The following is a 113,089-nucleotide window of genomic DNA, read 5'->3' as shown; positions in this document are numbered from 1 at the left end:
GTGGCCGAATCGGCCACGGCCACGGCACGGTGCTGCAGCAGCATGGCATCGGTGATGGGCTCGGGCGCCGAGGCCAGGGGATGGTGGGGTGCCACCACATAGATGAACAGCAGGTCGCCCAGGGGCGCCTGCTGCAGGCCGGCCACACTGGCGCCAATCACCGATACGCCGATAGCCAGGTCGGCCCGGCCCGAGGTCAGCGCCTCCAGCGTGCCGGTCATGATGCCATCGCGCAGCTTCAGCCGCGTGGGGGGCGCCATGGCATAGAACGCGTCCACCAGTTCCAGCATGGTATGGGGCGAGACCGCGCCATCGACCGAAATGGTGAGCTGGGGCTCCCAGCCCGTGGCCACGCGGCGCACACGATGGGCCACGGCATCAATCTCCTGCAGCAGCCGCACGCCCTCGCGCAGCAGCTCCGCACCGGCTTCGGTGGGCTTGGCCTGGCGTGCACTGCGGTCGAACAGCAGCACATCCAGCGCATCTTCGATCTGGCGCACGCGGTAGGTGAGGGCGCTGGGCACCAGACCCAGTTGCCGGGCGGCGGCGGCAAAGCTGCCCGCCTCCGCAATCACCTGCAGCATGGTCAGCGCATCGGGGGTGAGGACATCGCGTGCGTTTTGCATGGTGGCGCCATGTTAGTTCAGATTATTTGAACATTGCCATCAATTCATCAGCCCCCGCGCAGCACCCTGCAGTTCTACAGTCGGGGCTTGAAAGGAGCACTCACATGCTGACTGTTCGCAAATCGCAAGACCGGGGCCACGCCGACCATGGCTGGCTCAACTCTTTCCACAGCTTCTCGTTCGCCGGCTACTACGACCCGGCCCACATGGGCTTTGGCAATCTGCGCGTCATCAACGAAGACCGCATTGCCCCTGGCACCGGCTTTGGCACCCATGGCCACCGCGACATGGAAATCATCAGCTACGTGCTGTCGGGCGAACTGGCCCACAAGGACAGCATGGGCAATATCAAGGGCATCCCGCCTGGCGATGTGCAGCGCATGAGCGCGGGCACCGGGGTGCAGCACAGCGAGTTCAACCACGCGGCTGGGCAGACCACACACTTCCTGCAGATCTGGATCGAGCCGAATGTGCGTGGCATTCCACCCAGCTATGAGCAAAAGACGTTCGCCGAAGCGCAAAAACGCGGCGCGCTGCGCCTGGTGGCCTCGCCCGATGGGGCGCAAGACTCGGTGACGATCCATGCCGATGCAGCCTTGTATGCTGGCCTGCTCGATGGCGAAGAGGCTGTCGCGCTGACACTGGACCCGGCACGCAAGACCTATGTGCACCTGGTGCGCGGGGCGCTGCGGGCCAATGGCAATGTGCTGTCGGGCGGCGATGCCGTGCTGATGGAGCAAGAAACCGCCTTGTCGTTGACCGATGGCCACGACGCCGAGGTGCTGGTGTTTGATCTGGCCGCCTGACATTCGACATTCATTTTTCAACCCCCTTCACCGGAGTTCTTCACCATGTTCACATCTTTGCAAAACCCCCTGGCCTTGGCATCGCGCTTGCTGCTGGCCGCCCTGTTTCTGCCTGCGGGCATCAGCAAGCTCACCGGCTTTGCTGGCACCGTCGGCTATATCACGTCCGTAGGCCTGCCCATGCCCACCGTGGCCGCCGCCGTGGCCGCAGCGGTGGAAGTGCTGGGCAGCCTGGCACTGATCTTTGGCTTTGGTACACGTTTTGCAGCCCTGGCACTGGCGTTCTTCACGCTGGTGGCGAGCTTCTTCTTCCATGCGTTCTGGAATTTGCCCGCCGACAAACAAATGATGCAGCAGCTCCTGTTCTTCAAGAACGTGGGCGTGACCGGCGGCCTGCTGGCGCTCGCAGCGTTTGGCGCGGGCGGCTGGAGCCTGGATGCGCGCCAGTCTGGCCGCTGATCTGAGGCGAAGAGCCTGTTGTTGACTGCGGGACGGCCACTGCAGGCGTCCCATCCGTTTTTCCGTAGGTCTGTTTTTCCCTCGTTCCCACTTGTTTCCACAGGAGTTCTCTCATGGCACACATCGCAGTTGTTTATCACTCGGGTTACGGTCACACACAGCGCCTGGCGCAGGCCGTGGCAGAGGGCGCTGGCGCCCAGTTGATCGCCATTGATGCCGAGGGCAACCTGCCCGAAGGCGGCTGGGAAACGCTGGCCGGTGCCAGCGCCATCATCTTTGGCACCCCCACTTACATGGCCGGCCCTAGCTGGCAGTTCAAGAAGTTTGCCGATGCGTCGTCCAAGCCCTGGTTCAGCCAGGCCTGGAAGAACAAGCTTTTTGCGGGTTTCACCAACAGCGCCAGCACCAATGGCGACAAGCAGATCACGCTGGACTACCTGTTCCACCTGGCCATGCAGCACGGCGGCGTCTGGGTGGGCAACGGCATGATGCCCGCCAATTCCAAGGCCGCCACGCGCAACGACGTGAACTGGATTGGTTCCTTCAGTGGCGCCATGTCGCAGTCGCCGTCGGATGCCTCGGCCGCCGAGATGTTCCCTGGCGATCTGGAGACCGGCAAGCAGTTTGGCCAGCGTGTTGCGGACATGGCCGCCAAGCTGGGCAGCTGAAGCTGGTAGGCTGGCGACGTTGTTGTCCAGCCCTCAAGGAGCCCCCGATGAATCACTGTTTTTGCCTTGTCCCTGCCATGGATGCGATGGGAGTGTTGTCATGAACGCGCCCCTGCGTCTTTCGGGCCACGCCAAGGACCTGGGCGGTGGTTTCACGGTGCGGCGCCTTTTGCCGGCGGTGCAGCGCCAGGCCGTGGGGCCTTTCCTGTTCTTTGACCACTTTGGGCCGGTGACGGTGGAGCCCGATGCGGGCCATGATGTGCGGCCCCACCCCCACATCGGCCTGGCCACGGTGACCTACCTGTTCTCGGGCGCCATCATGCACCGCGACAGCCTGGGCTACGTGCAGCAGATCGAGCCTGGGGCCATCAACTGGATGACGGCGGGGCGCGGCATCGTGCATTCCGAGCGCCGTCCGCAGAATCTCGCAAACCAGGTCTATGTGAACCATGGCATCCAGCTGTGGGCTGCTTTGCCGGTGGCCCATGAAGAGGCCGATCCTTCGTTTGTGCACACGCCTGCCGCTGCCATTCCGCAGGTGCAGGTGGGAGATGTCACCGTGCGGGTGCTGATTGGGGAAGCCTTCGGGCAGACCTCTCCTGTTGCCACCTATTCCCGCACGTTGTACCTCGATGTGCAGTTGCCTGCGGGCGCCACACTGGAGATCCCCGCGCTCGTCCCGGAGATGGCGGTCTACACCGTGGATGCACCGGTCCAGCTCAACGGGGACACAGTGGACCCACAGCTTCTGGCAGTGGTGGAACCAGGGCGGGCCACACACCTTGCTGCGGGTGACAGCGCCGTGCGCCTGATGGTGATTGGTGGCGATGCACTGGATGCGCCGCGCCACATGTGGTGGAACTTTGTCTCCAGCCGCAAGGACCGCATCGTGCAGGCGGCCAGTGACTGGGATGCGCAGGCCATGGGGCAGGTGCCGGGCGAGGTGGAGTGGATTCCGTTGCCGGAGCGCCGCTTCAAGGCCTGACCTGGGCAAGGTTGTTGGCTTGAATTTTTGAAATTCCAAGCAAAATTGGCATCTGGCGCTTGATGGATAAGCGCTGATAGCTCACTTATTAATAGCGTTTTCGCTGCTGGCAGGCTCGGGGTCGGTCGAAAGGTCTGCCCCCAGCACCCTGCGTTCATCGAACACAAAACAGCCGCCGTGGTAGTGCGCGCCATCGGTGAGCTCAAAGTACTTGAGAATCCCGCCTTCGAGCTGGTAGACATGCGAGAGGCCTTCTTCGCGCATCAGGATCGCCGCCTTCTCGCAGCGGATGCCGCCGGTGCAGAAGCTCACCACGGTTTTGTCCTGCAGCTCGCTCTTGTGTGCCCGCAGGGCGGGCGGGAACTCGGTGAACTTGTCGATGCGCCAGTCGATGGCGTTGTCGAAAGTGCCGCGGTCCACCTCGAAGGCGTTGCGCGTGTCTAGCGTCACCACCTCGCGCCCTTCGTCGTCATGCCCTTGTGCCAGCCAGCGGTGCAGGGTGACGGGGTCCACCGACGGCGCCCGGCCCTGGGCGGGTTGGATGGTGGGGTGGTCCATGCGAATGATCTCGCGCTTGACCTTGACCAACATCTTGCGAAACGGCACCGTGGCCGACCAGCTCTCCTTGGGTTCCAGATCGGCAAAACGGGCATCGGTGCGCAGCGCATCGACAAAACCGTGCACGGCCTCGGCCGGTCCTGCCAGAAAGAAATTGATACCTTCCTCGGCCAACAGGATGGTGCCCTTGAGGCCTGCCGCAGTGGCGCGCCCATGCAGCACCTCGCGCAGTGCTGCCGCATCGGGCAAAGGCACGAACTTGTAGCAGGAGATGTTCAGGACGGTGTCGATGGGGTTCACGGCAAATCAGCGCAATGGGGTCGCGTTTCCACTCGGATCAAGGCAATTTCTTGGGGTTCCGCGCAGCGCACCGCGCCGCTGTGGAGCGCCGGTGCCTGCGGGTTTCTCAGGCAGCCGGTGTCAGCAGCGTGGTTTCGATTTTGTTGGCCAGTTGGGCGATGGCCAGGGCCGCAGGGCAGCCCGGGGTTTGCAGCAGCAGCAACTGCCGGCGCATCACGGCATCGCGCACCGAAGGGTCGGCCGGAATATCGCCCATGTGAATCAGGCGCATGGGGCGGCCGGATTCGGTGGTCACAAAGCGGTCCAGCACCTGCTGCAGCTGGCTGGTGATGGCGCGGCCGTCGCCCGGGCGTGCGGCCTGGTTGATGACCATGCGCACGTGCTGGCGTTTTTGCTGCATGGCCAGCACCTTGATGGCGGCGTAGGCGTCGGTCAGCGAGGTGGGTTCGGGCGTGGCCACGATGAGCACCTCGGAGGCCAGCGAAATGGAGAACAGCACCACGTCGGAGATACCGGCGCCGGTGTCCAGCAGCACCACGTCGTACTGGGGTGTGAGCGCCTGGATCACGCTCAGGAACTGGTTGCGCACCTCAGGCGTCAGGCGCGAATACTCGACCATGCCCGAGCCCGCCAGCAGCACGTCGAAGCCGCCCGGGGCCTGGATCACGGCATCTTCGAGGGTGGCTTTGCCGGTGAAGACGTCGTGCAGGGTGATCTTGGGGTGCAGGTTCAGCACCACATCCAGGTTGGCCAGACCCAAGTCGGCGTCGAGCACCAGCACGCGCTGGCCACGCCGGGTGAGGGCTGCTGCCAGGTTGGCCGAAACGAAGGTCTTGCCAACCCCGCCCTTGCCGCTGGTGACGGCAATGATGCGGGCCCCCCCAGGACTGGGGGCGTGTGGCGTGGCCGAGCCTGCAGGGGCTGCTGGCGATGTGGGTGGGGGAGGGGACAGCGCGTCGCTCATCATCTAACTTTCAGTAGGCGCTGCCTGTTGGGTTGGGGTCCAGCGGGGGCAGGTCGCCCCAACCCGAGGGGGTGTAGAGCGGGCCAAACAACAGGCTTTTCTCTTCGGCACTGACCGTGCTGTCGGGTTGCTCCTCGATGCTGACGCGGTTGCGGCCTTCTGCCTTGGCTTGGTAGAGCTGGTGGTCAGCACGGTCGGTCCACAGCAAGGTGGTGGAGCGGATCCACTGCATGGCAAAGGCACCGCCAATGCTGACTGAAACATTGAGCTCCACAGAGCCGGAGACCTTGATGGGGGTGTTGGCCACTGCGCGCCGGATGCGCTCGGCCACCACGCGGCCAAAGCCAGCCTGGCATGCAGGGAGCACCACGGCAAATTCTTCGCCGCCGTACCGCGCCAGCGTGTCCATGGGGCGCACGCAGGCACTGAGCGTGCGCGCCACCGACTGCAGCACGATGTCGCCGGCCAGATGGCCGTGCGCATCGTTCACTTTCTTGAAGTGGTCGATGTCCAGCATGAGCAGCAACGCTGCCTCGCCCGAGCGGGTGACACGGTCGATTTCGCGTTCCAGCACGGCACGGAAGTGCCTGCGGTTGGCCAGTCCGGTGAGAGGGTCTTTGAGGGAGAGTTCGCACAGGCCGTCGATCAGGCCTTGCAGGTAGCGCGAGGGCACCTCGCGGTGCAATGCTGCTTCGCTGCCGCCGGCCTGAGCCACCAGCGCGTGGGCAGTATCCAGGCGAAGGTCGCGCAGATCTACCAGATGAGAGGCCGCAGAGTCAGACACAAATGGAGCAAAGAAAGTTGATGAAGTGTACCAGTGCGCCGGTAAGAAAGCCCCTGGCCCCAGGTCTAGGTGAAACCCGCAGCAGCGCTGGGAAAAGGGGGTGGAAGGCCCCGGCTTCAAACCCGTTCCACGGGCTGCGGCAACTGCTGCAACGCCACCAGCGCTTCGCCGTCCGTGCGGTACATCGCCAGGCCGATATTGGGCTCCAGCAAACCTGCCTGGCGCAGCACCTGCTCCGCAGGCAGTTTGAGGCCACTGAGGTGCAGCGTGCCACCCCGCGATTGCAGCAGTGCCAGCAACTGTGCAAAAGTCTCTACGCCCGTCACGTCGATGCGGTTGATGGGCTGGGCCATCAGGCACAGGTGCACCACGTCGGGATGGCTGGCCAGGTGTTCGGTGACACGCCGCTCGAGGGCGCTGGCGGACGCAAAATCCAGCTCGGCATCCATGCGCAGGGCCAGCAGCCGGGGGGCCAGGGCGGGCAGATGCCACAGGTGGCGGTCGCGCAGGCTGCCATCCGGGTGCAGGCCCACCTCGATGATGCGGGGGTGCAGCCGCTGGTACAGGAAGTGGCTCAGGTTCATCAGCAGGCCCACCAGCACGCCCCAGTACATGCGCGGGGCCGTGGCCAGCGTCAGCGCGAAGGTCACGCCGCCGATCACGGCCTCCACCCGCGAAACCCGCCACAGGCGCAGCAGCGTGCCTGGTTTGATGAGGCTGGTCACGGCGGTCACCACCACGGCGGCCAGCACCGACTGCGGCACGTGGTACAGCGCCGGGGTCAGCCACAGCAGCACCACCAGCACCAGGGCAATCGCAAACAGTGTGGCCCAGCCGCTCTTGGCGCCCGCATACAGGTTGATGGCCGAGCGTGAGAACGAGGCACTGGTCGCAAAGCTGCCGCACAGCCCGCTGCTGATCTTGGCCAAGCCCTGCCCGATCAGATCCTGGTTTTCGTTCCAGCGCTCGCCGGACCGCTGGCTTTCTACCTTTGCGCTCGATGCGGTCTCCAGAAAACTCACCAGCGTGACGACCAGCACCGGCATCACCAGTGCGGAGAAGCTGGACCACGGCAGAGCACCGGGCCAATAAGGGGCAGGCAGGCCCGAGGGCAATGTGCCCACTACGGCCCCGCCAGCGCTGGCATAGTCCAGCGCCCAGCTCAACGCGCCAGCCGCCCCTACCACCACGATGGCCGCAGGAAAGTTCGGCCGCCAGCGGCGCGCCAGCATCAGCAGCGCCAGGCTGCCCAGGCCAAAGGCGGCCGCAGTCAGGTCAAACAGTCCAGGCGAGGGCGTGGACAGCAGTGCCCCCCAGTCTGAGCGCAACCCGGTGAGTGCAGCCAGTTGTGAGCCCAGGATCAACAGCGCTGCGGCCTGGGTGAACCCGCTGAGCACCGGAGACGTCACCAGATTGAGCAGCCAGCCAAAGCGCGCCAGCCCCATCACCAGCTGCAGCAACCCCGACAGGAGGGCGATCCATGCCGCCATGGCCACCCATTGCACGCTGCCAGGCTCGGCCAGCCCGGTGAGCGAGGCCCCAATCAGCAGGCTGGTGAGCGCGGTGGGGCCCACGCCCAGGCGTGTGGAGGCGCTGAACAGCACCGCCACCAGCGCGGGGATCAGCGAGGCATAGATGCCCGTCACCAAAGGCATGCCGGCCAGCGCCGCATAGGCAACCCCCTGCGGGACGAGCATCAGCCCCACCGTCATGCCAGCCCAGAATTCGCCTTTGATCAAGGTGCGGTCGGGCCGCGGCCAGGAAAGAAACGGAAGCCAACGGGTCAACGACACAGCGGGAAAAAACATGGGTACATTGTCGCGCCTGGGCCGCTGCTGCCAGATTCTCGAAATTGTCGGCATCGTCCTACAGGCGCCTAGGTCGCATCCGACCTAGCGCCTACCGGCCAGCGTTTACAGTCTCGCCATGTTTTTACCGCAAGGAGTTTCCGCATGAACAACCTGATGATTTCCCAGCGTCCTGCACACCGTATTGCAACCATCCTGGCCGTGAGCGCCCTGGCCCTGGGGCTGTCTGCCTGCGGCAAGAAGGAAGAGCCCACTGCGGGCCAGCGCCTGGACTCTGCCGTCGCAAAAACCGAGCAGGCCGCCGCCGAAGCCCGTGCCAAGGCAGAAAGCGCCATGCAGAACGCCGAAACCAAGGTGGAGCAGGGTGCTGCGAACGCCGAATCTTCGGTGAAGGAAGCCGCCAACAAGGGCATGGTTTTTCTGAGCGACGCAGAAATCACCGCGCAGATCAGCGCCAGCCTTGCCAAGGACCCCGACCTGAGCGCGGTGAAGATCAATGTCGATACGGCCAATGGCCGTGTCACCTTGAAGGGCCCCGCACCCTCCACCGTGGCCCGTGAGCGCGCCGAAGGCATCGCCAAGGCCGTGAATGGCGTGAGTTCTGTGAACAACCAGCTGGTGGTGAGCGCCAGCTGAAACGCGGGCTGACCTCTGCCCCAGCGCTGCAGTCCACACTGCAGACGCCACGCGCCGCCCGGGTTCACGCCCTGGCGGCGCGCTACCATGGCTGGCATGAAAGAGCATGACACCGACCTCGCCACCCGCATCGTCCACCACGACTACGTTCCGCCTGCAGGGTTCGTAGCACCTCAGCCGGGGGTCTACAAGGCCTCCACGGTCATCTTCCCCAACGTCGCGGCCATGCGCTCACGCGAATGGAAGGACAAAAGCGGCTACACCTACGGGCTGCATGGCACGCCCACCACCTTCATCCTGGAAGAGCGCCTGTGTGCACTGGAGGGGGGCCTTCAGTGCCTGCTCGTGCCCAGCGGCCTGGCGGCCATTGCCAACGTGGCCCTGGCGTTGCTCAAGCCCGGGGATGAAGTGCTGATTCCCGACAACGCCTACGGTCCGGGCAAGGACCTCGCCAACGGCGAATTGGCGCGTTTTGGCATTACCCATGTGTTCTATGACCCGCTGGACCCGACCGACCTGGCGGTCCGCATCACGCCCGCCACCCGGCTGGTGTGGCTGGAGGCACCAGGTTCCGTCAGCATGGAGTTTCCGGACCTGTGCGAACAGGTGCGCATCTGCCGCGCGCGGGGCGTGGTCACGGCGCTGGACAACACCTGGGGCGCAGGGCTGGCCTTTGCGCCGTTTGACCTGACCGGTGACGGCAGCCTTGGGGTGGATATTTCGGCCCACGCGCTCACAAAATACCCGAGCGGCGGGGGCGATGTGCTCATGGGCAGTGTCGTGACGCGGGACCCGGGCCTGCACATGAAGATCAAGCTCACCCACATGCGGCTGGGCCTGGGCGTGGGCGTGAACGATGTGGAAGCCGTGTTGCGCTCGCTGCCCAGCATCGGCCTGCGCTACCGCGCCCATGACGAGGCGGCGCGCAGCCTGGCGCTGTGGCTGCAGCACCAGCCTGCCATCGCGCAGGTGTTGCACCCCGCGCTGGAGGGAGCGCCTGGCCACGCGCACTGGAAAGCGCTGTGCGGCGCAGCGCGTGCGGGGCAGGGCGCTGCGGCGGGGCTGTTCAGCGTGATGATCGATGCGCGCTATACGCCGCAGCAGGTGGATGCTTTCTGCGACAGCCTGCGCCTGTTCAAGCTGGGCTACAGCTGGGGCGGCCCCATGAGCCTGGTGGTGCCCTACAACATCGCTGGCATGCGCAGCCGCCCGTCCACCCATCTCAAACCAGGCACGCTGGTGCGGTTTTCGATTGGACTGGAAGCGGTGGAAGACCTGCGGCGGGATCTCCAGCAAGCCATGGAGCACGCCTTTCCGGTGGTGTGAGTCCTGTCTTTGGGGGCGGGGTGGTAGTTTCCGCAGTGGCGCAGGGCCCAGGGCTGGCTTAGTGTGAGGGACAGCGGTTTTGCCGCAGCCATTTCAACGTCCAGCCTGCATGAACGCCACACCCTCCAACCCCGTCCCTGAGTCTGCCGACCCGGCCAGGCCACCTGCACCGGATGCCCAGGCGGCCCAGCCCGTCACCCTGCGGCGGCTGGGGTTGGCCGATCCGTTCCGCTGGCTGGCCAAGGGCTTGCAGGATGTGCGCGCCGCCCCCGGCATTGCCGTGTTCTATGGCGTGTGCTTCTGGGGCATGGCGCTGGTGTTGGGCTGGGTGTTCCGCACACGGCCCGAATACACCATGTCGCTGGCCAGTGGTTGCCTGCTGCTCGGTCCTTTTCTGGCCATGGGGCTTTACGACACCAGTCGCAGGCGCGAGGCGGGGCTCCAGCCCGCGCTGAGCGAGTCGCTCACGTGCTGGGACAGCCACATGGGCAGCATGGGCATGCTGGTGCTGGTGCTGGTGGTGCTGGAGCTGCTGTGGGGGCGCGCGTCGCTGGTGGTGTTTGCCGTGTTTTTCAACACCGGCATGCCCTCCACCACGGGCGTGCTGCAAGCGATTTTCAACCCGCAGAACTTGAGTTTTGTGGCGGTGTACGCCATGGTGGGCGGTATGTTTGCCGCGCTGGTGTTTTCCACCTCCGTGGTGTCCATCCCGATGATTCTGGACCGCGATACCGACGCCCTGACCGCCGGCATTACCAGCATGCGTGTGGTGCTGGAGAACCCCTTGGTCATGTTGCTTTGGGGAGCCCTCATCACCACCATCGTGGCGCTTTCGCTCTGGTTCTGGGGTGTCGGACTGCTTCTGGCCGGCCCGGTGCTGGGCTTTGCCAGCTGGCATGCGTACCGCGCATCAGTAACCCCACCCAATACCATCTCGGCGGGAGCCTGAAAAAGGCCCATCCTGTTACAGTGAGTCTCTACTTCAGGAAGCAATTACCTTGGCAACACCCAACTACGGATACGAAAAACGCCAGCGCGAACTCGCCAAAAAGAAAAAAAAGGAAGAGAAGCTGAGATCCAAAACACAACAAAGGTCGGACGATCCGCAGGGTAACCAGCCCGCAGACGACCAGCCAGCGGGCGAAGCGGGGGCACCCGATCAGCCTGCAAGCGCCCCTGGCGGCTGACGCGCCCGCTGCGCTTCAGCGCAGCAGTTTTTTGAGTTCCGGCCACACGTTGGCCAGCATCTGCGGATGCGCCTCGGCGCGCGGATGGATGCGGTCAGGCTGGAACAGGCGGGTCGGATCGGGCCCGTCGGCCACACCTTTCAGGAAGAAAGGCACCACGGCCACCTTCTGGGCCTTGGCCACCGTGGTAAACAGGCCCGCGAACCGGTTCGCATAGTCGGTGCCATAGTTGGGCGGCACCTGCATTCCCACCAACAGCACCTTGGCCCCCGCGTTCTGGGCTGCCTGGGTCATCCAGACCAGATTCTCCTCGGTATTCTTGAGCGGCAGCCCGCGCAGGGCATCGTTGCCCCCCAGTTCAATCACCACATGGCTCGGCTTGTGCTGCGCCAGCAGCGCCGCCAGACGCGCGCGGCCACCCGAGGTGGTTTCGCCGCTCACGCTGGCGTTGACCACGGTGGCCGTCAGTTTTTCCTGAGCCAGCTGTTTTTCGAGCAAGGCCACCCAGCCTGTGCCGCGCGCAAGGCCATATTCGGCGCTCAGAGAATCCCCCAGCACCAGAACCACCGGCTGCCGTGCCTGCGCAGCTGCCGTCTTCGGGGCCGCTTGGGCGAAGGCGTGCGGCGCCGAAAGCCCCACCACCAGGCCGACCGATGCGCTCAGGATAAAGTGGCGCCGTTGCTGCAGATATCGAATCAAAGTAAAGAGCCTTTCATGTCCGAATCCTTCCCATTGCCCAAGACACCGCCCGCCACACCCATCATTGCCGTGGAGCATGTCTTCAAGTCAGTGACGGATTCCACCGGAACCCTCGACATTCTGCGGGATATCGATTTCCGCCTGGCTGCCAGGGAAACTGCCGCCATCGTGGGCGCCTCGGGCTCGGGCAAGAGCACCTTGCTGTCCATCATCGCGGGGCTCGACACCCCCAGCCGTGGCACGGTGCGGCTTGATGGCCATGACCTCTTTGCCATTGACGAGGATGCCCGCGCGGCGCTGCGCGCCCAAAAGGTGGGCTTTGTGTTCCAGAGCTTTCAGCTCATGGGCAACCTCACGGCGCTGGAGAACGTGATGCTGCCGCTGGAGCTGGCCAACCGCCGCGATGCCCGCAAGGCCGCCGCCGACATGCTGGCCCGCGTGGGGCTGGGCCAGCGCCTTTCGCACTACCCCAAGGTGCTCTCGGGTGGCGAGCAACAGCGCGTGGCGCTGGCGCGGGCCTTTGTGGTCCAGCCGGCCGTGCTGCTGGCCGACGAGCCGACCGGCAGTCTCGACTTTGCCACCGGCGAGACCATCATGAAACTCATGTTCGACCTGAACCGGGAACAGGGCACAACGCTGGTGCTGGTCACCCATGACCGCGCCATCGCCGAGCAGTGCGAGCGGCGGATCACCATCGAGGCCGGGCGGGTGGTGTAAGCGCCATTTGCAGCGCTGAGAGGGATGGGGAAAGCCAGGTTTTGAATGTTTTTGGCCTCTGGTGCTTATCCATCAAGCGCCAATAGCTATCAAATTGATAGTTTCCTAAAGCCAGTGCCCTGCGCCAGCGGATAATCCGTCCATGTCCAGCCCCAAAGTTCTCTTCGGCTTTCACGCCGTGGGCGTGCGTTTGAAGACCGCGCCGAAATCCATCATCGAGATTTACTACGAGGTCACGCGGCGCGATGCCCGCATGCGCCAGTTCCTCGACCGCGCCCGCGAAGCCGGTGCCCGCCTGATCGAGGCCGACAGCGTGCGCATCGCCAAGCTGGCCGGCAGCCACGGCCACCAGGGTGTGGCCGCGCGCGTGGAGCCCGTGGCCCAGGTCACCTCGCTCGACGAACTGCTGGAGAACCTCGAAGCCGCCGGTATCGAACAGCCTTTGCTGCTGGTGCTCGACGGCGTGACCGACCCGCACAACCTGGGCGCCTGCCTGCGCGTGGCCGATGGCGCGGGCGCGCATGCCGTGATTGCCCCCAAGGACCATGCCGTGGGCATCAATGCCACGGTGGCCAAGGTGGCCAGCGGTGCGGCCGAGACCATGCCGTATTTCATGGTCACCAACTTAGCACGCACGCTAGGCGAATTGAAGGAACGCAACATCTGGTGCATCGGCACCAGCGACGACGCGCCCAAGACCGTCTACCAGGTGGACTTGAAAGGCCCCGTCGCCCTGGTGCTGGGCGCCGAAGGCGACGGTATGCGCCAGCTCACGCGCAAGACCTGTGATGAGCTGGTCAGCATTCCGATGAAGGGCGCTGTGGAGAGCCTGAACGTGTCGGTGGCCAGCGGCGTGTGCCTTTACGAGGCGCTGCGCCAGCGCACCTGACACATCTTCAATTGCTGGGGCGCTCCCATCTTTCTGGGGTGCCCGGTCATTGTTCTTTGCGCCGGGGGCGCAGGCGCACCGCCACCAGGAAAAGCAGCGCCGCCAGCACCACGGTTGCAGGCTGCGTGAGTGTGGGGATGGATTTCAAGGGCACCACGGCCAGGCCCTGGGTGGCGGTGTTGTCAGACAGGATGGCCTCGCCCACGGCGGCGGTGCTGGCCACAATCACCATCTGCCCGATGGTCACGGGCGTACCCGCCACGCGGCAGATCACGGTGGCGCCCGCCGGCACCGTGTCCCCCGCCAACCAGGCCGCATTCGTGCGGTCCAGCACACAGCCTGTCTGGCTCAAGCCAGGGGGCAACCCGGAGTCGATTGCGCAGCGCGTGCCGCCCACGGCATCCAGAAGTCCGGCATTGGTGCAAGAAAACGTCCCGGAATAGGGCTGCCCGGAGATTGCTTGCAAAGGCATGCCCGACAGGCTGATGACCATGTTCACCACCGCGATGGTGGTAGTGGCCGTGGCACTGTTGTTGCCGGTGTGTGCATCCCCCGGGGTGACCACCGTGGTGGTGATGGGCACTTGCCCCAGGGCGGGTGCCTGGTAGCGGAAGCTCAGCGACAGGATCTGCCCGTCGGCCAAGGTGGGGGGCACGCCCAAAAGGGCCACGGTACAGGTTGCAGTGTCGAAGCCGGCCATGGTCACCCCGGGCGGAGCGCTCACCAGTTGCACGGCAGCGGGGCAGTTCAGCGCAGCCCCGATGGCGATCGTAGGGGTCCAGGGGGTCGCCGCGGTACCGCTCAGGTTGGCAAACGTTGCCAGGACCGTTATCGATTCGCCAGCCAGCGCCGTCAGGGGCGCGCTGGCGGTGGTTTGCAGATCCACCGGGCTGATCACCGTGGCGCCTGTGGCCGAATTGTTGGCGGGCACGTCGTCGGGCGCGGGGCCGGCCACCGTGGCGACGGCGGTCACGGTTCCTCCCGCCGGAGCGGCGTACGAGAACACCAGGGGCGCAGCAGGGTCGGCACCGAGCACCGACGCGCCACCCGCGAGCGTGGCCGGGAAGCCCGAGAACACGTAGCGGGCTTGACCCAGCGTGTCCACGCACGATGCAGACGCGCCGGTGGGCAGATTGGCAAAGCTCACCACGGTGTCGGTACAGCTGCGGTCCAGGGTCAGGGTGTATTGCAGCCCCGTGGCCGTGTCCGCGCCACGGTTCGCAAACGCCAGGCGCCCCTGCACCACGCTGCCCGGCCTTGCCGCAGCAGGCACAAAGATGGATGCGGCGGTGTCCCGCAGGAGCGGGTCAATCCAGAGCACGCCATTGCCGGCCGGGGACGTGATGTAGGTCCAGAGGTCCAGCCCCTTGGCATCCCCCCACCCGCCGGTGGCGGCACAGTCGGCGTTGGCATTGGCACCAGGGGGCCACCAGCGGTACAGCTGCGGCGAGGCGCCATAGACCAGCGTCGAATCCGCGCCGCCCAGCGCCTGCGCAGGGGTGGAGGCGGGTGGCGGTGAGCTGGGGCAGAGGGTTCCGTTCAGCTGGCCCACCAGGGTGCCGCTTTGGGTGACATAACCACGGTCATCAAAATACACGGTGGTATTGCCTGCCTGCGGTCCGTTCAGCTTGGTGATGGTGGGGCCACCGCCAAAGGTCGCCGTGGCGGTGCTGGTCCCATTGCCATTGTTCTCGGTATCGATCATGGGCAAATGGATCTCGCCGGCACGCGCGGACGCGCGGTAGGCATAGGGCGCGGCACCGGACGGGAAGGCGGTGCCGGAGGCATCGTTGCCATCCCATGGCACATCCTGCGTGCCCGTGGCGGCGATGCCCGTGATGACCGCATTGGCCGTGTTGGAGGGGCTGAAGTCCACGCCATCGCGGCTCACGACGATCTGGAAGGTGGAGGCTCCGGTGATCGAAAGCCGGAACGTGCCCCCTGAACCCGGCACGGTGCGTGAACCGACGCTGGGCGGGCGTCCGCTGAATGTGACGGCCGACAGCGAGGGAGGCTGGGGCGTGAGCGGAATGCGCAGCGCCGTGAGCACCTTGTCCACCTCGGCCGCATGGGGGGCCGCAGGAGCAATGCTGCTAAAGAAAATCGGAAACTCCGGCCGCTGGGCCGACAGGCCCGCCGCCAGGTTCGTCACAAACGAATCGCTGCCGCGCACGCCCTTGTACAGCGGTTGCCCGTTGTCCAGAAACCCCAGCCGGTTGGCGTACAGCGCAAAGCCATTGGGATCGAGCCCCTCCAGTGCCTGCGAGTAGCGGTAACCGTCGAGCGTCACGTAGTCGTGGCGCGAATAGACCGGGCGGTTGTTCACCCCCGTGAAGCCCACCCAGGCGTAGGTGAACAGGCGGCCATCGAGGTTGCCGAGGCTGCTGGCGGACGCACGTACCGTGACGTCCCATGCAGCGGCAGTGCTGCTGCTGACGCGGGGGTTGAAAACGTCGCCATTGAGGTTGGTGGGGCCACTGCTGGCGGGCATGAACTGCACGCCGTAGACCCCGGACGATGGAACGCGGTAGGCGCAGGGTGCGAACCCATTAGTGACAGTGGCGCTACCGTCGGCGCTGTGGGGCCCGGCCAGCTCCTGAGTGCGCGTGTTCAGCTGACCCAGGCTGCCACCACCAAAACTACCCGAGGGCGGGCTGCTGGACGCACACGAAAAATCCGCCACGGCTGGCAATGTCTCATCACCCGGCGTGCCGAAATCCTGCGGGTTGTACACCAGGATGTCGCCCCCGGTGGTGCGGTTGCTGGAGCCCAGCAGCACATATTCGCCCGCCTCGGCGTAGACATACAGAAAGGTGCGGCGCTGGACCTTGCCCACGTAGCGGTTGCCTGGCTGCAGGTCCAGATTGGCGCGGCATCCCCGGTTGAGCGTGTTGGCGCAGGTGCCGCCGCTGGTAGGGTAGGTGGACGGATACAGCGTACGGCTGCCCTCCGCCCAGGCCTGTGGAGCCGCGCCCAGCCCCACAAATGCGCTCAATGCCATGACGACGCCAAGGGTACTGTGGCGGCGATACGCGGGTAGTCCGTCGGACATGCGTGGGTCTCCCTGGTTCATTGTCTGGATGGTCCGAAGTGCCAACCCCTGTGCGATTCGCGGGGCTGGGTGGCTGTGCCGCACAGTCCCTAAGCCGCTGCTCAAAATTTTTCCCGGCATCGTGCCGAGGTGTATGCAGTATGAGTGGGCGCTTTAGATACACCGCATGAGTCTGCGGCCAGTCAAGCAGTCTGTTCCTTCGCACGCATGATCAACGCTTGATGCCTCAAAGGGGCATGCTGCCAGTCTCTGGCTTTGCATGCATATTTTGCTGATGTTGGGCGGCAAGCCACAAGTGCGTTTGATAGCGGTAGTCGCTCGGCGTTGAACCGTATTGCTTTTTGAACAAGCGCGCTGTTTTGGTTCAGGCATCGCTGTGGCACAACCAGAACCGATTCGTGAAAGGCTTCCCCAAGGTCGCGCCCATTTGTAACGCTACCGGGTAACGGGTGTAGGCCAATGGCCCGAATAACGGGCGCAGCGGGCATAAGTCTGGGAAATCGCACCGCTGGGCAGCGAAGCGCAGTACTGTGGTCCGACTAAGTAACTACTTGGTTGATCAAGGACTTTGAAGTCACCACAGAAGGTTTAACACCATGCCATCCGACAGCACTGCCACCCTCACCAATTCAGGGTACGCCACATGCGATGCTGCCCCCCTTCAGTCCAAATCCGGTCGAAAAAATCCCGCCTTGCTGTTGTGCCTGGGGCTTGTTTCGCTACTGACACTGGCGTACAGCAATGTCGCATGGGCTGCGACAGCGCCGCCGCTTGGAACTGCCGCAAATTTCGGAATTGTCTCCAGTACGCTCTCCGGCACTGGCGCCCCGACAGTTGTCACAGGCTCGGTGTGTTACTCGACCGCCTCTGGGACATTGCCTGCCTTCAGCGGCATTACAAAGACCCCGTGCACGACAGAGATCAGCGACCAAAACACCGCATTGGCGGATTTGGATGCGCAGTTGGGTACATGCATCTCTCTTGGCTCGTCAGTGGATCTGAGTGCGGCCATTGTCGGCGGAGGTACGCCTGGCGTCATCCCACCTGGTTGCTATTCCAGTACGGGCGCCATGAGCATTGGGTCAACACTGACCCTCAATGGTGGCGGTGTCTACGTCTTCAGACCCGGAGCGGGTGCGGCAACTGCGGCGCTGAACACCGCTGCTGGATCCATTGTCACCCTGAATGGCGCTTGCGCGGGCGATGTCTTTTGGGCGCCCACCGCCGCGACGACACTGGGTGCGAACTCCACTTTCTTCGGAACAATCGTTGATGTTGCGGGCATCACCATGGGCGCGGGTGCTACCTTGTCAGGCCGAGCCTTGGCTGCGGGCGGCACCGTCACCACCAATGCAAATGCAATTGCCATCCCTGGTGCATGCACTCCAACAGCTGCTTTGCCGGTGATCCGGGTCACGAAAATCTCCAACGGTGGCGCAGGTACCTTCGATTTCAGCGGCAGCAACGGGTTTGCCAACCAATCCATTACGACCCTGATGTCCGGCGTGGCCGTATCTGGAAGTGCGCAGACATTGGCTGCAGCAGGTACCAGCACCACGATCACAGAAGCAGCGCCTCCGGTAGGCTATACCCTGGCCTCCATCAGTTGCACCGGCCTCGGTGCAGGTGGAACACAGGCGAACAACCTGGGGACGCGCACGGTCACGCTGGATGCAGCGGCCACCGCAGCAGGGGCGGCTATCGCGTGTACCTTCACCAACAACATGGATGGATTCGTGCCGCCCACGACTTCGATCCCGACGCTTTCCGAATGGGCGATGATCTTGCTGGCTGGGCTGATGGCCATCGTCGGCCTGGGTATGCGTCGCAAGGGCATGTAGGTCGCGCAATCGCAATGGACCAAGCACAGATGGTGGGGGGCGTAAGCGCCCCTTTTTTTGTGGTGGGCGCAGCGACGCAAAGCTCAACCGGTGTTATGGGGGTGATCTGCTGACTCACTGTGAGTCCAAGAGCGTGCAGCGTGTGTGGACTGTCCGTCGTGGTGGGGGGCCGCGCCGCGCGGTGGCCCTGGGCGCCGTTGGATGCTTGTTGCCAGGTAGCTTCCGGATTTGTTGCACTTTTTTGGTGCATTTTCTGTCGCAGAACTGACAGCAAAATGTCCAATGTGCCGCTAGGCTCCCCCATCGTTCTTTTCTCGGGGCATCCCATACCATGAGCCGTCGTCACTTTCTCTTGCGTGCCACCCAGGCCGTTGCTGCCACCGGTCTGCCTGCCTGGGCCCACACTGCCGTGGCGGCCGAAGAGGCGTTGACCGCTCGGACCATCAACCTGGGTTGCTCCATCGCACTGACCGGGCCCCTGGGCCAGGCAGGCATCGAGCAGGTGGCGGGCATGAAGGCCGCGTTCGCCGAGGTCAATGCCGCTGGTGGTGTGCACGGCCGCGAGATCCGCATGGACCCCAAGGACGACGGCTACGTGGCCAGCCGCACCCTCAAGAACGTGACCGACATGGTGGAGGCCCAATCTGTGTTCGCGCTGATCTCGCCGCTGGGCACGGCCAACACCGCGGCCATCCTGCCTCTGATTGAATCCAAGGGCATTCCCACCGTGGGGCCGGTGACTGGCGCCACCTCGCTGCGTGCGCCCGAGAACCGGCATGTGTTCTTCCTGCGGCCGACCTACCGCGAAGAGACGCAGCGCCTGGTCAAGCAGATCGTGGACATGGGCCTCAAGCGCATTGCCGTGGTGTACCTGGACAACCCGTTTGGCAAGGAAGTGCTCAAGGACATGTCCCGCGCGCTGGACGAGATCAAGGTCGAGCGCGGCGGCGAGTTTGCACTGGCCGTGGATGGCAAGAACGGCGCTGAACTGGCCGACAAGGTGGCCGCCGAGCGCCCGGGCGCCGTGCTGCTGGCCACCACGGGCACGGCCAACACCACCTTCGTGCAGGCTTTTCGCGCCAAGGCGCAGGGCGTGCCGCTGGCGGGCCTGTCGGTCACGGTGATCTCTTCCGAGCTGCCCAAGCTGGCCGCGTCCACGCGTGGCCTGGCACTGGTGCAGGTGTTCCCGGATGCCAACTCCCAGAAATCGGTGGTGGTGCGCAGGTTCCAGAGCACCCTGAAAGCCACGGGCGCGAACGTGGCGTTCATGAACAGCGGCAGCGCGCTCGAAGGCTGGCTCAACGGCCAGATCATGATCGAGGGCCTCAAGAACGCAGGCAAGGACCTCACGCGCGACCGCTTGCGCGCAGGCCTGGCCAGCATCCGGTCGCTGTCGTTTGGCGACTTCAACGTGGGCTTTGGCAACAAGGCGCCCTACATCGGCTCGGATGCGATCTACCTGGCCGTGTACGCGGAAAACGGGCGCCGGATCAGCTGAGCGGGTTGTCTGAGTGTGCTGCTGGGCAGGAGCGCAAGCGCCTGGCCAGCCTTCGGCGCTGCCAACGCCTTCCCCGTCATCCCGGTTGTCCGGAGCTAGCTGCTTGTCGCAAAGCTGGTAAGTATCGGTTTCCGACGGGCGGTATCAGCCCAGGCTCTCCACATCAACGCCAATCACCAGCTGCGCTTTGAAGAACGCCTGCGTATGGGGCAGTCTCATGTGCAGATCCAGCGCATCCTGGCTGGAGAACGTCTCGATCAGCACAAATGCATCGGGATTCGACAGCGCCTGAAAGAATGTGAACTCAAGACAACCGACCTCCGTGCGGGTGTGGGTTTCCAGTGTCTGCAGCGCCTCGCGCAAAGCGACGGCGTGCTGCGGTTTTCCAGTGATGCGGGCGAGTTTCCTGATCACGGGAACAGTGGAAATTTCAGGGTTGTGTGTCATGGCAGGGCGTCAAGATTAAGGAATGGGCAGGGTCAGGTTCGCAACGATGCGACGCACCCAGGGTGCTACGACGAGGGCGGTGGGAAAAGCCACTGGCCAGGTGGACAGAAAGTTTTTTAGCCATACCGCCGCGAATCCTGGATGAAAGCCTTCGTTCAGAAACAACAGCAGGCCCGACACGACGGACACCATGATGGTGGACAGCAGGCCTCCAAAGATGACCGGAGCGTAGCGAGGGTGGAATTTCATTCAATGCACCTTGTGGATTCAAAACATGCGTCTCAAGCGCACCGTCCACAAAGTATTTGCTCATTCGCCTGCAGTGGGTAGAAGATAAAATCGACCTAGCTTCATTCGAAAATGGAATGACCATGGACGTTTTTCGCAGCATGCAGATCATGGTGCGCGCCATCGAGTTGGGAAATCTGTCAGCAGCTGCGCGTGAGTTGGGCGTTACCCAGCCTACAGTCAGCAAGATCATTGCGGCATTGGAACGCGACCTCGCGGTGCGGCTGATCGAGAGAACCACCACGAAATTCACGCCCACCGAGGCGGGCCTGCGTTTCTACGAGCGCGCCAAACAGATCCTCGAAGAGTACGCCGATGCCCGCGCCGACGCCTGCGGGTTGAGCGCTCAGGTGGCAGGCCTGTTGCGGGTCAACGCGCCGCTTGGGCTGGGAGAAATGCACCTCCACCGGATAGCGCAATGCTTCGTTCGCCTGCACCCCAAAGTCGAAGTTGAGTTGGTCCTCAATGACCGCTTCGTCGACCTGGTGGAAGAGGGGGTCGATCTGGCCATCCGCCTCGGTGGCGCACTGCCGGCGAGTGCCGTTGCGCGGGATCTGGCGACATCGGAGCGCTTCTTCGTTGCATCACCCGACTACCTGGCGCAGCACGGCGCGATTGAGCATATCGACGACCTGCAAAGGCACGAGTTCATCCGCTTTGCCTGGTTGGAGTCTGGCGCGACCGTGGAAGTAGCCGGTCCTGACGGGTCGCGCCACGTCGCATTGAGAGGGCGGTATTCGATCAACAGTGCCTTGTCGATTCGCCAGTCCGTGTGCGACGACTGGGGCATAGCGATGACTCCAGCCTGGCTGGTGCAAGACCTGCTGGATGACGGCAAGCTGGTACGCATACTGCCGCGCTGGCAGGCGGCGGCCCAGACGCTGCGTCTTGTGTATCCCTCGCGGCGATACCAACCCATGCGTGCAAGAGCCTTCATGGACTACCTGGAAAGCGAAATCGGGGCCGTGCCAGGGCTCACCACCTCGCGGCCCCGCTGCTGATCATTTCACGACACGGCGGGTGGGCGCCACCGCGGGCAAAAACCATGGGCCATGTCCGAAAATGGGGGCTGCGCTCAATATGGGGCTGCGCTCAATGTCAATGCCCCCGGCCGTGCTGAGCGTTTCATACCCATCCCACCGCCCCCAGCACAGCCCCCGCCCCCAGCATCCACAGCAGGTGCAGTTTGGTGCGCCATACCAGCACCACGGTCACGGCGGTCAGCAGCCACAGGGGCCAGTCGGTCGTCCACTCGCCGTGGGCGCGGGCCAGCACCCACGACGTGGCCAGCAGCAGGCCGATGACCACCGGCGCCATGCCCTGCTTGAAGGCGCGCACGCCGCGCCGCTCGCGGTTGCGGTGGCCCCAGCGGGTGGCGGTCCAGGTGAGCAGGCTGCTGGGCAGCATCACGCCCAGCATGCACACCGCCATGCCCAAAGCGCCCAGCAGCCAGCCGGCCAGGCCGGGGCCGCCTGCGTTGATGCCCACGTTCCAGCCCAGCAAGGCAATGAACAGCACGTTGGGGCCGGGTGCGGCCTGGGCGATGGCGATCGACGCGTTGAACTGCGGGTCGGTCAGCCAGGCCTGGCGCTCGACCAGGAAGCGGTGCATGTCGGGCGCGGTGGCGATGGCGCCGCCCACGGCCAGCAGCGACAGCGACATGTAGTACAGGAACAGGTTGAGCCAGTCGCCCGCGCTCAGGGCCAGCAACGGCGTGGTGAGGGTGGTGGCAGCGTTCATGGCGCGAGCTTTCTCCAGGTCAGCAGGCAGGCCGCACCACCGATCACCGGCAGGATCCATAGCAGCGGCAGCCTCAGCCACGCCATGGCCACGATGGTCAGCGCCGCAAACGCCACACACAGCGGGCGGCCCAGGGGGTGGTTCCTGATCGAGACAAACAGCTTGATGCCCACCCCGGCGATCAGCCCCGCTGCCACGGCGCCCATGCCGCGCAGCGCACCGGCCACGGCCGGGTGGCTGGAGAACTCGGCGTAGACCACGGCCAGGGCCAGCACCAGGACCAACGGAAACGTCAGCATGCCCGCCAGCGCCGCGAACGCGCCGCGCAGGCCAAAGTAGCGGTCGCCGATCATGATGCTGAGGTTGACCACGTTGGGCCCGGGCATGATCTGCGCCACGGCCCAGTCCTCGACGAACTCCTCGTTCGTCATCCAGCACTTTTTTTCCACCAGCTCACGCTGCACCACGGCCAGCACGCCGCCAAAACCTTGCAGGGCCAGCCAGGTGAAGGACCAGAACAGGTCGGCCGGGTTGTGGGGCTGGGGCCGGTGTGGGGATTCGGGGGGCGGGGAGGGCAGATCGGAGGCATTGGCCATGGCGAAATTAGGTAAAAATGGCCGCTAGCGCTTATCTGGCAAGCGCTAGCAGCTATTAAATCAGGAGTTTTTGAGGTGCGCGGCCGGTGGTGCGGCGCATCCGCGCCATGTTACGCGGGCCACGCGGCCTGCGCAGGGTTGCGGGCCTCGCATTGCAGCAAGGCGGGGCCGGTGATTGGCGTCAGCGCCGAGGGGCGCGTGTCGTTATGCTGCGTGTCGGCGCAGCTCGGCGCTTGCGGCCGCTGCCACCTTTTATCGACCTCCCAAAGGATTTCCCGCCATGAAACTCATCCGCTATGGCCAGCCCGGCGCAGAGCGCCCCGGGCTGATCGATGCCACCGGCACGCTGCGCGACCTGTCGATGCTCCTGCCCGACCTGGGCCCGGCCCAGCTCAACCCGCGCACCCTGTCTGCGCTGGCCGCGCTGGATGCGAGCCGCCTGCCGGCCGTCTACGGCACGCCGCGACTGGGCAGCCCGGTGGGGGGCGTGGGCAAGATCGTGTGTGTGGGGCTCAACTACGCCGACCACGCCAAAGAGGCGGGTATGCAGCCGCCCGCCGAGCCCGTGTTGTTCATGAAGGCCGTGACGGCGCTCAGCGGCCCCAATGACGACGTGCGCATTCCGCCCGGTGCCACCAAGACCGACTGGGAGGTGGAGCTGGGCATCGTCATCGGCACCCGCGCGCGCCAGGTGGCCGAGGCCGATGCGCTGCAGCATGTGGCGGGCTATGTGCTGGCCAACGATGTGTCCGAACGCGCCTGGCAGATCGAGCGCGGCGGCCAGTGGGACAAGGGCAAGGGCTACGACACCTTTGCGCCCCTTGGCCCCTGGCTGGTGACGGCCGATGAGGTGCCCGACCCGCACGCCATCGACCTGTGGCTGGAAGTGAACGGCCAGCGTGTGCAGAACGGCAGCACCCGCAACTTCATCTTTGGCGTGCCCACCGTGGTGTCCTACATCAGCCAGTTCATGACGCTGGAGCCGGGCGACGTGGTCCTGACCGGCACGCCCGCTGGCGTCGGGCTGGGGCAAAAGCCCACACCCTGGTTCCTCAAGCCCGGCGACGTGATGCGTCTGGGCGCCACGGGCCTGGGTGAGCAGGTGCAAAAGTGCGTGGGGGGATGAGGCGCCACCATCCGGCAACGCCCGGCAACGGCGCCAGCAGCGCCTGAACAGGCTCTGGATGGGCCGCGCTTATTTGCCCAGCTTGCCGATCAGCAGGTGGTCCTTGGTGCGCCAGCCGGCCTGCTCCGGGGTGCTCACCTTGAAGAGCTTCAGGTCTGCCTGGCTGGAGTGCTTGACGCGGTAGACCTTGAAGCTGGCCTGGTTGGCATAGGCCACAAAGAACCAGATGGCATCACCACTGGCCTGCGTGGCGTAGGCCACCTCGTGCCAGCACAGGTCGGCCTGGCTCTCGTGCGCGACCTCGCACACGCGGGCGTCGGCCTGGTTCTCGTATTTCACTTCCAGGATCTTGGCCATGGGCGTCCTTTTTGGCGGTCGTTCGGGGAAGGGGGTTTTCGGGGCGAGGTATTCACCCCGAAACCTGCGGTCCTACCGGCCAAGGGTACCCAGACTTTGGGCGCGCCAGCCCCGGGTTGCCCTGTAGAGATGTAAGATTTTTCATAAAAACAGGGCCTGGCGCTGGATGGCAAAGCGCTGGCAGCTATTAATTTTGAAGTAAATAGGGTGGCGACGGAGCCACGCCTTGAAGAGGGTTCAGAAGTTCATGGGATGCCAAGGGACACGACAAAAACGTTGCCCCGATTGGCGACATCCGCTGACAGCCCGGGGGGCGGCACCCCGGCAGTGGTGGGCGCGGGTGGCGCGCACAGTGGCCGGATGCGAATGCCACCCTTCCCACCTTCAGTCCGTGTTCCATGACCGCTGAACTGCTTCCCGCCCTGGGCTTTGTGCTGGTCGGCCTGCTGCTGGTCGTGATGACGCTGACCAGCTCCTTCATCGCGCGCGTGCCGCTCAGCTCTGCCATCCTGTACCTGGCGGTAGGCGTGGGCATTGGCCCTTGGGGGCTGGGCCTGCTGGTGCTGGACCCGGTGGGCGATGCCCCGCTGCTGGAGCGGCTGACCGAGATCGCCGTGCTCATCTCGCTGTTTACCGTGGGCCTGAAGCTGGAGCTGCCGCTGCGGGACCGGCGCTGGCGCATTCCGCTGCAGCTGGCTACCGTGTCGATGCTGATCACCGTGGGCGCCATCACCGCCGTGGGCGTGTGGCTGCTGCACCTGCCGCTGGGCGCTGCCGTGCTGCTGGGGGCCATCCTGGCACCCACCGATCCGGTGCTCGCGTCCGATGTGCAGGTGTCAGACCCGCAAGACCGCGACCGCCTGCGTTTTGGCCTGACGGGCGAAGGCGGCCTGAACGACGGGGCGGCGTTTCCGCTGGTGATGCTGGGCCTGGGGTTGATGTCGCTGCACGACCTGGGGGAGAGTGGCTGGCGCTGGTGGGCGGTTGACGTGCTCTGGGCCGTGGTGGGCGGCCTGGGGATCGGCTACGCGCTGGGTGTGGCGGTGGGACGGGCCATTCTGTACCTGCGCATCCGCCACCGCGAGGCACTGGGCCCGGACGAGTTCATGGTGCTGGGGCTCATCGCGCTGGCCTATGGCGTGGCCTTGTTGTGCCACACCTACGGCTTCCTGGCCGTGTTTGCTGCCGGGCTGGCGCTGCGGCGCGCGGCGGCGGAGCCAGTGGTATCCGTGGCATCGCCTGCTCAAGGCGACAACACCGATGGCGCAACCCCCCTGGCCGCACAGGCGCCGGGCCACATGATGGAATCGGTCGAGCGCTTCAACGCCCAGCTGGAACGCCTGGCCGAAGTGACCGTGGTGCTGGTGGTGGGCGCGCTGCTCTCGGTGGTGGACTTTGGTGCCGAGGTGCTGTGGTTTGTGCCCGTGCTGCTGCTCGTCATCCGCCCGTTCGCCGTGTATATGGGGCTGGTGGGCGCCAAGGTAGAGCGCTCGCAGCGCCGCCTCATCGCCTGGTTTGGCATCCGGGGCATTGGCTCCATCTACTACCTCATGTACGCCATCACGCACGACCTGCACCCGGTGATTGCGCAGCGCCTGCTGGCGATCACGCTGGCGGTGGTGGTGGCGTCGGTGCTGCTGCACGGGGTGTCGGTGACGCCGCTGATGCGGCGCTACGAGACGCGCCGAAAGGCCAAGGCACAGTGGCCACGGTGAGTTAGCAAGCCAGGTTCAATCGAAAATGACCGCTAGCGCTTTATCTGTATGGTTTTATTGCTATGAGTTTTGTGGTTGTTGGGGGCGGTGCACCCCCTCTCGCCGCACCTCAGAGGCTGAGAGTTTTTTAGCCGAGCCCGAAAGGCGCGCGAAAACGCCTCGGATCTAGGCGCAAAGCACAGCCATAGCTTGGGCTATGGCGAGCATTTGCAACGACGAGCCGGGGCGTTTTCGCGTACAAGGCGGGCATGGATAAAAGACTCTCAGCCTCTCAGACCCAGATGTCGTGGCAGGGCACGTGGGCCGGTGACAGGTTGATGTACTGCACCAGCCGGGGCCGTGTGCCCCGGTTGGGGCTGGGTCCATGGGGCAGGGCCTGGTGCCAGATCACCAGGTCACCCGCGCCTGCGCCGACGGGTGTGGCGCCCAGCGCATGCAGGTCTTGCTGGCGTGGGTCGGCAGCAGAGGGCAGGTGGGCCAGCCAGTCGCCCGCCCGGCGGTGAAAGCCCGGCACCAGGGTGAGGGCGCCTTGTTCGGGCGGCGTGTCCGTCAGGTACAGGATGCCCTGGGTGGCAAAGGGGATGGGCTGGTGCAGGCTCACATCCCAGTGCATACCCTGGCCCCCGTAGGGGTGGCCGGGGCGCTCCGGCGGGTTGAAGCCGCAGCGGTCGGTGCTACGCCACAGGTCTGCCGTGCCCCACAGCTGCGCAAATGCCTTGTGAATGCGCAGGGAGCGCCGGTTGGCCTCGAACGCCGGGTGCTGGAACAGCTGCACCATGGTGTTGCGCGGGGCGTGGGCATACCACGACGCCACATCTGCAGGGTCAGCGCGCACGGCCTGCCACACCGCCTGCTCAGCGGCGGCGCTGTGTTCTGGCGTGGCGGCGTTGCGCACCACCACGTAGCCATGCTCGTCCCAATGCGCCAGGTCGTCCGCATCCAGCACGGGTTCCATCGCATCGATCCGGGCCTGCAACTGCAGCGCCGCTTCAGGGGGCGGCCCGCCATCCACAAGCGCTTGAATCCTCGCCACGGTGGCGGCATTGGGCGCGCCCGCCGTGCGCACGATCCAGTCCTCGAAGGCGGCGAACTCCGGGGCCTCGCGCAGCACGTGGTGCATGGTCTGCTCCAGCCCCACGCCCAGCGCAGCCAGCACGATCTGCGTGCGGTGGGCTTCTCCCTGGGCGCCCTCGAACACCACGCCCTGGCGCGCGGCCATCCAGCGTGACCAGCAGCGTTTGAGGTGTGGCACCTGCAGGGCGCCCCTCTCCGCATCGGGCGGCAAGGAGCCAGAAGCAGGTGGCGTGGTGGCTGGCGGGATGTGGGGAAGCATGGGTGCAACGAATCCAAAAACTGGTCGGGGTCAAAAGGTGCGGCCCGGGCCGAACCCTGCCCGCAGGCCTGCCGATTTTGCAGGGTGGCCCGCCATCACCGGGCCAAGGCAACGCCGCCTGCAAGCCGCTGCGCCACCACGTTGCGCACAGACTCCGGGGCGTTCTCCAGCAGGCTCGGCCAGTCTTCTTTGGCACGCGCCACCGTATCGCGCAACAAGGCCAGGTGCCGGGGCACGCGCAGCAGTCCGGCGGATTTCATCAGGCCCTCCATGTCATCCCAGGTCAGCGTCCGCAGCGTTTTGTCGATGGCGCGGTTCACCGCGTACTGGTGGTCGGGCACACCATCAAAAAACGCGGCCACACACACCGGGTCGTATACCGGCGCCAGCTGGGGCACGCGCCCGTCGGGGTACACCAGGGCCCAGTTCTTGAGGTGCGCATCGGTGTTGCCCATCAGGATGAAGGCCACCATGCGCGCCAGGAACTCGCGCGTGTCCAGCACCGGCTGGCGGCTCAGGCGGTTGAGCACGCGCAGCATGGTGGCCCAGTCTTGCAGAGCGCCCTTGCCGTATTTCTGCCGGGGGGTGTAGCCCAGCACCTGGTTGAACTCTTCCATGTGCACGCGGGCGCCGCCGGGCAGGTGGTCAAAACGCTGCACGGCCAAAATTTCGTTGAAGGGCAGGGTGTCGGGCAGGTCCGCCTCGGCGCGGGTGATGACGCGCACGTCAGCACAGTGCAGGCCGAGCGCCTGGCATAGCTGGTAGCCCGTGTACTCGTTGGCTACCAGGTCGGGGTGGGCGGTGGTGGGCAGCTTCAAAATCACGCTGCCCGCTGCGCCCCGGCGGTGCACCGTGTAGCGGCGGCCGTCCTGCACTGCGCTGAACTTGGTGACCACGCCGGGCAGGGACGCCGCGTCTTCCACCGGGAATTCGACAAACCCCGGCTCCAGCACATCCAGCCCCTGGGTGGTGTGCCAGTGCCGCACCACGTCCGGGATGCCGTCTTGCGCGGGCACGGGCTCCACCTCCAGCGCGCCCATCAGGTCGTGCCCTGCGGCGGCCAGCAGCTCGAACTCGTCATCGGGGCTGCAGCCGCGTTCGCGCGCCAGGCGGTCGCGGTTGTGGCCTTCGGGCAGCAGGTTCTGGAAGTACACGGGCCAGCGCCCATCGGTGCGCACCAGCCGCGCATCGCGTGCTGATGCCAGGATCTGCTGCGTGGCTGCCTCGTCCGCGCCCTGGTAGCTGAGCGACAGGGTGGGGCGCTGCGGGTTGCGGATATAGCTCTCGTCAAACGACACGCGCAGGATGTCGCCGTATTGCGAGAGGTAGCCAATGGCCTCACGGCGGCTTGCTGTCGTACTTGAATCGCCCGGCGCGCCGTCTGCCTGCGCAGGCCGGTGCAGGTACAGGCGCAGGTAGCGGATGGAGGTGCTCATGGGGTGCGGGCCGGAAGGATGTGCGGGGTGCCGCTACGGTCAGCGGCGCAGGCCGTCCACAACCGAGGGCGGTGCATCCACACCCTCCGGTTGGCCCAGAAACTTGCCCCCCGACTGGATGAATGCCTCCAGGCTGGGCCGCAGGCTGCTGGGCACTGCAATGATGTCCATGCCCAGCACGCGGGCCATCTCGGCCAGGGTGGAATAGCGCGGGTCCAGGTCGCCGCCTTCGGTGCGCTGCACCGTCATGCGGCTGAGGCCAGCGCTCTCGGCGAGCTGGGCCTGGGTCATCTGGTGGGCCTTGCGGGCGGCGGCGAGGGTGGGGACAAGATCAGTAGACATGATGCTATTTATACTCTTTTTATTAAATAAGAGTATTTTAATAATCAAAATTCCATGCTGAATGCGCTCTTGGCTTTTGAGAAACCACGTGAGCGAAGGGGAAGGCTGTGGTCCTTTCGCCTTGGGAATCGACAGAGCGGGGAGGCTCCCCTCGTTGCGTCACGGTCAGTGCTCGACGGCCCTGTGTCATGTGCGCCGACCCATCCCGCAGGGAGCGTTGAACCGTGCATTTGGCTGCCAGTGCCTGCTGCTTTGGCAAAGCCTGCGAGCGTGCTGCATCAGCCAGGCGGTGACTACGGAGTTACGCAGCCACGTAGTGGGGATACCGTGCCCGGATGTCGGCCACATGGCCCAGGGTGCCCGAGAGGTGCACACGCAGCGCTGCCTGCGCGGCGTCGGGATCGTGTGCGGCCAGGGCCTCCACGATCGCGCGGTGGTCGCGCACCACCCGCGCCGCTTTGCCCGGTGACGGTAGATCGAGCCGGCGCAGCCGGTCCAGGTGGCCACTGCGCTGGCGCACCAGTTCGTACAGATCCGGCACCCCGGCGGCGTCGTACATCAGGCGGTGGAACGCTTGGTCCGACGCGATGAAGTCTTCGGTATCGGCCGTTGCCAAGGCCGCCTGCAGATCCACCTGGGCGGAGAGTTTGGCGCGCAGCACGGCGTCGTTGGCCAAGGCTAGCGTGCGAACCACTTCCAGTTCGATGGCGCAGCGCAGGAAGTGCGCCTGAGTGGCCGATGCGATGTCGATGCGGCTGACCAAGGTAGCGTGCTGGGGATAGATGTCCACCAGGCCTTCCTCGCTCAGTTTGATCAGGGCGTCACGCACGGGAGTCTGGCTCAGCGCAAAACGTTCGGCCAATTCGGCCCGCGACAGCGGCGTTCCCGGTGCCAGTTCCAGAGAGAGGATGACCTCGCGCAGCCATTCAAAGACCTGAGGGGCTGCTTGGCGGGTCCGGTCGAACTTGTGGAATGTTTTCATGGGGATAAGAGCCGATGCGAGATTTTAGAGGGAGGCAAAATTGACGCACTAATACATTAGTGCTTTAATGCGCCGATAAAACCACATCCCTATGGAGACAAACCATGCACCGTGTCACCCGTCGCCTGACCCTGCTTGCTGCCTGCAGCGCCCTTAGCCTGGCCGCCATCGGCGCGCAGGCTGCCGACTGGCCTACCGCCAAGCCCATCACCTGGGTGGTTCCTTTCGCTGCGGGGGGCTCCACCGATGTGGTGGCCCGTGTGGTGGGGCAAGAGCTGTCGCTGGCCTTGAAGCAGTCGGTGGTGGTCGACAATCGCCCCGGCGCGGGCGGCGTGATCGGCGTTCAGTCCGTCGCCAAGTCGCCCGCCGACGGCTACACCCTCATTGGCGGAACGATCAGCACCCATGCCATCAATGCCGGGCTGTACAAGAAGCTGCCGTATGACCCGGTGAAAGACTTTGAGCCGATCACCTTGATTGCCTATGTGCCCAATGTGCTGATGGTCAACAGCGACCTGGGCGTGAACTCGGTGCAAGAGCTGGTGGCCTGGATCAAGAAGAACCCTGACAAGGCCTCCTATGCGTCGTCCGGTGCGGGCACCTCCACCCACTTGACCGGTGCGCAGATGGCCGAGTTGATCAAGGTGCCCATGCAGCACATCGCCTACAAGGGCAGTCCGCAGGCGTTGCAGGACGTGGCCGCTGGCAACGTGCCATTTCTGTTTGACCAACTCACCGCCGGCATGCCGTTGGTAAAAGCCGGCAAGCTGAAGTTTTTGGCCGTCACCACCAAGGCGCGCTCGCCGCTGGCACCGGACGTGCCCACCACCGCAGAGGCGGGTTTCCCCGGCCTGGATCTGGTGTCCTGGCAGGCCGTGTACGCGCCCAAGGGCACCCCCAAGGACGTGATCACCCGGCTGAACACCGCGATCATCAAGGCGCTGAACGCCCCCGAACTTAAGAACAAGCTGGAGACCCAGTTCGGTATGCAGGTCGTGGGCGGCACTCCCGCCGAGCTGGCCGCCGTCACCCAAAAAGATGTCACCCGCCTGGGCGACCTCGTCCAGAAAGTCGGCGCCACCGTCGATTGATGGCTCGCCCCAGGCTGCGCGGACTGCGCCGGTTGCCCAGTAACCCGGCCGCACAGCACAACCGATTGTGCGGGCGCTTCAAAGCTGCCGCTCCACGGCTTTTTTGATCGAACCACCCAGCCCTGTTGAAAGAACACGTTTTCATGGCACGCGACACCACTATCACCAGCGTTTTGGTCACGCCCATCGCTTTTCGCGACGGTCCGTTGCTCAACGCAGCCGGTATCCACGAACCCTGGGCGTTGCGCGCCATCGTCGAGATCGAAACCAGCGACGGCCGGGTTGGCATCTCCGAGACCTATGGCGATGAACCGATGCTCCAGATCCTGGCGCAGGCCACGCCGCTGCTGATCGGCCTGTCGCCCTTCGCCCTCAACACAATGGAAGAGCGCGTGCGCGCCACTGTCAAGGCGGTGCCCGGCGCCATCGAGTTTGAGCTGGCGCCGGGCTCCCACGCCATCAAGAACGTACCCAAAGTGATCAGCACCTTCGAGGTCGGCATGCTCGATCTGCAGGGGCAGATTGTTGGTGCGCCGGTGGTGGACCTGCTGGGCGGCAAGGTGCGCGATGCCGTTCCGTACAGCGCCTACCTGTTCTTCAAGTACGCCGAACACATCGACACGCCGTATGCCCCCGACGCCTGGGGCGAAGGCATCAGCCCCGCGCAGATCGTGGCGCAGGCGCAGCGCATGATCGACTTGTATGGCTTTCAGAGCATCAAACTCAAGGGCGGCGTGTTCGAGCCCGCGCACGAGGTGGCCTGCATGCAGGCCCTGGCCAAGGCCTTCCCCGGCGTGCCGCTGCGGCTGGACCCGAACGCCAACTGGTCGCTGGCGGCCAGCATCGCTGCCGCCCCGGCACTGGACGACATCCTGGAGTACTACGAAGACCCCACGCCGGGCCTTGCAGGCATGGCCGAACTCGCGAAACACACCAAGCTGCCGCTGGCGACCAACATGGTCATCACCACCATGGAGGATTTTCGCAAGGGCTGCGAAATGGGTTCGGTGAAAGTGCTGCTGTCCGACCACCACTACTGGGGCGGCCTGCGCGCCACCCAGACGCTGGCGCGCATGTGCCGGCTGTGGGGGCTGGGCATGTCGATGCACTCCAACTCCCACTTGGGCATCAGCCTGATGGCCATGACCCATGTGGCAGCGAGCGTCCCCAACCTGACCTACGCCTGTGACACCCACTATCCCTGGCAAGAGGAAGAAGTCGTCAAGGGCGGGCGCATCCGTTTCAACAAAGGCTCGGTGGTGGTGCCGACGACCCCCGGCCTGGGCGTGGAACTGGACCGTGGCGCCATGGCCATATTGCACGAGCAGTACAAGACCTGTGGCGTGCGCAACCGTGACGACTTGACGCAAATGCGCAAGTACGACCCGTCCTTCAGCGGAAAGACCCCGAGGTTTTGAACCTGTGCAGTGGCGGCGTACCTGTTTTTTTGAAAAGAAAATGCTATCAAAAATGTAGCTGATAGCGCTTTTGAATCGAGCGATAGAGGTCAAAAAACTCAAAATTCTGTGCGCTGGGCATGGCTTGCTCTGTCGCACGTCACCGCACCGCACTTGGCGGTCCGTAGGTTGGGTTAGCCCGCAGGGCGTAACCCGACAGCTCGCATAGGCCCAAAGCGTCGGGTTACGCTTCGCTAACCCGACCTACTTGGCTCCGGAGAACCATTCACATGTTGCGCATCCATATCACCGGCGCGTCAGGCTCCGGCACCTCCACATTGGCTGTGGCCCTTGCTGCCGTGCTGGGCGGGGTGCATCTTGAAGCCGATGACTATTACTGGCTGCCCACGTCACCGCCGTTCACCACCAAGCGCGATCGCTCCGAACGCCTGTCTCTGCTTCTGAACGATCTTCGCGCCAGCAATGTGGCTGTGCTGGCCGGATCTGTGGCCGAGTGGGGGCGCGATCTGGAGGATTGCTTCGATCTCATCGTCTTCCTTTGTCTGGATACCCCGACGCGCGTTGCGCGCCTTCAGCGCCGGGAGACGGAGCGCTTCGGCCATGTGAACCCCGCATTTCTGGAGTGGGCGGCTCAGTACGATGAGGGCTTGTTGCCGGGCAGAAGCCTGGCAAGGCAACGGGCCTGGCTGGGGGCGCGAAGCTGTCCTGTTATCGAGCTGCGCTCAGACGCTTCGGTGGAGGAACTGGTGACGACGGTGGTGCAGGCACTTCCTCGCAGGTCACTCCCTGACGACAGCCTGCGTTGAAAAAAGGCCACGGGAAGAAAGCAATCATTCGGTGGGTGCGGGCAGCGTCTGGCTTCGTTGCTGGCAAAACCGCTGCGCCTCATCCCCCAACCATTCCCGCACCATTTCCATCACCGGGCTGGGGTGTGCGGTGGTCACAAACGAATACGCCGCCCGCGACAACACGCTGTGCCCCAGCAGCGGCACCAAACGCCCCGCCTTCACGTCCTGCAGCACCAGCGCGGCGCGGCCCATGGCAATGCCTTGGCCGGCCAGGGCGGCGCCCAGGGCCAGTTGCGACAGGTTGAACTGCTGCCCGCCTGCCCAGGGCGGCGGTGTGGCGCCCACCTGGGCAAACCAGTGTTGCCATTCTTCATACGTGTCGGCGCCGTCCCAGGCGCTGCCATCGTGCAGCAGCCAGTCGCCGTGCAGGTCTTGCGGCTGGGTGATGGGCGGGTGGCGGGCCAGGAATTCGGGGCTGGCCACGGGGATGAGCCATTCGTCCAGAAACACGGTGGCGTTCAGGTCGCGGTAGCCGCCCAGGTCAAAGCGCACGGCGGCCTCGATGCCATCGCGCACCATGCGGGTGCGGTCTAGCGTGTGGAATTCGCCAAACACGCGCAGGCCGGTGTGCGGGTGCTGGCGAAAGAAGTCGCCCAGGCGGGGCGTGAGCCAGCTCATGGCGAAGGAGGGTGAGCAGCTCAAGGTGGCGGTGGCGGCCTCGGGCGGCTGGCGCATCTGGGCCAGGGTGCTTTCTATGGCGTCGAAGCTCTCGCGCAGCACCACAGCCAGCCATTTGCCCTCGGGCGTGGGCACCAGGGCGCGTGGGGTGCGCAAGAACAGCGGGCGGCGCAGCCAGTCTTCGAGCTGCTTGACCTGCTGGCTGACGGCGCCCTGGGTGATGCAAAGCTCGGCCGCCGCCTTGGTAAAGCTGCCGTGGCGGGCCGCTGCATCAAAACTGCGCAGCCAGGCCAGCAGGGAGGGGGAGAGGCGAATGTCCATTATTAATACTAATGCTGCGCTCACTATAAATGGCTTGTGACAGTGGCATGACCGGCGAAGAATGCAGGCAAGACTTCAACGAACTGAATGAATCTGTATGACGCCTGCTGAACGAACGCCTGCTATGGATGCGATGCTGGCCAACCATCTGCGCAATGCCCAGCCCGCGCTGTGGACCAACCCGGCCCGGCAGGCGCATCCCCCGGCGGCGTTGCAGGCACTGGGGCGCAGCATTAGTCTGGATGATACGCAGGCCGCTGCCGCCCGGCTGGCCCGGTTTGCCGGGTTGCTGGCGGACGTGTTTCCCGAGCTGGCGGCCACCGGGGGCGTGGTGGAGTCGCCCCTGTTGCCCGCCGCCGCACTGCAACCCGCGCTGGGTGTGGCCGAGGGGCAGGGACGCTTGTTCATCAAGGCCGACCACAGCCTGCCCGTAGCGGGCTCCATCAAGGCCCGGGGTGGCATGCACGAGGTGCTGGAGTTTGCCGAGCGGCTGGCGCTGGAGCACGGGCTGGTGTTGCCCGGTGGCGACTACCGCGCGCTGGCCACCCCGGCGGCGCGCGAGGTGCTGGGCCGTTACCAAGTGGCGGTGGGCTCCACGGGCAACCTGGGGATGAGCATCGGCGTCGTGGCATCGGCCCTGGGCTTTCAGGCCACGGTGCACATGTCGGCCGATGCCAAGGAGTGGAAGAAAGACCGCCTGCGCCAGCGTGGTGTGCAGGTGGTGGAACACACGGGCGACTACGAACGCGCCGTGGCCGCAGGCCGTGCCGAGGCGGCCAGCAACCCGCTGTGCCACTTTGTGGACGACGAGCAATCGTTCTCGCTGCTGCTGGGCTACAGCGCAGCCGCGCTGCACCTGCAAAAGCAGCTGGCGGCGCAGGGTGTGGCGGTGGATGCCGAGCACCCGCTCATCGTGTACCTGCCTTGCGGGGTGGGCGGCGCGCCAGCGGGCATCACGTTTGGCCTACGGCAGTTGCTGGGGCCGCATGTGCATTGCTTTTTTGCAGAGCCAGTGCAGTCGCCGTGTTTTCTGGTGCAGATGCTGGCCGATTCAACGCAGGGGGTGGGCGATCATCCGTCGGTGTACGACTGGGGCCTGACCAACCGCACCGAGGCGGATGGCCTGGCCGTGCCGCGTGCGTCGCTGCTCGCGGCCGAGCTGATGCAGCCGCTGCTGTCGGGTGTGTTCACCGTGAGCGATGACACCTTGTTTGCGCAGCTGGTGCTGGTGCTGGATGCCCTGGGCGAGCGCATCGAGCCCTCGGCTGCGGCAGGCTTCAGCGGCCCGGCCATGCTGACGGGCACCCCGGCTGGGCAGGCCTGGCTGCGCAGCACCGGCGTGGATGCGGTGCTGCACAACACCACCCACTTGGTGTGGACCACGGGCGGCCTGCTGGTGCCCGATGCGCAGTACCAGGGCTTTGTGCAGCGCGGGCGGGCCGTGCTCGCGGCGCAAGGCTGATTGTTGTCATTCCCCGATTTGTCTATCCCCCAACCTTTGTCACCTTTGGAGATAACCCCATGAACCGCAAGCAACTGCTTTTGTCGTCCGCCGTAATGTGTGCTCTGGGGGCCGCTGCGTGGGCCCCTGCCATGGCGCAAGAGGCGGCTTTCCCCAGCAAGCCCATCACGCTGGTGATTCCGTTCCCGCCCGGTGGCGCCACCGACGTGCTGGGCCGCCTCATTGGCAAGAAGCTCGGCGACAAGCTGGGCCAGAGCGTGGTCATCGACAACCGCGCGGGGGCAGGCACCACCATTGGCGCGGCGTATGTGGCCAAGGCCGCGCCGGACGGCTACACGCTGCTGATGAGTTCGGGCACCACCTTCACCGTGAACCCCGCCGTGCGCGCCAAGCTGCCGTACGACCCGGTCAAGAGTTTTGAGCCCATCGGCATTGCAGGGCGAACCAGCCTGATCCTGTTGGCCAACAAGGACGTGCCGGTCAGCGACGTGAAGCAGTTTGTGGCCATGGTGAAGGCAGCGCCCGACAAGTATTCGTACGGCTCGTATGGCGCGGGCACCACGTCGCAGTTTGCGGGAGAGATGTTCTTCCACGCGGCGGGTCTCAAGATCCAGCATGTGCCCTACAAAGGCAGCTCGCCCGCCATGGTGGACCTGATGGGTGGGCAGATTCCGTTCACGGTCGACACCGTGTCGGCCGCGCTGCCACAGCTCAAGGACGGCAAGATCAAGGCCATTGCCGTGACAGCGGGCAAGCGTTCGGCCCTGCTGCCCAAGGTGCCCACCCTGGCCGAAAGTGGCTACCCCGGCGTGGAGATGGACACCTGGCTGGCCATGATGGCGCCACGCGGATTGCCGCCAGCGGTGAAGGCGCGGCTGGAGCTGACGCTGGCGCAGGTGGTGGCAGACCCCGAAACCCGCGACAAACTGATCGCCGTGGGGTTTGAACCCACCTATGCTTCCGCCAAGGCCGTGAGCGAGCTGATCGACAAGGAACTGCCGTTGATGCGCGCCGTCGCGCAGCGTGCGGCCATCACGGCAGACTGATCGATTCCCACAAGGCCAGCAAGAAAAAGGAGACAAATTCGACATGACGACTGCACCTAGCACCCTGGTCGAGCTGACTACCAACGAACTGCGCCACCGCATCGCTACGCGCGAAATTTCTCCGGTGGAACTGCTGGATGCCTGCATTGAACGCATTGAGGCCGTCAATCCATATGTGAACGCCATCACCGCCACTTGCTACGACCGCGCCCGCACCGAGGCCAAGGCGGCCGAGCAGGCGGTGCAACGCGGCGAGCCCCTGGGCTTGCTGCATGGCCTGCCGCTGGGCGTGAAGGACCTCGAAGCCACGGCCGGGCTGCTGACCAGCTATGGCTCGGAGATCTACCGCAGCAACATACCGGCGGAGGACAACGTGCTGGTGGCACGCCTGCGCGCGGCGGGTGCCATCGTGGCGGGCAAGACCAACATCCCCGAGATGGGGGCGGGCGCCAATTCGCGCAACACGGTGTGGGGCGCCACGGGCAACCCGTTCAACCCCAATCTGAATGCCGGAGGCTCGTCGGGCGGCTCGGCCGCTGCGCTGGCGTGCGACATGCTGCCGGTGTGCACGGGGTCGGACACGGGTGGATCGTTGCGCATCCCGGCATCCATTTGCGGGGTGGTGGGCTTCCGGCCATCGCCCGGTGTGGTGCCCAGCTCACGCAAGCTGCTGGGCTGGACCCCGATTTCGGTGGTGGGCCCCATGGGCCGCACGGTGGAAGAAGCCTGCCTGCAACTGGCCGCCACTGCGGGCATGTCGGCGGGCGACCCGCTGAGCTACCCGCTGGACCCGATGAGCTTCTTGCTGCCCGACACGGTAGACCTGAGCCGCCTGCGCGTGGCATACACCGAGGACTTTGGCGCCTGCGCGGTGGACAACGGCATCCGCGCCGTGTTCCGCCAGAAGGTGCAGGCCATGAAGCACCTGTTTGCGCGTTGCGACGCCATCGACATCGACCTGGGCGACGTGCATCGCTGCTTTGACGTGCTGCGCGCCGAAGCCTTTGTGGCCAGCACGCGCGAAGCCTATGAGCGCGACCCTGCCAGTCTGGGCCCCAACACCCGCGCCAACTACGAAATGGGCGCTGCGATGACCCTGCTGGACAGCGCCTGGGCGCAGGCCGAGCAGACGCGCATCCTGGCGCGCTTCCAGAAGCTGTACGAGAACTACGACGTGATCCTGGCGCCCACCACGCCCGTATCGCCCTTTGCCTGGACCCAGCTGTTTGCCAGCCACATCAACGGCGAGCCGCAGGCCAACTACTACCGCTGGCTGGCGCTGACCTATGTGACCACGCTCACTACCCACCCGGCGCTGAGCCTGCCGTGTGGGCTGGACGATGCGGGCATGCCGTTTGGCCTGCAGATCGTGGGGCGCTTTCGCGCCGACCGCCACACGCTGGGCGTGGGCCATGCGATGGAGCAAGCTTTCAAAGGCATTGCCGGGCTGGCCCGCCCACGGCCTGACCTGGCCAAATTGATGCAAACACACGCCGAGCCCGCGCTGACCTCCATCGTCACCGGTGCTCCGGATCCACGTGATGCCCGCAGCCTGCCGCGCGATGACCGGGCGGCGTCGGCGGTGCAAGTGTCAGCGGTGTAAATCGAGCCAGGAGACAAACCATGCAATCAGTGGACACCATCGTCATTGGCGCGGGCATTGCGGGGGCCTCGGTGGCGTGGCAGCTTGTGCAAGAGAGCGTTGGGGGTGAGGCCTCCAGCGTGCTGTTGCTGGAGCGCGAATCGCAACCCGGCTACCACACCACCGGCCGTTCGGCAGCGTTGTACATGGCCACCTACGGTACCCCGAACATCCAGGCGCTGACGCGGGCGAGCCGTGCGTTTTACGACGCCCCGCCGCCCGAATTTGGCGCCGACCCCATCCTCTCGCCCCGTGGCGTGGTCTATGTGGCCGGGCCTGACCAGCTCGACCTGCTGAAACAGGCCTATGCAGAAGCCCATGCCATCTCCCCCAACGTGGAATGGGTGGAACAGGGCGCATTGCTGGCCCAGCTACCGTGCCTGAAACCCGAGGCCGTGGCCGCAGGCATGAGCGAGCCCGAAGCCTCTGACATCGACGTGCACGCGCTGCACCAAGGCTATCTGCGCGGCCTGCGCCAGCGCGGCGGCCAGGTGCTGGCGAATGCCGAGGTCACGGCCCTGCAGCGTGAGGGCGACGGCTGGTTGGTGACGCTGGCCGATGGCCGGGTGCTGCAAGCCACAACCATCGTGAACGCCGCAGGCGCCTGGGCCGACGTGGTGGCGGGCCTGGCAGGCGTGCCACCCATTGGCCTGGAGCCGCGCCGCCGCACCGCCTTCACGTTTGCCGTGCCCGAGGGCATGGACGCCACCCACTGGCCCGCCGTGATTGGCATTGACGAGAGTTTTTACTTCAAGCCCGATGCGGGCCAGCTGCTGGGCTCGCCCGCCAACGCCGACCCGACACATCCGCACGACGTGGTGCCGGAAGAGCTGGACGTGGCCACGGGCATTTATCACATTGAGGAAAAAACGATCTTCCAGATCCGCCGCCCCTCCCATACCTGGGCAGGCCTGCGTTCGTTTGTGCCCGACGGGGACATGGTGATCGGCTGGGACAATCACGTGCACGGTTTCTTCTGGCTGGCCGGGCAGGGCGGGTATGGGATTCAAAGCGCGGCGGGTGCCTCGCTGCTGGCCCGCCAGCTATTGCGCCGCGAGCCGTTGGCCGAGGAGCTGGTGCGCGAGGGTGTGGTGCTGGAAGGGCTCTCGCCTGCGCGTTTGCGTTGATCTACCTGCGCAAACGGAGGATGCTTGGGGCCTTGAAGAAAAGGCGCTCAGGCGAAAGTGTTGACGTTGGTGCCCAGGGTCCCGCTGGTGGCCAGGCCGGGCTGGGGCATGGATTGCTGCATGGCGTCGATCATGGTGGCGGCAGATACGGCCTGCATGTCGAGCGCCTTTTTGAGCACCACCATGTTCAGGGCATCCGACGTCTTGGCACTGGCCAGCGCGGTGGCGGTGTTGACGATGCTGTTGGCAAGGGCGACGTCCATGGTGATTCCTTGGGGTGGTGGATTGGTATCGGCAGTTTGGGTACCGGGCTTGAGGGGTGTTACATCTTGGGGCCGTCGCAGTAACTCTTACTCCAGTGCCGCCACACCAATGGCTGTACACGCAGCCAAATCAGACTCGCGCCCCTCGGGCAATTGCCGCGCTGTATCCCGCAGCGCGGTGCGCAAGCCTTCTTCCAGCGTGGGGTGGTAGAACGGCATCCCCAGGAGGTCGTGCACGGTAAGTTTTTGCTGGATGGCCAGCGCGAGCAGGTGGGCCATGTGTTCACCTTGCGGGGCGCACATTTCGGCGCCCAGCAGGCGGCCGGTGGCCTGGTCTGCGTGGATGCAGATGCGTCCGTGGTTCTGCTGCGATGTGCGGGCGCGGCCCTGGTTGTCAAAGCTGGTGGTGCCAGTGACTGTGTGGGCGGGGTCCAGGTCGGCAAAGCGCTGGCCCACGGTGGCGATGTTGGGGTCGCAGAACACAATGCCCAGCGGGGTGCGGCGCCGAAAGCGAGTGGGGGTGGGGGCCAGGGCGTTCATGCCTGCAATGTGGCCCTCGTCGGCAGCCTCGTGCAGCAGGGGCGCGCGGGTGGTGGCGTCTCCCGCCAGAAACACGGGAAGGTTGCCGATCTGCTGGGTTTGTGGGTCTACGGAGGGCATGCCGCGTTTGTCCAGTGGCACGCCCAGAGTGTCCAGGCCCAGGTGCTCGATATTGGGCACCCGGCCCATGGCGGCGATGACCTGGTCCACCACAACGCGGTGGGGGCCGCTGCTCACTTCGATGCCGCCGGGCACTTCGCGCAGTTGTGCTTTGGCGCCCATGTGCAGCACCATTTCTTGCTTGAGCAGCGCCGTCAATTCGGCGTTGAGGGCGGGGTTGCCCAGGCCCGCCAGGGTGTGGCTGGTGGTGAAGGCGGCCACCTGCAATCCCAGCCGGGCCAGCGCCTGGGAGATCTCTACGCCGATGGGGCCCATGCCGATCACGGCAATGCGAGGGCCGAGGCTGGGTTGCTCGAACAGGGTGTCGGTGGTGAGCATGCGGTCGCCGAATGCCAGCCATTCTTCTGGCACGCTGGGGCGTGACCCGGTGGCGATGATGATGCTGCGGGTGGGGTAGGCGGTGCCGTCGATGTCCACGGAATTGGGCCCCAGGAGGCTTGCGCGGCCTGCAATGCGGGCGCTCCCCAGGTCGTCGGTGGCCTTGATGGCGCCGGCCACAAAGTTGTCGCGCAGGGCACGCACACGCTGCAGCACGGCGGGCAGGTCGGCCGTCAAGGCGTTGGAGCCCCGCAGGCCGAATTCTTCAAAGGCGTGGCGCAGGTGAAAGGCGTTGGCCGCCTCGATCAGCGCCTTGGAGGGCATGCAGCCCACGCGCGCGCAGGTGGTGCCCCAGGGGCCTTCGTTGACGATGAGGTAGCGGTCCGTGCGTTTGCGCACTTCGCGCAGGGCGGCCAAGCCTGCAGTGCCTGCGCCAATGATGATGGTGTCGAGCGGTTGGCTCATGGGGGTTCTCCTTGGAAGCCCGGTAAAACTCTGAGTGTGGCGGCCTGTCGGCGGAGTGCTTGTAGGCGCAAAGGCATTTGTTCTGGACGCTGCCCCGGGTCTGCCCGGGCTTTGCTGGCGGGTTCAGGCCTCGGGCTCGGTCCAGCCCACACGGCCCTGGCCCTGGTTGTTGATGCGCAGCACAAAGGCAGTGGCCCGGGCCTCGGGCAGCCGTAGCTGCAGCGTGACAAGCGTGCCGTGCTGTACGCCTACCAGCTCGGCAGCAGCCGTTTCGATCTCTCGGCGCAGCAGGCCCTCCAGCGCATAGGGCACATGGCATTGCAGCGTTTTCATGCGCTGCAGCGTGACCTTGGGGGCGGTGAGCAGTGCCTGGGCAATAGTGTCGGTGTAGGCGCGCACCAGTCCACCCGCGCCCAGCTTGACGCCGCCAAAGTAGCGCACCACGGTCGCTTGCACGCCTTCCAGGTCCTGGTGGCGCAGCACGTCGAGCATGGGGCGACCGGCTGTGCCGCCGGGTTCGCCGTCGTCCACCGCGGCGGACTGGCCGCCCGCCAGCAAGGCCCAGCAGATGTGTGCGGCGCCGGGGTGTTGCTTCCACAGTGCATCCACGGCCGCCTGAGCACTGGCGCGGTCGGCCATGGGCTGCACGCAGCCGATGAAGCGGCTCTTCTTGATGATGAGTTCACTGTGCGCAGGCACAGCCAGCGTGTAGGGCATGGGGCGCCGAGTTTAAGGCGCGGCCCGCGGGGCCAAAACGTGACGGAATTCACACCCGCTGCGTCTTGTAACAATGTTGATCCAGCGCAGGCTGTTGTTTGTGCGTTCTGTCACACATGGCATTGGCTTGTGTTCCTACACTGGCGGCTTGTTGATGTGGCCTACGCTCGTGCTACCAATTTGAAAGCACCCAGGCCATTAAAAGAGGAACACCATGTTTGCCACGCCTTTCTCCGCCCCGTTGCCCGCCACCCTTGTCAGCCATGTATTTGGCCGCTTCATGCCGCAGCGCGTGCAGCCAGGTGCGACGGATGTGGTGGTTGCGCCCGTGGTGGCAACTGCGGCTACGGATGACGATGCCATCCCGGACCTGGCCCAGCGGGTGCGCGAAGTGGGGGAGTGGTAGCCGCCCCGTCTGCCAGCCGGTGGTGGCCGCACCACCGTTTCACAAAAAATGGTCCTGAGGGACCATTTTTTGTGGGGTACCGTCAGAGTCCGATCAGCGCTTTGGCAATATGCCCTGCGATGCGGGGGTTCTCGTTCAGCCTTCGTGTGCTGTACCCGTACCAGTCCTTGCCAAAGGGCACATAGATGCGCACATTGAAGCCCATCCCCCGCAGCTTGTCGCGCAAGGGTTCACACACGCCCAGCAGCATCTGAAATTCAAACTGGCTCCGGTCGATGCCATCGCGGCGCACCCGCTCGACGATGCGCGCGATCAATGCAGCGTCGTGTGTGGCGATGCCGACGAAGCTGCCTGCTTCGAAACAGCGCACGACATGCTTCAGGAAGTGCTCGTTGATGGCGCTGCGGTCGTTCCATGCATCGTGCACGAGGTGCGAGCGATCCTCCACATAGATGCCCTTGCAGATGCGCAAGGTGTGGGCCCTTTGCATCAGCGGTTCAAGGTCCTGGTAGGTGCGCAGTAAATACGCCTGCAATGCCAGCCCGACGTTGCCAAACCGTGCCCTCAAGCGCCCGAACAATTCGATTTCCTTTTGGGTGCAACTGGCGTCCTCCATGTCCAGGCAGACGGAGTTCTGATGGCGCTCCGCGATCTCAAGAATGCGCAGAATCAGTTGTTCGCACTGCTGCTCACCGAGCAGCAGCCCAAGTGCAGAAGGCTTGATCGAAATGTTGGCTTGCAATCCCTGGGCCTGGACGGCATGGAGCACCTCGATGTAGGCATCGGCCGTGGCCTGTGCCTCCGGCAGGGTTGAGATGGTTTCGCCCAGTACGTCGAGCGTCACGGCGAAACCTTGCGCGTTGAGCTGTTGCACGCGCACCAGGGCTTCGGCGAGGGTGTCGCCTGCGATGTAGCGGCGAGAGATTTTGTGGATCAGTGCGCGAGGCACCCAAGGGATGGCGCGCGCCACCAGTGTGTCGAGAAGTTGCATGTCGGTATCCAGAATGAAAAACGTGCTGCTTCCCGTCCTCCGCGCCCCGGCATTGAACCAGGGCAACGGGAATCGACGGGAAAAGCAAAGCGCTGGCCCGGGCGGGGGCCAGCAAGGGCAACGTTGCGACCGCGTGCGCCCAAAGCGCAGCGGCAGCTCACGCTGCGGGCGTTCAGTTCATCAATGGAGGCCAGGCTGCGCGGTGCATGCGTTCTTCTGTGTGTAGTTGCCGACGTAAGGTGCCAACTGGCGATCGTACAGCCTCAGCTCACATCTCCCTTACCAGCCGCGGCCCACGTGAACGGGTGGGCCATGTATTCAGCGCCAGGTGGCCATGCCACCCGCCCTGTTCAGACGCCACGGCTTTAAGGTGCACGCGGGTCATGCAAGCGAGGAAAGTCCACACGTTGGCATAAGGGCTTCCTGTGCATCTTGTGATGGGCTCATTGCTACAATAAACAATCCATCCAGATGGTTTGTAAATGACTGCAGCACATCGTAGACAGAAGCAACCTGAACTCATCCGCAGCCAATTGCTGGGCGTGGTCCGTGAGCTGTTGGTAAGGGAAGGCCTCCACGCCGTCACCCTCGATGCTGTCGCCCAGCGGGCGGGCGTGACCAAAGGCGGACTGCAGCATCACTACCGCAGCAAACAAGCACTGCTCGACGCCCTGTCGGACCAACTTTTCGAGGAGTTCGAGCAGAGTTTCGAAAAAGCGCTGAAGCAGGAAGACGACACGCCGGGGCGCCACGCGCGGGCCTACATCAGAACCTGTTTTGACAGTGGCTCGGACAGCCACCAGGTGGAAACCCAGCGGGCCATCGGCTTGCTGGCTCTCACATCAGCGCCGTGCCGGGAGCGGTGGCATGCGGCCATGGCGGTGGCGTTGAAGGCTGATGGGGATGATCCACACGCAGCCAACGTGTTGATGGCCTGCCGCTTGGCGGGGGATGGATTCTGGTTTGCACAGATGCTCGATGTCTATGCGCTGGATGGGCCGCGCAAGGCGGCCATCCTGGACATTCTTCTGAAGCTTTGCGGCGGGGGGCGGCCATGAGCGGGGGCGCATCCGCCAGCGCCTATCTGCTGCTGGGCACTGCGATCGTGCTGGAGGTACTGGGCACCACGGCGCTGAAAGCTTCCGATGGATTCACGCGGCTGGTGCCTGGCGTGATCACCGTGGTGGCATACGCCGTGTCCTTCTACCTGCTCTCGCTCACGCTCAAGACCCTGCCGGTGGGCATTGCCTACGCGATCTGGTCGGGGGTGGGCATCGTGCTGGTATCCACCGTGGGCTGGCTGCACTACGGGCAGCGGCTGGATCTGCCCGCCCTCTTGGGGCTGGGGTTGATCGTGGCGGGCGTATTGGTCGTGAACCTGTGTTCCAAAAGCGTCAGCCATTGACGGTGCACGCGCCAAAACGGCGTGGTTTTCCCTGCTTCCGAGTTCCGATCCATCTCGCCGACAGCCCAATTCGTTGCCAGCAACTGCCATGAACCTCAGACTTACTTCATCAACTGAGCCCCAATGCATCACTGGCCAGACTTTGTCCAGGACAGAGTTGCAGGCGCTTTGCGCCGCCGGGCATCCTGTTTTGCACTTTGAACACTGTGTCTTCGATGGCGGGGATTTATCAGGGTTAGCGCTCCAGGGTGCGCAGTTCATCGGCTGTTCGCTGCGGGAGGTGTCGCTGGAGAGGGCGGGCCTCGCAGGCACGCGCTGGCTCGACTGCCGTGCGGGGCAGACTCAGTTCCACCTGGCGGACCTGACCGATGCGCGCTTTCATCGCTGCGATCTCAACAACACGTCGTGGGTCCGTTCCAGCCTCGCTTCGGCTCGTTTTGCTGAGGTCAAGCTCACGGGCGCGCATTTTCGGGAGGCCGAAACACTGGGGCTGAGTTTTCATGATTCGTTGCTGGTGGGGGCCGACCTGCGCGGCATTTCGTTTCGCAAGCAGGCGGTGGAGCAGCTGGACTTGTCGGACGCCGATCTGGCGGGATGCGATTTTCGCGATGCCGTTTTCGAGGGCGGAAGCCTGCGCGATGCACATCTCAAGAATGCGCGCTTTGACGGGGCCGACCTGCGCTCGGTGGATCTCGGCGGGCTGCGGATTGCCCAATTGGCACAGTCGTTCAAAGGGGCCATTCTCTCGGCCGACCAGGCCGCAATGCTGATCAGTGAGCTGGGCATCCGGGTGGCGTGATGCAGCCCGCTGGGAGTGGTTTACAGCTTGAGCTCCCATGTCTCCCCCACCAACTGCTGGCCAAATCCCTCATACGGCTCAGACTTGGCCAGCTTGAACCCTCGCTTGGCATAGATGCCACGTGCGGCAGTCAGGCAACTGTTGGTCCACAGCACCATCTTCTTGTAGCCCTTGGCCCGGGCGAACGCGATGCACTCATCGGTCAGGCGTGCGCCCAGGCCCAGTCCGCGTGCTTTGGGCGACAGGATCAGCATGCGCAGCTGGGCCGTGGTGGCCGATTTGCGCACCACGAACACGGCGCCCACGCGTTCGCCGTCCAGCTCCGCCACCCAGCAACGCTCCCACGCTGGCTGGAACTTGCGCACAAACTGCGCGGCGATGTCGGCCACCAGGGCTTCAAATCGGCTGTCCCAGCCGTACTCGCGCCAGTAGATTTCGCCGTGCTGCTGCACCACCCAGCCGATATCGCCGGGAACCGGGTCGCGCAGCACGGCCACGCGAGGTCCCGATAGGTTGGCCAAGGTCGGGTCGAGCAAGGTTTCGATGCGTTCCATGGCATCCACCAGCTCCTGCTGGCGTGCAGGGGGCAGGGGGGCCAGCAGAGCAGCGGCCTCGTCGCGTGAGCGCTGCTGCAGCGGCTCGAACACGTCGCGCCCAAGCGACGTGAGGGCGAGTACGCTCTGGCGCGCATCCCTGGCGCTGGCACTGCGGGTGATCCAGCCGGTTGTTTCAAACCGGCGCAAGATGCGGCTCAGGTAGCCGCCGTCCAGGCCCAGGTCGCGCGCCAGTTCGCTGGCCACGGGCGCCTCACGGTGGGCCAGCTCGTACAGCACGCGCACATCGGTGAGCGACAGGTTGCTGCCCAGGTACGGGTCCAGCACACCCACGCGGCGGGTCAAGAAGCGGTTGAAGCGCCTCACCGCCTTCACGGCGCTGGCAGGGGGCAGCGCGACTGCGGGGGTGGGCTGGGGGGTATTGAGGATCGTGGTCATGAATGCCTCTGTCATGCAATTAATTGACTTTGGCAAGTATATGCCTGATGCCTATCAAGACCTCCACCGTGCAAGGGCAACACGCAAGCAGCGACAAAAAGGGCATGCCGCCGTAAAATCGCGGGTTAACCACCACAGCCGCGCCCCACGAGGCCCCATCGCATTGGGCCGGCCGCGACCCTCCTTTGCATGAACGCCCCCGTTGACGTCTCCTTTTTTGCGCGCGCCGCAAAGCCATTGACCAGCTACCGACCGTACTGGGCCAAGCGCTTTGGCACGGCCCCGTTTTTACCGATGAGCCGCGCGGAGATGGAAAAACTGGGCTGGGACAGCTGCGACATCATCCTGGTGACGGGCGACGCGTATGTGGACCACCCCAGCTTCGGCATGGCCGTGATCGGCCGCACGCTCGAAGCCCAGGGCTTCCGCGTGGGCATCATCGCCCAGCCCGATTGGCAAAGCGCTGAGCCCTTCAAGGTGCTGGGCAAGCCCAATCTGTTCTGGGGCGTGACAGCGGGCAACATGGATTCGATGATCAACCGGTACACGGCCGACCGGAAGATCCGCAGCGACGACGCCTACACGCCCGGCGACGTAGGCGGCAAGCGGCCCGACCGCGCCGCTATCGTCTACAGCCAGCGCTGCCGCGAGGCGTTCAAGGACGTGCCCATCATCTTGGGCGGCATCGAAGGCAGCCTGCGCCGCATCGCCCACTACGACTACTGGAGCGACAAGGTGCGCCGCTCCATCGTGGTGGATGCCAAGTGCGACCTGCTGCTGTATGGCAATGCCGAACGCGCGCTGGTCGAGGTGGCGCATCGCATTGCAGCGCGTGAGCCGGTCGAGCAGATCACCGATGTGCGCGGAACGGCCTTTGTGCGCCGGCCTGATGACGAAAGCGGCAAGGGCTGGTTCGAGATTGACTCGACCAGCGTGGACGAGCCGGGCCGCGTGGAATCGCACATCAACCCCTACATGACCACCAGCGAACAGGCCGCCGCCCAGGGCAGCACCTGCAGCAAGGATGATGCTCCTGATTCAGTAGCTGGTAGCGCAGGTGGATCAAGCGCTGGGGACCAAAAAGACCCAAAAACGGCCGAGCCCAACCCCGCCATCCAGCCCATGTTGTTTGTCGCCAACCCGGCGCTCAAGGCCAAGCTCAAGGTGCCCCCACGCGACAAGAGCGTGATCCGCCTGCCCAGCTACGAGCAGGTCAAGAGCGACCCGGTGCTCTATGCCCACGCCAACCGCGTGCTGCACCTGGAGACCAACCCCGGCAACGCCCGCGCGCTGGTGCAGGCGCACGGCGAGGGCGTAACGGCGCGCGACGTGTGGATCAACCCGCCCCCCATCCCGCTCACCACGGCCGAGATGGACTACGTGTTCGACCTGACCTACGCACGCGGCCCGCACCCCAGCTACGCCGACGAAAACGGCAGCCACGACGGTGCGACCAAGATCCCCGCGTGGGAGATGATCCGGTTTTCGATCAACATCATGCGTGGCTGCTTTGGCGGCTGCACCTTCTGCTCCATCACCGAGCACGAAGGCCGCATCATCCAGAGCCGGTCCGAGGATTCGATCATCCAGGAGATCGAGGACATCCGCGACAAGGTCAAGGGCTTCACCGGCACCATCAGCGACCTGGGCGGCCCCACGGCCAACATGTACCGCCTGGGTTGCCGCAGCCCCGAGATCGAGGCGGCCTGCCGCAAGCCGAGCTGCGTGTACCCCGGCATCTGCCAGAACCTCACCACCGACCACGGCCCGCTGATCAAGATCTACCGCCGTGGCCGTGCGCTCAAGGGCATCAAGAAGATCCTGATCGGCTCCGGCCTGCGCTACGACCTGGCGGTGAAGTCGCCCGAATACGTGAAAGAGCTGGTGCAGCACCACGTGGGCGGCTACCTGAAGATCGCGCCCGAGCACACCGAGCAGGGGCCGCTGACCAAGATGATGAAGCCGGGCATCGGCAGCTATGACAAGTTCAAGCAGATGTTCGAGAAGTTCAGCGAAGAGGCGGGCAAGAAGCAGTTCCTGATCCCGTACTTCATCGCAGCCCACCCGGGCACGAGCGACGAGGACATGATGAACCTCGCCGTCTGGTTGAAAAAGAACGGCTTTCGCGCCGACCAGGTGCAGACCTTCTATCCGAGCCCCATGGCCACCGCCACGGCCATGTACCACAGCAACAAGAACCCGCTGCGCAAGATCACGCGCGAGAGCGAGACGGTGGACATCGTGCGTGGCGAAAAGCGCCGCCGCCTGCACAAGGCCTTCCTGCGCTACCACGACCCGAACAACTGGCCGCTGCTGCGCGAGGCTCTCAAGACCATGGGCCGTGCCGATCTCATCGGCAATGGCAAGCACCACCTGATTCCAACCTTCCAGCCGCTGACCGACGGCGGCTACCAGAGCGCGCGGCGCAAGAACTCGACCCCGACCGGGGCCAAGCCCGCCGTGGCGCCTGCGTCGCGCACGGTGCAGCAGCCCACCAAGGGCCGCATCCTGACACAACACACGGGCCTGCCACCGCGCGTGACCGGGGGCGCGGCCAAGCCGGCGGCTGGCGGCAAACCGTTCAAGAAAGCGCGATAGTCCGCTGCCTGCGTGGCGGCGGGCAGGGCGTCCATTTGCCCATTGCATCTGCAGGCTGAAACGGCGGGCTGGGATGCCGCGCCAACGGCATCGGCGGGGTGGCCGGACTCAGGCGCGCCAGGCCCGGGCGGTGGTCAGGGGGTCGTGTAGCCCCCGGCCAGGCATTCCGAGAGTGGCACGGGCTTTGCCACCGCATAGCCTTGGGCGTAATTCACACCGATGATCCGCAACGCGTCCACGATGGCTTCGGACTCGGCAAACTCGGCAATTGTCTGCTTGCCCATCACGTGCCCAATGCGGTGGATCATTTCCACCATGGCATGGTTGGTGGGGTCTAGCAAGATGTCCTTGACGAAGGCGCCATCGATCTTGAGGTAGTTCACTGGCAGGTGCTTGAGGTAGGTGAAGGACGACATGCCCGCGCCGAAGTCGTCGAGCGCGAAGCGGCAGCCCAGTTGCTGGAGCTCTTTCATCAGGCGCACCGCATTGGGCAGGTGCGAGATGGCGCTGGTTTCGGTGATCTCGAAGCACAGCAGTGCGGGGTCCAGCCCGGATTCCGTGAGCGCGGTGCGGATGAACTTGAGCAGGCTGTCATCCCCCAGGCTGGTGCCCGACAGGTTGATGGCGCAGGTGTGCAGCGGCAGGGCTCCGGGGGTGCGCTGGTGCTGCGCCAGCGCCAGCAGCGTGTGCCGGATCACCCAGCGGTCGATGGACGGCATCATCCCGTAGTGCTCGGCGGCCGGAATGAAGGTGCCGGGCGCCACCAGCTGGCCCCCTTCCTCCTCACGCAGCCGCAGCAGCACCTCCATGTGCAGACCCTCTTCGCCGGTGCCTTGCAGCGCACGGATGGCTTGCGCATGCAGCTGGAAGCGGTTGTGCTCGAGGGCGAGCCGCAGCCGCCGAACCCAGTCCATGTCGCCTTCGCGCCGGGTCATCTCGATGTCTTCGGGCTGGTAGATGAACACCCGGTTGCGCCCGCCTTCCTTGGCGCGGTAGCAGGCCATGTCGGCCACGCGCATGGCTTCCTGGATGGAGGTGAGCGCAGGGATGAGCTGCACCATGCCGATGCTGAGGCCTGTGGTGAGCTGCTGGCCTTCCCAGGCAAGGCGCAGGTCCTGGCCAGCCTGGCGCAATTGTTCTGCAATGCGCGCAGAGGGGCCCGCGGGGCAGTCCTTGAGCAGAATGCCGAATTCGTCCCCGCCCAGCCGCGCCAGCGTGTCACCTTCGCGCAGATGGCTTTGCAGCATGCGACAGACCTCGCGCAGCATTTCGTCACCGGCCTGGTGGCCACAGGTGTCGTTGATGAGCTTGAACTGGTCCATGTCCACGTAGAGCAGAGAGCCTTCGCGGCCCGGCTGGCGCGGGTGGCCGAGCAGGGCTTCGAGCCGGTGCTCGAATTCGCGCCGGTTCACCAGCCCCGTCAGCGCATCATGGCTGGCCTGCCACGAGAGCTGCTCCACATAGTGCTGCTCGCGCGTGACGTCGTGCAGCGCCAGCACCGCCCCGGTCAGCACGCCCCGGTGCCGGATGGGAGAGCCCACCAGCCTCACCGGAACGATGCTCTGGTCCGGGCGCACCAGCGTGCGGTGGATGTTGCCCTTGGCGGCACCATCGCTGCGCAGCAGCGTCTGCACCAGTGTGTCGGCGGACAGGGGCGGCGCGTCATCCTCAAAGACCAGCAACTGCGCCAGTGGTTGCCCGGTCGCCTGGGCGGCCGGGCGGGCCAGCAAGGTTTCTGCGGCAGGGTTCATGTAGGTGACCTCGCCGTGGATGTTGGTCGTCACCACGGCATCGCCAATGGCGGCCAGTGTGGTGCGCGCCTGTTCCCGCTCGGCCTCCAGGGCGCGCTCTGCATTCTGGCGCTGGGCCAGCAACGTGCGCGTGTGCCACAGGGTCAGCAGGATCAGCACCAGGGCCATGCCCATGTTGGTCCACATCAGCAGGAGCACGATGTGGCGCGAGCTTTCGCCCAGGGCCTCGCTGAAGTTCCGGGCCGCCGGGGTCACGCCTGCGTTGATTTCGCGGATGGTGTTCTGCCACCGTTCGCGCGTCGGGGCATCCGCCGTGCCGGCGGTGTTGCGCTGGTGGATCTCGTGCGACAGCTCGCGCAGTGCGCGGATGTACTCGTCGCCCACCAGCCATTGGTCTACCGGCTTCTTCACCAGATCAAAGTCGTCGAAGTAGCGCAACAGCCAGATCAGGCCGTCAATGTCATCGGGGTGGTTGCCACCGCGCAGAAAACCGTCGCGCGCCACATCGATCTGCACCTGGCCTGACTCCAGGGCCAGCCGGGCTGCCCGGTCGCCCAGCGGGATCTCCATGGCGCGGGTGAATCCCTCAAAGGCCTGGGGGGAGCCGTTGATGGCGTACTGGTTCAGGAAATAGATGGCGTCTTTCTGGCCTTTGGTCCACAGGCTTTCGCCAGCGACGAAGGCACGCACCGTGGACAAGACATGCAGGCTGGCCGTAGCGCACACCGCCAGCAGCAACACCATCGTGATGAAAGGCCAGGTCACCCGCAACGTCAACGGCACAGGCCTTCGCTCGACCGGCTGCAATACATCCATGGATGGGTCCCTCGCCTCGTGCCAAGCTGCGTGCGCCAGTGATGCCTGGTGGCCCCATCCGGCGCGCCCTCATCGGTGTGTCCGCACACTGTGTCAATGCCTGCGGTCCAGTGTTGTCCTGGAATCAGTGGCTCATTCTGCGGTGCGGTGCTTCCGGCCCACTATATAGCGATCAATTTGCCAGCGCATGCAAAGTTTGGCAACCCCTTGTGTCTGCGGGGAATGGGCGCCATGCCGATGCGCACCCGCGCGCGGCGGGCCACCGCTGGCTTCGCCTTTGTGTTGCCGGGCCTGGTTGACGCCGATGTTTACGGCGCCGCAGCGTGGGTGCCCACCAGCACGGACTGCGGGCCGTCGTCTTGGGGCTGCGAGATCAGGTCTTCGATGATGAAGGTGCGGTAGTAAAACGCGGTGACCGCGCCCTCGGGAGCGATGGCGGCGACCAAGGTCTCAGCGTCGTCCTTGTCGGCCATGGCGATCAGCAGCCCGTGGTGGCCCTTGCCGGCCAGGTCGGCAATGCGGCGCACCATGTCACCTTCGGCACCGACCGACGGAAGCGGCGCATCTGCCGTGCCCAGCGTGTGCACGATCTCCTGCAGGATGACTTCAGGGCTGGCGTAGGCGGTTTCGCCTTGGTGGCCAGCGGCTTGCAGCGCCGTGGCCGCCTGGCGCACGCAGTCTTCGTCGGGGAAGAGCGCAAACACGTGGCCGGTAGGGTAGAAAACGCCGCCCATGTTGGTCATGGTGGAATCAAGAACGAGGGGTTTCATGGGCTTCTCCCGAGGTGTTTCAGACCTTTTCGATTGAAACCCGTGGCCCCGGCGCGTGGTGTAGGCCAGCGGGCAATCTGCGCGTCAGCGCCCCTTGCCGCGCAGGGGGACGTGCCAGAAATATGATTGAAACAGCCTCTGGCGCTTATCCATCAAGCGCAAGCAGCTATCAAAATTGATATGCGATTTTCCAGTTGCGGCGCATCTATCGAAGCCACCCGCCGACCCAGGCCCCGAGCGCCGCGCAGTGCAGCACCACGGTGGCCCAGTAGACCGTGCGGAACTCCACCTTGCGGGACTTGTGCCGCAGCCATTGCTGGGCAAACCATGCGCCAGGCCATCCGCCTGCTAGGCCCAGCAGGTGCAGGTGGCTTTCCTTGGTGCGCCACTGGCCGTTTTGCGCGGCGCTTTTGTCGATGGCGTAGACCAGAAAGGTGAGGAGGTTGACGGCCAGGGCCGCTCCCAGCACCCACCATGGCAGCTGACCGGCCCAGAAGCCCCAGGCCAGCAGCGCCACCCAGCCCAGCATCAGCACCAGCGCCGGGCCTGCGGGAGTTGGCGGGCCGCTGGCGTCTGCGGGGCGCCGATGGCGTTGGGTTCGCGGTTTGGGAGCCCGCTGCGCCGGTTCGTGTCGAGCCCGCTGTGGGGGTGATTTGGCCGATGGGCGGGGCTGGGGTGCGGCCCCTTGCTGGCCCATGGGCTGCACCGCCATGGCCCGAGGCCCTTTGCCGCCCACATGGATTTCTTCGTACACCACGGCCAGCCCTTCGCGGGGCGCAGCGCTGCCACGGTAGTCCCGCACGTGAAAGAACACATCGGCCGAGGTGTCCGGGCTGCGGATAAAGCCGAAGGCGCGGGTGGCGTCCCAGCGGATGACGGTGCCCTGTTTTTGCATCGGCGAAAGGGGTTCTCAGGCCAGGGTGTGCAAGGGAATGTCCTGGCCCACCGCCAGCGCATCCAGCTGTGCGCGTGTCTGTGTGCGCAGGAACACCGCCACAGCCGTGTGGGTGGCAGGGGCGCGCAGCACCTGCGGGTCGCCCGTGGCGGGCATGCCTGCGGCGGCGCACAGGCTGGCGGCAAAGTGGGGTTCCAGCGCGGCCACCGCCACACGGCCGTCGGCGCAGGGGTAGATGCGGTAGCCCGCGTGGTTGCCGCCCACGTCGCCCTCGGGTGTGGTCAGGCCCCAGTCGCGCGGCTGGGCCAGCCAGGCGGCGGCATCGGCCAGCGCCACTTCAATGCACACACCGCTGCCGGTGTGCGCGCGTTCCAGCAGAGCCTGCAGCACGGCCTCGCTGGCCATCAGGGCGCCGCCCATGTCGGCGTAGAGCGTGGGGGGCATCTCGGTGCCGGTTACCAGCCCGGCGTCGGCCAGGTAGGTGAGGTCGTGGCCGGGCTCTTCGGCCCGCTCGGCCGCTGCGCCCACGATGCGCACCAGCGACAGGCGCGGGTACTTCGCCTGCAGTGCCTCCCAACCCAGGCCCAGCTTGGTGAGCGCCGAGGGACGAAACGAGGTGATCAGCACATCGGTGCGGGCCAGCTCCTCGTGCAGCGTGGCCTGGCCTTCTGTGGTCTTGAGGTGGGCATGCACCACACGCACGCCGCTGTGCAGCGTGGCATAGGCCGCCGGGCTGTAGATGCCCATGGGGTCGGCACTGGGGTAGCCGGGGGGCGGGGGCGGTTCGAGCTTGGTGCATTCAGCACCCATGCGCGCGCAGCGCATCAGGGCGGCGGGGCCGGGCAGGTTCAGCGCAAGGCTCAGGACGCGGACATTGCGCAGGGGCTGGGGCAGGGCGGTTGTCATGGGCTCAGGCTTGTCTCGGTGTTGTGGTTTTGAATGGAAGGTGCGGCGCTGGAACTTCGCAGGGCGCGCGGGCTCACTCCCAGCGTTATACATAATTTGTTACGCTCCCTGACCCATGCAACGCAGAACCTCTTTGGCCGCCCTCACGGGCCTGGCCGCCTTTCCGGGAGCTTTCATGACCACGTCCCTGAGCAGCGCCGCCACGGCACCCGCTTTGCAGGCGCTCAAGCAGTCACCCCGCATGCCGGTGCTGTTTGTGGGCCACGGCAGCCCCATGAACGCCATCGAAGACAACGCCTGGCGACGCAGCTGGCAGGCCTTGGGGGCGGAGTTGGCGGCCCGCGCCGTTCAGCCGCAGCTCATCCTGTGTGTGTCGGCCCACTGGCTCACGCGTGGCGGCTGGCAGCTGACCGGCATGGCCAACCCCAAGACGATCCACGACTTTGGTGGTTTTCCGCAGGCGCTGTTCGACCAGCAATACCCCGCGCCTGGTGCGCCGCAGGTGGCGCGCAGCCTGGCGGGGGAGCTCAAATCGCCTGCCACCGGAGGCGCTCTGGGCGTGGATGAGGGCGAATGGGGCCTGGACCACGGCACCTGGTCGGTGCTCAAGCCCATGTTTCCAAAGGCACAGATCCCGGTGATGCAGCTGAGCATGGACTACAGCCGCGCCCCGGCCGAGCATTACGCGCTGGGCCAGCAATTGAAGGCGCTGCGTGAGCGGGGCGTGTTGATCGTGGGCAGCGGCAATGTGGTGCACAACCTGCGGCTCACGCGCCGTGGCACGGCCGCCAACGAGGCGTACGACTGGGCCACCGAGTTCGACACCGTGGTGCAGGAGCAGATCAAGCAAGGCCAGCTCGGAGCCCTGCAGGACTTCCAGAAACTGGGTGCCGTGGCCAAACAGGCGCACCCCACGCACGAGCACTATCTGCCGTTGTTGTACGCGGCGGGAGCTGTGTTGCCCAGCGAGATGCCGCGCTTCTTCAACACGGGCTACCAGTCGGCATCGATCTCGATGCGGTCGGTGCTTTGGGGGTGATGGGGTACGGCGCCAGGTTGTTTGAATTGCTTCTTTTTTGATAGCTGGTAGCGCATATAGATAAAGCGCTAGAGGCCAAAAAAGCTTGAAAACTAGCGGCGTTACAGATCAGGCAGGCATGTCACCCGCCCGGATCGTCAGCCATGGCCAGCGTTCGCGGTAGCTTTCCGCCTTGGCCTGGAACAGCGGCAGATGTGGACAGGCAGGGTTGGGGCGCAGCAGTCCTGCATACAGCTCTTCAAGCCCGTAGGGCGCGTAGAGCATGGGCTCCTCAACACCCGGGTCGGCGGCAGGCTGCAGGCCCACGCAGGTGCAGGGCACCAGAAAACGCTCGATGCCGTTGCGGGCCGACTGCAGCGGCGCATAGGGGTAACCAAACCAGCGTTCGTACCAGAGGTGTACCCGGGCCTGGTTCTTGGCTTCCACGGTGATCGGCAGGTCGGAAAAGAGGGCGGTGACGCGGGCTTGCACGGCTTGTTCGGCGGCTTCGGACAGGTCCGACGCATCGAAATAGAACAGGTCGTAGTCCTTGATGTGCGCCGTGGGATTCAGTCCGGAACGCAGGTTCCACACCGTCTGGAACAGACAACCTGCCACCAGCCAGACATCCGGCAGGCCCAGAAACGGCAAACGCCCCAGAAGGGCCGCGTTGTGCGGGTTCTGGAGCGTTTCGCTCACAAAGCGGCGCGCGAGCGCCGCTTCAGTGTCCAACTCAGACCACTTTCGCAATGGACTGGCAGACGTAGTCGATGTTCTTGCTGTTGAGCGCGGCCACGCACATGCGGCCGGTGTCAGTGCCGTACACGCCGAACTCATTGCGCAGACGCACCATCTGGTCCTTGGTCAGGCCCGAGTAGCTGAACATGCCAATCTGCGTGGTGATGAAGCTCATGTCCTGCTTCACACCGGCGGCCTTGAGGCCATCGACCAGCTTCTGGCGCATGGCCTTGATGCGCACGCGCATTTCGGCCAGTTCTTGTTCCCACATCGCGCGCAGTTCGGGGTTGTTCAGCACGGCGGCCACCACTGCGCCACCGTGGATGGGTGGGTTGGAGTAGTTGGTGCGGATGACGATCTTGAGCTGGCTCAGCACGCGGCCGGCTTCTTCCTTGTCGGCGCACAGCACCGACAGGCCACCCACGCGCTCGCCGTACAGGCTGAAGCTCTTGCTGAAAGATGTGGAGACAAAGAAGTTCAGGCCTGCAGCCACAAATTTGCCGATCACGGCGCCGTCTTCGGCGATGCCGTGGCCGAAGCCCTGGTAGGCCATATCGAGGAAAGGCGTCAGGCCCTTGGCCTTGACGGCGGCAATCACCTGGTCCCACTGGGGGGGCGTGATGTCGTAGCCGGTGGGGTTGTGGCAGCAGGCGTGCAGCACGACGATGGTGCCGGCAGCGGCGGCATTCAGGCTGGCCAGAAAGCCTTCAAAGTTCACGCCGCGCTTTTCGGCGTCGTAGTAGGCATAGGTATCGACTTCGAAGCCGGCATTGGTGAACAGCGCGCGGTGGTTTTCCCAGCTCGGATCGGAGATCAGCACCTTGGCGTTGGGGCTGAGTTTCTTGAGAAAGTCAGCGCCGATCTTGAGGCCGCCCGTACCACCCACGGCTTGCACGGTGGCCACGCGGCCAGAAGTGACGGGTTCGCTGTCCGCACCGAATACCAAAGCCTTGACGGCGTTGTCATAGGCCACGATGCCGTCGATGGGCAGGTAGCCACGGGCAGTGGGGGTGGACATCATGGTCTTTTCTGCGGCCTGCACACATTGCAGCAAGGGCAGCTTGCCGTTGTCGTCGAAATAAACGCCGACGCCCAGGTTGACCTTGTTGGGGTTGGTGTCTGCGTTGAATTGCTCGTTGAGGCCCAGGATGGGGTCGCGGGGGGCCATTTCGACGGCGGTGAAAAGAGACATGAAAATCCTTGAAAGGTTGTCAGTAGCGAAGAATCCGGGCGTGGTGTACTGTGCCGGGTTCCGCCGATTTTAACGGCCGCTACCCCCCAATCGTTGACTGCACCCATGCCGGATATCACAGAAGTCATAACGGAAAAGCAAGACGGCGAATTCGTCCATTTCCCCAATTCCCCCTTTGAATTGTTCCAGCCGTATCCACCGGCGGGCGACCAGCCCGAGGCCATCAACAAGCTGGTGGAGGGCCTGAACGACGGAGAAACCTTCCAGACGTTGCTGGGTGTGACGGGCTCTGGCAAGACCTTCACCATGGCCAACGTGATCGCCCGCATGGGGCGCCCGGCCATCATCTTCGCCCCCAACAAGACCCTGGCTGCGCAGCTGTACAGCGAGTTCCGCGAGTTCTTCCCCAAGAATGCCGTGGAGTATTTCGTGAGCTACTACGACTACTACCAGCCCGAGGCGTATGTGCCCCAGCGCGACCTGTTCATCGAGAAGGACAGCGCGATCAACGAGCACATCGAGCAGATGCGGCTGTCGTGCACCAAGAGCCTGATGGAGCGCACGGATGTGGTCATCGTGGCCACGGTGTCGGCCATCTACGGCATTGGCGAACCCGAGAGCTACCACCGCATGGTGATGACCTTGCGCTCGGGCGATAAGCTGGGCCAGCGCGATGTGATCGCCCAGCTGATCCGCATGCAGTACCAGCGCAACGAGGCCGACTTCTCGCGCGGCAAGTTCCGTGTGCGGGGCGACACCATCGACGTGTTCCCGGCCGAGCACTCGGAGCTGGCCATCCGCATCGAGCTGTTCGACGACGAGATCGAGAGCCTGCAGCTGTTCGACCCGCTCACGGGCCGCGTCAAGCAGAAGATCCCGCGTTTCACCGTGTATCCCAGCAGCCACTACGTGACGCCGCGCGACAAAGTGCTGGCCGCCGTGGAGACCATCAAGATCGAACTGGCCGACCGCCTCAAGCAGTTGTTGGCCGACGGCAAGCTGGTGGAAGCGCAGCGGCTGGAGCAGCGCACGCGGTTTGACCTGGAGATGCTCAGCGAAGTAGGGCACTGCAAGGGCATCGAGAACTACACGCGCCACCTGTCGGGTGCCGCGCCGGGCGACCCGCCGAGCACGCTGACCGACTACATGCCCAAGAACGCGCTGATGTTCCTGGATGAAAGCCACCAGATGATCGGCCAGCTCAATGCCATGTACAGCGGCGACCGTTCGCGCAAGACCACGCTGGTGGAGTATGGCTTTCGCCTGCCATCGGCGCTGGACAACCGGCCGCTCAAGTTCGAGGAGTTCGAACAGCGCATGCGGCAGGTGATCTTTGTCACCGCCACGCCCGCGGACTACGAGCGCACTCACTCCGGCCAGATCGTGGACCAGGTGGTGCGCCCCACCGGACTGGTGGACCCTGAGGTGGAAGTGCGGCCCGCAACGCACCAAGTGGATGATGTGCTTCAAGAAATACGCATTCGTGTCGAAAAGTATGAACGCGTACTCATTACTACCCTCACGAAGCGCATGGCGGAGCAACTGACCGACTACCTGACGGATAACGGCGTGAAGGTGCGCTACCTGCACAGCGATGTGGACACGGTGGAGCGTGTGGAGATCATTCGCGACCTGCGCCTGGGTGCTTTTGATGTGCTGGTGGGTATCAACCTGCTGCGGGAGGGGCTGGATATCCCTGAGGTGTCCCTGGTGGCGATCCTGGATGCCGACAAGGAGGGCTTCCTGCGGGCCGAGCGCAGCCTGATCCAGACCATTGGCCGCGCGGCGCGCAATCTCAATGGCCGGGCCATCCTTTATGCAGACCGCATTACGGAGTCCATGAAAAAAGCCATGGGCGAGACGGAACGTCGGCGCATCAAGCAGATCGCACACAACGAGGCACACGGAATCACGCCGCGCAGCATTGTCAAGCGGGTAAGAGACCTGATTGACGGGGTTTATAGCGAGAAGGCCGGAAAGGATGCGCAGCGGCTGGAGCAGGAAGCCCTGCAGCGCGCCAAGGTGGAGGACATGTCAGAAAAAGACGTGGCGCGCGAGATCAAGCGGCTCGAAAAACTCATGCTGGAACACGCGCGCAACTTGGAATTCGAGCAGGCGGCAAGGGTACGGGACCAACTCACGCGGCTCAAGGATCAGGCATTTGGTGCACACGGCAATGATTCGGTGGCCTTGTAATGGGCGAGAAAACAATTGGAAATAACTATCAAGTCGATTTAAAACCAGTTGGTTTTTTAACCCGACAGAATCGATAGGGATTTGTGTTATACTCCTACAAAATACTCAAGAAAACAGCCCAGCGATGAAGGGCTCCGTGCAGGCGACTGTTCGGAGTAAGGGGCGGAGACGGTGCCTTGCTGGCCATCAGCCAGCGAAGGCGGTTTCTACAACGAACAAGCCTTAGCACAAGGAGCTTGCGATGCGTCTCACAACCAAAGGCCGTTTTGCGGTCACCGCCATGATTGACCTGGCCCTGCGCCAGAACAATGGGCCCGTTACCCTTGCGGCCATCAGCCAGCGTCAGCAGATTTCGCTGTCGTACCTGGAGCAGCTTTTCGGCAAGCTTCGCCGCCATGAGCTGGTGGAATCTACCCGTGGTCCTGGTGGTGGTTACACACTTGCTCGCAAGGCCGGTGACATCACGGTGGCTGACATCATTGTCTCGGTGGACGAGCCCATTGACGCCACGCAGTGCGGCGGCAAGGAAAACTGCCTGGGCGAAGCCGGCCGTTGCATGACGCATGAGCTGTGGGCATCGCTCAACCAGCGCATGGTGGAGTTCCTGGATTCCGTCACCCTGCAAAAGCTCGTGGACGAGCAGATCGCCAAAGGCGTGCAGATCGAAGACAAGCCCGTGGTGCGCCGCGCCATCTCGACGACGCCGGTGGTCAAGCCCATCCGCGTGAATGCTCCGAACTCCGTGTTCGCATTGGGCAACGTTTTCGCCAAATCCTGATAGCCCAAGGGCTTGTGTCGGCCCTGGGGTCGGCACCGCCCTGAACAGTTTTCAAGCCTCGTTTTGTTTCTTACTGAGTTTGCCAGCCAGCAACCATCACTGAGCCAGCCATGGACATGACCCCGCACTTCCCCATCTATCTTGACTATGGTGCTACCACCCCCGTGGATCCCCGTGTGGTGGATGCCATGATTCCCTGGTTGCGCGAACATTTCGGCAACCCGGCATCGCGCAGCCACGCCTGGGGCTGGGAGGCTGAAGAAGCGGTCGAGAAAGCGCGCGTGCAAGTGGCCGACCTGATCGGAGCCGACCCCCGCGAGATTGTCTGGACTAGCGGTGCGACCGAGTCCATCAATCTGGCGCTCAAGGGGGCTGCGCAGTTCTACAAGGGCAAGGGCAAGCATCTCATCACGCTCAAGACCGAGCACAAGGCCGTGCTGGACACCATGCGCGAGCTGGAGCGCCAGGGTTTTGAGGCCACTTACCTGGATGTGCAGGAAGACGGGCTGGTCAACATGGATGCGCTCAAGGCCGCCATTCGCCCGGACACCGTGCTGATCAGCATTCTGTTCGTAAACAACGAAATCGGCGTCATCCAGGACATTCCCGCCATCGGCGCACTGTGCCGTGAAAAGGGCATCCTGCTGCATGTGGATGCCGCACAGGCTACGGGCCGGGTTGCCATCGACATGGCCACCTTGCCCGTCGATCTGATGAGCATGACGGCCCACAAGACCTATGGCCCCAAGGGCATCGGTGCCCTGTATGTGCGCCGTAAGCCGCGCGTTCGGCTGGAGGCGCAGATGCACGGTGGTGGCCACGAGCGTGGCATGCGTTCGGGCACCTTGCCCACGCACCAGATCGTGGGCATGGGCGAAGCCTTTCGCATCGCCAAGGAAGAAATGGCCGAGAGCAATGCCAAGGCCCAGGCCCTGCAGCAACGTCTGCTGGACGGCCTGAAAGACATCGAGCAGGTCTACATCAACGGCAGCATGGAGCGCCGCGTGCCGCAGAACCTGAACATGAGCTTCAATTTCGTCGAAGGCGAATCGCTCATCATGGGGATCAAGGGTTTGGCGGTGTCGTCGGGTTCAGCCTGCACCTCGGCCAGCCTGGAGCCCAGCTATGTGCTGCGCGCCCTGGGTCGCAGTGACGAGTTGGCCCACAGCAGCCTGCGCATGACCATCGGCCGGTTCACGACCGAAGAAGAGATCGACTACGCCATCTCCACCATCCGTGAGAACGTGGCCCGCCTGCGTGAACTCAGCCCGCTGTGGGAGATGTACCAGGACGGCATCGACATCAGCACCATCCAGTGGTCAGCGCACTGAATCCCTGAAGATTTTGAAAGAATTGAAGAGGTACACATCATGGCTTACTCAGAAAAAGTGGTTGACCATTACGAAAACCCCCGCAACGTGGGTTCGTTCGACAAGGGTGACGATTCGGTGGGCACCGGCATGGTCGGCGCGCCTGCCTGCGGCGACGTGATGAAGCTGCAGATCAAGGTGAACCCTGAAACCGGCGTGATCGAAGATGCGCGTTTCAAGACCTATGGCTGCGGCTCGGCCATCGCCTCGTCGTCGCTCGTGACCGAGTGGGTCAAGGGCAAGACGCTGGATCAGGCGGCGGCCCTCAAGAACAGCGAGATCGCCGAAGAGCTGGCTCTGCCGCCCGTCAAGATCCACTGCTCCATCCTGGCCGAAGACGCCATCAAGGCTGCCGTGCTCGACTACAAGACCAAGCACGCAGCCCCTGCAACAGCCGCTGCCTGAGCAACCGAGAGAGATATGGCCATCACGCTGACAGAAGCCGCTGCCCGGCACGTCAACCGCTACTTGTCCCGCCGAGGCAAGGGCCTGGGCGTGCGCCTGGGGGTCAAGACGACCGGATGCTCGGGGCTTGCCTACAAGCTCGAATATGTGGACGACAGCGAGCCCGAGGACATCGTGTTTGAAAACCACGGCGTCAAGGTGCTGATCGATCCCAAGAGCCTGGCCTACATCGACGGCACCGAGCTGGACTTCGTGCGCGAGGGCCTCAATGAGGGCTTCAAGTTCAACAACCCCAACGAGCGTGACCGCTGCGGTTGTGGGGAGAGTTTCCGCGTTTGAGCGCCTGCCGCCTTCGTGCCGTCAAACCGCCATCGCGCTGCGTGCTGGCGGTTTTTTCTTGGATGTTTCGCCCCCCGTTGCTCCGCGCATGAACCTGCAATCTGACGACTTTGAACTGTTTGGCATCTCGCGCCGCTTTGCGCAGGAGCGCAATGCCATCGACGCGCGCTGGAAAGAGCTGCAGCGCGAAGCCCACCCCGACAAGTTTGCGGCGCAGGGTGCGGCGGCGCAGCGCGTGGCCATGCAGTGGTCCGTGCGCATCAACGAGGCCTACCAGCGCCTGAAAGACCCGATGCGCCGCGCCGCCTACCTGTGTGAACTGCATGGTGCGCCCATCCGCGCCGAGGACAACACGGCCATGCCTGCTGCGTTTTTGATGCAGCAGATGGAGTGGCGCGAGGCGCTGGAAGATGCCCGCGCCGAGAGCGAACTCGATGCGCTGGACGATGGTGTCGCCCAGGCCCGCCGCGCCGCGCTGGCACAGTGCGAGCAACTCATCGACCAGCAGCAGGACTACGCAGGCGCGGCCCGCCAGGTCAGAGCCCTCATGTTCATTGCGCGATTTGCGGACGATATTGAACGCCGCCGAGAGCAACTGGGACAATAGAGCGGATTTGCTTTCCCCTTGGGGCCCCCATGTCGCTTGCTGATGTGATGGTGTGCCCCACCACGTTGAGACCCGAAATTTCATGGCGCTTCTGCAGATTTCCGAACCCGGCCAATCCCCCGACCCGCACCAGCGGCGCATCGCCGTAGGCATCGACCTGGGCACCACCCATTCTTTGGTTGCCGCCGTGCGCAATGGTGTGTCCGAATGCCTGCCCGACGCGCAGGGCAGGGTACTGCTGCCTTCGGTAGTCCGTTACCTCGAAAAGGGCGGGCGCCAGATCGGATACGACGCCGTGGCTGCGCAGGCCCAGGATGCTCGCAACACCATTGCCTCTGCCAAGCGTTTTATGGGGCGTGGCCTGAAAGACGTGGCGGAAGCGGGCAAGCTGCCCTACGACTTTGTTCCCGCCAGTGACGAGGGCGCAGGGGGTATGGTCAGCCTTGCGACGGTGGATGGCAACAAGTCGCCCGTCGAGGTCAGCGCCGAGATTCTGGCGACCCTGCGCTACCGGGCAGAAGACACCTTCAATGACGATCTGTATGGCGCGGTGATCACCGTGCCCGCCTACTTCGACGACGCCCAGCGCCAGGCCACCAAGGATGCGGCCAAGCTGGCGGGCATCCACCTGCTGCGCCTGATCAACGAGCCTACGGCGGCTGCGATTGCCTATGGACTGGACAACGCCAGCGAGGGGGTCTACGCCGTGTATGACCTGGGCGGGGGCACTTTCGACATCTCGATCCTGCGTCTGACGCAGGGCGTTTTTGAAGTCATTTCCACGGGGGGTGATTCGGCCTTGGGGGGGGATGACTACGACGCCGTGCTGGCCGACTGGGTGCTGCAACAGCTGGGACTTCAGGCGATCACTGCAGCGGACAAATCCGCCGTGCGCATGGCTGCCCGCGCCTGCAAGGAAGCCTTGACTGCTACTGATTCGGTAGCATTCATCGCTTTACTATCAAGCGATGAAGCCCGATTTGATGTCAAACGTTCGGATTTTGAGGCGATCACGGCCGACTTGACGGCACGCTCCATGGCCGCAGTGCGCCGTGCCTTGCGCGACGCCCATCTGGCCCGCGACGAGGTCCAGGGTGTGGTGATGGTGGGAGGCTCCACCCGCATGCCGCAGGTGCAGCGCGCCGTGGAGGAATTTTTCGCCAAACCGCCGCTCACCAACCTCAACCCCGATGAGGTAGTGGCCCTGGGTGCTGCCATCCAGGCCAACCAGCTGGCGGGCAACAACACGGCGGGGGACCTGCTGCTGCTCGATGTGATTCCACTGTCGCTGGGCATCGAAACCATGGGCGGGCTGGTGGAGCGCATCGTGGCGCGCAACGAGACCATTCCCACCGCCAAGGCGCAAGACTTCACCACCTACAAGGATGGTCAGACTGCCTTGGCGATCCATGTTGTGCAGGGCGAACGCGATCTGGTGCAAGACTGCCGCAGCCTCGCGCGTTTTGAGCTGCGTGGCATTCCGCCCATGGCCGCAGGGGCAGCGCGCATCCGCGTGACCTTCACCGTCGATGCCGATGGCCTCCTGAGCGTGAATGCGAAGGAGCAGGGCAGCGGTGTGGAGGCGCGCATTGACGTGAAGCCGTCGTATGGCCTCTCCGATGACCAGATCGCGCGCATGCTGCAGGACGGGTTTGCAACGGCCGCGCAGGACATGAAAGCCCGCGCCGTGGTCGAAGCCCGTGTGGACGCCGACCGCATGCTCATCGCCACCCAGAGCGCGCTCGATGCGGATGGCGATGTGCTGAGCCCGCAGGAGCGCGCCGCCATCGATGCCCTGATGGTGGCCCTGCGCCACCAGCGCGATTCCGACGATGCCGCCGTCATCGAAGCCGCTACCGATGCCCTGGCCAAGGGTACCGAGGCGTTTGCCGCCTTGCGCATGAACCGGGGCATTCACCAGGCCCTGGCTGGCAAGAACGTGCAGGCCCTCTGAGCCCGCCGAACGCATCTCTTCGAACAAAAAAACACCCCATGCCCGTCATCAAAATCCTTCCCCATCCCGAATACTGCCCTGCAGGCACCGAAATCACGGCCCCCGCAGGCACGTCAATCTGCGAAGCCTTGCTCGACAACCACATCAACATCGAGCATGCCTGCGACATGAGCTGCGCCTGTACCACCTGCCACGTCATCGTGCGCCAGGGGCTGAATTCGCTCAACGAGGCGGAAGAAGAGGAAGAAGACCTGCTGGACCGCGCCTGGGGCCTGGAGCCACAATCGCGACTTTCGTGCCAGGCCATCCTGGCTCAAACCGATGTGACCGTGGAAATTCCCAAGTACACGATCAACCACGCCAAGGAAAACCATTGAAATGACACGGCAGATCGTTCTCGACACCGAAACCACCGGCCTGTCGGCCGAGGGCGGGGACCGCATCATCGAGCTGGGCTGTGTGGAGCTGCTCAACCGCAAGCTCACGGGCAACAACCTGCACCTGTACTTCAACCCGGGCCGCGACAGCCACGAAGACGCGCTCAAGGTGCACGGCATCAGCAACGAGTTCCTGAAGGACAAGCCCAAGTTTGCCGAGGTGGTGGACGACATCCTGCAGTACCTGCAGGGCGCCGAGATCATCATCCACAACGCCGCGTTCGACGTGGGCTTTCTGAACAAGGAGCTGGAACTGGTGGGCCGCCCCGCGTTCCGCACCTATGTGGAGAGCGTCACCGACACGCTGGCCATGGCCAAGGAGATGTACCCCGGCAAGCGCAATTCGCTCGATGCCCTGTGCGACCGCCTGGGCGTGGACAACTCCGGCCGGACCTTGCACGGCGCCTTGCTGGATGCGGAGCTGCTGGCCGATGTGTACATCAATCTCACGCGCGGCCAGGACGCCCTGTTGATCGCCGACGACGCGCAGGACAGCGGCGATGGCCTGAAGGTCGCAGCCATCGACCTGCGAGCGCTGAGCCTCCCTGTCCTGCGCGCCAGCGAGCAGGAACAGACGGCACATGCGGAGCTCCTGGCGCAAATTGACAAGGCCAGTGGCGGCAAAACAATTTGGCGAACTGTTCAGGCAGCCTGAAAAGCTGTGCCATAATCGAAGGCTGTCACAGCGACACGGGTGATTAGCTCAGCGGTAGAGCACTGCCTTCACACGGCAGGGGTCACATGTTCGATCCATGTATCACCCACCACGCTTTTGACTTCTTGCGAAAGCACCCTGCTTCAGGGTGCCAACGTCGGGTGATTAGCTCAGCGGTAGAGCACTGCCTTCACACGGCAGGGGTCACATGTTCGATCCATGTATCACCCACCAATTTGAAAACCCCTTCAGATTTTTGTCTGCAGGGGTTTTTTCATGGGCGCGGGCATAGGCAGCTGTTTCCGCGGCTGCACCTTGCAGGGCGGCTAAAGTGTCAGACTTGATATGCCACGGCGGCTGCGTTTTCTTGCGCCGCGCTGTTTGTCCTCTGGCCTTTTTGCCGCTGTCGATACGCCCCGACCCATGATCACCTTCCACAACCCGTTTCACCAGGGGCATGCCCCCGTCCATGAGTTCTTTCGCGGTGAACGCGTGCCCTGTTTTGAGAAACCGGCACGCGTGGACTATGTCGAAGAAGCGCTGCGGGCGCGTGGCCATGGCCTGATGACCCCGGACGTGGACAGCGGCCCCGTGTTGTCGCAGGTGCATGCGCCGCGTTATCTGGCCTTCCTGAAGACGGCCTGGCAGCAATGGCTGGCACTTGACGCTGCCAATGCGGGTGCGCAGCCGTTTCCGTCGGTCTGGCCCGTTCGTACCCTGCGCAGCGATCTGGAGCCTGAGAACTTTGTGGCCCGTCTGGGTCTGTACTCCATGGACAACGGCACCCCCATGGCGTCTGGTACCTGGGCTGCAGCCAAGGCGGGGGCCGATGCTGCCGCCAGCGCTGCGACACGGGTGGCCCAAGGAGCCCGCGCGGCGTTTTGCTGTACGCGGCCGCCGGGCCACCATGCCGGACCGGACTTCATGGGCGGCTATTGCTTTTTGAACAATGCCGCCGTGGCCGCACAGGTGCTGCGCAACCAGGGGGCACAGCGTGTGGCGTTGCTCGATGTGGATTACCACCATGGCAATGGAACACAAAGCATCTTCTACGACCGGGCCGATGTGCTGTTCATCAGCATTCATGGCGATCCACGCACCGAGTACCCGTTCTATCTGGGCCATGCGGACGAAACCGGGGTGGGCGAGGGCGCAGGCTTCAATCTGAACCTGCCGCTGCCTGCGGGCACCAGTGCGACCACCTGGTTCGATGCGCTGGAAATTGCCTGCGCGCGGATTGCCCGCCAGGGGGCTGACGCCCTGGTGATCTCCCTCGGGCTCGACGCCTTTGAGGGCGACCCCATCTCCAAGTTTGCGCTGGCGTCCGCCGATTTCACCCGGTTGGGTGAGCGCCTCGCGCGGCTGGGTCTGCCCACCGTCTTTGTGCTGGAAGGTGGCTATGCGGCCGCAGAACTGGGCACCAACGCCGTCAATGTGCTTGACGGGTTCGAGCAGGTCTGAGGGCACAGCACATTGAAAGGAAAGGCCATGACAAATCAGGTGGATTGTGTGGTGGTCGGCGCCGGCGTGGTGGGCCTGGCCGTAGCGCGGGCGCTGGCTTTGCAGGGGCGCGAAGTGATAGTGCTGGAGTCTGCGGACGCGATCGGGACGGGTATCAGTTCGCGCAACAGTGAGGTGATCCATGCCGGGCTGTACTACCCCACCGGCTCGTTGAAGGCCACACTGTGCGTGCGTGGAAGAGACATGTTGTATGCCTACTGTGCGGAGCGCAGCGTGCCCCATCGCCGCTGCGGCAAGCTCCTGGTGGCAACTTCGTCGGGCCAGTTACCAAGCCTTGAGTCCATCCAGGCGCGGGCCCAAGCCAACGGCGTGCCGGATCTGCGTTGGCTGGGCCGCCATGACGCCCAGGCCATGGAGCCCGCGCTGGAATGTGTTGCTGCGTTGTTTTCGCCCAGTACTGGCATTGTGGACAGCCACGCCCTGATGCTCGCGTTGCAGGGCGATCTGGAGCATGCAGGGGGACTTGTGGTGCTGAATTCGCCCCTGGCGCAAGCAGAATGCGCGCAAGATGCTATAAATTTGGAAGCATTGGACGGTACCTGCTTGCGAGCGCGCGCTGTGGTTAATGCAGCAGGTCTGCATGCCCCTGGGCTGGCTCGCCGATTTGTGGGGTTGGCTGCCGAACAGGTGCCCCCTGCCCGCTACGCCAAAGGCAGCTATTTCACGCTGTCTGGCAAGGCCCCCTTCAGCCGTTTGATCTACCCTGTGCCCGAGGCCGCAGGCCTGGGCGTGCATCTGACACTCGATCTGGGGGGACAGGCCAAGTTTGGCCCCGACGTGCAGTGGGTGGATTCGCCAGATGACCTGCTGGTAGACCCCGCACGTGGCGATGCGTTCTACGCCGAAGTCCGCAAGTACTGGCCCGCGTTGCGCGATGGAGCGCTCGCACCTGGCTATGCGGGCATACGTCCCAAGATTCACGGCCCAGATGAGCCGGCAGCGGACTTTGTGATTCAGGGGCCTTCAATCCACGGCATCCCTGGCCTGGTCAACCTGTTTGGCATTGAGTCCCCGGGGTTGACAAGCTCTCTGGCGATTGCCGAACATGTGGCCGCACTCGTTTGATCTGTGGCAAGCCATTTGCAATCGGTAACCTCTTGAGACCCCGTCCTACGAAGGGGAACAGGGCGGATGGCTAAGATGAACCGGTGCTCTGCCAGGCCATGCCGACAGCGCTGACTGATTTTTTTTGTTGCTTAAAGAAAGGCTTGTATGACTGCTTCCGACACCACCACGACCCAGGGCGAACTGGAAAAGCTGGTTTCTGATCTGCGTGGGCTCCTGGCCAACAAAGATCTTGATGCGGTCCCGGAAATCAAGCTGCTGCGCCAGCGCCTTGACGATGGCATGCACAACGTGCGCGAGTCGGCAGTGCGTGCGGCGCAAGATGCTGCCCGCCAGGCCAAGGACGCTGCCCTTGCGGCCGACCGCTATGCACACGATGAACCATGGCGCGTGGCAGGTGCCGCGCTGGCCGTGGGTGCGCTGGTGGGCTTCCTGCTTGCGCGCCGCTGATCTTGGCTGGCAGGGCTCGGTCGCACAACACAGGGGCTGCGCATGAACTGGCTTTCCCTTCTGGGGCTGGAGTCACTGGTGGCCCGTTGGCGTGCCAATGTGATCGAAGGTGCCATCGCTGCCGAAGACCGCATGGACCTCGCCCGGCTGGAGTGGCAGGATCAGAAACAGCGGCTGCAGCAAATGCTGGTGCTGACCATTGTGGTAGCAGGGCTCACGGTGGTGGCATTGATCATGCTCTCGTTGGCGGTGCTCGTGCATTTTTGGGATACGCCCCATCGCACCCTGGTGGCCTGGCTGGTTGCGGCTGTCTGGACCGTGGGTTGGGCTGCCACACTGATGTCGCTCATTTCCGTCGCGCAGAAGGCGGGCAACGGCTTTGCCCTCACGCGCCGCGAGCTCGCGCAGGACTGGCGTGACATCAAGGAGCGTTTGTAATGGCGACATCCCATCCGTCCCCCTCCGTAGCGCCTCAGCCCGTCGTTCCCCCGCCTACTGCCGAACAGCAGAGGCTTCTTGACCGCATTGCCATGCAGCGAGACCGCCTGCGCGCCCGCAGGGCTGCGCGGGCACAGTCGCTGGCCTTGGTGCAGCGTGAACCGGGGGCGGGCGGCATTGACGAATCCCTGGTGCTTCGCGCCGCAGGGTTCGCGCGGGAGCATCCCCTGGCAGTTGCGGCCATGGCAGGGGTTGCCTTGGTGGCAGGGCCGCGCCGCCTGATCCGATGGGCGGGCGTGGTGCTGCCCATGCTGATGCGGCTCCGACGCTAGGCGGGTGCTGCATGCCTCTGCTCAGAGGCGCCTGCTTCTCGTAAATTGAAAAGAACCGCTGACCACAGCGGCTCTTTTTTGTTTCCGGGTCAATGGGGCAGCCTGGACTCAACCCATGGCCTTGATGGCCTTTGCTGCCTTCACCACCAATGCAGGGCCTTCATAGATCAGCCCGGTATAGATCTGCACCACGTCGGCGCCCGCGCGGACCTTGCTGACCGCATCCTCGGCACTCATGATGCCGCCCACGCCGATGATGGGAAAGCGGCTGCCCAGCGCGGCGCGCAGTTGACGAATGACCTGGTTGCTTGCCTCCAGCACCGGGGCTCCGCTCAGGCCGCCGGTTTCCCCGGCATAGCGCAGGCCCTGTACCGCAGTGCGGCTGATGGTGGTGTTGGTGGCGATCACGCCGTCCATCCCATGGCGCTGCAGTGTGGCGGCGATCACGGACACCTGGGCTTCATCAAGGTCGGGGGCAATCTTCACAAACACCGGCACGCGGCGACCATGCTGTGTTGCCAGCGCCTCACGCAGCTCGGCGATGGCACCCAGCAAGGCATCCAGGGCCGCATCGCTTTGCAGTGCGCGCAGGTTCTGGGTGTTGGGTGAACTGATGTTGACCGTCACGTAGTCGGCGTGGGGGTAGACCCCTTCCAGGCAGGCCAGGTAGTCGCTGGTGGCATTCTCGATGGGGGTGGTGGCGTTCTTTCCGATGTTGAGGCCCAACAGGAGGGGATGTTTGCGACTTTGTGATCGAAAGCGCGCCTGCTGTACGTTGTGCAAGAAGGCGTCCAGGCCTTCGTTGTTGAAGCCCAGGCGGTTGATCAGCGCGCGGGCTTCGGGCAGGCGGAACATGCGCGGCTTGGGATTGCCCGGCTGCGCCTTGGGTGTCACGGTACCGACCTCCACAAAGCCGAAGCCCATGGCGCCCAGGGCGTCGATGCAGCGGGCGTTCTTGTCCAGGCCGGCTGCCATCCCGACGCGGTTGGGAAAGGTCAAGCCCGCCAGTTCCACGGGATCGTCCACGGTTTCATTGCACCAGGCCCACTGCAACGGTGTGCGCTGCCCGCGCGCCAGCATGTCCATGGTGAGTTCGTGGGCGGTCTCGGCATCCAGGCCAAAGAGAAAGGGGCGGGTGAGGGCGTAGGGGATCAGGGACATGGAGGGATAATTCAAGAATTACCCCTGATTTTCTCCCATGACGACCACTCCTTCCCTGACCCAAGACGAACTCAAGACCCTGGTAGGCCAAGCGGCGCTGCAATATGTAGTGCCTGGCGAGATTGTGGGCGTAGGCACCGGCTCCACCGTCAACAAGTTCATCGATGCGCTCGCCACCATCAAGGACCAGATCAAGGGAGCTGTATCCAGCTCGGTGGCCAGCACGGAGCGGCTGAAGGCGCTGGGGATTGCAGTGTTGGATGCCAACGAGGTTCCAGCGCTGTCGGTCTACATCGACGGTGCCGACGAGATCGATGGCAAAGGCCATATGGTCAAGGGCGGTGGCGCTGCGCTGACGCGCGAGAAGATCGTCGCTGCACTGGCGAGCCGCTTTGTGTGCATTGCCGACGAATCCAAGCTGGTTCAGGCGCTGGGGCAGTTTCCTTTGCCGGTTGAGGTGATCCCCATGGCGGCCAACCACATTGCGCGGCGTTTTGCGGCGATGGGCGGCCAGGCACAGTTGCGGCTGCGGGACGGGCAGCCCCTGGTGACCGACAACGGTCAATACATCCTGGATGTCCGCGGGCTCTCGATCACAGATCCGCTGGCGTTCGAGTCCGATATCAACCAATGGCCCGGGGTGGTGACGGTGGGAGTCTTTGCCCACCAGAAGGCGTCGGTCTGCCTGCTGGGCACGGCGCAAGGCGTCAAGACGCTCACATACTGATTCCTGGCTTCAGCAAACATTTTGCGCGCAAAGGAAAAGGGGCCTGAAAAGGCCCCTTTGTTTTGACAGCCCACGCCAGCTTGTTCCCGGTTTGGAGCTGGCTGGTTTCCCGCGAATTGCGTGGCTTAGAACCGGATACCCGCCGGATTGCTGGGTGTCGGTCCATCGTTGACGGGTGCGGGGGGACGCGGACGCGCCCTGGAAGGCGCTGTGGGAGTGGCTGGGTCTGACGATGCGGGAGTCGTTGCAGGTTCTGCTGTCGCTTTCACGGCAACCAGCGGCGTGGGCGCAGGTTGGCGGTAGTTTCTGGGCAGAGCCGATTGCTTGGGGTAGCCTGCCGCGTCCAGATACTGGACCCATTCCCCTTCGGAAAAGCCTGCGAGCTGCTGGCCGCCGATGGTGCCAAAGGGCAGGCCGGTACCGCCGCTCAGCCGTTGAAGCGCCGCGATGTCCTCGTTGCTGGACACGGTGCGCTCGGTGAAGGGAACACCCCGAGAAGTGAGCAGGTTGCGCGCGGAGGTGCAAGGCGGGCAGTCGTTGCCGGTGTAGATCGTGACAGGAAAGCGGTTGGCGATCTGGCGCAGTTCGTAGGGCAGCGCGCCGTTGGCGGCAGCGGGTGCCTCGGTGGTCGCACGGGCAGGTTGCGCGTTGGCGTCGGCGGGTGCTCGGTCCGAAAACGTCACCTTGCCATCCGGGCCGACGATGCGGTAAACGCCTTGCGCCTGCACGCTGGCGCACGCCAGCGTCATCAGCAAGGACGCCAGCAGGGGGGCGGTCAACGGCTTGTGCATGTTCATTCTCCTCACTCCTTCGTGGTCATCAGGCCCCGGGCGCAGGGTGTGCACGCCAGGGCCATGGTTCGGTTCAGGCGGTTGACTCTTCGGCCATGCCCTGGTGGCGCAGCAGGGCGTCCAGGCTGGGCTCGCGGCCCCGGAAGGCCTTGAACGATTCCATCGCAGGGCGGCTGCCGCCGGCTTCCAGGATGGCCTGGCGATAGCGGCGGCCCGTTTCGATGCTGGGCAGGCCATCGCTCCCAGAGGTTTCCTCGAAAGCAGCATAGGCGTCTGCACTCAGTACCTCGGCCCACTTGTAGCTGTAGTAGCCAGCGGCATACCCGCCCGCAAAAATATGGCTGAAGGTGTGTGCCGTGCGGCTGAATGCCGGGGGTTGCAGCACGGCCACTTCGCGGCGCACCTGGTCCAGGAGGGGCATGATGTCCTGGGCCGGGTCGTGTTCGGTGTGCAGCAGCATGTCGAACAGCGAGAACTCGATCTGGCGCAGCGTCTGCATGCCGCTCTGGTAGTTCTTGGCGGCGATCATCTTGTCGAACAGCGCGCGGGGCAGGGGCTCTCCTGTGTCCACATGGGCCGTCATGTGCTTGAGCACATCCCATTCCCAGCAGAAGTTCTCCATGAACTGGCTGGGCAGCTCCACCGCATCCCATTCCACGCCGCCAATGCCCGAGACGTCACGCTCGTTCACCTGGGTCAGCATGTGGTGCAGGCCGTGGCCAAACTCGTGGAAGAGGGTGATCACGTCGTCGTGCGTGAGCAGTGGCGGTTTGCCGTCCACACCACTGGCGAAGTTGCACACCAGGTGCGCCACCGGGGTCTGCAGTACGCCCGTGTCGGGGCGCAACCAGCGTGTGCGCACATCGTCCATCCATGCGCCGCCGCGTTTGCCGGTGCGTGCAGGTTGGTCGAGGTAGAACTGGCCCACCAGCTGGGTGCCCTTGTGGGTACCTTCCGGATGCGCGCGCTCGATGCGGTAAAACTCGACGGCCGGGTGCCAGACGGCAGCTGTGTCGCGTCGGATGGACACTTCGAACAGGGTTTCGATGATCTTGAACAGGCCCGCCAGCACCTTGGGCGCCGTGAAGTACTTCTTGACCTCCTGCTCGCTGAAGGCGTAACGCGCTTCCTTGAGTTTTTCGGAAATGTAGGGCCAGTCCCAGGCCTGCGGATCGGCAAGACCCAGGTGTTCGGCGGCAAACGCGCGCAGGTCGGCGATGTCCTTCTCGGCGTAGGGGCGGGCGCGGCGGGCCAGGTCGCGCAAGAAGGTGATCACCTGCGCCGGTGACTGGGCCATCTTGGGCACCACGGACACTTCACCAAAATTGGCGTAGCCCAGCAGTTGAGCCTCTTCGCGGCGCAGTGCCAGGATTTCGCTGATCAGTGCCGTGTTGTCGAATTTGCGCGCGTCGCCCTCAGCCTGGTCGGAGGCACGGGTCACATAGGCACGGTAGAGCTTCTCGCGCAGTTCGCTGCGCGCGGCAAACTGCATGACCGGCAGATAGCAAGGCATCTTCAGGGTGAGCTTGTAGCCTTCCTTGCCGTCTGCCTGTGCTGCGGCCAGCGCGGCCTGTTGCACATCGTCTGGAATGCCTTCCAGTTCTTCGGCCGTGGCGTAGTAGGCGTAGGCGTCGGTGGCATCGAGGGCGTTCTCGCTGAATTTCTGGCTAAGCTCGGCCTGGCGCTCCTGGATCTGCGCAAAGCGTTCCTTTGCGGCACCGGTCAGTTCTGCGCCGCTCAACACAAAGTTGCGCACCGCGTTCAGGTGGGCCTGACGCTGTTCCGCCGTCAAGGTGGCGGGGTCGATGGCCTTGTATTTGGCGTACAGGCGTTCATCGGCACCCAGGCGCGTCCAGAACTCGGTGACCCGGGGCAAGGCGGCGTTGTAGGCTGCGCGCAGTTCGGGGGTGTCGGCCACGCTGTTGAGGTGGCTGATGCTGCCCCAGGCAGTGCCCAGTCGCTCGGTGGCCACATCCAGCACTTTCGCAATCGCGTCCCAGCGGGCCGGAAAGTCGGGGGCGGTGACGGCCTCCAGCGCCGCGTTGGCGCGCTCAAGCAGTACATCCACCGCAGGCGCCACGTCCTGCGGTGTGATGCGGTCGAAATGGGGGAGGTCCGAGAAGTCGAGAAGGGCGTTGCTCATGCGAAATCAGATGGCGCCAGATGGCGCAGGTTCAAGTTGCAAAGCAGCCGGCATCGACGGCACTGACCCAGGTCAGTGCGCTGCGGTGCGCTCGGCGGCTTCGATGGTGTTCACCAGCAGCATGGTAATGGTCATGGGGCCAACCCCGCCAGGGACGGGGGTGATCCAGCCGGCCACTTCCTTGACGCCGTCAAAGTCCACGTCGCCGCAGAGCTTGCCTTCGTCGTTGCGGTTCATGCCCACGTCGATCACCACGGCGCCAGGCTTGACCATGTCGGCAGTCAGCACATTGCGTTTGCCCACTGCGGCCACGATCACATCGGCCTGCAGGGTTTGCGCCTTGAGGTCCTGGGTGGCGCTGTGGCAAATGGTGACGGTGGCGTTCTGGCCCAACAGCATCAGCGCCATGGGCTTGCCCACGATGTTGCTGCGGCCGATGACCACGGCGTGTTTGCCCTTGAGGTCGTAGCCGATGCTTTCCAGCATCTTCATGCAGCCATAGGGCGTGCAGGGCCAGAAGCCGGGCATGCCGGTCATCAGGGCCCCGGCGCTGGCGATGTGAAAGCCGTCCACGTCCTTGGCGGGCGAGATGGCTTCGATCACTTTCTGTGCATCAATGTGTTTTGGCAGGGGCAACTGCACCAGGATGCCGTGGATGGCCGGGTCGTTGTTGAGTGCTTCCACGCGGGCCAGCAGCGCGGCTTCGGTCATGTCGGCCTCGTACTTTTCGAGGACGGAGTACAAGCCGCTGTCTTCGCAGGCCTTGACCTTGTTGCGCACATACACCTGGCTGGCAGGGTTGTCGCCCACCAGGACGACGGCCAGGCCGGGCTTGACGCCGCGTGCCGCCAGGGCAGCGGCGCGTTGCGCCACGTCGGCGCGCAGTTGGCGGGAAAGGGCGTTGCCGTCGATGAGTTGGGCTGTCATGTCAGAGAATATGAGTCAAATTGGTCTCTAGCGCTTTATCAGAAAGCGCGAGCAGCTATCAAAATGTGAGTATCAGCCCTTGGGGGCATTCTGGCCGAGGGCGATCTTGAGCAGGTCGGCCACGGTGTTGGCGTTGAGCTTTTCCATGATGTTGGCGCGGTGTGCCTCCACCGTCTTGATGCTGATGCCCAGGTCGTCGGCGATCTGCTTGTTCAGGCGACCGGCCACGATGCGTTCGAGCACCTGGGCTTCGCGGCTGGTGAGCTTGGAGAGCAGGGCATCGCGGCTCGCGGCCTGCTGATAGCCAGCGAAGGCTTCGCGGGCGTGGTCGAGCATGCGTTCGACGAGGCCCACCAGTTCTTCCTCGTCAAAAGGCTTTTGGATGAAATCCAGCGCGCCTTTTTTCATGGTGTTCACGGCCATGGGCACGTCGCCGTGGCCGGTGATGAATACGATGGGCAAGGGGGACTTGCGCTCGATCAGGCGGTCCTGCAGCTCCAGGCCCGTCATGCCGCCCATGCGGATGTCCACAATCAGGCAGGCGACTTCGCGCGGGTCGTAGCGTGAGAGAAACGTCTCGGCCGAATCAAAGCAACGCACCCGATAGTCCTTGCCTTCCAGCAGCCACTGCAGGGAATCGCGAACTGCCTCGTCGTCGTCAACAACGTAGACAGTGCCTTTTTTCGGAATCAAGCTCATGCAATTGTCCTTGGTTTTTGATTGTTTGCTACAGAATTTGTAGTGGCATCAGCAGGCTTGGCAAGCGGCAGCCAGAAGGAGAACCTGCAGCCCGTGACCTCTGATCCATTGTAGAGGTTCTCCGCCAGCATCCTGCCCTGGTGTGACTCGACGATGCTGCGGCACAGATTGAGGCCCATGCCCATGCCTTCTTCCTTGGTGGAGAAGAAGGCTTCGAACAGGCGCTCCAGCACCTCGGGGGCGAGGCCCTTGCCGGTGTCCTGCACCGAGAACTCCACCACTTCGCGGTCTTCGATGTGCTTGGGCACCACGCGCAGCTCCACGCTGCGACCCGAAGGTGGGCGGTTGGCGTGCTGGATGGCTTCGGCGCCGTTCTTCATGAGGTTGACCAGCACCTGCTCGATCAGGATGGTGTCCACCATCACGGGCGGCAAGCGGGCGGCCACATAGTGCGTCAGGCGCACGTTGTGCCGGCGCAGCTCGATGTCGGCCAGCTCCACGGCTTCGTTGACCATCGAATGCACGTCGGCCAGGGTGCGGTTGGGCTCGCTCTTTTTCACAAAGGCCCGGATGCGCTGGATGATCTGACCCGCGCGCTGGGCCTGGTGGGCGGTCTTCTGCAGCGCCGTGAGCAGCGCTTCTTCGGTCAGCTGGCCACTCTGGATGCGCGAGACCATGCCGCTGCAATAGTTGTTGATGGCCGTGAGCGGCTGGTTGAGCTCGTGCGCCACGCTGGAGGCCATCTCGCCCATGGTGATGAGGCGGCTGACGGATTGGGCACGCTCGGCCTGCCGCGCCGCCTGTTCCTCGGCCTGGCGGCGGGGGGTGATGTCGGTGGCAATCACCATCTGGGCCAGGCGGCCATCCACCCAGTTGAGGTAGCGCGAGCGCACTTCGAGCCATTTCCCCAGGTCAGGCAGGTAGATCTCGGCGTTCTCGGTGCGGGCACTGGTGAGCGGGTCGGTCGGCAGGCCCATGAGCCCGTCTTCGTCGTCCATGCCCGTGTGCTCCGTGCCCGCCACGGGCACCACGCCGGCCTGCGCCACCAGCTGCAGGTGCCCACCCGTCTGCGAGCCGAACCATTGGCGGTAGAGCTTGTTGGCGAACAGCAGTTCTTCGCTGCCCAGCGGTGCCACGGAGACCGAGGCGTCCAGCGACTCCAGCACGATGGTGAAGCGCTCGTGCGATGCGGAAAGCTGTTCGCGGATGCGGTTAGGCTCGGTGATGTCGGTCATCGAGGTCATCCAGCCCGTCTGCTGGCCGTGCGCATCGATCAAGGGCGACACATAAAGCCGCGCATCGAACAGGGTGCCGCTTTTGCGCCGGACCCGCACCTGAAAACCGCCGACGATGGTTTTGCCGGACAGTTCGTCGCGCAGCTTGGCGTGCAAGGCCTCGTGGTCGGAGTCGGGCCAGTAAGGGAAGGGCGCTTTCAGGCCCACCAATTCGGCCTCGCTCCAGCCGGTCATCTGGCAGAAAGCGGCGTTCACGTAGGTGATGCGGCCTTCCATGTCCAGCGCACGCATGCCTGTCAGGATGGAGTTCTCCATCGCGCGGCGGAAGTTCGTCTCGGCCACCAGGGCCTGCTGGGCCTGCATGCGGCGGCGGGTGTGGCGCCAGGTGGCGATCAGCATCCAGGCCGTCATGGCCGAAAGCGTGCCCACCAGCCAGAACAGCCCGCTGCCCACCACGCCCAGCGAGGTGCGGTAGGCCTGTGCCTTGAGCACCAGCCCGTTGCCCACCGGAGAGACGGGCACCTCGTATTCGTTGGCGCGGGTCGTCCACGGCAGAAGCTGGGTGGCCGTGTTGCGTGGGCCCAGAGGGGTTCCGGCCAGCACCTGGTTCTTGCCATCGAGCAGCGTGACGGCGTAGCGCGCCAGCACCTCGGTGGGCGTGCCATAGCGCAGCAGGCTGTCGATGGAGTATTCGCCCAGCACCACCCCGCTGAATTTGCCCTGGTTGTTCAAAGGCACCTGTAGCTGGAGCAGCGGGGTTGAATCGCCCGAGGTTGCGGCCGGCTGGGCGTACACCGGCTGTTGCAGGTCGCGGGCCAGGCCAAAGGTGTCGGCCGTGTCGCCGGGTTTGAGCACTTCGCCGGCAATGCGCAACTCGCTGCTGGCCAGCGTGGGCGCTGCATGGCTGGCACGGATGCGACGGCGCTCGTCGATCCAGGTGATCGCCTGCAGTTCGGGGTATTGGCTGATCAGGCTTTCGGCACGGCTTACAAACTCCGCGCGTTCCAGCTCCTGGTTCGACAGGTCGCGTGCAATGCGCATGAGCTGTTCCTGCCGCTCCAGCAGCCGCAGGCGCACGCGCTGTTGCGCGTATTCCACGTCACGCCGTAGGGCTTCTTGTTCGCGCTCGGCCTCTTCGGCGCGCAAATACCAGAACGCCGCCACGATGGCGGCCAGAAACATCAGCACGGCCGCCAGGGGCGCCAGCGCCGCGAACCGGTCCTGCCGGGTGGGCGACAACCCGCGCCACCACTTGCGCCACCAGCGGGCGGGCGCTGCCACGACCATGGCCGTGGAGGAGGGGTGAGGGGGCAGGGAATCCATCCTCCGAGTGTAGGGGAGCTGTGGCCCGCCATCGCGGCCATTGGTAATGTGCGTTTGCAGCATTTTCTTGCAATATGAAATGCATGGGCACCATTTGAAATTACAGAAAAATATGCGAAACTAGAGCCAACGTACTAAATTGCTGCCACACCTACAGGAGACAAAGCATGTCAGCTCAGCCCGACCCCCAGGCCGGAAACGGTAACGCGCCCGCCACCGACACCGACCAGCAGGAAACCCGTGAGTGGATGGATGCGCTGTCCGCCGTCATCGACAAAGAGGGGGCCGAGCGCGCCCACTACCTGCTGGAGCAGTTGCTGGAACATGCCCGCCAGAACAGCGTCGACCTGCCGTTCTCGGCCAACACCGGCTACGTCAACACCATCGAGCCCGGCATGGAGGCACGCAGCCCCGGCAACCTCGAAATCGAACAGCGCTTGCGCGCCTACATGCGCTGGAACGCCATGGCCATGGTGGTCAAGGCCAACCGCCACCATCCACCCGAGGGCGGTGACCTGGGCGGCCACATCGGCTCCTTTGCTTCGCTGGCCAGCATGTTCGGCGCCGGCTTCAACCACTTCTGGCATGCCGAGAGCGAGAACCACGGCGGTGACCTGCTCTACATCCAGGGCCACGTGTCGCCCGGCATCTATGCCCGCGCCTACCTCGAGGGCCGTCTGAGCGAAGACCAATTGCTCAACTTCCGCCAGGAAGTGGATGGCAAGGGCCTGTCGAGCTACCCGCACCCCAAGCTCATGCCCGAGTTCTGGCAGTTCCCCACCGTGTCCATGGGCCTGGGCCCGCTGATGGCCATCTACCAGGCGCGTTTCCTCAAGTACCTGCACGCTCGTGGCATCGCCAATACCGAAAACCGCAAGGTCTGGGTGTTCTGCGGCGACGGTGAGATGGACGAAGTCGAATCCCTGGGCGCCATTGGCCTCGCCGCGCGCGAGAAGCTCGACAACCTGGTGTTCGTCATCAACTGCAACCTGCAGCGGCTGGACGGCCCCGTGCGTGGCAACGGCAAGATCATCCAGGAGCTTGAAGGCGAGTTCCGCGGTTCTGGCTGGAACGTCATCAAGCTGATCTGGGGCAAGGGCTGGGACGCGCTCCTGGCCAAGGACCACGACGGCGCACTGCGCAAGCTCATGATGGACACGAACGACGGCGACTACCAAGCCATGAAGGCCAACGACGGTGCCTACGTCCGCAAGAACTTCTTCGGCCGCGATCCACGCACGCTCAAGATGGTCGAGCACATGACCGACGACGAGATCTGGAACCTGCAGCGTGGCGGCCATGATTCGCAAAAGGTGTACGCGGCCTTCCATGCCGCGCAGAACCATGGCGGCCAGCCTTCCGTCCTGCTGATCAAGACTGTCAAGGGTTTTGGCATGGGCAAGATTGGCGAGGCCAAGAACACCGTCCACCAGACCAAGAAGCTCAGCGACGAAGACATCAAGGCCTTCCGCGACCGCTTCAACATCCCGGTCCCGGACAGCCAGCTCGCCGAGCTGCCGTTCTACAAGCCGGCCGACGACACCCCGGAAATGAAGTACCTGCACGAGCGCCGCAAGGCCTTGGGCGGCTACCTGCCACACCGCCGCGTGAAGGCCGACGAGAGCTTCACCGTGCCCGCACTGGACACCTTCAAGGCCATCCTGGAGCCCACGCCCGAAGGCCGCGAAATCTCCACCACGCAAGCCTACGTGCGCTTCCTCACCCAGCTGCTGCGTGATCAGGCCCTGGGCCCCCGTGTGGTGCCTATCCTCGTGGACGAAGCCCGCACTTTCGGCATGGAAGGCCTGTTCCGCCAGATCGGCATCTACAACCCCGCAGGCCAGCAGTACACCCCGGTCGATAAAGACCAGGTCATGTACTACAAGGAAGACAAGGCCGGCCAGATCCTGCAGGAAGGTATCAACGAAGCCGGTGGCATGAGCAGCTGGATCGCCGCAGCCACGTCGTACAGCACGAACAACCGGATCATGATCCCGTTCTACGTGTACTACTCGATGTTCGGGTTCCAGCGCATTGGCGACCTGGCCTGGGCGGCCGGCGACATGCAGGCCCGTGGTTTCCTGCTGGGCGGCACGTCGGGCCGCACCACGCTCAACGGCGAAGGCCTGCAGCACGAAGATGGCCACAGCCACATCCTGGCCAACACCATCCCGAACTGCGTGAGCTACGACCCCACCTTCGCGCACGAAGTGGCGGTGATCATGCAGCATGGCCTCAAGCGCATGGTGGAGCTGCAGGAGAACGTGTACTACTACCTCACGCTGCTGAACGAAAACTACGCGATGCCTGGCCTCACGCCCGGCACCGAAGAGCAGATCATCAAGGGCATGTACCTGTGCAAGCCCGGTGTGGACAGCGCCAGCGCACCCCGCGTGCAACTGCTGGGCTCGGGCACCATCCTGCGCGAATCATTCTTTGCGCAAGAACTGCTGGCCACCGACTGGGGTGTGCAGGCCGACGTGTGGAGCTGCCCGAGCTTCAACGAGCTCACCCGCGACGGCCAGGACGCCGACCGCTGGAACCTGCTGCACCCGCTGGAGACACCGCGCGTGCCATTTGTGGCGCAGCAGTTGGGCGCCAGCAGCGGCCCCGTGGTGGCATCCACCGACTACATGAAGGCTTACGCCGAGCAGATTCGCCCGTTCGTCCCCAAGGGCCGTACCTACAAGGTGCTGGGCACCGACGGTTTTGGCCGCAGCGACTTCCGCAGCAAGCTGCGCGAGCATTTTGAAATCAACCGCCACTACATCGTGGTGGCGGCCCTCAAGGCGCTGAGCGAAGATGGTGTGGTGCCTGCGACCAAGGTGGCCGAGGCCATCAAGAAATACGGCATCCAGGCTGACAAGATCAACCCCCTTTACGCATAAATCGAACCGGAGACAACAATGGCATTGGTAGACATTCAGGTCCCGGACATCGGAGACTTCGACGAAGTCGGCGTGATCGAGTTGCTCGTGAAGCCCGGCGATACCGTCAAGGCTGAGCAATCTCTGATCACGGTGGAGTCCGACAAGGCGTCGATGGAGATTCCCTCCAGCCACGCAGGCGTGGTCAAGGAACTGCGCGTGCAGATTGGCGACAAGGTCAAGCAAGGCTCGGTCGTGCTGACGCTGGAAGTGCAGGGCGCTGCGCCAGCGCCAGCCCCCGCATCGGCTGCGCCGGCACCTGCCGCAGCCCCAGTATCGGCGGCTGCCCCAGCCCCGGTGGCTGCTGCACCTGCGGCAGCCCCGGCTGCAGCAGCAGGCCCGGTGGAAGTGCGCGTGCCCGACATCGGCGACTTCAAGGACGTGGCCGTCATCGAGCTGCTGGTCAAGGTGGGTGACACCATCAAGCTCGAACAATCGCTCTTCACCGTCGAGTCCGACAAGGCATCGATGGAGATCCCTTCGCCCGCCGCTGGCGTGGTCAAGGAGCTCAAGGTCAAGATCGGCGACACCGTCAACATCGGTGATCTGGTGGCCATGCTGGAAGGCGTGGCTGGCAGCGCCCCCGCAGCTGCTCCGGCCCCGGCAGCGGTGGCTCCTGCAAGCCCTGCGGTTGCCGCCTCTGCGCCGGCCCCTGCGGTAGCTGCTGCCGCAGCCCCGGCGGCCGCCACCGCCGCCGTGCCAGCGCACCAGCCCGGTACGCCCACGGCCGGCTTGCCCCACGCCAGCCCGTCTGTGCGCAAGTTCGCCCGCGAACTCGGTGTGCCGCTCGAAGAACTCAAAGGCACTGGCCACAAGGGCCGCATCACGCAAGACGATGTGCAGGCCTTCACCAAGCAGGTGATGAGCGGCGCCGCCCAGACCAAGGCGCAGGCGGCCAAGGCTCCGGCGGCCAGTGCTGGCGGCTCCGGCGTCGGCCTCGACCTGCTGCCCTGGCCCAAGGTGGACTTCACCAAGTTCGGCCCCGTGGAGCGCAAGGACCTCTCGCGCATCAAGAAGATCAGCGGCGCCAACCTGCACCGCAACTGGGTCGTCATCCCGCACGTCACCAACCACGACGACGCGGACATCACCGACCTCGAAGCCTTCCGTGTGCAGTTCAACAAAGAGAACGAGAAGAGTGGCGTCAAGGTCACCATGCTCGCCTTCATGATCAAGGCCGCCGTGGCCGCGCTCAAAAAGTTCCCCGAGTTCAACAGCTCGCTCGACGGCGACCAGCTGGTGCTGAAGAACTACTTCCACATCGGCTTTGCGGCCGACACGCCCAACGGCCTCGTTGTGCCGGTCATCCGCGACGCCGACAAGAAGGGCATCGTCCAGATCTCGCAAGAGATGGGCGACCTCGCCAAGAAGGCGCGCGACGGCAAGCTCGGCCCTGCCGACATGACCGGCGGCTGCTTCTCCATCAGCTCGCTGGGCGGCATTGGCGGGCGCTACTTCACGCCCATCATCAACGCGCCCGAAGTCGCCATCATGGGCGTGTGCAAGAGCAGCATCGAACCCAAGTGGGACGGCAAGCAGTTCGCCCCGCGCCTGGTGCTGCCCCTGTCGCTCAGCTGGGACCACCGCGTGATCGACGGCGCTGCCGCCGCGCGCTTCAACGTGTACTTTGCCTCGCTGCTGGCGGACTTCCGCCGCATCGTGATGTAACGAAAGGGCAAGACACACCATGGCAATCATCGACATCAAGGTGCCCGACATCGGCGATTTCGCCGAAGTGGCCATCATCGAAGTGCTGGTCAAACCCGGCGACACCATCAAGGCCGAGCAGAGCCTGATCACCGTGGAGTCCGACAAGGCCTCCATGGAGATCCCGTCCAGCCACGCTGGCGTGGTCAAGGAGCTCAAAGTGAAGCTCGGCGACAAGATCGCCGAAGGCTCGGTGGTGCTGACGCTGGAGGTGGAGGGTGCTGGCGCGGCGGCCCCGGCAGCCGCACCGGCCCCTGCGACACCCGTGGCTGCAGCATCCGCGCCAAAATCTGCTCTAGCGCCCGCACCACAAGCGCAAGTAGCTATCAATCCAGTAGCGTCCAGCTTTGCGGGCACTGCCGATCTGGACTGCGACGTGCTCGTGCTGGGCGGCGGCCCTGGTGGTTATTCGGCGGCCTTCCGCGCGGCCGACCTGGGCCTCAAGGTCGTCATCGTCGAGCGCTACGCCACCCTGGGTGGCGTGTGCCTGAACGTGGGCTGCATTCCCTCCAAGGCGCTGCTGCACGTGGCGGCCGTCATGGACGAGGTCAGCCACATGGCGGACCTGGGAGTGAGCTTCGGTGCGCCCTCGCTCGACATCGACAAGCTGCGCGGCCACAAGGAAAAGGTCATCGGCAAACTCACTGGCGGCCTGGCCGCCATGGCCAAGATGCGCAAGGTGACCACCGTGCGCGGCTACGGCAGCTTCGTCGGCGCCAACCACCTCGAAGTGGAAGAAACCACCGGCACCGCGCAAGAAAAGACCGGCACCAAGAAGGTCATCGCCTTCAAGAACGCCATCATCGCCGCCGGCAGCCAGGCCGTGCGCCTGCCCTTCATGCCCGACGATCCCCGCGTGGTCGACTCCACCGGCGCCCTGGCGCTGAAGGAAGTCCCCAAGCGCATGCTCATTCTGGGCGGCGGCATCATCGGCCTCGAAATGGGCACCGTGTACAGCACGCTGGGCGCGCGCCTGGATGTGGTGGAAATGATGGACGGCCTGATGCAGGGCGCCGACCGCGACCTCGTCAAGATCTGGCAGAAGATGAACGCCAAGCGTTTTGACAACATCATGCTCAAGACCAAGACGGTGGGCGCCAAGGCCACGCCCGAAGGCATTGAGGTGACGTTTGCCGCCGCGGAAGAGGGTGGCACCGCCCCCACGCCCCAGGTGTACGACCTCGTGCTGCAGGCCGTAGGCCGCACGCCCAACGGCAAGAAGATCGCTGCCGAGAAGGCTGGCGTGGCCGTGACGGACCGTGGCTTCATCAACGTCGACATCCAGATGCGCACCAACGTGCCGCACATCTTCGCCATCGGCGACATCGTGGGCCAGCCCATGCTGGCGCACAAGGCGGTGCATGAAGCGCACGTGGCGGCTGAAGTCATCGCCGGTGAACTGCAAGGCAACAAGGAGCTGGCCGCCGCCGCTTTCAACGCCCGCGTGATCCCATCAGTGGCCTACACCGACCCCGAAGTGGCCTGGGTCGGCCTGACCGAAGACCAGGCCAAGGCCCAAGGCATCAAGGTCAAGAAGGGCCTGTTCCCCTGGACCGCCTCTGGCCGCGCCATTGCCAACGGCCGCGACGAAGGCGTGACCAAGCTGCTGTTCGACGACTCCCCCGAGGCCCATGGCCACGGCAAGATCCTGGGCGGCGGCATGGTCGGCACCCATGCGGGCGACATGATCGGCGAGATCGCCCTGGCCATCGAGATGGGAGCCGACGCGGTGGACATCGGCAAGACCATCCACCCGCACCCCACGCTGGGCGAAAGCATCGGCATGGCGGCGGAGATTGCGCACGGCTCTTGCACGGATGTGCCGCCGCAAAAGAAGTGAGCTGACCCTCCTTCGAGGTTGCTACTGATTCAGTAGCTGGCCGCGCAGATTCCGAAAGGGCTGCGCGGCTTTTCTTTGGCTATGCCGCGTTGTTTTGACGGGGTGCGTGGCGGTAATTCTAGTGGGCTTAAATGTTGGCAAAATTCTTGGCATAAATTGATAAATATTTAATTAAATCAATAATTTGCAATTGTCATAAAGTTGGCAAAATACAGCCATGTGCACATCGCCCCATCAGTTCGAGCCCTTGCTTCCATCCGATGCGCGGATGGAGCCTTTGCTGACCAAGGCGCACGACCTGTCCCGCGCCGCCACATTGTTGGCGGGCACCCGGGTGCCGCCCGAGTTGCGCACTCTGCTGCGCAGCATGAATTCCTACTACACCAACCGCATCGAGGGCCAGCACACGCGTCCGCACGAGATCGAGCAGGCGCTGCGCAAGGATTTTTCGCAAGACGCAGTGCTCGCCGCCAAGCAGCGCCTGGCCGTGGCCCACATAGAGGCGGAGAGCGCCTTGGAGCAACGTTACGCCGGGGTGGAGGGAGGGCGCGCCGTGTATTCGGTGGATGCGGTGCAGGTGCTCCACCGCGAGCTGTTTGGTCGGCTGCCATCCTCCGACCTGGTAACGGCGGAAAACGAACCCATCGCACCCGGTGCCTTGCGCCAGCGCGAAGTGCGGGTGGGTCAGCATGTGGCTCCGGCCTGGGCTAGCGTGCCGCAGTTTCTTGAGCGATGGGCGGCCTGCTACAGCGGTGTGCGCCGGGGCGAAGCCGCGCTGGTGGCCATGGCGTGCGCGCACCAGCGTCTGGGCTGGGTGCACCCGTTTGTGGATGGCAATGGGCGTGTCATGCGACTGCACACGCACACGCTGCTGAGTGCGCTGGGCTACACCGGGGGGCTGTGGTCGCCCCTGCGAGGTTTTGCACGCAGCACCGAGCAGTATTACGCGCTGCTTGCCGACGCCGACAGCGCGCGCCGTGGCGATCTGGACGGGCGCGGCAACTTGAGCGAACAGGCTCTGGTCGCCTGGGCCGACTATGTGCTGGATGTGTGTCAGGACCAGGTGGGCTTCATGTCCGACATGCTGGACTTCAAAACCTTGAAGGCCCGCATCGAAGCCTGCCTGGTGTTCGAAGCCACGGTAGAAAAATCGGGCGTGCGGCAAGAGTCGCTGCGCGGGTTGCACTACCTGTTTCTGAGCGGCGAAGAGATGGCGCGCGGCGACTTCAAGTCCATGCTGGGCATGAGCGACCGGGGTGCCACCGATGCGTTGGGTGCGCTGGTGCGGCGCGGGCTGCTTGTGTCCGATTCGCCGCAAGGGAAGGTGCGGTTTGGGCTGCCGCAACATGCGCTGCGCTTTTTGTTTCCCAGGCTATGGCCTGAGGCCGAGGCGGACGCGATGGCCCGGTAAACCACATGGGCCTTAGAACCCGTTCATGTTGAGGCGCGGTCCTTCAGGCCCGCGCCAAAGTGCCCCGACAAAAGTCGTGGAAAATAGAGGGTTTTCTGCCGCCATCCATGGGGCAGAACATCCGCCCGGCCTCCCAATCTTTTTTGCTCCTCTGAGCTTGCCCATGTCAGACGTCAACTCCTCCAAGATCTCTGTCGAGAAAATCGGCGGTACTTCCATGACCGCTTTTGGCGATGTGCTGCGCCACATCGTGCTGCACGACCCCAAACGCATTTACGGCCGCATCTACGTGGTGTCGGCCTATTCAGGCGTGACGAACCAGCTGCTGGAGCACAAGAAGACGGGTGAGCGCGGCATTTATGCCTTGTTTGCGGAAGGCAAGGGTTATCAGGATGCCTTGACGGGTTTGGCGGTCAGCCTGAAAAAACTCAACGCGGGCTACGCAGAGCTGGGCCTGCCGCTGGATGTGGCCGATGCCTTTATCGACCAGCGCATTGGTCAGGCGCGCGAGTATCTGGGGGCCATGCAGCATGTGCTGGCCAGCGGCTATTTGAGCCGCAAGGATGTGCTGCTGGCTGCGCGTGAAGTGCTGGCCTCGATTGGCGAGTCGCACAGCGCGTTCAACTCGGTCGAGATCCTCAAGGCCAATGGTGTGAACGCCACTCTGATGGACCTGGCTGGCTTTGATGACAACGAAGCCTGGACCATCGACGAGCGCATTGCGCAGAGCTTCAAGGGCCTGGACCTGAGCGACAAGGTGGTGGTGGCCACCGGCTACACCAAGGGCACCGAAGGCATCATGCGCGAGTTTGACCGCGGTTATTCCGAGGTCACCTTCAGCAAGATCGCCGTGGAAGTGCGCCCCGCAGAGGCCGTGATCCACAAGGAATTCCACCTGTCGTCTGCCGACCCCAACCTGGTGGGCCTGGAAAACGCCATCGTGGTGGGCGCCACCAACTACGACGTGGCCGACCAACTGGCCGACGTGGGCATGGAAGCCATCCACCCCAAGGCCGCCAAGCCCATGGAACTGGCGGGCATCCCCATCCGCCTGAAGAACACGTTTGAGCCCGACCACCCCGGCACGCTGATCACCAAGGACTTCGTGGGTGAGCGCGCGCGTGTGGAGATCGTGACCGGCACCGACAAGGTCACGCTGATCGAGATCCACGACCCCAGCATGGTGGGCACCGTGGGCTTTGATGCGGGCTTGATGAACGTGTTCTGCAAGCACGATGTGAGCTACATCCTCAAGGCCACCAACGCCAACTCCATCGCCCATCTGGTGTGGGACAACCAAGTCACGCCCGAGCTGGTGGCCGAGCTGCAGGAGGGCTACCAGATCGTGACGATCAAGCCCAGCGCGATTGTGTGCACCATCGGCTCCAACATCGGCATCCCTGGCGTGCTGGCCAAGGCCGCACAGGCGCTGGCCGATGCGCGGGTCAACGTGAACTGCGTGTCGCAAACCCTGCGGCAGGTGAACATGCAGTTCGTGATCGAGCGTGAAGACTACAAGACGGCCATCAAGGCGCTGAACCTGGCGCTGTGCGTGAACTCAGGAACTCCGGTTCCACGCGTTTGAAGGAATAGCGGCAGGCATGCTTGCCGCTAAGCCTTTCCATAAGGAGCCCGCCATGCGCGGGCTTTTTATCGCCTGGATGTCTCCGTCAGGCGGTGCCGAGCAGCCTTTCGAACAGATCCGTTCCGCCCATCTGTCCACCCTTGAGCATCAACTCGAGCCCGTGGCGCGACGGGTCTGAACTGTGTGCGCTGCTCAGTGTGACCCCGGGGCATACCGTGGTTTTGTACTACAGCCCCCACAGTTGCAGCGCCTGCGCGGCGTGGCGGGAGGTGTCGCCGCCCGCGATACCGATGCGGCGCAGTGGCGTGCCGTGCTCCGCTTGGGCTTGCACCACGCGGGCCACCAGGTTGGCTCTGGCCTGGGCGACATGCTCGGCTGAGGTGATGTTGGCGGCCGTGCCGTTGGTGGGGCGGGTGTAGGCGAACACATGCTGGTCTTTTTTCAGGCCGGTGCAGACGGCGTCCCGCTCGGTCTGCGCATACGCCGGCTCGCTGCCCAGCCGCTGTGCGGCCACGGGGATGCACTGGTAAGCCGTGGCGGCCTGCACCTGGGCTGCGGTGAGGGGGGACAGGCTTCCCGCCCACGCGTAGACGGGGCCGTCGGCCATGGCCAGAGGGGGCGCTGCCGGGGGGCGGGTTTTGCCCAGTCGGCCAGCAAAGCCTGGCAGGGCCAGGCTTTCGGCATCTCCTCGCCTTGTCCTTCGACGGCAGCACGCTGGTGGTGCGGGCCTACGGCGAAGGCAGCAACGCGGTGGGCATCGGCGGCGACAAGACCAGCAACGGTGCGGCCAAATCGGGCGCGATCTATTTCTATTGATGCGCTCCGGCCGCGCCATTGCCAATGGCAGCAACGAAGGCGTCACCAAGCTGTTGTCCGACGATTCACCCGAAGCCCATGGCCACGGCAAGATCCTGGGCGGTGGCACGGTGGGCACGCATGCGGGAGACAAGATCGGCGAGGCCGCGCTGGCCATCGAGATGGGCGCGGATGCGGTGGCCATTGGCAAGACCATTCACTCGTACCCCACGCTGGGCAAGAGCATCGGCATGGCGGCGGAGATTGCGCATGGCAGCTGCGCGGATGTGCCGCCGCAGAAGAAATAAAGTGCTTTAGCACTGGCCTGCATCGGAGCCCGAACCCGTAACGGTTCGGGCTTTGTGCTTGGCGTGCCAGATCAATGGTCGGCCGCCGACATAGGCCGTGGCCATCGTCGACGATATCAAAACACCCGGCATATGCAGAAGCGACCATCTCCAACCCTTTTTCTCGACGAAATCGGGCTCCTGCGCTTGTAGATAAAACGCGGGGTGCTATCAAAAAAGGGCGTTGAGGACGCCTTGTTGGCGCTTTGCTGGGTTATTTGCAGGCAAGGGTATGTTCTTGCGGTGCTTGGGCTTGAATCGAGTATCTTCTGGTTACAAGACGCGCATTGGGGCACCGTCTTGGGTCGGCACAAGTGTGCGGCGAGCCTCACCGAGGGGATACAAATGAACTTGTTCTTTCGTTCCGTGTTGGTTGGCTGCTGGTTGCTCGCACTGTGCACGGCACGGGCGGCAGAAAAGGACGTCAACATCGTCTTCATCCCCAAGTCCAGTGACCAGGTTTTCTGGGAGCTGATGCGCATCGGGGTCGATAAAGCTGTGAAGGACGATGGCCAAATCAAGCTCACTTGGCGCGGCCCGGAGCACAACGACGACACCGATTCCCAGATCAAGATCGTCCAGCTCTACACCAAGCCCGGGGTGGATGCGATTCTGATCGCGCCCACCGACCGGGCGCGCCTGGTCGAGTCGGTGCAAAAGGCCGTGGCCCTGGGCATCCAGGTGATTGCGGTCGATTCGGGGTTGGACGGTAACCTGCACCTCAACTTTGTCACCTCCGACAACTACGCGGGCGGGCAACTGGCGGCCAAGACCCTGGCGGGCTTGCTGCAACACCGGGGGAAGGTGGCGATGTTGCGGACCGTAGCCGGCAGTGCGTCCACCGATGAGCGAGCCCGGGGCTTTGTCGACTACCTGAAAGAGAAGGCTCCGAAGATCACGCTGGTAGCCGACGTGTATGGCGGCGGCTCGATTGGCAAGGCGCGGCACAGTGCTACCCAACTGCTGGCGGCGCATCCGGGCATCGACGGCGTGTTTGCGGTCAACGAATCGTCCACCGATGGCATGCTGCGCGCGTTGCGCGACAAAGGCCTGGCCGGCAAGCTGCGCTTTATCGGCTTTGACTCCACCGACTTTCTGCTCACAGGCCTGGAGCAGCAGGAGATCCATGGACTGGTGATTCAAAACCCCACCCAAATGGGCTACAAGGGCATACAGGCTGCCGCTGCAGCGGCCCGCAACCAGGCGATCCAGACCCGGACCATTTTTACCGACATCACCCTGGTGACGCGCGCCAACTACAAAACCCCCGATATCCAGAAGCTGATGTGCAGCCGTTGCTGAAACCAAGTCCAGTGGTCCACTTTTTCCTGCCCATGGCCAGGACCGAGAAGGCCTATGTCCAACCTGGGTGACCGGCTGAGCAGCCTGAGCGTCGGCATGGTGGTTGCCATGGCGGCCGGCTTGTTCATGCCCGCCCTGATTGGCATCATGACCCTCAGCTACCTGCGCCAGGAGCAGATCAACAAGGAGCTGTCGACCTACCTGGACGAAAGGGCTCTGCAGCTGTCCAACAGCTTGGCGATACCGGTGTGGAACTACAACACCGTTAGTGTGCGCACCATCGGGCAGTCGGCCTTGCTGGATCCGCAGGTGGTGCGAATCACGGTGAGTGATTCCGACAAGGTGCCTATCGTTGTGCTGGAGCAAGCCCAGCGCAGGCTGGGGACGTCCCAGGTGGTTCAGCGGCCGCTGCTGATGCGCGGCAATGGCACTGAAGAGCTGGCGGGCTTTGTCGAGATCGAGGTCGATGACGGCCTGAAGCAGCAGGAGTTTGCCCGGGACCGCAGGGCTTATGCGTTCATCCTGCTGGGTCAGTTTGTGCTGTCCCTGGGCTGTATTCTGGTTGCGCTGCACTTGCGCGTGCTGCGGCCGTTGCACAGGTTGACGCTGTTTTCGAACCGGCTGGCCGGTGGCGATTTTGAGCAGTCCATAGGCTGGGAGCGGCAGGACGAAATCGGCCACCTGGCCCATCAGATGGACCGTATGCGCAGTGACCTGAAAACCTCGTTCGCCGAGCAGCAGGTCATCTTGAGCAATGTGCAGGTGGGCGTGCTGTTCGTGCGCGACGGCAAACTGCACATCGCCAACCGCCACGCAGAGCAAATCTTTGGTTATGGCCATGGCGCCATGGTGGGCTTGCCGGCCAGCGCACTCTATCCGGCAGACAGCCCGCTGCCCGACACCCGGCTGGACGAGGAATTGCGGTTTTTGCAGCGCCAGGACGGCACACACTTCTGGGCACATGTGCGCAAGCGCAGCCTGGACCCTCAGTTGCCGCAGGCCGGCAGCATCTGGGTGATCGAAGACTTCACTGCGCGCAAGGCGGCCGAAGACGAGATCAACAGCCTGGCTTTCTACGACCCGCTAACCCGTTTGCCGAACCGCCGCCTGCTGATGGACAGGCTCAAGCAGGCCTTGGTCGCCAGCTCCCGCAGCGCCAGGTGCGGCGCCTTGCTGTTCATTGATCTGGACCACTTCAAAACCCTGAACGATACCCTGGGCCATGACAAAGGCGATCTGCTGCTGCAGCAGGTGGCGAGCCGCCTGGTGACCTGCGTGCGCGAGGGCGATACCGTGGCCCGCCTGGGCGGTGACGAGTTCGTAGTGATCCTGGAAGACCTGGGCGAGAGCCCGGAGGAGGTGGCCGCGCACTGCCGTGTCGTGGGTGACAAGATCTTTGCGGCGCTGAATCTCTCTTACCCCTTGGCTGGGCATGATGTGCGCAGCACCCCCAGCATCGGCGTGGCACGGTTCGACGGGCCGCGTGACTCCATCGACGAACTGCTCAAGCAGGCCGATCTGGCGATGTACCAGGCCAAGACTGCGGGGCGCAACACCTTGCGGTTTTTCGATACGGCGATGCAGGCTGCAGTAAGCGAGCGCGCGGTGCTGGAGTCCGATCTGCGCGAAGCCTTGCAGCAGCAGCAGTTTGCCCTGCACTACCAACCACAGGTGGAGGGCCAGAGCCAGATTACCGGGGCCGAGGTCTTGCTGCGCTGGCGGCACCCGCAGCGCGGCATGGTGAGCCCGTCGGACTTCATCCCCCTGGCTGAGGAAACAGGCCTGATCGTGCCGCTGGGCTATTGGGTGGTACAGACGGCCTGCGCCCAGTTGGCGCGATGGGCCTTGCGCCCGGAAACGGCGGGGCTCTGCATCGCGGTGAACGTCAGCGCCAAGCAAATGCAGCAGGACGACTTTGTTTCGCAGGTGCTGGCGTTGCTGCGCGAAACCGGCGCCCCGCCACACAGGCTCAAGATGGAGTTGACCGAGAGCGTACTGGTCGTCGATGTCGAGAACACCATCTGCAAGATGGACGCTCTGAAGGCCCACGGCGTGGGCTTTTCGCTGGACGACTTTGGCACCGGCTACTCGTCGCTGACCTACTTGAAGCGCCTGCCGCTGGATCAGCTGAAAATTGACAAGGGTTTCATCAAAGACATCCTGGTCGACCCGAACGACGCCGCCATTGCCCGCATGGTGATCGCCCTGGCGGAAAGCCTGGGATTGCGCGTAATTGCCGAGGGCGTGGAGCAGGAGGCGCAGAGGGCCTTTCTGGCCGACTGCGGCTGCCGTGCCTACCAGGGGTATTTAATGGCCCCCCCACTGCCAATTGCGGATTTCGAAGCCATGCAAGACCCGTCCATCTGCACGACAAGACTGGATACGCAGCTTGCGATTCCCGCGCCCCCCGCAGAACCGCCCATCCCCAGTCCTCAATGATGTTGCGCAGCGCCTGCAAAATCAGTTGGGTGCTCAGGTTCAGATGAAGGCAGCCCTGCTGAACGGGCCGACAGCATGCCATGGCTGACATACAGCCAGTCTGCCCGAGGGGCCGGATTTCAGCAGCGCATTTCCATGCACGCTGTGCGGTTTGGTTATATGCCTACCAGCCTCTCAAACAGATTCACCCCACCCATCTGCCCGCCCTTGAGCATCAGCTCCAGCCCCTGGCGGCTGGGGTCTGAGCTGTGGGCGCGGCTGATGGTCACGCCGGGGCACAGCGTGGTCTGGTACGACAGTCCCCACAGCTGCAGCGCCTGGACTGCGTGGCTGGAGGTGTCGCCTCCGGCGATGCCAACCCGGCGCAGTGGCGCGCCGTGTTCTGCGCGGGCTTGCACCACGCGGGCGATCAGGTCGGCGCTGTTCTGGGCGACTTGTGCGGCAGCGGTGATGTTCGCCGCGCTGTCGTCGTTGGGCCCGGTATACGCCAGCACGTGTTGGCCGTTCCGCAGTTGGGTACAGATCGCGTCTTGCAGTGTCTGCGCATAGGCAGGGTCACTGCCCAGCTTTTGCGCGTCTACAGCGATGCGCTGGTAAGCCGTGGCGGCCTGCACCTGGGCTGCGGTCAGGGGCGACAGGCTTCCCGCCCACGCGAAGACGGGGCCATCGGCCATGGCCAGCGAGGGTGCTGCCGGTGGAGCGGGTTTCGCCCAGTGGGCCACCAGGGCCTGCGCCACCGCACTAGAGCCCACGGCCAGCAACCGGGCCTGTTGGGACTGCTGCCACAGCAGGCGGCCCACGGTGGCTAGCTGATCCGGCGTGGTCAGGTCCAGCAAGGTGGGCGCCATGGTTTGAGGTGCGCCATCGTTGTCCAGCAGATCCTGAAGTGCAGCATCCAGTGCACCGGTACTGGCGCCGGCACTGGTGTCGTACAGCGGGTAGTGCAGGGCGGTGATGCCATCGAGCCCCTGGCGTGCCAGATGGAGCCGGAGGTCGGCCTCGCCCATGGGCGTGACCGGGTGCTGGCGCATGGTGGGGTGGCGGTCTATGCGGTGCACGGCGCCGCCCGTGCCCGCCGCAGCGAACAGGTTGCTGAACGCGCAGTAGCGCCCCAGGCTGGGCTGCCCGCCCACGATGGGCACCCAGCGGTTGTTTACGAACGGGTGAAGGGTCTGAATGCCGCAAGCGATGTTGCCGACATGCGGGGCGCTGTCGAAGGTGGAGCACACCTTGTAGTGCAGCACCGGCGGCGCCAGCTTTTCAAAGAAGCGGCCTACAGCGGACATCTCGGCCCGCATGGCGTCTGGCGGCATGGCGCGCGCAGCGCCAGCGATGCCCACCGCATCCAGCGGCCCGGCAGCGGCCAGGGCCTCGGCGCTGGGTACGCCCATGAACAGCATCGAGCGCAGGCCGGCTTGCGCCAGCACGGCCAGGGTGTCGGTGGCGCCGGTGAAGTCGTCGCCGTACCAGCCGTACAGGGGCGTTGTCATGGGCTTACTTCTTGCCAAAGAAGTCGATGGCCCGGCGCAGTTCGGGGGCGTGTGCCGCGCGCTGGGCCAGGGTCTCGCCCTTTTGCACTGCGTCCCATGCCTGCTGCAGGCTGGCCACGCCGGCCGCGGGGCCGTCGGGGTGGGCCAGGATGCCGCCGCCGGACATGAACAGCAGGTCGTTGGACTGGATGCTGTCCCACGTGGCGGGCACGGTGCCGGCCCACTGGCCGTTGGAGAAGGCGGGCAGCACGCGGTCGTCCAGCCCTTCACACAGCGGCGCCAGCGTGTCGTGGGCCGACTCGATCACTTCTTCGTCGGTCTGCGAAAACTTGCCTTGCAGGCCATGCACGTGCATGTGGTCCACCCCCGCCAGGCGCCACAGCGTCTGCCAGGCGTTGAACGAAAAGCCCAGCAGCGGGTGGCGCGACAGCGCGCCGTAGCCGTTGCGGTGGCCGTGCAGCGCCAGCGGGGTGTGGCGGCGCAGGGTTTGCACCGCCGAGTAGCCGCACCAGTTCAGGCTGACCATCACGCAGCTTCCGCCTTCGGCGGCGATCAGGTCCGCATGGCGGCGCATGGCGTCGGTCTCGTCGGTGATGTTGAAGGCCACCATCACCCGCTTGCCGGTCTTGTCCTGGTGGGCGCGCACCCGGCGCATCACGGCCTTGACGCGGTCGGCCAGCGGTGCGTGAACCGGGTTGGCGCAAACCTCGTCGTCCTTGATGAAGTCCACCCCCGCAGCGCACAGGCGGCCCGCCAGGTCGCCCGTCTCTTCGGCCGACAAGCCCACGTTGGGTTTGATGATGGTGCCGATCAGCGGGCGGCCCTGCACTCCGGTCAGCGCACGGGTGCCGGCGATGCCGTGGCGGGGCATGTCGAACTGGGCGCGGTAGGCGCTGGGCAGTTTCATCGACTCCAGGCGCAGGCCGGTGACCTCGCCCAGGTCGTACAGGTTGCCCGACACCGTGGCGGCCAGCGTCGGCAGGTTGGGCCCGATGTTGTCGCACGGAAAGCTCACCCGCAGCCGAGCCCGCTGCCAGGTCTGCGGCGTGTCGAACATGCCGCGCCGCTGCATCCAGCCGTTGGGCAGCGAAGGGGCGGGCGCCACGTCCAGCAACTCGACCGACTCAACCGTGGCGCGCGCACGCTCGCGCAGCGCGTCGGTCTCGCCCTCGACCCGGGTGAAGGTGCCGCACGACTGCTCGCCCGCCAGCACTTCGGCCACGTGGGCGGGGTCCAGCGGGGTCTCGATCAGGTAGGTGGCTTCAAAGCGGTCTGGGGACATGGTTAGATTTACTACTGTTTTGATAGCTGCTAGCGCTTATTGAGCAAGCGCTAGAGGCCAATTTTCATGATGGGTTGCCTGCCTGGGCTGGCCCTCACTCCCTCTCCCCTTGTGGGAGAGGGCCGGGGAGAGGGGGGGCAGCCGGCGCGGCGCAGGTGCGGGCCCCCTCTCCCCAACCCTCTCCCGCGAGGGGAGAGGGGGTCAAACCCGGGCGCCGCTGCGGCGCCGGTGCGGGTGCTCAGGTTGGTGGCCCCATCTGAGACTCGCAACTCACCAGACCCCATCGCCATCAACATCAGACCTTCTTCAGATCTTGGACAGATCAGGAAAAGGCCGCACCGGGTCCGTCGTGCCGTCCCACGTCTCCGACTCCGCACGGATCAGGTCGAACATCCGCCCCTTGGGACCGGCCACTTCCGACAGCTCGATCACCGTGCCGGGGTGGTACTCGGTGTCGAAGTAGACAAAGCGGCCCTTTTCGCCCACCTCGCCGCTCATCACCGTCTTGAAGCCCTGGGCCGTCAGGCGGGCCAGGTCGGCGTCGTAGTCGCTCGTCCAGTACGCCACATGCTGCAGCCCGGTGCGCCCGGCCTGCAGAAAGTCGCGGTACATCGACGGCACGTCGTTGCGCGTCTGGATCAGCTCGACCTGCACATAGCCCGAGTTGGCCAGCGCCACCGAGTTGTGCGGCTCGTACGACTCGCCCTTGTAAACGTAGTTCTTGATCGGAACCTTGGGGTTGTAGAACCAGGGGCCCACGCCCAGGGTCTTGCTCCAGTAGTCCATGGCGGCTTCGATGTCGTGGACCACATAGCCAAGTTGGCGGATGGCGCCGAAATGACGGCTCATAAGAATTTCCTTTGTTGGTGATGCGTCAGGGCAGGGCGCAGCCGGGCGGGGCCCACAGGCGCCGCCCAGGTTGCAGGCTTATTTGCTTACTTGGCGCCGTCGATGATTTCTTTGGGGATCGGCACGCCTGCGTACTTCACGTGGATGTCGTTGAGCTTGCCGTTGGCCAGGTTGGTCTTGATCCAGCCGTTGACGGCGGCCATCAGCTCGGGCTGGCCTTTGCGCATGGCCACGCCCAGCTGGTACGACTGCAGGATGAACTTGGTCTCGAAGTCGCGTGCCGGGTTCTTCTTGGCAATGGCCGCAATGATCGGCGGCGTGATGGCCACGATGTCGGCCTGGCCGGTGGCGGCGGCGGTGATGGAGGCGGACTCGTCGTCAAACCGCACCACCTTGGCCTGCGGTGCACGCTCGGTCACGATCTTGTCTTGCGGGCCGCCGCGCGTCACGGCCACGGTCTTGCCGGCCAGGTCTTCAATGCTGGTGAGCTTGAGGCTCTTGGGCGCGCCCACCGCGGCCTGGATGGCGCCGTAAGGGATGGAGAAGTCCACCGCCTTCTGGCGCTCGGGCGTGATCGACAGCGACGAGATGATCAGGTCGACCTTGTTCGACAGCAGGTTGGGGATGCGCGAGGAGTTGGTGGTGTTCACGATCTCCAGCGTCAGGCCCAGGTCCTTGGCCAGCAACTCGGCCGCTTCCACGTCCGAGCCCACGGGCTTCATCTTGTCGTCCACGTAGCCGTAAAACGGCGCACCAAAGTCGATGCCCACGCGCAGCTTGCCGGCGGACTTGATGTCGGTCAGCTCGGCCATGGCGGGCATGCACAGGGCGGCGGCGCCCACGGCCAGCAAGGTGCGGCGGAAGATGAGGGATACGGTCATGGTGGTTGTCTCCTGGTGGTTTTTGAGTACGGAATCGAAAGGGGCAGGGCTGAAGCTGAAACTCAAAGCCCGTGAGAAAGGAAGTCGCGCAGTTCGGCGGTCTGCGGGTTCTTTAGCATGTCGCCCGCGCCCGTCTCCCACACCTTGCCCTCGTGCATGTAGATGATGGTGTCGGCCACCCGGGCGGCAAACTCCATCTCGTGCGTGACCAGCACCATGGTCATGCCGCCCTGGGCCAGGGCCTCGATCACGCGCAGCACCTCGCCGGTCAGTTGCGGGTCTAGCGCCGATGTCACCTCGTCAAACAGCATCACCTGCGGCTCCATCGCCAGCGACCGGGCAATGGCTACGCGCTGCTGCTGCCCGCCCGACAATTGCTCGGGGTAGGCCTGCGCCTTGTCGGCCAGGCCCACCTGCTGCAGGGTGCGGGCGGCAATCTCGCGCGCCTTGGCTGCCGGCATGTTCTTCACGGCCTTGGGCGCCAGGGTCACGTTCTGCTCCACGGTCAGGTGCGGGAACAGGTTGTAGCTCTGGAACACGATGCCCACGTCCTGTCGCAATTGGCGCAGGTCGATGGCGGGGTCGTGCACCGCGTGGCCGCAGACGTTGATGGTGCCGCTGTCGATGATCTCCAGCCGGTCAATGCAACGCAGCGCCGTGCTCTTGCCCGACCCGCTTTTGCCGATGATGGCCACCACCTGGCCCTTGGGAATGGCAAACGACACGCCCTTGAGCACCTGGTTGCTGCCAAAGCTCTTGTGCACGTCTTTCAGTTCAACCACCGGTTGCTGTTGCTGTCGTTGTTGTGCAGACAAAGCAGCGTGCGCAACAGGTTGCACAGCAGCGTCTTGGGCGAGGTTCATGGTGTCTTCTCGTTTCATGCGGTGGTCACAGGCACAGTGGCTGGGCCACGGTTTCCAAACTGTTGGCGTTGCTCCAGCTTGCGGCTCCAGACGGACAGCGGGTAGCACATCGCAAAGTAGACGATGGCGATCAGCAGGTACACGGTGAAGGGCTGAAAAATGGAGTTGTTGATGAGCTGCCCCGCACGCACCAGCTCGATGAACCCCACGATGGACGCCAGCGAGGTGTTCTTGACGATCTGCACCATGAAGCCCACCGTGGGCGGCGTGGCAATGCGCACCGCCTGCGGCAGCACCACCAGCCGCATGCGCTGGGTGCGTGACAGGGCCAGGCACTCGGCCGCCTCCCACTGTGTGCGCGGCACCGACTCGATGCACCCGCGCCAGATCTCGCCCAGATACGCGCTGACGTAAACAATCATCGCAATGCTGGCCGCCACGATGGCGGGCAGCTCCAGCCCGGCAATGCTCAGGCCGAAGTAGCACAGGAACAGCACCACCAGCAGCGGCGTGCCCTGGATGATCTGAATCCACGCAATGGTCGCCCAGCGCACCGCCTTGATCGGGCTGACGCGGCACAGCGCAATCACGCCCCCGGCCAAGCCACCGCCCACAAACGCAATCAGCGACAGGCCGATGGTCCACAGCGCGCCCCACAGCAGGTACTGCAGGTGGTACGAGTTCAGTCCACCGTCGATCATTTGGCGCTCCCCAATTTGCGTTGGCGCGTGAACACGATCTGCCCAAACACCCACAGCCCCAGCCGCATCAGCAGTGACAGCGCCAGGTACGCCACCGCCACCAGGATGTAAGCCTCGAACGGGCGGAAGGTTTCAGACTGCACCCGCGCCGCCACGGCGGTCAGCTCTTCGACCGAGATCTGCGAGGTGATGGACGACGCCAGCATCAGCAGCACAAACTGGCTGGTGAGCGCGGGGTACACCTTCTCCATCGCCGGGCGCAGCACCACATGCCAGTACACCTGCCGTCGCGTGAGGCCCAGGCACTCGGCCGCCTCGATCTGTCCTTTGTGGATTGAATCCATGCCCGCCCGCATGATTTCGCAGGTGTAGGCCGCCACGTTGATCACCAGCGTCAGCAGCGCCGCAGCAAATGCCGACACCTTGAAGCCCAGGCTGGCCAGGCCAAAGAACACCAGAAACACCTGCACCAGCAGCGGCGTGTTGCGCAGCACTTCTACATACGCACCACAGGCCCGCACCAGCCAGCGCCGGTCGCTGCGCCGGCCTATGGCCAGCAGCGTGCCGCCCACAAAACCAATCACGGTGGCTGGGAAGGACAGCAGGATGGTCATCCAGGCCCCTTCCAGAAACTGGGGCCAGTTGGCCAGCACGCTGGCAAAGTCGAACTCGTACGTCATGAGTGGGCAGCCGTACGCGTCAATCAGCAAGTGCTGGCGCGGCGGCCAAAAACTGGCGGCTTGCCCTGTGGGCGCAGGCGAGCGTGAGCGGAAATACCAGGCATGTCTTTGTCTCCTGCGGGATCGGCTTGGCAAGGGTGCCAGCCGTCACAACCTAGGGTTTGTACTGATGGTTTCTGATGCCTTTCAGCATCTAGCGCCCAGTGATACTATCCGCACAATCCATCAAATACCAGCAAGATGAATGATGGTTTTTGATTGAATCCACATGGCCCAAAACCCGCCCAACCCCAGCAGTCCACGCAGCCCGCGCATCCCCGACATCGCCCAGCTGTCCGGCGTCTCCACCGCCACGGTCGATAGGGTGCTGAACCAGCGCTCGGGCGTGCGCAACGCCACCGCGCAACGGGTGCTGCAGGCCGCCGCCAGCCTGGGCTACCTGCCGCAGGCCGAGCTGCACGCAGCGCTGCAGCCCCAGCCCCTGCGCTTGATGGTGCTGATCCCCGAGGGCAGCAACCGCTTTCTGCAAATGCTGGGCGACGTGATCGGCTACGCCCAAGACCACTGGGCACCGTTCAACGTGCGCTGCCAGGCGGCGTATATCGAAAGCTTTAACCCCGACGCGCTGGCCAAGGCGCTACTGCACTACGGCAAGCGCTGCGACGGCATCGCCTTCATGGCGCTGGAACACCCCGTGGTGCGCGAGGCCGTGGCCCAGCTGGCAGAGCAGGGCGTGCCCACCGTCACGCTGATCTCGGACTTGTCCAACTCGCGCCGCGTGGCCTACGTAGGCCTGGACAACCGCGCCGCCGGCCGCACCGCCGCCTACCTCATCGCCCGCTTCATGGGCCCGCTGGCCCACAGCCGCAAGGCGCATGTGGCGATGATTGTTGGATCACTGCGCTACCGCGCCCACGAGGAGCGCGAGGCGGGCTTTTTGCACCTGTTTGAAGAACAGTTCCCCCTGGTGCAGGTGGTGGGCGTGCGCGAAGGCCAGGACGACGCCGAACGCAACTACCGCCAGGCCCGCGCGCTGCTGGAGCAGCACGATGATCTGGCAGGCATCTACAACATCGGTGGCGGGGCCGAAGGCATTGGCCGGGCGCTGAAAGAGGCCGGGGCAGACCGCAAGATCGTGTTCATAGGCCATGGGCTCACGCCGGATACGCGGGCGCTGCTGATCGACGGGACGATGGATGCGGTCATCACGCAGAACCCGCAGGGGGCGGTGATGAACTGCGTGCGGATTTTTGCGAATCTGCGGGATGGAAGGGAGCCGACGGGTGGGGTGGAGACGACGCGGAGTCAGGTGATATTTCGGGAGAATTTGCCGTAGGGGTGCTGGATGTGCTCACTTGCGCTGGAGCCAATCCCGGTATAGCCGCGGCGTTGGTTTTGAAAGGCGCTTCAGCTTGCGGCCATGAACAGCCGCTCAAGTCTTCGCGGTGAACGACAGCGCCAGTCCAGCGTCCAGATCGTTACCCTGGATGACAGCGGCGATCCACACCTCCCACCCAGCGTCAAGCATGCAAGTTCGTGCTCACGGCCGGCTGGATACCAGTCGCGCATCATCACTGGCGGTACATCCTGTTACGAGCTGCTAAGCTTGTCCGAAGACTTCAAGTACCAGGAGAGCATGTGGACCGTTTCGACATTGGTGACCTGCTAACAAAGGCGCCCCTGGAGGATGTGGCGCGACGCCTTGGCATTGAAACAGAGAAGCGTGGCACGCAGACTCGTGCGTTGTGCCCGTTTCACCAGGACACTAAGCCGTCGCTCAACCTCTATCCGGGGGGGGGGAATTCGGCGGCACACTATCACTGCTTTGCCTGTGGGGCTCATGGCAACGCAATTGATCTAGTCAAGCATATTGAAGGGTTGGAATTCCTTCCCGCAGTGCAATGGTTGGCGCAGCAGTTTGGCATTCATAGCGCGCGCCGCCGGATCTCGCATCAAGCTCAACTCCAAGTTGCGAGCGAGGTGGCGCTGGACTTTGCGTTGCGGATTTTCGATGAACGCCATGACACCGAGCGGTTCAAGGTCTGGTGTGAGGAGCGTGCGTTCGATGCCAACTTCCTACGTGGTCAAGGCGTGTGCTGCATCACTCGTGCCGTATTGGTCGAAGCTTTGCAAGAAAAGAGCATCGGCGAACGCGCAGAGTTGATCGACGGCTTGCAGACGCTGGGGCTAGTCAGGCGCCTACGCTCGATGTCCAAAGTCGACCAACTGAAGCTGGATTTCGCTGACCAGTTTCGGGACTGCTTTCACGACGGCCGTGTTGTGATCCCAATTCGCAGTGCCGACGCCAAGCAGCCTGTCGTGGTCGGATTCGCTGGGCGAGCGTTGCAGAACGTCCCGCCCGAGGGGGTGCCCAAGTATCTGCTCACGGCTGGCTTCGAGAAGGCCAAACATCTGTTCAACGCATCTGCGGCCTTCCGGGAGGTAAAGAATAAGGTGATGGGCGGCAAGCCGGCAACGCTCTACATTGTCGAGGGCTTCCTAGATGCCCTGCGCCTGCAGTATTTGGGGCAACAAGCAGTCGCTCTGATGGGCATCAGCCTTAGCAAAGAGCAGTTCGGACTGCTGCAAAAGCTAGTCGATGATTTGCCCCCCAGCCAAGCCGCGATGCACCTCAGCATATTTCTCGACAACGATCCCGCCGGCTTTGGCGGTACGGATCGGTTGGTGCGCGATCTGTTGGGCATGGGCGGTGTGGACCTGCGGTGGGTCGGTACACCGTGGCGTACCCAGCCCGCTCTGGGCAAAGATCCCGACACCTGCCTGCGTGACATTTCTTCACCTGAAGACGCGGCAAAGTGGTTGCAACGCTATGACCTGCCCGCCGAAGCCGCCCTGCTGGCGGCAGCCTTGGGTAGCCAGGATGCATCCGACTTACAGGATGAACTTTGGAGCAAACTGGCAGTTACCGGGCGTGAGCGAGCACTGTTTAGAGCCGCGTTGGGCATCAAGAAACTTCATGCGCAGAGGCCAGCTGACGATGTGTTGCTGCGCTTGACCAACAGTCCGTGGAGTTGGGCGAACGCACTGCGGGAATTGTTGTCGAGAGAAGGAACTGGCAAGGCACGGCCTGGGCGCAGCGTTTATTTGGAAGGGGATTTTGAGCGCGCGGCCCTCGCCCGAACCTTGGCGTACCACGGCGCGCGGCGCGGCGAGTTGCCCTGCGACGAAGAGGTATGGCTGACATTGAGTGGTAATGCCCGACTGTTTGATCAGGCGGCTTTGGCGCGTGTGCGGGCTGCGATGAGTGAGCAACACTCGGTATGGCGTCAAGCCGCACCTTATGACGCAGTGCATTTGCCTCGGAAGCTCACCGCCGAGGCCAAGGTGTTGGATGATCCACGTCGAAAGGTTATGCCTCACCCGGCCGACTTACAGCTGCAGCAACTGGTGCTCAACGAGTTGCTGACCCAGCGGCATGACCGCCTGAGTGCTAGTGGCGAGACCTTCTCGGCCAGCATCCCAGCCGTTCGTTGGTATTCCTCTCGCAGCGAAGTGGTGGTGACCGGTCCATTCGCCGAGCTCAACGAACCGGATATCGATTTAGACGAGCCCGGAACATTGAGCTTCGGCTACCAAATCGATATGGATGTGCTTGAAGGCGATAAAACGCCCTCAGACCAGGGGATGTTCAGACCATTTGGCCAATGCTGGCGAGAGTTCATGGGCAGCCTAACCAAGCAGTGCCACGGAATCGGGCCGCGTGTGCATGTGCTGCGCCTGGACGCGAAGCGCTACTACGACACGATCCAGCGCTATGTGGTGCGGGATGCCTTGCTGGAGCCATTGCATAACGTGCTGGCAACCAGCGGTATCCCTGAGGGATTTTCTGATGTACTCGGGTTGAAAAATGGTAACGAGCCGGTAAAGCTGGAAAGTGCCTTGGATCAGCTACTGAGCGACCTGCTCTTCGGTCATGAGTTCCGAGACCCCCAAAGGGAAGGTTCAACTACCGCACCATCGACTAAGCGCAGCGACGAGGCCATCGGCATTCCCCAAGGGCCGGTGTTGTCGGCCTACATTGGCACCATCGCTTTATTTCCGGTTGACCATGTCGCCCGTCTTTTCATCCGAGAAACGGCGCACACGGGGTCTGACGGCGTACGCCGTCCTCGGGCGGGTTACGCGCGCTATGTCGACGACATTGTTTTGTTTGCCGACAGTGAGAAGCTCCTGAAAGAGTTACGAGAGAAATTGCAGGCCAAAGGGGCTGAGCGCGAGATTGCACTGATTCACAAGGGTGGTCGCGTGCGCGCCGGCTCACCCTCGCAGGTGATGCGCCAACTCAACGAAGGGCGGGGTCTGGCGGCTTCAATGCCCGCCTGGGAGCCGCCGTTGGCGGGTGAGCCTCTGGTTGGCGATGGCGAGGCCGGTTGGGGTCTGGGCGGCGATGTGCCAACCGTGGACCGTCAGTGTGCGCTGAAGATGCTGCGCCACCCCGCACTGATGACCGATCCCAGTGGGATCGAGGCTCAGGTCAAGGCCGCCATGCAGGCGCCAGATTTGCGACCCAACGATTTGGGTTTGTGCTCGCGCTGGCTGTGGTGGCAGGTGGCGTTTGAACACAATGGTGATGGATTCACAGCCTGGCAGCGCTATTGGGCGTTGTGGCGAAACGTGTGTGAAGGCCACGACTGGGCAGGTGCATTTGAGAAACGCGGCTACGACCGGCTGTACGCGGTGGAAGGTCTGGACAAGCTACTGGATGCCAACCCTTGGATGGAGAACGACCAGACCTTGACGGAACTTCCAAAATACAGAGAGAAGCGCAAGCATCTAGCCAAATTGGTTAGTCAATCAGGCTTCTTCGCTGCCGCGGCGCCTGCGGAGAATCAGGCGCATATTCGGCGACGTGAGCGATTGATTGCACAAAAGGCGCGACGTTTGGCGAATGCTCCGATGTCCCCCTATAACGTTGAAGCGCAACGCGGAGAAAAGGTGTCTGCCATCGAGTGGTTGTGTCTAGCGGCGGAACGCATTGGTGCAGCAACCAGCGTCGACGACACAGTTGCGTCGCACCCCTTGGCTTCACTCAAAGAGCGCCATCTGAAACCGCTGCTCGCCGATTCTGGCGATGGGTGTGTGACGGACGTCTGCCTGCACTTGTGGCCGGGCGGCGTGCCGCGGGGCTTTGAAGAGCCTGACAACAGTTCGCTTGGTTTGGCCATTGACTTTGTGCTCAGCAGTGCCCCGCGTGGGCAGAGGCTCGATGTGTTGGCCAAGTTCCCGACGCTGATGCAGATTGCTAACGATGGTGTAGCGCAGCGCTTCATCCCGCACCTGCCTGTTGTAAAAGACGGCCAAGAAGGGGACGGAACTGCTGCGTCGCTTTATGCGGTGGATGATCCGAAAGATGGCAGCGCTAGGTACTTATATCGCTACACCGTGCCATCGTCGCCAAGCAATGAGCGGGATTTCGTTCAAGTCGCGTTGCGAAACGAGGAGCCAATTGAGCCGGCCGTCGTATCACTGACTTTCGAGGTCCAACAGAGTCCGTCGGAGGCGCTTGGTGTGGTCAGGAGCAAAGATGCGCTTCCTTGGGTCGAACTAGCCGACACAGGCGCCAGTTCACCGGAGTCGATCACGCAGAAGGCTGCACGCTTGTTTGAAGCCCTCCGGGCCATGCACTGGGAAGTCACGCCGGAGAACGAGCAAGGTGTCTACGTTCCGTTTAAGCCACAGTTGTTCAAAACTGGCGAAGGCGACGAATCGATCTTGCATCTAGTGGCTGAGCCTGTCGACCGAAAACTATTGGGCGTGAATGCCTGGTTTCACAACCATGACGATCGGGTCAAGTCCGTGAACGTGCCGAAAGACCGCGCGGATCTGTGGCGCGTGGGTTGGGCAGTGGCCGATGTACTGGGGGTGGCGGCCGACATGGCCGGTGAAACAGGTCACCGCGATGAGCATCTATCGGACGAAGCAGTTGAACCTAGTGAGCAAGAAGCCGCCAAGTCTGCCAGCCAGCGCACTCAAATAGCGCACTATGTGTTGCGCCAGCAATTGCGCAAGCTGCAAGGCGCTTATGTTTCGGAGGGGCAGACGGGCACTGAGGCGACAGACAAAACTGCACTACCCGGCACAGTGAAGCGGGCTCTACAGCTGTTACGCGACTTTCCGGCCGACAGAGCGCTGGATCAGCAAGTTCGGCATTTGCTGCTTGTCGAGGCGGAAACCCGAGGCATGGCATTGCGCTTGCGTTTGCGCCGGAGTAACGACCTGCGTTTGGAGCTTCACCAGATCTTCCCAGAAGCGCTGGACCGCTTGCCGTTGTGGGCGCTGCAAGGGCTGAAACTGGTGCACCAATCGGGCGATGCCGCCGAATTGCGGCCAGAACTCGCTCTGATGCTGGCGCTGTACCGCGCGCTTGATCAGGTCCTGTTGCCCTCAACCTCCAACCCCGCGACGGTGCCGAAAGCGCCTCAGATGCGGCTTGCATTGGCCTTGGCTGCTACAGGCATTGGTTTACGCGGCAGCGTGGCCGCACTGTGGGGCCTGACTGCACAGCAAGGCACACCGCGCATGTCCGAACGCTTCAATCTGCCCGCTTCTTGGGCGATGCCAGACATGGCACGCGTGGACCCGCAGTTCGACTACAGTGCCATGCGCAAATGGCTTTTGGAATCAAGCTGGCCTGATCTGTGCCGCGCGAGCCCCTGGCACTGGATGCTAGCCCTGATCGGCTTGCTCGATACAAGCTATCCACAAGCGTTCGATCTGCCAGAGTTGAAACTGGTCTATTCAGCATTGAGTGCGTGGCAGAGTGCCCCTAGCGCACCTGCGGAAGATCAAGACGACGCAACCTGGCCCTTTGATGCTCTACCCAGATTCACGTTGCAAAATTGCGATGCATTGGCCTCGGCACTGCCAATCGCGCTGCGAAAGCTGGACCAGCACTTGGGCCTGCGCCTTGTTCGCCAGAAAGCGCAGCAGTTTCGGCGCAGCCTGCACAGCGACGAGTTCACCGATACCGACGATGCCAGCTGGCAAATTGCCAAGCCACAGTTCACGGGCTTAGGCCGCGAAGGTATACAGCGACAGCTCGATGGCAAGCGCAGTCTATCGGTCTGGACCGAGACTCGCCGCGAAGTCGACAACGAACTTTTAGCAGTGCACACGCTGGACTACAAGCTTGGGCAGTGGATAGCTGAGGCGGTTGACGCCGCTCCAGATCACGAGGCTCCGGCAGCACGATCTGAGCCTACAGAGATTCGCCTTAACCCTGCACCACCAGCAGTGGGGGCGACTATCAATCAAACGACCCAGTCCAACCTTGATGATGGCAACGAACGAAAGACCGTTGCGGAAGAGTCGACGACGCCAAAAATTGAGACCCTGGATCAGGGAATCGCCGACAAGCTGCGCTTCTGGCAAAAGGAATCGCGGAGCAGGCGCATTGACCGCACCGGCTCTAGCGATCCCGACTTAGAGCGGGCAGGCAGTCACTTTCGTGTCGCCTTGTTCCAGTGGCGAGCAGACGACAGCTACGCCCATCCTATTAGCGAGGCGGGGTTGAAGTGCTTTCCATTCAGCAAAGCCTCTCTGGAGCAACTGCCCAGCTTGCTGAACAAGGCCAGCGATCTCTCTTCGATTCATGGGGCCGCAAAAAGAGGCTTGGAATTCAAATGGGACAAGGACATAAAAGTCATCTCGTGGCCCGAGCACCGGCGACAAGTCCTTCTTCGCGAAGCGCTGAAGGCTTGCCACGAACTGGAGGTGCAGTTGCTGGTACTGCCTGAGGTGTCGGTCCGACCTGAGACGATTGATTGGCTAAAGGGCGAGCTGCGCCAGCACTGCCCTGGTTTGGCGGTCTTGGCCGGTACTTACCGCCAGTTTGGTGTAAAGGCCGACGACCTAAAGGAAAAGTTGACCCTTCTGTGGCAACCTGAACCGGACTTGGCTCAGGCCCTCGGACTTGAGCGAAACACTGAGACTCTTGAATTCCAACGAGGGAAAAAGTATCGCGCTGTGGCTGCCCATGAGTTTTTCCGGCCAGACTGCAGTGAATTGGCGCCGCTCTATAGCGAAGAGAAGCTGCTTACTAAGTTGCATGAACTTCGTACTAGCTCGCTGAAGGGCGTGTGGTCAAGTGACCAACTTGCAGAGCTAGTAAGAGCATTGGTGCACGAAGCGCCGAAGCTGCGCTACTGTATGGAGTTGATCTGCTCCGAGCTGTTCCTACTCACCAGCCCAGCCAATCGTCTGCCGTTGCAGCGCGATCTTGCGAGGGTGTTGAAGCACTTTGGCTCGGATCCGGCAGAGGCCAAGACGTTAGTAAGCAATGACCTTGAAGCAATTGGCGAGCTCTTAACCGTCGCACAATCAAATCGCGAACGCCGCTCAGTGCTTTTGGTGCCAGCATGCACAAGTCGTAGTAACGACTATTGGCACGCAGGCCAGGCAAGTGTGCTGGCCTCTGGTACTGCCACCGTGTTCTGCAACGCAGCAAACAAGCTCAGCGTTGGTGGAAGCTGCTTTATCGGCATCGACTCAGTGACTCCGTCATCAGATCCGGCTGGAATAGTGCATTTCTTGACGCCGTACCACGGCTGGTTAAGAGGCATTCTGCAGAACAACGGTAAGGGGGCCTTGTCGAAGGCTGACCAAGCTCTAGTGGTGGTCGACCTAGATCCCGTCCATGTGGTCAGCGGTAGGCCTCGGCCGCAGTTGTTGCCCGAGCCAATGTCCTTGGTGGCGTATCTGCCGGTTTTGGAAGTCGTGGACAAGGCCACTAATGCGGAGAGCATTGCCAACGCACTGGCAAGTGATCTCAAAGACGAAGACGCTCGAGAAACAGTCAAGTCTCTCCTGCTGTCCGATGCGTTTCCACCTCATTGCAGCCCACTACATAAGAAAGAGGATTTCTTCGAAGCCTTTAGCGCACTTCTTCAAGCTAAAGCAAGCGGTGAGTTATCGGCAACCAAAGGAGGCGCCAAGCTAGATGCGTTTGCTGCCTTCTTTAGTGATTCGGAACCTGTGCGCGAGCGCATCATGACCTGGCTGAAGGATCGTCACCAACAGCCGGCGCCCAAGGCGGGCGAGCTTGGCTTGGAGCCAGCTTGGCTCGATTTCCTTGTGGCGGACCTGACGTATAAGCGGGACGTGGCGAAAGTCCGAGTGCCGCCCTGGATTAAGCCTGGCAACAGCGCTAGTCTAGTAAATTGACAGCCGATTTGCTATTGAATTAATAGCTGTCAGTGCTTTTCCCATAAGCGTTAGAGCCTATTTAGACTCATATTCCGCTCGAACTAAAGCTGATTCGGGTCTATCAGTCTTTACAAGGTCTGCCAGCGCGTCACCCAGTCGCGGGTGCACAAACCGGTATCCCTGCGCCAGCGCTGCAGTCCGCACCGCGTTTTGTCCGTCCAGCAGCAGGGTGGACATTTCTCCGAGCAGCACGCGCAGTGGCCAAGCTGGCATGCTGAGCCATGCACGCCGACCAAACGACGCCGCCAGAGCCTGCGCAAACATGGCCTGGGTCACCCCGTCGGGCGCCACGGCATTAACGGGGCCTTGCAGGTGCTGGTGCGCCATCGCAAACCGCACCAGCCCCACCGCGTCAGCCAGATGAATCCACGGCGCAGGCTGGCGACCATGGCCCAGCACGGCACCTAGGCCCAGGCGGGCGGCCAGCGCCTGCATCGGATAGGCGCCACCGCCGTGCCCCAGCACCACACCAAACCGCATGCGCACAACTCGCACGCCCAGGGCTTCGGCGCGCCGGGCCTCGTGTTCGATGGCCGCGCACAGGTCAGACTGGAACTCGCCGGGGCGGGGTGGGGCGGTTTCGTCCAAGGGCTCCATCGACGCGTTGGGCGATGCGCCGTAGAAGCCCACGGCCGATGCGCTGACCAAAACACGCGGGGCCTTGTGCAGGCGGCGCATCAGGCTGACGACGGCCACGGTGGTGTCCACCCGGCTGGCCAGCAGCTGGCGTCTGCGCGCCTGGGTCCACGGCATGCCCAGCACGCGGGCGCCTGCCAGGTTGACGACTGCGTCGATGGTCGTTTCAGACGGGATCGCGTCCAGGGTGTCCACCACCCACACGCTGGGGCCAAAGCTGGCGCGGGCCTGCAGGGCGTCGCGGGTCAACACGATCACCCGCTGGCCGTCGCGCACCAGGTCGGCCACCAGGGCGCTGCCCACAAAGCCGGTGGCGCCAGTGACCAGGGTGGCTGGCTGGGGTTGCAGGCCACGGGCGTGCAGGGTGGCGCTGGGCTGTGTTGGCGGTGCTGCGCGGTAGAGCTTGATGGCGGCCAGCGTGTTGCGCACGCTCCAGGCCCACACGCCGACGGCATAGGCCGTGAACAGCCACGACACCCAGCCGTGCGGGGCCAGCACCATGGCGGCGGGTTGCTGCGCCCAAGCCCACAGCACGGGGCCGATCAGGCCCAGGAAGAGGCCGTAGCTGATGGTCAGCACGGTGTGCAGCACACGCTCGAACGGCGGCAGGCGGCGGGTGCGGTCTTCTTCCAGAAAGTCGGCCAGGGTGATGCCTACTTCGATGAGCAGCAGGGCCGCGAGCACGGCGGCAAAGGCGCCGCGCCATTCAAACCAGGCCAGGCCGACAAAGACGACGCCGTAGATGCCTTCGCGCGCGGCGTGCAGCGAGAGTTCGTATCGTGCTGATGTGCGCTGGGGCAGCCGGGCCTGCAGCTCGTGGTGCCACAGGTTGTCAAACGCGCCCAGGGCAGCCTGGATGGAGAGCAGCAGGAAGATGGTGTTCATGGCGGTCATGGTGTGTGTGAGTGTGAAGATGAATCGATGCCGACGGGTGTGGTGGGTCAATCCACCACGGGATCGGTGAACACGCCGGACTGGTGGAAGGTTTCGCCCCACAGCGGGTGCACCATGCTCAGCGTGAAGCGGAACTGGCCTGCGCCCAGGTCGGTGTGGGCGACGCGGCAGGTGCCGGGGGTCAGCAAGGTCGGCACGGGGATGCGCAGGCCTGCCACCACCCACCAGAAGCGGCGGCTGCGGAACACCAGCGCGCCGTCTTCTTCCAGCACGTCCAGCGACATGGCCAGGCCGCCGTCGGTGCGCTCCAGCAGGGTGCCGTCGGTGCCCAGCTCCTTGGTGGACCGCACGGTGCGGTCTGCGCCGTGGTGGGTGCCGTGGTTGGCGTCGATGCCGGTGTGAAAGCGCCGCTCCCACACCACGCCGCCGCGGCCGTTGTGGCTGACGTTGACGGTGGCGGGCAGGGCGGTGGTGTTGATATGGGTCAGCGGGCCGCCCCAGGGCCGGGTCAGCACGGCGTAGATGTGGCCGATCAGCGAGCAGCGCAGGTCCATGTGGCCGTGGTAGCTCACGTCGGCGTGTGCGGTGCCAAAGCGGCGTTGCACGGCGGCGGGCAGGCGTGCCCAGGCTGCGGCGCCGGCCAGGGCGGGCAGGTCCAACACTGACGTTGCGTGTGCTGGGTTGGCGGTGCAGTGGCGGGGCGCTGGGGTGAAAAGGGCAAACATGGCGGGCTTTGCAAGAGTGGCGGTTGCACTCTCTATTGCGAAACCCGGGCCAGCCTCAGTGGCCGCTGCAAGTGGTTGATTTCATTGGAATTTGCGTTGTGGGCTGCATACTTGGTTTACAGTGCGCGCAGCCCCTACCGTTAACGCCAGGAACAGGTCACCACCATGTGTAGCGTCGTCCCCATCGCCACCCCCGTTCGCGCCCGCGCATGCTGATCCACGCCGTCCTCGGGTTTTCGGTGCTTGAAACGCTGGTGCTGGCCGCCTTGCTGCTGGCCTGGGCCGACCGCGTGGCGGGGGCCCGCCTGTTGGCGGCGTTTTTGATCGGCATCTCGCTGTGGATGGTCGGCAACGAGCTGCCCAACTGGCTGGGGCCTGAGACCGAACCCGTGGCGATGCGCTTGCTGGCCACCGCGCCGTTCACCTCTGCGCTGTTCTTTCATTTCTGCACGGTGTTTTGCCGTGTGGACCTGGGGCGCTGGGGCGTTGCAGTGGCCTATGCGCTGGGCGCGACTGCGTCGGTGGTTTCCATCATCCTGGTGCCGGGGCACTTGATTCACCACCGCGACATTGGCTTTATTGCGGTGGCCGACCCGGTGGGCACCATCGCCAGCATGGCCTGGGTCATTTTGGGCATTGGCGGTGTGGCGGTGCTGCTGCTGGCCTTGCTGCGCGCACGCCGGTCGGGTGATGGGCAGAAGTTTCGGCAGATTGCCGCGGTGACCGCGTCGTGCCTGTGGGGCCTGCTGTGCCTGGCGGGTTACGGCATTGCGGTGCTGGACCTGCCGATCTACCCGTTTCCGCTGCTGGGCCTGCCGCTGTATTCGTTGATTCTGGTCTATGGCATCTTGCGTTATGGCGTGTTTGTGGCCAACGCCTGGGCACGCCGCGCGCTGGTGTGGGCGCTGCTGTTGGCGCTGGGGGCGGTGGTGCTGGCGCTCACGCCGCTGCTGCCGTTCGAGTCGCGCTGGCTGGGCGGCTTGGCTGTGGCCGCCAGTGTGCTGGCGCTCAACGGCCCGGTGCGCCGCGTGGCCGAGCGGCTGGTCTACCCGGGGGGCGAGGTATCGATTGCCGACCTGGGCGCCTGGCGCAGCGCGCTGCTGTCGGCGGAGACACCCGAGGCCCTGGCGCAGCAGGCCGCAACGTTGCTGAGTGCACGCATTGGCACGCAGGTGGAGGTGCAGATTGGCGCTCCGTCCGCATCAACAACACCCTCAACGTCATCAGCGCAATCAGCGCCATCAACGCCACCCGGCAGCACCCCGCAACTGGTGTGCAACCCGGGCGAGCAAGGCTGGCAGACCACGCTGCAGGGCTGGGACGCCGCACCGCCCGGGCCTCGCCATGTGGCCGAACTGTTTGGCACAGTGGTGGCCGAGGCTGCGGCGCGGGTTGAGCAAGCCCAGCAGTTTGCCGCCCGCGAACGCGAGCGCCAGTTGCAGGCGCGGCTGGCCGAGCT

The 113,089-nt window shown here is 64.1% G+C and carries 99 protein-coding genes, 2 tRNA genes and 1 pseudogene (2 of these 102 only partly in view); 57 read left to right on the top strand and 45 right to left on the bottom strand.

What is annotated here, in order from left to right; translation table 11 throughout:
* A protein-coding gene (locus ASE39_RS15525; RefSeq protein WP_010458546.1) for a LysR family transcriptional regulator crosses the window boundary here: on the bottom strand, positions 1 to 626 show its 5' portion. 313 nt of this gene lie to the left of the window's left edge; the window shows 626 of its 939 coding nt (coding positions 1-626); its start codon is at positions 624 to 626; its stop codon lies beyond the left edge, outside the window.
* Positions 627 to 730: 104 nt separating this feature from the next.
* Here ASE39_RS15525 and ASE39_RS15520 point away from each other — a divergent pair, with 104 nt between their 5' ends.
* From ASE39_RS15520 to ASE39_RS15505, 4 genes are all read left to right on the top strand, one after another.
* The gene (locus tag ASE39_RS15520) at positions 731 to 1,432 is read left to right on the top strand and encodes a pirin family protein (RefSeq protein ID WP_010458545.1); all 702 of its coding nucleotides are present in this window, start codon (positions 731 to 733) and stop codon (positions 1,430 to 1,432) included.
* A gap of 45 nt (positions 1,433 to 1,477) precedes the next feature.
* Positions 1,478 to 1,891, top strand: a complete 414-nt coding sequence (locus ASE39_RS15515) for a DoxX family protein (protein WP_010458542.1) — start codon at positions 1,478 to 1,480, stop codon at positions 1,889 to 1,891.
* Between the two features lie 113 nt (positions 1,892 to 2,004).
* Positions 2,005 to 2,559, top strand: coding sequence for a flavodoxin family protein (locus ASE39_RS15510; protein WP_057271731.1), 555 nt, complete (start codon positions 2,005 to 2,007; stop codon positions 2,557 to 2,559).
* Between the two features lie 100 nt (positions 2,560 to 2,659).
* Complete coding sequence (locus ASE39_RS15505) at positions 2,660 to 3,544, top strand: pirin family protein (RefSeq protein ID WP_057271730.1); 885 nt, start codon at positions 2,660 to 2,662, stop codon at positions 3,542 to 3,544.
* Positions 3,545 to 3,625: 81 nt separating this feature from the next.
* On the opposite strand, the gene ASE39_RS15500 is transcribed toward ASE39_RS15505, so the two are convergent.
* The 4 genes from ASE39_RS15500 to ASE39_RS15485 all read right to left on the bottom strand — a co-directional run bounded on the left by ASE39_RS15500 (position 3,626) and on the right by ASE39_RS15485 (position 7,958).
* Complete coding sequence (locus tag ASE39_RS15500; RefSeq protein ID WP_057225209.1) at positions 3,626 to 4,393, bottom strand: sulfurtransferase; 768 nt, start codon at positions 4,391 to 4,393, stop codon at positions 3,626 to 3,628.
* A 115-nt stretch (positions 4,394 to 4,508) separates the two neighbouring features.
* A complete protein-coding gene (locus ASE39_RS15495; RefSeq protein ID WP_010458536.1) occupies positions 4,509 to 5,366 on the bottom strand; it encodes a MinD/ParA family protein in 858 nt (285 codons plus the stop codon).
* 10 nt (positions 5,367 to 5,376) lie between these two features.
* Positions 5,377 to 6,150 carry a GGDEF domain-containing protein gene (locus tag ASE39_RS15490; protein ID WP_057271729.1) on the bottom strand — a complete coding sequence of 258 codons (774 nt, stop codon included), beginning with the start codon at positions 6,148 to 6,150 and terminating at the stop codon, positions 5,377 to 5,379.
* A gap of 116 nt (positions 6,151 to 6,266) precedes the next feature.
* On the bottom strand, positions 6,267 to 7,958 hold the full coding sequence (locus ASE39_RS15485; RefSeq protein ID WP_057271728.1) for a SulP family inorganic anion transporter: 1,692 nt from the start codon (positions 7,956 to 7,958) through the stop codon (positions 6,267 to 6,269).
* Between the two features lie 144 nt (positions 7,959 to 8,102).
* Here ASE39_RS15485 and ASE39_RS15480 point away from each other — a divergent pair, with 144 nt between their 5' ends.
* From ASE39_RS15480 to ASE39_RS25965, 4 genes are all read left to right on the top strand, one after another.
* Positions 8,103 to 8,594, top strand: coding sequence for a BON domain-containing protein (locus ASE39_RS15480; RefSeq protein WP_010458530.1), 492 nt, complete (start codon positions 8,103 to 8,105; stop codon positions 8,592 to 8,594).
* Positions 8,595 to 8,681: 87 nt separating this feature from the next.
* Positions 8,682 to 9,920 carry a PLP-dependent transferase gene (locus ASE39_RS15475; protein ID WP_140426799.1) on the top strand — a complete coding sequence of 413 codons (1,239 nt, stop codon included), beginning with the start codon at positions 8,682 to 8,684 and terminating at the stop codon, positions 9,918 to 9,920.
* A gap of 109 nt (positions 9,921 to 10,029) precedes the next feature.
* On the top strand, positions 10,030 to 10,869 hold the full coding sequence (locus tag ASE39_RS15470; RefSeq protein ID WP_199864284.1) for a DUF2189 domain-containing protein: 840 nt from the start codon (positions 10,030 to 10,032) through the stop codon (positions 10,867 to 10,869).
* 49 nt (positions 10,870 to 10,918) lie between these two features.
* The gene (locus ASE39_RS25965; protein WP_081474547.1) at positions 10,919 to 11,107 is read left to right on the top strand and encodes a hypothetical protein; all 189 of its coding nucleotides are present in this window, start codon (positions 10,919 to 10,921) and stop codon (positions 11,105 to 11,107) included.
* Positions 11,108 to 11,122: 15 nt separating this feature from the next.
* On the opposite strand, the gene ASE39_RS15465 is transcribed toward ASE39_RS25965, so the two are convergent.
* Positions 11,123 to 11,806, bottom strand: a complete 684-nt coding sequence (locus tag ASE39_RS15465) for an arylesterase (RefSeq protein WP_057224191.1) — start codon at positions 11,804 to 11,806, stop codon at positions 11,123 to 11,125.
* A gap of 15 nt (positions 11,807 to 11,821) precedes the next feature.
* Here ASE39_RS15465 and ASE39_RS15460 point away from each other — a divergent pair, with 15 nt between their 5' ends.
* Positions 11,822 to 12,523, top strand: a complete 702-nt coding sequence (locus ASE39_RS15460) for an ABC transporter ATP-binding protein (protein ID WP_057224193.1) — start codon at positions 11,822 to 11,824, stop codon at positions 12,521 to 12,523.
* Between the two features lie 142 nt (positions 12,524 to 12,665).
* On the top strand, positions 12,666 to 13,412 hold the full coding sequence (rlmB, locus tag ASE39_RS15455; protein ID WP_010458522.1) for a 23S rRNA (guanosine(2251)-2'-O)-methyltransferase RlmB: 747 nt from the start codon (positions 12,666 to 12,668) through the stop codon (positions 13,410 to 13,412).
* Between the two features lie 46 nt (positions 13,413 to 13,458).
* On the opposite strand, the gene ASE39_RS15450 is transcribed toward rlmB, so the two are convergent.
* Positions 13,459 to 16,464: a hypothetical protein gene (locus tag ASE39_RS15450; RefSeq protein WP_140426798.1), complete on the bottom strand. Its 3,006-nt coding sequence runs from the start codon at positions 16,462 to 16,464 to the stop codon at positions 13,459 to 13,461.
* A gap of 596 nt (positions 16,465 to 17,060) precedes the next feature.
* On the opposite strand from ASE39_RS15450, the gene ASE39_RS25960 reads away from it, so the two are divergent.
* Positions 17,061 to 18,305, top strand: a complete 1,245-nt coding sequence (locus ASE39_RS25960) for an IPTL-CTERM sorting domain-containing protein (protein ID WP_082615476.1) — start codon at positions 17,061 to 17,063, stop codon at positions 18,303 to 18,305.
* A gap of 331 nt (positions 18,306 to 18,636) precedes the next feature.
* On the top strand, positions 18,637 to 19,803 hold the full coding sequence (locus tag ASE39_RS15440; RefSeq protein WP_029412962.1) for an ABC transporter substrate-binding protein: 1,167 nt from the start codon (positions 18,637 to 18,639) through the stop codon (positions 19,801 to 19,803).
* 144 nt (positions 19,804 to 19,947) lie between these two features.
* Here the strand turns inward: ASE39_RS15440 and ASE39_RS15435 are convergent, their stop codons facing one another.
* The gene (locus tag ASE39_RS15435) at positions 19,948 to 20,250 is read right to left on the bottom strand and encodes a putative quinol monooxygenase (RefSeq protein WP_082615464.1); all 303 of its coding nucleotides are present in this window, start codon (positions 20,248 to 20,250) and stop codon (positions 19,948 to 19,950) included.
* 15 nt (positions 20,251 to 20,265) lie between these two features.
* Entirely contained in the window at positions 20,266 to 20,499 is a 234-nt protein-coding gene (locus tag ASE39_RS15430) for a DUF2798 domain-containing protein (protein ID WP_010458512.1), read from the bottom strand.
* 122 nt (positions 20,500 to 20,621) lie between these two features.
* Between ASE39_RS15430 and ASE39_RS15425 the strand changes: the two genes are divergently transcribed.
* Entirely contained in the window at positions 20,622 to 21,539 is a 918-nt protein-coding gene (locus tag ASE39_RS15425; protein ID WP_057271851.1) for a LysR family transcriptional regulator, read from the top strand.
* A gap of 124 nt (positions 21,540 to 21,663) precedes the next feature.
* Here the strand turns inward: ASE39_RS15425 and ASE39_RS15420 are convergent, their stop codons facing one another.
* A complete protein-coding gene (locus ASE39_RS15420; RefSeq protein WP_057271725.1) occupies positions 21,664 to 22,278 on the bottom strand; it encodes a chromate transporter in 615 nt (204 codons plus the stop codon).
* Positions 22,275 to 22,874, bottom strand: a complete 600-nt coding sequence (locus ASE39_RS15415; RefSeq protein ID WP_057271724.1) for a chromate transporter — start codon at positions 22,872 to 22,874, stop codon at positions 22,275 to 22,277. Before ASE39_RS15415 ends, ASE39_RS15420 begins: the two co-directional genes overlap by 4 nt.
* 280 nt (positions 22,875 to 23,154) lie before the next feature.
* Between ASE39_RS15415 and ASE39_RS15410 the strand changes: the two genes are divergently transcribed.
* Positions 23,155 to 24,000, top strand: a complete 846-nt coding sequence (locus ASE39_RS15410; RefSeq protein WP_057224205.1) for a fumarylacetoacetate hydrolase family protein — start codon at positions 23,155 to 23,157, stop codon at positions 23,998 to 24,000.
* A 69-nt stretch (positions 24,001 to 24,069) separates the two neighbouring features.
* Here ASE39_RS15410 and ASE39_RS15405 read toward each other — a convergent pair whose 3' ends face one another.
* On the bottom strand, positions 24,070 to 24,357 hold the full coding sequence (locus ASE39_RS15405; protein ID WP_010458504.1) for a DUF6150 family protein: 288 nt from the start codon (positions 24,355 to 24,357) through the stop codon (positions 24,070 to 24,072).
* Between the two features lie 398 nt (positions 24,358 to 24,755).
* On the opposite strand from ASE39_RS15405, the gene ASE39_RS15400 reads away from it, so the two are divergent.
* Positions 24,756 to 26,072 (top strand): sodium:proton antiporter, encoded by a 1,317-nt coding sequence (locus ASE39_RS15400; protein ID WP_057271723.1) that lies wholly within the window; start codon positions 24,756 to 24,758, stop codon positions 26,070 to 26,072.
* A gap of 271 nt (positions 26,073 to 26,343) precedes the next feature.
* Here the strand turns inward: ASE39_RS15400 and ASE39_RS15395 are convergent, their stop codons facing one another.
* The 4 genes from ASE39_RS15395 to ASE39_RS15380 form a co-directional block, all read right to left on the bottom strand.
* Entirely contained in the window at positions 26,344 to 27,405 is a 1,062-nt protein-coding gene (locus tag ASE39_RS15395) for a phytanoyl-CoA dioxygenase family protein (protein WP_242421460.1), read from the bottom strand.
* 95 nt (positions 27,406 to 27,500) lie between these two features.
* Entirely contained in the window at positions 27,501 to 28,841 is a 1,341-nt protein-coding gene (locus ASE39_RS15390) for a HipA domain-containing protein (RefSeq protein ID WP_057271722.1), read from the bottom strand.
* A 39-nt stretch (positions 28,842 to 28,880) separates the two neighbouring features.
* The gene (locus tag ASE39_RS15385; RefSeq protein WP_057271721.1) at positions 28,881 to 29,183 is read right to left on the bottom strand and encodes a helix-turn-helix transcriptional regulator; all 303 of its coding nucleotides are present in this window, start codon (positions 29,181 to 29,183) and stop codon (positions 28,881 to 28,883) included.
* Positions 29,184 to 29,484: 301 nt separating this feature from the next.
* Positions 29,485 to 30,165 (bottom strand): GntR family transcriptional regulator, encoded by a 681-nt coding sequence (locus tag ASE39_RS15380; protein WP_057271720.1) that lies wholly within the window; start codon positions 30,163 to 30,165, stop codon positions 29,485 to 29,487.
* Between the two features lie 104 nt (positions 30,166 to 30,269).
* Here ASE39_RS15380 and ASE39_RS15375 point away from each other — a divergent pair, with 104 nt between their 5' ends.
* The 3 genes from ASE39_RS15375 (at position 30,270) to ASE39_RS15365 (ending at position 33,480) form a co-directional block, all read left to right on the top strand.
* The gene (locus ASE39_RS15375; RefSeq protein ID WP_057271719.1) at positions 30,270 to 31,256 is read left to right on the top strand and encodes a tripartite tricarboxylate transporter substrate binding protein; all 987 of its coding nucleotides are present in this window, start codon (positions 30,270 to 30,272) and stop codon (positions 31,254 to 31,256) included.
* Between the two features lie 143 nt (positions 31,257 to 31,399).
* On the top strand, positions 31,400 to 32,674 hold the full coding sequence (locus ASE39_RS15370) for a glucarate dehydratase family protein (RefSeq protein ID WP_057271849.1): 1,275 nt from the start codon (positions 31,400 to 31,402) through the stop codon (positions 32,672 to 32,674).
* 269 nt (positions 32,675 to 32,943) lie between these two features.
* The gene (locus tag ASE39_RS15365) at positions 32,944 to 33,480 is read left to right on the top strand and encodes a hypothetical protein (protein ID WP_057271718.1); all 537 of its coding nucleotides are present in this window, start codon (positions 32,944 to 32,946) and stop codon (positions 33,478 to 33,480) included.
* A 24-nt stretch (positions 33,481 to 33,504) separates the two neighbouring features.
* On the opposite strand, the gene ASE39_RS15360 is transcribed toward ASE39_RS15365, so the two are convergent.
* The gene (locus tag ASE39_RS15360; RefSeq protein ID WP_057271717.1) at positions 33,505 to 34,461 is read right to left on the bottom strand and encodes a LysR substrate-binding domain-containing protein; all 957 of its coding nucleotides are present in this window, start codon (positions 34,459 to 34,461) and stop codon (positions 33,505 to 33,507) included.
* Between the two features lie 97 nt (positions 34,462 to 34,558).
* Between ASE39_RS15360 and ASE39_RS15355 the strand changes: the two genes are divergently transcribed.
* Genes ASE39_RS15355 through ASE39_RS15340 form a run of 4 tightly spaced genes read left to right on the top strand, consistent with a single transcriptional unit; the run spans position 34,559 to position 39,738 of the window.
* Positions 34,559 to 35,923, top strand: coding sequence for a D-serine ammonia-lyase (locus ASE39_RS15355; protein ID WP_057271716.1), 1,365 nt, complete (start codon positions 34,559 to 34,561; stop codon positions 35,921 to 35,923).
* Positions 35,924 to 35,982: 59 nt separating this feature from the next.
* Positions 35,983 to 36,969, top strand: a complete 987-nt coding sequence (locus ASE39_RS15350; protein ID WP_057271715.1) for a tripartite tricarboxylate transporter substrate binding protein — start codon at positions 35,983 to 35,985, stop codon at positions 36,967 to 36,969.
* A gap of 43 nt (positions 36,970 to 37,012) precedes the next feature.
* Complete coding sequence (locus ASE39_RS15345; RefSeq protein WP_057271714.1) at positions 37,013 to 38,572, top strand: amidase family protein; 1,560 nt, start codon at positions 37,013 to 37,015, stop codon at positions 38,570 to 38,572.
* Between the two features lie 20 nt (positions 38,573 to 38,592).
* Entirely contained in the window at positions 38,593 to 39,738 is a 1,146-nt protein-coding gene (locus ASE39_RS15340; protein WP_057271713.1) for an FAD-dependent oxidoreductase, read from the top strand.
* A 47-nt stretch (positions 39,739 to 39,785) separates the two neighbouring features.
* On the opposite strand, the gene ASE39_RS15335 is transcribed toward ASE39_RS15340, so the two are convergent.
* From ASE39_RS15335 to ASE39_RS15325, 3 genes are all read right to left on the bottom strand, one after another.
* Positions 39,786 to 40,001: a YjfB family protein gene (locus ASE39_RS15335; protein ID WP_010458461.1), complete on the bottom strand. Its 216-nt coding sequence runs from the start codon at positions 39,999 to 40,001 to the stop codon at positions 39,786 to 39,788.
* An 87-nt stretch (positions 40,002 to 40,088) separates the two neighbouring features.
* On the bottom strand, positions 40,089 to 41,504 hold the full coding sequence (locus ASE39_RS15330) for a dihydrolipoyl dehydrogenase (protein WP_057271712.1): 1,416 nt from the start codon (positions 41,502 to 41,504) through the stop codon (positions 40,089 to 40,091).
* A 123-nt stretch (positions 41,505 to 41,627) separates the two neighbouring features.
* The gene (locus ASE39_RS15325) at positions 41,628 to 42,221 is read right to left on the bottom strand and encodes a YigZ family protein (protein WP_010458459.1); all 594 of its coding nucleotides are present in this window, start codon (positions 42,219 to 42,221) and stop codon (positions 41,628 to 41,630) included.
* 214 nt (positions 42,222 to 42,435) lie between these two features.
* On the opposite strand from ASE39_RS15325, the gene ASE39_RS15320 reads away from it, so the two are divergent.
* A complete protein-coding gene (locus ASE39_RS15320; protein ID WP_057271711.1) occupies positions 42,436 to 42,627 on the top strand; it encodes a hypothetical protein in 192 nt (63 codons plus the stop codon).
* Positions 42,628 to 42,709: 82 nt separating this feature from the next.
* Here the strand turns inward: ASE39_RS15320 and ASE39_RS15315 are convergent, their stop codons facing one another.
* Positions 42,710 to 43,684 carry a proline dehydrogenase family protein gene (locus ASE39_RS15315; protein ID WP_348981578.1) on the bottom strand — a complete coding sequence of 325 codons (975 nt, stop codon included), beginning with the start codon at positions 43,682 to 43,684 and terminating at the stop codon, positions 42,710 to 42,712.
* Between the two features lie 476 nt (positions 43,685 to 44,160).
* Here ASE39_RS15315 and ASE39_RS15310 point away from each other — a divergent pair, with 476 nt between their 5' ends.
* From ASE39_RS15310 to ASE39_RS15300, 3 genes are all read left to right on the top strand, one after another.
* A complete protein-coding gene (locus ASE39_RS15310; protein WP_242421472.1) occupies positions 44,161 to 44,676 on the top strand; it encodes a TetR/AcrR family transcriptional regulator in 516 nt (171 codons plus the stop codon).
* Positions 44,673 to 45,023, top strand: coding sequence for an SMR family transporter (locus ASE39_RS15305; RefSeq protein WP_010458450.1), 351 nt, complete (start codon positions 44,673 to 44,675; stop codon positions 45,021 to 45,023). Before ASE39_RS15310 ends, ASE39_RS15305 begins: the two co-directional genes overlap by 4 nt.
* Positions 45,024 to 45,111: 88 nt before the next feature.
* Complete coding sequence (locus ASE39_RS15300; protein WP_057271709.1) at positions 45,112 to 45,822, top strand: pentapeptide repeat-containing protein; 711 nt, start codon at positions 45,112 to 45,114, stop codon at positions 45,820 to 45,822.
* A 20-nt stretch (positions 45,823 to 45,842) separates the two neighbouring features.
* Here the strand turns inward: ASE39_RS15300 and ASE39_RS15295 are convergent, their stop codons facing one another.
* Entirely contained in the window at positions 45,843 to 46,814 is a 972-nt protein-coding gene (locus tag ASE39_RS15295) for a bifunctional helix-turn-helix transcriptional regulator/GNAT family N-acetyltransferase (RefSeq protein WP_057271847.1), read from the bottom strand.
* A gap of 189 nt (positions 46,815 to 47,003) precedes the next feature.
* Here ASE39_RS15295 and ASE39_RS15290 point away from each other — a divergent pair, with 189 nt between their 5' ends.
* Positions 47,004 to 49,412: a YgiQ family radical SAM protein gene (locus tag ASE39_RS15290; protein ID WP_057224233.1), complete on the top strand. Its 2,409-nt coding sequence runs from the start codon at positions 47,004 to 47,006 to the stop codon at positions 49,410 to 49,412.
* A 134-nt stretch (positions 49,413 to 49,546) separates the two neighbouring features.
* On the opposite strand, the gene ASE39_RS15285 is transcribed toward ASE39_RS15290, so the two are convergent.
* From ASE39_RS15285 to ASE39_RS15270, 4 genes are all read right to left on the bottom strand, one after another.
* Complete coding sequence (locus ASE39_RS15285; RefSeq protein ID WP_241776923.1) at positions 49,547 to 51,979, bottom strand: EAL domain-containing protein; 2,433 nt, start codon at positions 51,977 to 51,979, stop codon at positions 49,547 to 49,549.
* 308 nt (positions 51,980 to 52,287) lie between these two features.
* Positions 52,288 to 52,749, bottom strand: coding sequence for a hypothetical protein (locus ASE39_RS15280; RefSeq protein WP_029412944.1), 462 nt, complete (start codon positions 52,747 to 52,749; stop codon positions 52,288 to 52,290).
* Positions 52,750 to 52,954: 205 nt separating this feature from the next.
* Positions 52,955 to 53,644: a cold shock and DUF1294 domain-containing protein gene (locus tag ASE39_RS15275; RefSeq protein WP_057271708.1), complete on the bottom strand. Its 690-nt coding sequence runs from the start codon at positions 53,642 to 53,644 to the stop codon at positions 52,955 to 52,957.
* 15 nt (positions 53,645 to 53,659) lie between these two features.
* Complete coding sequence (locus tag ASE39_RS15270; RefSeq protein WP_057271707.1) at positions 53,660 to 54,550, bottom strand: CoA transferase; 891 nt, start codon at positions 54,548 to 54,550, stop codon at positions 53,660 to 53,662.
* A 133-nt stretch (positions 54,551 to 54,683) separates the two neighbouring features.
* On the opposite strand from ASE39_RS15270, the gene ygiD reads away from it, so the two are divergent.
* Complete coding sequence (ygiD, locus tag ASE39_RS15265) at positions 54,684 to 55,589, top strand: 4,5-DOPA dioxygenase extradiol (protein ID WP_057271706.1); 906 nt, start codon at positions 54,684 to 54,686, stop codon at positions 55,587 to 55,589.
* A gap of 108 nt (positions 55,590 to 55,697) precedes the next feature.
* Here the strand turns inward: ygiD and ASE39_RS15260 are convergent, their stop codons facing one another.
* On the bottom strand, positions 55,698 to 56,300 hold the full coding sequence (locus ASE39_RS15260) for a nucleotidyltransferase family protein (protein WP_057271705.1): 603 nt from the start codon (positions 56,298 to 56,300) through the stop codon (positions 55,698 to 55,700).
* Position 56,301: 1 nt separating this feature from the next.
* A complete protein-coding gene (locus tag ASE39_RS15255; protein ID WP_057271704.1) occupies positions 56,302 to 57,498 on the bottom strand; it encodes an amino acid aminotransferase in 1,197 nt (398 codons plus the stop codon).
* A 105-nt stretch (positions 57,499 to 57,603) separates the two neighbouring features.
* On the opposite strand from ASE39_RS15255, the gene uvrB reads away from it, so the two are divergent.
* The 11 genes from uvrB to ASE39_RS15200 all read left to right on the top strand — a co-directional run bounded on the left by uvrB (position 57,604) and on the right by ASE39_RS15200 (position 66,473).
* Positions 57,604 to 59,694, top strand: coding sequence for an excinuclease ABC subunit UvrB (gene uvrB / locus ASE39_RS15250; RefSeq protein ID WP_057271703.1), 2,091 nt, complete (start codon positions 57,604 to 57,606; stop codon positions 59,692 to 59,694).
* A 241-nt stretch (positions 59,695 to 59,935) separates the two neighbouring features.
* Positions 59,936 to 60,472 carry a Fe-S cluster assembly transcriptional regulator IscR gene (gene iscR, locus ASE39_RS15245; RefSeq protein ID WP_008904778.1) on the top strand — a complete coding sequence of 179 codons (537 nt, stop codon included), beginning with the start codon at positions 59,936 to 59,938 and terminating at the stop codon, positions 60,470 to 60,472.
* Positions 60,473 to 60,582: 110 nt separating this feature from the next.
* Positions 60,583 to 61,803 carry an IscS subfamily cysteine desulfurase gene (locus ASE39_RS15240; protein WP_029412938.1) on the top strand — a complete coding sequence of 407 codons (1,221 nt, stop codon included), beginning with the start codon at positions 60,583 to 60,585 and terminating at the stop codon, positions 61,801 to 61,803.
* A gap of 39 nt (positions 61,804 to 61,842) precedes the next feature.
* A complete protein-coding gene (gene iscU, locus ASE39_RS15235; protein ID WP_057271702.1) occupies positions 61,843 to 62,247 on the top strand; it encodes a Fe-S cluster assembly scaffold IscU in 405 nt (134 codons plus the stop codon).
* 15 nt (positions 62,248 to 62,262) lie between these two features.
* Complete coding sequence (gene iscA / locus ASE39_RS15230; RefSeq protein WP_008904781.1) at positions 62,263 to 62,586, top strand: iron-sulfur cluster assembly protein IscA; 324 nt, start codon at positions 62,263 to 62,265, stop codon at positions 62,584 to 62,586.
* Between the two features lie 88 nt (positions 62,587 to 62,674).
* Positions 62,675 to 63,193: a Fe-S protein assembly co-chaperone HscB gene (gene hscB, locus ASE39_RS15225; protein ID WP_057271701.1), complete on the top strand. Its 519-nt coding sequence runs from the start codon at positions 62,675 to 62,677 to the stop codon at positions 63,191 to 63,193.
* A gap of 82 nt (positions 63,194 to 63,275) precedes the next feature.
* On the top strand, positions 63,276 to 65,147 hold the full coding sequence (gene hscA, locus ASE39_RS15220; RefSeq protein ID WP_057271700.1) for a Fe-S protein assembly chaperone HscA: 1,872 nt from the start codon (positions 63,276 to 63,278) through the stop codon (positions 65,145 to 65,147).
* Between the two features lie 38 nt (positions 65,148 to 65,185).
* Entirely contained in the window at positions 65,186 to 65,524 is a 339-nt protein-coding gene (fdx, locus tag ASE39_RS15215; RefSeq protein WP_010458418.1) for an ISC system 2Fe-2S type ferredoxin, read from the top strand.
* Position 65,525: 1 nt separating this feature from the next.
* Entirely contained in the window at positions 65,526 to 66,239 is a 714-nt protein-coding gene (gene dnaQ / locus ASE39_RS15210) for a DNA polymerase III subunit epsilon (protein WP_057224252.1), read from the top strand.
* Positions 66,240 to 66,276: 37 nt separating this feature from the next.
* Positions 66,277 to 66,351 (top strand) — tRNA-Val (locus tag ASE39_RS15205).
* 47 nt (positions 66,352 to 66,398) lie between these two features.
* A tRNA-Val gene (locus ASE39_RS15200) sits at positions 66,399 to 66,473 on the top strand.
* Here ASE39_RS15200 and ASE39_RS26525 read toward each other — a convergent pair.
* Positions 66,444 to 66,698, bottom strand: a complete 255-nt coding sequence (locus ASE39_RS26525; RefSeq protein WP_140426797.1) for a hypothetical protein — start codon at positions 66,696 to 66,698, stop codon at positions 66,444 to 66,446. The genes ASE39_RS15200 and ASE39_RS26525 overlap by 30 nt on opposite strands.
* On the opposite strand from ASE39_RS26525, the gene ASE39_RS15195 reads away from it, so the two are divergent.
* The 5 genes from ASE39_RS15195 to ASE39_RS15175 all read left to right on the top strand — a co-directional run bounded on the left by ASE39_RS15195 (position 66,663) and on the right by ASE39_RS15175 (position 70,045).
* A complete protein-coding gene (locus tag ASE39_RS15195; protein WP_057271699.1) occupies positions 66,663 to 67,700 on the top strand; it encodes a histone deacetylase family protein in 1,038 nt (345 codons plus the stop codon). The genes ASE39_RS26525 and ASE39_RS15195 overlap by 36 nt on opposite strands.
* A 27-nt stretch (positions 67,701 to 67,727) precedes the next feature.
* On the top strand, positions 67,728 to 68,825 hold the full coding sequence (locus ASE39_RS15190) for an NAD(P)/FAD-dependent oxidoreductase (RefSeq protein WP_057271698.1): 1,098 nt from the start codon (positions 67,728 to 67,730) through the stop codon (positions 68,823 to 68,825).
* 147 nt (positions 68,826 to 68,972) lie between these two features.
* The gene (locus ASE39_RS15185) at positions 68,973 to 69,275 is read left to right on the top strand and encodes a DUF883 family protein (RefSeq protein ID WP_010458410.1); all 303 of its coding nucleotides are present in this window, start codon (positions 68,973 to 68,975) and stop codon (positions 69,273 to 69,275) included.
* 42 nt (positions 69,276 to 69,317) lie between these two features.
* The gene (locus tag ASE39_RS15180; RefSeq protein WP_010458409.1) at positions 69,318 to 69,713 is read left to right on the top strand and encodes a phage holin family protein; all 396 of its coding nucleotides are present in this window, start codon (positions 69,318 to 69,320) and stop codon (positions 69,711 to 69,713) included.
* On the top strand, positions 69,713 to 70,045 hold the full coding sequence (locus ASE39_RS15175; RefSeq protein ID WP_010458408.1) for a hypothetical protein: 333 nt from the start codon (positions 69,713 to 69,715) through the stop codon (positions 70,043 to 70,045). The genes ASE39_RS15180 and ASE39_RS15175 overlap by 1 nt, the downstream gene beginning before the upstream one ends.
* 108 nt (positions 70,046 to 70,153) lie before the next feature.
* On the opposite strand, the gene ASE39_RS15170 is transcribed toward ASE39_RS15175, so the two are convergent.
* Entirely contained in the window at positions 70,154 to 71,206 is a 1,053-nt protein-coding gene (locus ASE39_RS15170) for a quinone-dependent dihydroorotate dehydrogenase (protein ID WP_057271697.1), read from the bottom strand.
* A gap of 37 nt (positions 71,207 to 71,243) precedes the next feature.
* Between ASE39_RS15170 and rpiA the strand changes: the two genes are divergently transcribed.
* Positions 71,244 to 71,933 (top strand): ribose-5-phosphate isomerase RpiA, encoded by a 690-nt coding sequence (rpiA, locus tag ASE39_RS15165; RefSeq protein WP_057271696.1) that lies wholly within the window; start codon positions 71,244 to 71,246, stop codon positions 71,931 to 71,933.
* Positions 71,934 to 72,058: 125 nt separating this feature from the next.
* Here the strand turns inward: rpiA and ASE39_RS15160 are convergent, their stop codons facing one another.
* The 5 genes from ASE39_RS15160 to ASE39_RS15140 all read right to left on the bottom strand — a co-directional run bounded on the left by ASE39_RS15160 (position 72,059) and on the right by ASE39_RS15140 (position 79,051).
* Positions 72,059 to 72,730, bottom strand: coding sequence for a glutaredoxin domain-containing protein (locus ASE39_RS15160; RefSeq protein ID WP_199864282.1), 672 nt, complete (start codon positions 72,728 to 72,730; stop codon positions 72,059 to 72,061).
* 67 nt (positions 72,731 to 72,797) lie between these two features.
* The gene (locus ASE39_RS15155; RefSeq protein WP_057271695.1) at positions 72,798 to 74,867 is read right to left on the bottom strand and encodes a M3 family metallopeptidase; all 2,070 of its coding nucleotides are present in this window, start codon (positions 74,865 to 74,867) and stop codon (positions 72,798 to 72,800) included.
* Between the two features lie 72 nt (positions 74,868 to 74,939).
* The gene (gene folD, locus ASE39_RS15150) at positions 74,940 to 75,794 is read right to left on the bottom strand and encodes a bifunctional methylenetetrahydrofolate dehydrogenase/methenyltetrahydrofolate cyclohydrolase FolD (RefSeq protein ID WP_057271694.1); all 855 of its coding nucleotides are present in this window, start codon (positions 75,792 to 75,794) and stop codon (positions 74,940 to 74,942) included.
* Between the two features lie 72 nt (positions 75,795 to 75,866).
* Entirely contained in the window at positions 75,867 to 76,493 is a 627-nt protein-coding gene (locus ASE39_RS15145; protein WP_007848524.1) for a response regulator transcription factor, read from the bottom strand.
* Complete coding sequence (locus tag ASE39_RS15140; RefSeq protein ID WP_010458399.1) at positions 76,490 to 79,051, bottom strand: PAS domain S-box protein; 2,562 nt, start codon at positions 79,049 to 79,051, stop codon at positions 76,490 to 76,492. The genes ASE39_RS15145 and ASE39_RS15140 overlap by 4 nt, the downstream gene beginning before the upstream one ends.
* A 167-nt stretch (positions 79,052 to 79,218) precedes the next feature.
* Between ASE39_RS15140 and aceE the strand changes: the two genes are divergently transcribed.
* From aceE to ASE39_RS15115, 5 genes are all read left to right on the top strand, one after another.
* Positions 79,219 to 81,939: a pyruvate dehydrogenase (acetyl-transferring), homodimeric type gene (gene aceE / locus ASE39_RS15135; RefSeq protein ID WP_057224266.1), complete on the top strand. Its 2,721-nt coding sequence runs from the start codon at positions 79,219 to 79,221 to the stop codon at positions 81,937 to 81,939.
* Positions 81,940 to 81,957: 18 nt separating this feature from the next.
* Positions 81,958 to 83,646, top strand: coding sequence for a dihydrolipoyllysine-residue acetyltransferase (aceF, locus tag ASE39_RS15130; RefSeq protein WP_057271693.1), 1,689 nt, complete (start codon positions 81,958 to 81,960; stop codon positions 83,644 to 83,646).
* A 19-nt stretch (positions 83,647 to 83,665) separates the two neighbouring features.
* Positions 83,666 to 85,525: a dihydrolipoyl dehydrogenase gene (lpdA, locus tag ASE39_RS15125; protein ID WP_057271692.1), complete on the top strand. Its 1,860-nt coding sequence runs from the start codon at positions 83,666 to 83,668 to the stop codon at positions 85,523 to 85,525.
* 217 nt (positions 85,526 to 85,742) lie between these two features.
* Positions 85,743 to 86,936 carry a Fic family protein gene (locus tag ASE39_RS15120; RefSeq protein ID WP_057271691.1) on the top strand — a complete coding sequence of 398 codons (1,194 nt, stop codon included), beginning with the start codon at positions 85,743 to 85,745 and terminating at the stop codon, positions 86,934 to 86,936.
* A 163-nt stretch (positions 86,937 to 87,099) separates the two neighbouring features.
* Entirely contained in the window at positions 87,100 to 88,521 is a 1,422-nt protein-coding gene (locus ASE39_RS15115; RefSeq protein WP_010458385.1) for an aspartate kinase, read from the top strand.
* Positions 88,522 to 88,747: 226 nt separating this feature from the next.
* Here ASE39_RS15115 and ASE39_RS27150 read toward each other — a convergent pair whose 3' ends face one another.
* Positions 88,748 to 89,128: a nucleotide-binding domain containing protein gene (locus tag ASE39_RS27150; protein WP_057271690.1), complete on the bottom strand. Its 381-nt coding sequence runs from the start codon at positions 89,126 to 89,128 to the stop codon at positions 88,748 to 88,750.
* Positions 89,129 to 89,214: 86 nt separating this feature from the next.
* On the opposite strand from ASE39_RS27150, the gene ASE39_RS27295 reads away from it, so the two are divergent.
* The 4 genes and pseudogenes from ASE39_RS27295 (at position 89,215) to ASE39_RS27140 (ending at position 93,404) form a co-directional block, all read left to right on the top strand.
* Positions 89,215 to 89,337, top strand: a complete 123-nt coding sequence (locus ASE39_RS27295) for a hypothetical protein (RefSeq protein ID WP_277814397.1) — start codon at positions 89,215 to 89,217, stop codon at positions 89,335 to 89,337.
* Between the two features lie 5 nt (positions 89,338 to 89,342).
* Positions 89,343 to 89,624 (top strand): annotated as a pseudogene (locus tag ASE39_RS26520) (dihydrolipoyl dehydrogenase); the annotation flags it as partial.
* Positions 89,625 to 90,008: 384 nt separating this feature from the next.
* Positions 90,009 to 90,965 carry a substrate-binding domain-containing protein gene (locus tag ASE39_RS15100; protein ID WP_057224279.1) on the top strand — a complete coding sequence of 319 codons (957 nt, stop codon included), beginning with the start codon at positions 90,009 to 90,011 and terminating at the stop codon, positions 90,963 to 90,965.
* Between the two features lie 54 nt (positions 90,966 to 91,019).
* Positions 91,020 to 93,404, top strand: a complete 2,385-nt coding sequence (locus ASE39_RS27140) for an EAL domain-containing protein (RefSeq protein WP_057271688.1) — start codon at positions 91,020 to 91,022, stop codon at positions 93,402 to 93,404.
* Positions 93,405 to 93,559: 155 nt separating this feature from the next.
* Here the strand turns inward: ASE39_RS27140 and ASE39_RS15090 are convergent, their stop codons facing one another.
* The 7 genes from ASE39_RS15090 to ASE39_RS15060 all read right to left on the bottom strand — a co-directional run bounded on the left by ASE39_RS15090 (position 93,560) and on the right by ASE39_RS15060 (position 100,150).
* Positions 93,560 to 94,894, bottom strand: coding sequence for a four-carbon acid sugar kinase family protein (locus ASE39_RS15090; RefSeq protein WP_057271687.1), 1,335 nt, complete (start codon positions 94,892 to 94,894; stop codon positions 93,560 to 93,562).
* Between the two features lie 4 nt (positions 94,895 to 94,898).
* Positions 94,899 to 96,176 carry a ribulose-bisphosphate carboxylase large subunit family protein gene (locus ASE39_RS15085; RefSeq protein ID WP_057271686.1) on the bottom strand — a complete coding sequence of 426 codons (1,278 nt, stop codon included), beginning with the start codon at positions 96,174 to 96,176 and terminating at the stop codon, positions 94,899 to 94,901.
* 306 nt (positions 96,177 to 96,482) lie between these two features.
* The gene (locus tag ASE39_RS15080; protein WP_057271685.1) at positions 96,483 to 97,025 is read right to left on the bottom strand and encodes a VOC family protein; all 543 of its coding nucleotides are present in this window, start codon (positions 97,023 to 97,025) and stop codon (positions 96,483 to 96,485) included.
* A gap of 86 nt (positions 97,026 to 97,111) precedes the next feature.
* Entirely contained in the window at positions 97,112 to 97,906 is a 795-nt protein-coding gene (locus ASE39_RS15075; RefSeq protein ID WP_057271845.1) for a transporter substrate-binding domain-containing protein, read from the bottom strand.
* A 62-nt stretch (positions 97,907 to 97,968) separates the two neighbouring features.
* A complete protein-coding gene (locus ASE39_RS15070) occupies positions 97,969 to 98,769 on the bottom strand; it encodes an amino acid ABC transporter ATP-binding protein (protein ID WP_057271684.1) in 801 nt (266 codons plus the stop codon).
* 14 nt (positions 98,770 to 98,783) lie between these two features.
* On the bottom strand, positions 98,784 to 99,470 hold the full coding sequence (locus ASE39_RS15065) for an amino acid ABC transporter permease (protein WP_057271683.1): 687 nt from the start codon (positions 99,468 to 99,470) through the stop codon (positions 98,784 to 98,786).
* The gene (locus ASE39_RS15060) at positions 99,467 to 100,150 is read right to left on the bottom strand and encodes an amino acid ABC transporter permease (protein ID WP_057271682.1); all 684 of its coding nucleotides are present in this window, start codon (positions 100,148 to 100,150) and stop codon (positions 99,467 to 99,469) included. Before ASE39_RS15060 ends, ASE39_RS15065 begins: the two co-directional genes overlap by 4 nt.
* Positions 100,151 to 100,418: 268 nt before the next feature.
* Between ASE39_RS15060 and ASE39_RS15055 the strand changes: the two genes are divergently transcribed.
* Both ASE39_RS15055 and ASE39_RS15050 read left to right on the top strand, forming a co-directional pair.
* Positions 100,419 to 101,486, top strand: coding sequence for a LacI family DNA-binding transcriptional regulator (locus ASE39_RS15055; RefSeq protein WP_057271681.1), 1,068 nt, complete (start codon positions 100,419 to 100,421; stop codon positions 101,484 to 101,486).
* 302 nt (positions 101,487 to 101,788) lie between these two features.
* Positions 101,789 to 109,333, top strand: coding sequence for a CHC2 zinc finger domain-containing protein (locus tag ASE39_RS15050; RefSeq protein WP_057271680.1), 7,545 nt, complete (start codon positions 101,789 to 101,791; stop codon positions 109,331 to 109,333).
* Positions 109,334 to 109,390: 57 nt separating this feature from the next.
* On the opposite strand, the gene ASE39_RS15045 is transcribed toward ASE39_RS15050, so the two are convergent.
* Both ASE39_RS15045 and ASE39_RS15040 read right to left on the bottom strand, forming a co-directional pair.
* The gene (locus ASE39_RS15045; RefSeq protein WP_057271679.1) at positions 109,391 to 110,905 is read right to left on the bottom strand and encodes a TIGR01777 family oxidoreductase; all 1,515 of its coding nucleotides are present in this window, start codon (positions 110,903 to 110,905) and stop codon (positions 109,391 to 109,393) included.
* A gap of 47 nt (positions 110,906 to 110,952) precedes the next feature.
* On the bottom strand, positions 110,953 to 111,630 hold the full coding sequence (locus ASE39_RS15040; RefSeq protein ID WP_057271678.1) for a DUF4166 domain-containing protein: 678 nt from the start codon (positions 111,628 to 111,630) through the stop codon (positions 110,953 to 110,955).
* 209 nt (positions 111,631 to 111,839) lie between these two features.
* Here ASE39_RS15040 and ASE39_RS15035 point away from each other — a divergent pair, with 209 nt between their 5' ends.
* On the top strand, positions 111,840 to 113,089 hold the 5' portion of the coding sequence (locus ASE39_RS15035) for a HAMP domain-containing sensor histidine kinase (RefSeq protein WP_057271677.1). It continues 655 nt past the right edge of the window; only the first 1,250 of its 1,905 coding nucleotides appear in the window; the start codon lies at positions 111,840 to 111,842; its stop codon lies off the right edge, out of view.

Origin of the sequence: Acidovorax sp. Root267 (assembly GCF_001429215.1) — a bacterium.
Lineage (GTDB): Bacteria > Pseudomonadota > Gammaproteobacteria > Burkholderiales > Burkholderiaceae_C > Acidovorax > Acidovorax radicis.
This window is presented reverse-complemented; position numbering and strand designations above follow the sequence as displayed.

What these genes read in the sequence shown, in the direction of transcription:
- ASE39_RS15420 (WP_057271725.1), bottom strand. Translation starts at nt 22,278, where the DNA reads ATGAACGCTGCCACCACCCTCACCACGCCGTTGCTGGCCCTGAGCGCG.
- ASE39_RS15045 (WP_057271679.1), bottom strand. Translation starts at nt 110,905, where the DNA reads ATGACCGCCATGAACACCATCTTCCTGCTGCTCTCCATCCAGGCTGCC.
- ASE39_RS15385 (WP_057271721.1), bottom strand. Translation starts at nt 29,183, where the DNA reads ATGTCTACTGATCTTGTCCCCACCCTCGCCGCCGCCCGCAAGGCCCAC.
- ASE39_RS15340 (WP_057271713.1), top strand. Translation starts at nt 38,593, where the DNA reads ATGCAATCAGTGGACACCATCGTCATTGGCGCGGGCATTGCGGGGGCC.
- ASE39_RS15410 (WP_057224205.1), top strand. Translation starts at nt 23,155, where the DNA reads ATGAAACTCATCCGCTATGGCCAGCCCGGCGCAGAGCGCCCCGGGCTG.
- ASE39_RS15285 (WP_241776923.1), bottom strand. Translation starts at nt 51,979, where the DNA reads ATGGATGTATTGCAGCCGGTCGAGCGAAGGCCTGTGCCGTTGACGTTG.
- ASE39_RS15350 (WP_057271715.1), top strand. Translation starts at nt 35,983, where the DNA reads ATGAACCGCAAGCAACTGCTTTTGTCGTCCGCCGTAATGTGTGCTCTG.
- ASE39_RS15520 (WP_010458545.1), top strand. Translation starts at nt 731, where the DNA reads ATGCTGACTGTTCGCAAATCGCAAGACCGGGGCCACGCCGACCATGGC.
- fdx (WP_010458418.1), top strand. Translation starts at nt 65,186, where the DNA reads ATGCCCGTCATCAAAATCCTTCCCCATCCCGAATACTGCCCTGCAGGC.
- ASE39_RS15270 (WP_057271707.1), bottom strand. Translation starts at nt 54,550, where the DNA reads ATGACAACCGCCCTGCCCCAGCCCCTGCGCAATGTCCGCGTCCTGAGC.
- ASE39_RS15425 (WP_057271851.1), top strand. Translation starts at nt 20,622, where the DNA reads ATGGACGTTTTTCGCAGCATGCAGATCATGGTGCGCGCCATCGAGTTG.
- ASE39_RS15115 (WP_010458385.1), top strand. Translation starts at nt 87,100, where the DNA reads ATGTCAGACGTCAACTCCTCCAAGATCTCTGTCGAGAAAATCGGCGGT.
- ASE39_RS15460 (WP_057224193.1), top strand. Translation starts at nt 11,822, where the DNA reads ATGTCCGAATCCTTCCCATTGCCCAAGACACCGCCCGCCACACCCATC.
- aceF (WP_057271693.1), top strand. Translation starts at nt 81,958, where the DNA reads ATGGCATTGGTAGACATTCAGGTCCCGGACATCGGAGACTTCGACGAA.
- ASE39_RS15335 (WP_010458461.1), bottom strand. Translation starts at nt 40,001, where the DNA reads ATGGACGTCGCCCTTGCCAACAGCATCGTCAACACCGCCACCGCGCTG.
- hscA (WP_057271700.1), top strand. Translation starts at nt 63,276, where the DNA reads ATGGCGCTTCTGCAGATTTCCGAACCCGGCCAATCCCCCGACCCGCAC.
- ASE39_RS15440 (WP_029412962.1), top strand. Translation starts at nt 18,637, where the DNA reads ATGAGCCGTCGTCACTTTCTCTTGCGTGCCACCCAGGCCGTTGCTGCC.
- ASE39_RS15510 (WP_057271731.1), top strand. Translation starts at nt 2,005, where the DNA reads ATGGCACACATCGCAGTTGTTTATCACTCGGGTTACGGTCACACACAG.
- ASE39_RS15505 (WP_057271730.1), top strand. Translation starts at nt 2,660, where the DNA reads ATGAACGCGCCCCTGCGTCTTTCGGGCCACGCCAAGGACCTGGGCGGT.
- ASE39_RS15175 (WP_010458408.1), top strand. Translation starts at nt 69,713, where the DNA reads ATGGCGACATCCCATCCGTCCCCCTCCGTAGCGCCTCAGCCCGTCGTT.
- ASE39_RS15040 (WP_057271678.1), bottom strand. Translation starts at nt 111,630, where the DNA reads ATGTTTGCCCTTTTCACCCCAGCGCCCCGCCACTGCACCGCCAACCCA.
- ASE39_RS15195 (WP_057271699.1), top strand. Translation starts at nt 66,663, where the DNA reads ATGATCACCTTCCACAACCCGTTTCACCAGGGGCATGCCCCCGTCCAT.
- ASE39_RS26525 (WP_140426797.1), bottom strand. Translation starts at nt 66,698, where the DNA reads ATGCCCCTGGTGAAACGGGTTGTGGAAGGTGATCATGGGTCGGGGCGT.
- ASE39_RS15390 (WP_057271722.1), bottom strand. Translation starts at nt 28,841, where the DNA reads ATGAGCACCTCCATCCGCTACCTGCGCCTGTACCTGCACCGGCCTGCG.
- ASE39_RS15100 (WP_057224279.1), top strand. Translation starts at nt 90,009, where the DNA reads ATGAACTTGTTCTTTCGTTCCGTGTTGGTTGGCTGCTGGTTGCTCGCA.
- ASE39_RS15300 (WP_057271709.1), top strand. Translation starts at nt 45,112, where the DNA reads ATGAACCTCAGACTTACTTCATCAACTGAGCCCCAATGCATCACTGGC.
- ASE39_RS15075 (WP_057271845.1), bottom strand. Translation starts at nt 97,906, where the DNA reads ATGACCGTATCCCTCATCTTCCGCCGCACCTTGCTGGCCGTGGGCGCC.
- ASE39_RS15360 (WP_057271717.1), bottom strand. Translation starts at nt 34,461, where the DNA reads ATGGACATTCGCCTCTCCCCCTCCCTGCTGGCCTGGCTGCGCAGTTTT.
- ASE39_RS15060 (WP_057271682.1), bottom strand. Translation starts at nt 100,150, where the DNA reads ATGACGTACGAGTTCGACTTTGCCAGCGTGCTGGCCAACTGGCCCCAG.
- rlmB (WP_010458522.1), top strand. Translation starts at nt 12,666, where the DNA reads ATGTCCAGCCCCAAAGTTCTCTTCGGCTTTCACGCCGTGGGCGTGCGT.
- ASE39_RS15345 (WP_057271714.1), top strand. Translation starts at nt 37,013, where the DNA reads ATGACGACTGCACCTAGCACCCTGGTCGAGCTGACTACCAACGAACTG.
- ASE39_RS15375 (WP_057271719.1), top strand. Translation starts at nt 30,270, where the DNA reads ATGCACCGTGTCACCCGTCGCCTGACCCTGCTTGCTGCCTGCAGCGCC.
- ASE39_RS15450 (WP_140426798.1), bottom strand. Translation starts at nt 16,464, where the DNA reads ATGTCCGACGGACTACCCGCGTATCGCCGCCACAGTACCCTTGGCGTC.
- ASE39_RS15370 (WP_057271849.1), top strand. Translation starts at nt 31,400, where the DNA reads ATGGCACGCGACACCACTATCACCAGCGTTTTGGTCACGCCCATCGCT.
- ASE39_RS15160 (WP_199864282.1), bottom strand. Translation starts at nt 72,730, where the DNA reads ATGAACATGCACAAGCCGTTGACCGCCCCCCTGCTGGCGTCCTTGCTG.
- ASE39_RS15055 (WP_057271681.1), top strand. Translation starts at nt 100,419, where the DNA reads ATGGCCCAAAACCCGCCCAACCCCAGCAGTCCACGCAGCCCGCGCATC.
- ASE39_RS15435 (WP_082615464.1), bottom strand. Translation starts at nt 20,250, where the DNA reads ATGACACACAACCCTGAAATTTCCACTGTTCCCGTGATCAGGAAACTC.
- ASE39_RS15330 (WP_057271712.1), bottom strand. Translation starts at nt 41,504, where the DNA reads ATGAGCCAACCGCTCGACACCATCATCATTGGCGCAGGCACTGCAGGC.
- ASE39_RS25960 (WP_082615476.1), top strand. Translation starts at nt 17,061, where the DNA reads ATGCCATCCGACAGCACTGCCACCCTCACCAATTCAGGGTACGCCACA.
- ASE39_RS15190 (WP_057271698.1), top strand. Translation starts at nt 67,728, where the DNA reads ATGACAAATCAGGTGGATTGTGTGGTGGTCGGCGCCGGCGTGGTGGGC.
- ASE39_RS15180 (WP_010458409.1), top strand. Translation starts at nt 69,318, where the DNA reads ATGAACTGGCTTTCCCTTCTGGGGCTGGAGTCACTGGTGGCCCGTTGG.
- ASE39_RS15070 (WP_057271684.1), bottom strand. Translation starts at nt 98,769, where the DNA reads ATGAACCTCGCCCAAGACGCTGCTGTGCAACCTGTTGCGCACGCTGCT.
- folD (WP_057271694.1), bottom strand. Translation starts at nt 75,794, where the DNA reads ATGACAGCCCAACTCATCGACGGCAACGCCCTTTCCCGCCAACTGCGC.
- ASE39_RS15295 (WP_057271847.1), bottom strand. Translation starts at nt 46,814, where the DNA reads ATGACCACGATCCTCAATACCCCCCAGCCCACCCCCGCAGTCGCGCTG.
- ASE39_RS15485 (WP_057271728.1), bottom strand. Translation starts at nt 7,958, where the DNA reads ATGTTTTTTCCCGCTGTGTCGTTGACCCGTTGGCTTCCGTTTCTTTCC.
- ASE39_RS15320 (WP_057271711.1), top strand. Translation starts at nt 42,436, where the DNA reads ATGTTTGCCACGCCTTTCTCCGCCCCGTTGCCCGCCACCCTTGTCAGC.
- ASE39_RS15065 (WP_057271683.1), bottom strand. Translation starts at nt 99,470, where the DNA reads ATGATCGACGGTGGACTGAACTCGTACCACCTGCAGTACCTGCTGTGG.
- ASE39_RS15355 (WP_057271716.1), top strand. Translation starts at nt 34,559, where the DNA reads ATGACGCCTGCTGAACGAACGCCTGCTATGGATGCGATGCTGGCCAAC.
- ASE39_RS15255 (WP_057271704.1), bottom strand. Translation starts at nt 57,498, where the DNA reads ATGTCTCTTTTCACCGCCGTCGAAATGGCCCCCCGCGACCCCATCCTG.
- hscB (WP_057271701.1), top strand. Translation starts at nt 62,675, where the DNA reads ATGAACCTGCAATCTGACGACTTTGAACTGTTTGGCATCTCGCGCCGC.
- ASE39_RS15515 (WP_010458542.1), top strand. Translation starts at nt 1,478, where the DNA reads ATGTTCACATCTTTGCAAAACCCCCTGGCCTTGGCATCGCGCTTGCTG.
- ASE39_RS15495 (WP_010458536.1), bottom strand. Translation starts at nt 5,366, where the DNA reads ATGAGCGACGCGCTGTCCCCTCCCCCACCCACATCGCCAGCAGCCCCT.
- ASE39_RS27150 (WP_057271690.1), bottom strand. Translation starts at nt 89,128, where the DNA reads ATGGCCGACGGCCCCGTCTACGCGTGGGCGGGAAGCCTGTCCCCCCTC.
- ASE39_RS15380 (WP_057271720.1), bottom strand. Translation starts at nt 30,165, where the DNA reads ATGAAAACATTCCACAAGTTCGACCGGACCCGCCAAGCAGCCCCTCAG.
- ASE39_RS27140 (WP_057271688.1), top strand. Translation starts at nt 91,020, where the DNA reads ATGTCCAACCTGGGTGACCGGCTGAGCAGCCTGAGCGTCGGCATGGTG.
- lpdA (WP_057271692.1), top strand. Translation starts at nt 83,666, where the DNA reads ATGGCAATCATCGACATCAAGGTGCCCGACATCGGCGATTTCGCCGAA.
- ASE39_RS15415 (WP_057271724.1), bottom strand. Translation starts at nt 22,874, where the DNA reads ATGGCCAATGCCTCCGATCTGCCCTCCCCGCCCCCCGAATCCCCACAC.
- iscR (WP_008904778.1), top strand. Translation starts at nt 59,936, where the DNA reads ATGCGTCTCACAACCAAAGGCCGTTTTGCGGTCACCGCCATGATTGAC.
- ASE39_RS15275 (WP_057271708.1), bottom strand. Translation starts at nt 53,644, where the DNA reads ATGCAAAAACAGGGCACCGTCATCCGCTGGGACGCCACCCGCGCCTTC.
- ASE39_RS15140 (WP_010458399.1), bottom strand. Translation starts at nt 79,051, where the DNA reads ATGGATTCCCTGCCCCCTCACCCCTCCTCCACGGCCATGGTCGTGGCA.
- ASE39_RS15085 (WP_057271686.1), bottom strand. Translation starts at nt 96,176, where the DNA reads ATGTCCCCAGACCGCTTTGAAGCCACCTACCTGATCGAGACCCCGCTG.
- ASE39_RS15475 (WP_140426799.1), top strand. Translation starts at nt 8,682, where the DNA reads ATGGCTGGCATGAAAGAGCATGACACCGACCTCGCCACCCGCATCGTC.
- ASE39_RS15170 (WP_057271697.1), bottom strand. Translation starts at nt 71,206, where the DNA reads ATGTCCCTGATCCCCTACGCCCTCACCCGCCCCTTTCTCTTTGGCCTG.
- ASE39_RS15080 (WP_057271685.1), bottom strand. Translation starts at nt 97,025, where the DNA reads ATGAGCCGTCATTTCGGCGCCATCCGCCAACTTGGCTATGTGGTCCAC.
- ASE39_RS15325 (WP_010458459.1), bottom strand. Translation starts at nt 42,221, where the DNA reads ATGCCCTACACGCTGGCTGTGCCTGCGCACAGTGAACTCATCATCAAG.
- ASE39_RS15470 (WP_199864284.1), top strand. Translation starts at nt 10,030, where the DNA reads ATGAACGCCACACCCTCCAACCCCGTCCCTGAGTCTGCCGACCCGGCC.
- ASE39_RS15155 (WP_057271695.1), bottom strand. Translation starts at nt 74,867, where the DNA reads ATGAGCAACGCCCTTCTCGACTTCTCGGACCTCCCCCATTTCGACCGC.
- ASE39_RS15240 (WP_029412938.1), top strand. Translation starts at nt 60,583, where the DNA reads ATGGACATGACCCCGCACTTCCCCATCTATCTTGACTATGGTGCTACC.
- ASE39_RS15480 (WP_010458530.1), top strand. Translation starts at nt 8,103, where the DNA reads ATGAACAACCTGATGATTTCCCAGCGTCCTGCACACCGTATTGCAACC.
- ASE39_RS15400 (WP_057271723.1), top strand. Translation starts at nt 24,756, where the DNA reads ATGACCGCTGAACTGCTTCCCGCCCTGGGCTTTGTGCTGGTCGGCCTG.
- ASE39_RS15280 (WP_029412944.1), bottom strand. Translation starts at nt 52,749, where the DNA reads ATGAAACCCCTCGTTCTTGATTCCACCATGACCAACATGGGCGGCGTT.
- rpiA (WP_057271696.1), top strand. Translation starts at nt 71,244, where the DNA reads ATGACGACCACTCCTTCCCTGACCCAAGACGAACTCAAGACCCTGGTA.
- ASE39_RS15120 (WP_057271691.1), top strand. Translation starts at nt 85,743, where the DNA reads ATGTGCACATCGCCCCATCAGTTCGAGCCCTTGCTTCCATCCGATGCG.
- iscA (WP_008904781.1), top strand. Translation starts at nt 62,263, where the DNA reads ATGGCCATCACGCTGACAGAAGCCGCTGCCCGGCACGTCAACCGCTAC.
- ASE39_RS15290 (WP_057224233.1), top strand. Translation starts at nt 47,004, where the DNA reads ATGAACGCCCCCGTTGACGTCTCCTTTTTTGCGCGCGCCGCAAAGCCA.
- ASE39_RS15430 (WP_010458512.1), bottom strand. Translation starts at nt 20,499, where the DNA reads ATGAAATTCCACCCTCGCTACGCTCCGGTCATCTTTGGAGGCCTGCTG.
- ASE39_RS15090 (WP_057271687.1), bottom strand. Translation starts at nt 94,894, where the DNA reads ATGACAACGCCCCTGTACGGCTGGTACGGCGACGACTTCACCGGCGCC.
- uvrB (WP_057271703.1), top strand. Translation starts at nt 57,604, where the DNA reads ATGCCGGATATCACAGAAGTCATAACGGAAAAGCAAGACGGCGAATTC.
- ASE39_RS15365 (WP_057271718.1), top strand. Translation starts at nt 32,944, where the DNA reads ATGTTGCGCATCCATATCACCGGCGCGTCAGGCTCCGGCACCTCCACA.
- iscU (WP_057271702.1), top strand. Translation starts at nt 61,843, where the DNA reads ATGGCTTACTCAGAAAAAGTGGTTGACCATTACGAAAACCCCCGCAAC.
- ASE39_RS15395 (WP_242421460.1), bottom strand. Translation starts at nt 27,405, where the DNA reads ATGCTTCCCCACATCCCGCCAGCCACCACGCCACCTGCTTCTGGCTCC.
- ASE39_RS15405 (WP_010458504.1), bottom strand. Translation starts at nt 24,357, where the DNA reads ATGGCCAAGATCCTGGAAGTGAAATACGAGAACCAGGCCGACGCCCGC.
- dnaQ (WP_057224252.1), top strand. Translation starts at nt 65,526, where the DNA reads ATGACACGGCAGATCGTTCTCGACACCGAAACCACCGGCCTGTCGGCC.
- ASE39_RS15145 (WP_007848524.1), bottom strand. Translation starts at nt 76,493, where the DNA reads ATGAGCTTGATTCCGAAAAAAGGCACTGTCTACGTTGTTGACGACGAC.
- ASE39_RS15305 (WP_010458450.1), top strand. Translation starts at nt 44,673, where the DNA reads ATGAGCGGGGGCGCATCCGCCAGCGCCTATCTGCTGCTGGGCACTGCG.
- ASE39_RS15185 (WP_010458410.1), top strand. Translation starts at nt 68,973, where the DNA reads ATGACTGCTTCCGACACCACCACGACCCAGGGCGAACTGGAAAAGCTG.
- aceE (WP_057224266.1), top strand. Translation starts at nt 79,219, where the DNA reads ATGTCAGCTCAGCCCGACCCCCAGGCCGGAAACGGTAACGCGCCCGCC.